Origin of the sequence: Brevibacterium sp. CBA3109, from assembly GCF_040256645.1 — a bacterium.
Taxonomy (GTDB): Bacteria; Actinomycetota; Actinomycetes; order Actinomycetales; family Brevibacteriaceae; genus Brevibacterium; species Brevibacterium koreense.
This window is the reverse complement of record NZ_CP158281.1, coordinates 3,501,747-3,617,089: the sequence shown is the minus strand read 5'-3', so window position 1 is coordinate 3,617,089 and position 115,343 is coordinate 3,501,747. Positions and strand designations below refer to the sequence as shown.

The 115,343-nt window shown below is 63.6% G+C and carries 93 protein-coding genes, 1 tRNA gene and 3 pseudogenes (2 of these 97 cut by a window edge); 63 read left to right on the top strand and 34 right to left on the bottom strand.

Annotated elements, in window-relative coordinates:
• Together AAFP32_RS16440 and AAFP32_RS16435 are read right to left on the bottom strand one after the other, a co-directional pair.
• Positions 1-768, bottom strand: the 5' portion of a protein-coding gene (locus AAFP32_RS16440; RefSeq protein WP_350270038.1) for a DUF6049 family protein. 1,593 nt of this gene lie to the left of the window's left edge; the window shows 768 of its 2,361 coding nt (coding positions 1-768); the start codon lies at positions 766-768; its stop codon lies off the left edge, out of view.
• On the bottom strand, positions 765-1,253 hold the full coding sequence (locus AAFP32_RS16435) for an NUDIX domain-containing protein (RefSeq protein ID WP_101618914.1): 489 nt from the start codon (positions 1,251-1,253) through the stop codon (positions 765-767). Before AAFP32_RS16435 ends, AAFP32_RS16440 begins: the two co-directional genes overlap by 4 nt.
• A gap of 120 nt (positions 1,254-1,373) precedes the next feature.
• On the opposite strand from AAFP32_RS16435, the gene AAFP32_RS16430 reads away from it, so the two are divergent.
• The 8 genes from AAFP32_RS16430 to rplI all read left to right on the top strand — a co-directional run bounded on the left by AAFP32_RS16430 (position 1,374) and on the right by rplI (position 10,824).
• Entirely contained in the window at positions 1,374-2,876 is a 1,503-nt protein-coding gene (locus tag AAFP32_RS16430; RefSeq protein ID WP_350270037.1) for a CCA tRNA nucleotidyltransferase, read from the top strand.
• Positions 2,877-2,988: 112 nt separating this feature from the next.
• Positions 2,989-4,695 (top strand): AMP-binding protein, encoded by a 1,707-nt coding sequence (locus AAFP32_RS16425; RefSeq protein ID WP_350270036.1) that lies wholly within the window; start codon positions 2,989-2,991, stop codon positions 4,693-4,695.
• Positions 4,696-5,109: 414 nt separating this feature from the next.
• Positions 5,110-7,599, top strand: coding sequence for a transglycosylase domain-containing protein (locus AAFP32_RS16420; protein ID WP_350270035.1), 2,490 nt, complete (start codon positions 5,110-5,112; stop codon positions 7,597-7,599).
• A 46-nt stretch (positions 7,600-7,645) separates the two neighbouring features.
• A complete protein-coding gene (locus AAFP32_RS16415) occupies positions 7,646-8,971 on the top strand; it encodes a hypothetical protein (RefSeq protein ID WP_350270034.1) in 1,326 nt (441 codons plus the stop codon).
• Between the two features lie 137 nt (positions 8,972-9,108).
• Positions 9,109-9,399: a 30S ribosomal protein S6 gene (rpsF, locus tag AAFP32_RS16410; RefSeq protein WP_114384810.1), complete on the top strand. Its 291-nt coding sequence runs from the start codon at positions 9,109-9,111 to the stop codon at positions 9,397-9,399.
• Between the two features lie 33 nt (positions 9,400-9,432).
• Positions 9,433-10,074, top strand: a complete 642-nt coding sequence (locus AAFP32_RS16405; protein ID WP_101618909.1) for a single-stranded DNA-binding protein — start codon at positions 9,433-9,435, stop codon at positions 10,072-10,074.
• Positions 10,075-10,110: 36 nt separating this feature from the next.
• Complete coding sequence (gene rpsR / locus AAFP32_RS16400; RefSeq protein WP_101572272.1) at positions 10,111-10,350, top strand: 30S ribosomal protein S18; 240 nt, start codon at positions 10,111-10,113, stop codon at positions 10,348-10,350.
• Between the two features lie 15 nt (positions 10,351-10,365).
• Complete coding sequence (rplI, locus tag AAFP32_RS16395) at positions 10,366-10,824, top strand: 50S ribosomal protein L9 (RefSeq protein WP_350270033.1); 459 nt, start codon at positions 10,366-10,368, stop codon at positions 10,822-10,824.
• A 182-nt stretch (positions 10,825-11,006) separates the two neighbouring features.
• Here rplI and AAFP32_RS16390 read toward each other — a convergent pair whose 3' ends face one another.
• The 5 genes from AAFP32_RS16390 to AAFP32_RS16370 form a co-directional block, all read right to left on the bottom strand.
• The gene (locus AAFP32_RS16390; protein WP_350270032.1) at positions 11,007-11,444 is read right to left on the bottom strand and encodes a hypothetical protein; all 438 of its coding nucleotides are present in this window, start codon (positions 11,442-11,444) and stop codon (positions 11,007-11,009) included.
• Between the two features lie 110 nt (positions 11,445-11,554).
• Positions 11,555-12,856, bottom strand: a complete 1,302-nt coding sequence (locus AAFP32_RS16385; RefSeq protein ID WP_009882772.1) for an MFS transporter — start codon at positions 12,854-12,856, stop codon at positions 11,555-11,557.
• 5 nt (positions 12,857-12,861) lie between these two features.
• On the bottom strand, positions 12,862-14,061 hold the full coding sequence (argE, locus tag AAFP32_RS16380; RefSeq protein WP_350270031.1) for an acetylornithine deacetylase: 1,200 nt from the start codon (positions 14,059-14,061) through the stop codon (positions 12,862-12,864).
• Between the two features lie 246 nt (positions 14,062-14,307).
• Positions 14,308-14,880: a DUF488 domain-containing protein gene (locus AAFP32_RS16375; protein ID WP_350270030.1), complete on the bottom strand. Its 573-nt coding sequence runs from the start codon at positions 14,878-14,880 to the stop codon at positions 14,308-14,310.
• On the bottom strand, positions 14,880-15,095 hold the full coding sequence (locus AAFP32_RS16370) for a DUF2945 domain-containing protein (RefSeq protein WP_029416912.1): 216 nt from the start codon (positions 15,093-15,095) through the stop codon (positions 14,880-14,882). Before AAFP32_RS16370 ends, AAFP32_RS16375 begins: the two co-directional genes overlap by 1 nt.
• Positions 15,096-15,268: 173 nt before the next feature.
• Between AAFP32_RS16370 and AAFP32_RS16365 the strand changes: the two genes are divergently transcribed.
• Positions 15,269-16,567, top strand: a complete 1,299-nt coding sequence (locus AAFP32_RS16365) for a DUF445 domain-containing protein (protein WP_350270029.1) — start codon at positions 15,269-15,271, stop codon at positions 16,565-16,567.
• Positions 16,568-16,642: 75 nt separating this feature from the next.
• Here AAFP32_RS16365 and AAFP32_RS16360 read toward each other — a convergent pair whose 3' ends face one another.
• Positions 16,643-17,056: a VOC family protein gene (locus AAFP32_RS16360; protein WP_009882779.1), complete on the bottom strand. Its 414-nt coding sequence runs from the start codon at positions 17,054-17,056 to the stop codon at positions 16,643-16,645.
• 282 nt (positions 17,057-17,338) lie between these two features.
• On the opposite strand from AAFP32_RS16360, the gene AAFP32_RS16355 reads away from it, so the two are divergent.
• The 3 genes from AAFP32_RS16355 (at position 17,339) to dnaB (ending at position 21,081) form a co-directional block, all read left to right on the top strand.
• Entirely contained in the window at positions 17,339-18,085 is a 747-nt protein-coding gene (locus AAFP32_RS16355; protein WP_009882780.1) for an ABC transporter ATP-binding protein, read from the top strand.
• On the top strand, positions 18,085-19,455 hold the full coding sequence (locus AAFP32_RS16350) for an FtsX-like permease family protein (RefSeq protein ID WP_350270028.1): 1,371 nt from the start codon (positions 18,085-18,087) through the stop codon (positions 19,453-19,455). Before AAFP32_RS16355 ends, AAFP32_RS16350 begins: the two co-directional genes overlap by 1 nt.
• A 315-nt stretch (positions 19,456-19,770) precedes the next feature.
• Positions 19,771-21,081, top strand: coding sequence for a replicative DNA helicase (gene dnaB, locus AAFP32_RS16345; protein ID WP_101618901.1), 1,311 nt, complete (start codon positions 19,771-19,773; stop codon positions 21,079-21,081).
• Positions 21,082-21,178: 97 nt separating this feature from the next.
• On the opposite strand, the gene AAFP32_RS16340 is transcribed toward dnaB, so the two are convergent.
• Entirely contained in the window at positions 21,179-21,685 is a 507-nt protein-coding gene (locus AAFP32_RS16340; protein WP_350270027.1) for a GNAT family N-acetyltransferase, read from the bottom strand.
• Between the two features lie 170 nt (positions 21,686-21,855).
• Between AAFP32_RS16340 and AAFP32_RS16335 the strand changes: the two genes are divergently transcribed.
• Positions 21,856-22,758, top strand: coding sequence for a LysR family transcriptional regulator (locus tag AAFP32_RS16335; protein ID WP_350270026.1), 903 nt, complete (start codon positions 21,856-21,858; stop codon positions 22,756-22,758).
• A gap of 27 nt (positions 22,759-22,785) precedes the next feature.
• On the opposite strand, the gene AAFP32_RS16330 is transcribed toward AAFP32_RS16335, so the two are convergent.
• Positions 22,786-23,244, bottom strand: coding sequence for a GNAT family N-acetyltransferase (locus AAFP32_RS16330; protein WP_350270025.1), 459 nt, complete (start codon positions 23,242-23,244; stop codon positions 22,786-22,788).
• Positions 23,245-23,344: 100 nt separating this feature from the next.
• Between AAFP32_RS16330 and AAFP32_RS16325 the strand changes: the two genes are divergently transcribed.
• Complete coding sequence (locus tag AAFP32_RS16325; protein WP_350270024.1) at positions 23,345-23,851, top strand: SRPBCC family protein; 507 nt, start codon at positions 23,345-23,347, stop codon at positions 23,849-23,851.
• Between the two features lie 223 nt (positions 23,852-24,074).
• Here the strand turns inward: AAFP32_RS16325 and AAFP32_RS16320 are convergent, their stop codons facing one another.
• Positions 24,075-24,704, bottom strand: coding sequence for an HAD family phosphatase (locus tag AAFP32_RS16320; protein WP_350270023.1), 630 nt, complete (start codon positions 24,702-24,704; stop codon positions 24,075-24,077).
• A 331-nt stretch (positions 24,705-25,035) separates the two neighbouring features.
• Entirely contained in the window at positions 25,036-25,239 is a 204-nt protein-coding gene (locus AAFP32_RS16315) for a cold-shock protein (RefSeq protein WP_009882802.1), read from the bottom strand.
• Between the two features lie 718 nt (positions 25,240-25,957).
• Here AAFP32_RS16315 and trxA point away from each other — a divergent pair.
• The 6 genes and pseudogenes from trxA (at position 25,958) to AAFP32_RS16285 (ending at position 33,691) form a co-directional block, all read left to right on the top strand.
• Positions 25,958-26,401, top strand: coding sequence for a thioredoxin (trxA, locus tag AAFP32_RS16310; protein WP_350270022.1), 444 nt, complete (start codon positions 25,958-25,960; stop codon positions 26,399-26,401).
• Complete coding sequence (locus AAFP32_RS16305) at positions 26,398-27,108, top strand: class I SAM-dependent methyltransferase (RefSeq protein ID WP_350270021.1); 711 nt, start codon at positions 26,398-26,400, stop codon at positions 27,106-27,108. Before trxA ends, AAFP32_RS16305 begins: the two co-directional genes overlap by 4 nt.
• A 142-nt stretch (positions 27,109-27,250) precedes the next feature.
• Positions 27,251-30,418: pseudogene (fdnG, locus tag AAFP32_RS16300) on the top strand (formate dehydrogenase-N subunit alpha); the annotation flags it as partial.
• Between the two features lie 407 nt (positions 30,419-30,825).
• A complete protein-coding gene (locus tag AAFP32_RS16295; protein ID WP_350270019.1) occupies positions 30,826-31,968 on the top strand; it encodes a 4Fe-4S dicluster domain-containing protein in 1,143 nt (380 codons plus the stop codon).
• Positions 31,965-33,224, top strand: a complete 1,260-nt coding sequence (gene nrfD, locus AAFP32_RS16290; protein WP_350270017.1) for an NrfD/PsrC family molybdoenzyme membrane anchor subunit — start codon at positions 31,965-31,967, stop codon at positions 33,222-33,224. The genes AAFP32_RS16295 and nrfD overlap by 4 nt, the downstream gene beginning before the upstream one ends.
• Before the next feature lie 224 nt (positions 33,225-33,448).
• Positions 33,449-33,691 (top strand): hypothetical protein, encoded by a 243-nt coding sequence (locus AAFP32_RS16285; protein WP_101598060.1) that lies wholly within the window; start codon positions 33,449-33,451, stop codon positions 33,689-33,691.
• A gap of 33 nt (positions 33,692-33,724) precedes the next feature.
• On the opposite strand, the gene selD is transcribed toward AAFP32_RS16285, so the two are convergent.
• Complete coding sequence (gene selD / locus AAFP32_RS16280; protein WP_101598061.1) at positions 33,725-34,711, bottom strand: selenide, water dikinase SelD; 987 nt, start codon at positions 34,709-34,711, stop codon at positions 33,725-33,727.
• Positions 34,712-34,826: 115 nt separating this feature from the next.
• Here selD and AAFP32_RS16275 point away from each other — a divergent pair, with 115 nt between their 5' ends.
• The 6 genes from AAFP32_RS16275 (at position 34,827) to AAFP32_RS16250 (ending at position 41,035) form a co-directional block, all read left to right on the top strand.
• A complete protein-coding gene (locus AAFP32_RS16275) occupies positions 34,827-35,861 on the top strand; it encodes a DUF2157 domain-containing protein (RefSeq protein WP_101618891.1) in 1,035 nt (344 codons plus the stop codon).
• Positions 35,862-35,952: 91 nt separating this feature from the next.
• Positions 35,953-36,561 (top strand): GNAT family N-acetyltransferase, encoded by a 609-nt coding sequence (locus tag AAFP32_RS16270; RefSeq protein ID WP_101598064.1) that lies wholly within the window; start codon positions 35,953-35,955, stop codon positions 36,559-36,561.
• 99 nt (positions 36,562-36,660) lie between these two features.
• A tRNA-Sec gene (locus AAFP32_RS16265) sits at positions 36,661-36,755 on the top strand.
• Positions 36,756-36,838: 83 nt separating this feature from the next.
• Positions 36,839-38,323, top strand: coding sequence for an L-seryl-tRNA(Sec) selenium transferase (selA, locus tag AAFP32_RS16260; RefSeq protein ID WP_350270016.1), 1,485 nt, complete (start codon positions 36,839-36,841; stop codon positions 38,321-38,323).
• A gap of 1 nt (position 38,324) precedes the next feature.
• Positions 38,325-40,139 carry a selenocysteine-specific translation elongation factor gene (gene selB / locus AAFP32_RS16255; RefSeq protein ID WP_350270015.1) on the top strand — a complete coding sequence of 605 codons (1,815 nt, stop codon included), beginning with the start codon at positions 38,325-38,327 and terminating at the stop codon, positions 40,137-40,139.
• Positions 40,140-40,492: 353 nt separating this feature from the next.
• The gene (locus AAFP32_RS16250; RefSeq protein WP_101618888.1) at positions 40,493-41,035 is read left to right on the top strand and encodes a hypothetical protein; all 543 of its coding nucleotides are present in this window, start codon (positions 40,493-40,495) and stop codon (positions 41,033-41,035) included.
• A gap of 15 nt (positions 41,036-41,050) precedes the next feature.
• Here AAFP32_RS16250 and AAFP32_RS16245 read toward each other — a convergent pair whose 3' ends face one another.
• From AAFP32_RS16245 to AAFP32_RS16235, 3 genes are all read right to left on the bottom strand, one after another.
• Complete coding sequence (locus AAFP32_RS16245; RefSeq protein WP_350270014.1) at positions 41,051-42,343, bottom strand: M20 family metallo-hydrolase; 1,293 nt, start codon at positions 42,341-42,343, stop codon at positions 41,051-41,053.
• A 66-nt stretch (positions 42,344-42,409) separates the two neighbouring features.
• Complete coding sequence (locus AAFP32_RS16240; RefSeq protein ID WP_350270013.1) at positions 42,410-44,065, bottom strand: thiamine pyrophosphate-dependent enzyme; 1,656 nt, start codon at positions 44,063-44,065, stop codon at positions 42,410-42,412.
• A 132-nt stretch (positions 44,066-44,197) separates the two neighbouring features.
• Positions 44,198-45,529, bottom strand: coding sequence for an MFS transporter (locus tag AAFP32_RS16235; protein ID WP_350270012.1), 1,332 nt, complete (start codon positions 45,527-45,529; stop codon positions 44,198-44,200).
• A gap of 171 nt (positions 45,530-45,700) precedes the next feature.
• Between AAFP32_RS16235 and AAFP32_RS16230 the strand changes: the two genes are divergently transcribed.
• Entirely contained in the window at positions 45,701-46,870 is a 1,170-nt protein-coding gene (locus tag AAFP32_RS16230; protein WP_350270011.1) for a helix-turn-helix domain-containing protein, read from the top strand.
• A 97-nt stretch (positions 46,871-46,967) separates the two neighbouring features.
• Here AAFP32_RS16230 and AAFP32_RS16225 read toward each other — a convergent pair whose 3' ends face one another.
• Positions 46,968-47,336, bottom strand: coding sequence for a MerR family DNA-binding transcriptional regulator (locus AAFP32_RS16225; protein ID WP_101618884.1), 369 nt, complete (start codon positions 47,334-47,336; stop codon positions 46,968-46,970).
• 148 nt (positions 47,337-47,484) lie between these two features.
• Here AAFP32_RS16225 and AAFP32_RS16220 point away from each other — a divergent pair, with 148 nt between their 5' ends.
• Entirely contained in the window at positions 47,485-49,008 is a 1,524-nt protein-coding gene (locus AAFP32_RS16220; RefSeq protein ID WP_233429341.1) for a SulP family inorganic anion transporter, read from the top strand.
• Here the strand turns inward: AAFP32_RS16220 and AAFP32_RS16215 are convergent.
• Positions 48,993-49,196, bottom strand: a complete 204-nt coding sequence (locus tag AAFP32_RS16215) for a hypothetical protein (protein ID WP_350270010.1) — start codon at positions 49,194-49,196, stop codon at positions 48,993-48,995. The genes AAFP32_RS16220 and AAFP32_RS16215 overlap by 16 nt on opposite strands.
• A 217-nt stretch (positions 49,197-49,413) precedes the next feature.
• On the opposite strand from AAFP32_RS16215, the gene AAFP32_RS16210 reads away from it, so the two are divergent.
• From AAFP32_RS16210 to AAFP32_RS16200, 3 genes are all read left to right on the top strand, one after another.
• Positions 49,414-50,757 (top strand): MFS transporter, encoded by a 1,344-nt coding sequence (locus AAFP32_RS16210; RefSeq protein ID WP_350270009.1) that lies wholly within the window; start codon positions 49,414-49,416, stop codon positions 50,755-50,757.
• Between the two features lie 82 nt (positions 50,758-50,839).
• Positions 50,840-52,261 carry an FAD-binding oxidoreductase gene (locus AAFP32_RS16205; RefSeq protein WP_350270008.1) on the top strand — a complete coding sequence of 474 codons (1,422 nt, stop codon included), beginning with the start codon at positions 50,840-50,842 and terminating at the stop codon, positions 52,259-52,261.
• A 358-nt stretch (positions 52,262-52,619) separates the two neighbouring features.
• Positions 52,620-54,362: an HNH endonuclease signature motif containing protein gene (locus AAFP32_RS16200; RefSeq protein WP_350270007.1), complete on the top strand. Its 1,743-nt coding sequence runs from the start codon at positions 52,620-52,622 to the stop codon at positions 54,360-54,362.
• 190 nt (positions 54,363-54,552) lie between these two features.
• Here AAFP32_RS16200 and AAFP32_RS16195 read toward each other — a convergent pair whose 3' ends face one another.
• Positions 54,553-55,557 carry a siderophore-interacting protein gene (locus tag AAFP32_RS16195; RefSeq protein ID WP_350270006.1) on the bottom strand — a complete coding sequence of 335 codons (1,005 nt, stop codon included), beginning with the start codon at positions 55,555-55,557 and terminating at the stop codon, positions 54,553-54,555.
• 459 nt (positions 55,558-56,016) lie between these two features.
• Here AAFP32_RS16195 and AAFP32_RS16190 point away from each other — a divergent pair, with 459 nt between their 5' ends.
• Both AAFP32_RS16190 and AAFP32_RS16185 read left to right on the top strand, forming a co-directional pair.
• Positions 56,017-56,979, top strand: a complete 963-nt coding sequence (locus AAFP32_RS16190) for an ABC transporter substrate-binding protein (protein WP_101642908.1) — start codon at positions 56,017-56,019, stop codon at positions 56,977-56,979.
• 114 nt (positions 56,980-57,093) lie between these two features.
• Positions 57,094-58,455, top strand: coding sequence for a D-serine ammonia-lyase (locus tag AAFP32_RS16185; RefSeq protein WP_350270005.1), 1,362 nt, complete (start codon positions 57,094-57,096; stop codon positions 58,453-58,455).
• On the opposite strand, the gene AAFP32_RS16180 is transcribed toward AAFP32_RS16185, so the two are convergent.
• A complete protein-coding gene (locus AAFP32_RS16180; protein ID WP_350270004.1) occupies positions 58,456-61,662 on the bottom strand; it encodes a hypothetical protein in 3,207 nt (1,068 codons plus the stop codon).
• Between the two features lie 175 nt (positions 61,663-61,837).
• On the opposite strand from AAFP32_RS16180, the gene AAFP32_RS16175 reads away from it, so the two are divergent.
• Complete coding sequence (locus tag AAFP32_RS16175) at positions 61,838-62,857, top strand: hypothetical protein (RefSeq protein WP_350270003.1); 1,020 nt, start codon at positions 61,838-61,840, stop codon at positions 62,855-62,857.
• A 240-nt stretch (positions 62,858-63,097) separates the two neighbouring features.
• Here AAFP32_RS16175 and AAFP32_RS16170 read toward each other — a convergent pair whose 3' ends face one another.
• Positions 63,098-64,030, bottom strand: a complete 933-nt coding sequence (locus AAFP32_RS16170) for an ornithine cyclodeaminase family protein (RefSeq protein ID WP_350270002.1) — start codon at positions 64,028-64,030, stop codon at positions 63,098-63,100.
• Between the two features lie 230 nt (positions 64,031-64,260).
• Between AAFP32_RS16170 and AAFP32_RS16165 the strand changes: the two genes are divergently transcribed.
• A complete protein-coding gene (locus AAFP32_RS16165; protein WP_350270001.1) occupies positions 64,261-64,617 on the top strand; it encodes a hypothetical protein in 357 nt (118 codons plus the stop codon).
• Between the two features lie 71 nt (positions 64,618-64,688).
• On the opposite strand, the gene AAFP32_RS16160 is transcribed toward AAFP32_RS16165, so the two are convergent.
• Positions 64,689-65,615, bottom strand: a complete 927-nt coding sequence (locus AAFP32_RS16160) for a LysR family transcriptional regulator (RefSeq protein WP_350270000.1) — start codon at positions 65,613-65,615, stop codon at positions 64,689-64,691.
• A gap of 106 nt (positions 65,616-65,721) precedes the next feature.
• Here AAFP32_RS16160 and AAFP32_RS16155 point away from each other — a divergent pair, with 106 nt between their 5' ends.
• Positions 65,722-67,083, top strand: coding sequence for an aromatic ring-hydroxylating dioxygenase subunit alpha (locus AAFP32_RS16155; protein ID WP_350269999.1), 1,362 nt, complete (start codon positions 65,722-65,724; stop codon positions 67,081-67,083).
• Positions 67,083-68,285, top strand: a complete 1,203-nt coding sequence (locus AAFP32_RS16150; RefSeq protein ID WP_350269998.1) for a 2Fe-2S iron-sulfur cluster-binding protein — start codon at positions 67,083-67,085, stop codon at positions 68,283-68,285. Before AAFP32_RS16155 ends, AAFP32_RS16150 begins: the two co-directional genes overlap by 1 nt.
• A 56-nt stretch (positions 68,286-68,341) precedes the next feature.
• Here the strand turns inward: AAFP32_RS16150 and AAFP32_RS16145 are convergent, their stop codons facing one another.
• Both AAFP32_RS16145 and AAFP32_RS16140 read right to left on the bottom strand, forming a co-directional pair.
• Positions 68,342-69,355, bottom strand: a complete 1,014-nt coding sequence (locus AAFP32_RS16145; RefSeq protein ID WP_350269997.1) for a proline racemase family protein — start codon at positions 69,353-69,355, stop codon at positions 68,342-68,344.
• A gap of 4 nt (positions 69,356-69,359) precedes the next feature.
• Positions 69,360-71,408, bottom strand: coding sequence for an NADH:flavin oxidoreductase (locus AAFP32_RS16140; protein ID WP_350269996.1), 2,049 nt, complete (start codon positions 71,406-71,408; stop codon positions 69,360-69,362).
• 153 nt (positions 71,409-71,561) lie between these two features.
• Between AAFP32_RS16140 and AAFP32_RS16135 the strand changes: the two genes are divergently transcribed.
• Entirely contained in the window at positions 71,562-72,299 is a 738-nt protein-coding gene (locus tag AAFP32_RS16135; protein ID WP_350269995.1) for a GntR family transcriptional regulator, read from the top strand.
• Positions 72,300-72,415: 116 nt separating this feature from the next.
• On the opposite strand, the gene AAFP32_RS16130 is transcribed toward AAFP32_RS16135, so the two are convergent.
• From AAFP32_RS16130 to AAFP32_RS16120, 3 genes and pseudogenes are all read right to left on the bottom strand, one after another.
• Entirely contained in the window at positions 72,416-72,955 is a 540-nt protein-coding gene (locus AAFP32_RS16130; protein ID WP_350269994.1) for an MFS transporter, read from the bottom strand.
• 100 nt (positions 72,956-73,055) lie between these two features.
• Positions 73,056-73,295 (bottom strand): annotated as a pseudogene (locus AAFP32_RS16125) (MFS transporter); the annotation flags it as partial.
• Between the two features lie 63 nt (positions 73,296-73,358).
• Positions 73,359-74,888: an aminotransferase class I/II-fold pyridoxal phosphate-dependent enzyme gene (locus AAFP32_RS16120; protein WP_350269993.1), complete on the bottom strand. Its 1,530-nt coding sequence runs from the start codon at positions 74,886-74,888 to the stop codon at positions 73,359-73,361.
• A 115-nt stretch (positions 74,889-75,003) separates the two neighbouring features.
• On the opposite strand from AAFP32_RS16120, the gene AAFP32_RS16115 reads away from it, so the two are divergent.
• Positions 75,004-76,023 carry a LysR family transcriptional regulator gene (locus AAFP32_RS16115; protein WP_350269992.1) on the top strand — a complete coding sequence of 340 codons (1,020 nt, stop codon included), beginning with the start codon at positions 75,004-75,006 and terminating at the stop codon, positions 76,021-76,023.
• 117 nt (positions 76,024-76,140) lie between these two features.
• Here the strand turns inward: AAFP32_RS16115 and AAFP32_RS16110 are convergent, their stop codons facing one another.
• Positions 76,141-77,409 (bottom strand): pyridoxal phosphate-dependent aminotransferase, encoded by a 1,269-nt coding sequence (locus tag AAFP32_RS16110; RefSeq protein WP_350269991.1) that lies wholly within the window; start codon positions 77,407-77,409, stop codon positions 76,141-76,143.
• A gap of 196 nt (positions 77,410-77,605) precedes the next feature.
• Between AAFP32_RS16110 and AAFP32_RS16105 the strand changes: the two are divergent.
• The 17 genes and pseudogenes from AAFP32_RS16105 to AAFP32_RS16025 all read left to right on the top strand — a co-directional run bounded on the left by AAFP32_RS16105 (position 77,606) and on the right by AAFP32_RS16025 (position 99,187).
• Positions 77,606-78,457 (top strand): annotated as a pseudogene (locus AAFP32_RS16105) (ABC transporter ATP-binding protein).
• Positions 78,454-79,188, top strand: a complete 735-nt coding sequence (locus AAFP32_RS16100; RefSeq protein ID WP_350269989.1) for an ABC transporter permease — start codon at positions 78,454-78,456, stop codon at positions 79,186-79,188. Before AAFP32_RS16105 ends, AAFP32_RS16100 begins: the two are co-directional and overlap by 4 nt.
• An 82-nt stretch (positions 79,189-79,270) precedes the next feature.
• Positions 79,271-79,909 (top strand): nucleotidyltransferase family protein, encoded by a 639-nt coding sequence (locus AAFP32_RS16095; protein ID WP_350269988.1) that lies wholly within the window; start codon positions 79,271-79,273, stop codon positions 79,907-79,909.
• A gap of 13 nt (positions 79,910-79,922) precedes the next feature.
• The gene (locus AAFP32_RS16090; RefSeq protein ID WP_350269987.1) at positions 79,923-80,789 is read left to right on the top strand and encodes an SDR family oxidoreductase; all 867 of its coding nucleotides are present in this window, start codon (positions 79,923-79,925) and stop codon (positions 80,787-80,789) included.
• 123 nt (positions 80,790-80,912) lie between these two features.
• Positions 80,913-83,042, top strand: coding sequence for a hydantoinase/oxoprolinase family protein (locus AAFP32_RS16085; protein ID WP_350269986.1), 2,130 nt, complete (start codon positions 80,913-80,915; stop codon positions 83,040-83,042).
• Positions 83,039-85,108, top strand: coding sequence for a hydantoinase B/oxoprolinase family protein (locus AAFP32_RS16080; RefSeq protein ID WP_350269985.1), 2,070 nt, complete (start codon positions 83,039-83,041; stop codon positions 85,106-85,108). The genes AAFP32_RS16085 and AAFP32_RS16080 overlap by 4 nt, the downstream gene beginning before the upstream one ends.
• 141 nt (positions 85,109-85,249) lie before the next feature.
• On the top strand, positions 85,250-86,197 hold the full coding sequence (locus tag AAFP32_RS16075) for a MoxR family ATPase (RefSeq protein WP_350269984.1): 948 nt from the start codon (positions 85,250-85,252) through the stop codon (positions 86,195-86,197).
• Positions 86,185-87,339: a VWA domain-containing protein gene (locus AAFP32_RS16070; protein ID WP_350269983.1), complete on the top strand. Its 1,155-nt coding sequence runs from the start codon at positions 86,185-86,187 to the stop codon at positions 87,337-87,339. The genes AAFP32_RS16075 and AAFP32_RS16070 overlap by 13 nt, the downstream gene beginning before the upstream one ends.
• The gene (locus AAFP32_RS16065; RefSeq protein WP_350269982.1) at positions 87,336-88,469 is read left to right on the top strand and encodes an XdhC/CoxI family protein; all 1,134 of its coding nucleotides are present in this window, start codon (positions 87,336-87,338) and stop codon (positions 88,467-88,469) included. Before AAFP32_RS16070 ends, AAFP32_RS16065 begins: the two co-directional genes overlap by 4 nt.
• 72 nt (positions 88,470-88,541) lie before the next feature.
• Positions 88,542-90,278, top strand: a complete 1,737-nt coding sequence (locus AAFP32_RS16060) for a PucR family transcriptional regulator (RefSeq protein WP_350269981.1) — start codon at positions 88,542-88,544, stop codon at positions 90,276-90,278.
• Between the two features lie 191 nt (positions 90,279-90,469).
• Entirely contained in the window at positions 90,470-91,945 is a 1,476-nt protein-coding gene (locus AAFP32_RS16055; RefSeq protein ID WP_350269980.1) for a uracil-xanthine permease family protein, read from the top strand.
• 4 nt (positions 91,946-91,949) lie between these two features.
• Entirely contained in the window at positions 91,950-92,888 is a 939-nt protein-coding gene (locus tag AAFP32_RS16050; protein ID WP_350269979.1) for an FAD binding domain-containing protein, read from the top strand.
• On the top strand, positions 92,885-93,394 hold the full coding sequence (locus AAFP32_RS16045; protein ID WP_350269978.1) for a (2Fe-2S)-binding protein: 510 nt from the start codon (positions 92,885-92,887) through the stop codon (positions 93,392-93,394). The genes AAFP32_RS16050 and AAFP32_RS16045 overlap by 4 nt, the downstream gene beginning before the upstream one ends.
• The gene (cutA, locus tag AAFP32_RS16040) at positions 93,391-95,781 is read left to right on the top strand and encodes an aerobic carbon-monoxide dehydrogenase large subunit (protein ID WP_350269977.1); all 2,391 of its coding nucleotides are present in this window, start codon (positions 93,391-93,393) and stop codon (positions 95,779-95,781) included. Before AAFP32_RS16045 ends, cutA begins: the two co-directional genes overlap by 4 nt.
• Positions 95,782-95,810: 29 nt before the next feature.
• A complete protein-coding gene (locus tag AAFP32_RS16035) occupies positions 95,811-96,491 on the top strand; it encodes a carbon monoxide dehydrogenase subunit G (RefSeq protein ID WP_350269976.1) in 681 nt (226 codons plus the stop codon).
• Between the two features lie 14 nt (positions 96,492-96,505).
• Positions 96,506-97,894, top strand: a complete 1,389-nt coding sequence (locus AAFP32_RS16030; protein ID WP_350269975.1) for an amidase — start codon at positions 96,506-96,508, stop codon at positions 97,892-97,894.
• Between the two features lie 57 nt (positions 97,895-97,951).
• A complete protein-coding gene (locus AAFP32_RS16025) occupies positions 97,952-99,187 on the top strand; it encodes an MFS transporter (protein WP_350269974.1) in 1,236 nt (411 codons plus the stop codon).
• A gap of 19 nt (positions 99,188-99,206) precedes the next feature.
• On the opposite strand, the gene AAFP32_RS16020 is transcribed toward AAFP32_RS16025, so the two are convergent.
• A complete protein-coding gene (locus AAFP32_RS16020; protein WP_350269973.1) occupies positions 99,207-99,782 on the bottom strand; it encodes a GNAT family protein in 576 nt (191 codons plus the stop codon).
• A gap of 187 nt (positions 99,783-99,969) precedes the next feature.
• Between AAFP32_RS16020 and AAFP32_RS16015 the strand changes: the two genes are divergently transcribed.
• Genes AAFP32_RS16015 through AAFP32_RS16000 form a run of 4 tightly spaced genes read left to right on the top strand, consistent with a single transcriptional unit; the run spans position 99,970 to position 103,701 of the window.
• Positions 99,970-100,971, top strand: coding sequence for an ABC transporter ATP-binding protein (locus tag AAFP32_RS16015; protein ID WP_350269972.1), 1,002 nt, complete (start codon positions 99,970-99,972; stop codon positions 100,969-100,971).
• A gap of 1 nt (position 100,972) precedes the next feature.
• Positions 100,973-101,803, top strand: a complete 831-nt coding sequence (locus AAFP32_RS16010; protein WP_350269971.1) for an ABC transporter permease — start codon at positions 100,973-100,975, stop codon at positions 101,801-101,803.
• Between the two features lie 54 nt (positions 101,804-101,857).
• A complete protein-coding gene (locus tag AAFP32_RS16005) occupies positions 101,858-103,099 on the top strand; it encodes a sensor histidine kinase (protein WP_350269970.1) in 1,242 nt (413 codons plus the stop codon).
• Complete coding sequence (locus tag AAFP32_RS16000; protein ID WP_350269969.1) at positions 103,096-103,701, top strand: response regulator transcription factor; 606 nt, start codon at positions 103,096-103,098, stop codon at positions 103,699-103,701. Before AAFP32_RS16005 ends, AAFP32_RS16000 begins: the two co-directional genes overlap by 4 nt.
• Before the next feature lie 28 nt (positions 103,702-103,729).
• On the opposite strand, the gene AAFP32_RS15995 is transcribed toward AAFP32_RS16000, so the two are convergent.
• Together AAFP32_RS15995 and AAFP32_RS15990 are read right to left on the bottom strand one after the other, a co-directional pair.
• Positions 103,730-104,899 carry an ABC transporter permease gene (locus AAFP32_RS15995; protein WP_350269968.1) on the bottom strand — a complete coding sequence of 390 codons (1,170 nt, stop codon included), beginning with the start codon at positions 104,897-104,899 and terminating at the stop codon, positions 103,730-103,732.
• Positions 104,896-105,783 (bottom strand): ABC transporter ATP-binding protein, encoded by an 888-nt coding sequence (locus AAFP32_RS15990; protein WP_350269967.1) that lies wholly within the window; start codon positions 105,781-105,783, stop codon positions 104,896-104,898. Before AAFP32_RS15990 ends, AAFP32_RS15995 begins: the two co-directional genes overlap by 4 nt.
• Positions 105,784-106,156: 373 nt before the next feature.
• Between AAFP32_RS15990 and AAFP32_RS15985 the strand changes: the two genes are divergently transcribed.
• From AAFP32_RS15985 to AAFP32_RS15975, 3 genes are read left to right on the top strand one after another with little or no spacing between them, the layout of a single operon-like run.
• On the top strand, positions 106,157-108,676 hold the full coding sequence (locus AAFP32_RS15985) for a SpaA isopeptide-forming pilin-related protein (protein ID WP_350269966.1): 2,520 nt from the start codon (positions 106,157-106,159) through the stop codon (positions 108,674-108,676).
• A 10-nt stretch (positions 108,677-108,686) separates the two neighbouring features.
• Positions 108,687-110,069, top strand: a complete 1,383-nt coding sequence (locus AAFP32_RS15980) for a SpaH/EbpB family LPXTG-anchored major pilin (protein WP_350269965.1) — start codon at positions 108,687-108,689, stop codon at positions 110,067-110,069.
• Positions 110,066-110,983, top strand: coding sequence for a class C sortase (locus AAFP32_RS15975; RefSeq protein WP_350269964.1), 918 nt, complete (start codon positions 110,066-110,068; stop codon positions 110,981-110,983). Before AAFP32_RS15980 ends, AAFP32_RS15975 begins: the two co-directional genes overlap by 4 nt.
• Here AAFP32_RS15975 and AAFP32_RS15970 read toward each other — a convergent pair.
• The 3 genes from AAFP32_RS15970 to AAFP32_RS15960 all read right to left on the bottom strand — a co-directional run.
• The gene (locus tag AAFP32_RS15970; protein WP_350269963.1) at positions 110,955-113,633 is read right to left on the bottom strand and encodes a helix-turn-helix transcriptional regulator; all 2,679 of its coding nucleotides are present in this window, start codon (positions 113,631-113,633) and stop codon (positions 110,955-110,957) included. The two genes, AAFP32_RS15975 and AAFP32_RS15970, sit on opposite strands and share 29 nt — an antisense overlap.
• 224 nt (positions 113,634-113,857) lie before the next feature.
• Positions 113,858-114,508: a response regulator gene (locus AAFP32_RS15965; protein ID WP_101642932.1), complete on the bottom strand. Its 651-nt coding sequence runs from the start codon at positions 114,506-114,508 to the stop codon at positions 113,858-113,860.
• A 3-nt stretch (positions 114,509-114,511) separates the two neighbouring features.
• Positions 114,512-115,343, bottom strand: partial view of a sensor histidine kinase gene (locus tag AAFP32_RS15960; RefSeq protein WP_350269962.1) — the 3' portion only. Its footprint extends 620 nt past the window's final position; 832 of the gene's 1,452 nt are visible here — the last part of the coding sequence; its start codon lies beyond the right edge, outside the window — the gene reads right to left on this strand; its stop codon occupies positions 114,512-114,514.

Below are 115,343 nucleotides of genomic sequence, written 5' to 3'. Positions count from 1 at the left end.
GCCACCCTTGCCGATCGCCTTGTCGAGGTCATCGGGGTCGATAATGCCGTCAGCGGTGTGAGCCGGAAGCGTCACGGGGGCGAGGATGCTGATCTTGGTCTTGTCGAACTTCGGGCTCGGATACCAGGTGGAGAACCCGACTTCGGAGGCGAGCCGCCCGGTGGCATCGCCGAGCTGCACGCTCAGACCGCGCGGACCCCAGGCCGAGAGCGGGGAGGACTTCCGAAGCCCGAGTTGTTCTGCGGGGACGGAGATCGTGAACTCCGAGGAAGATCCGGCCGCGATCTCATCGTCGAAAGTGGTGTCCACCGCAGTCAGCGGGTCGGATTTCCCGTTTGTGTCCTGTGCCGACTTCTGGGCTTTCTTGGCCTTTTTGCGGGCGGCGGGACCGTTGTTCTCGAGGTCGGCGATGCTGCGGTTCTGGGACTGGTCGGTCTTCCAGCTCTGGATCTTTCGTCCGGAATCGAGCTTCTGCGTGGACATCGCCAGACTCAGATCAGGATTCGAGATCACCTGATCTGTGGAGTTCGTGATCATGCCGCGCACTGTGAGTGTGCCCTTCTCATCAACCCAGGGCGTCACCTCGTCGAGGGTGATGGAAACGTCGGATTCACTCGGCGTGCTCCCGTCCGGTGAGGTGCCATCGGCAGCGGTCGAACCGGCGGCGGGGCTGACTCCCATGAGCGGGAACACGAAAACCGACCCTGCGAGCAGCAGGACCGTGCTCAGCAGGGCGAGGAGGAAACGCGTACGACTGATGAGTTTCACTGCTCCAATCGGGCGACCATCGGGCGGGCGGCGGCAACGATGCGACGTTCATTGGCGAAGGAGAGCCGGGAGCGCAGATCGTTGAAGGGGATCCACGCGGCGTCGATCGCTTCCTGGTCAGGATCATTATCCACGGTCAACGCCCCCGACCGTGCACGCAGCAGGAAGTGGTGGACGAGTTTGTGAACCCGGATTCCGGTCACAGTGAACCAGTAGTCGACGGAGCCCAGGGGGCAGACGATCTGCCCGCGGATGCCTGTCTCCTCTTCCACCTCTCGTCGAGCCGCCTCAGCGGGGGTCTCGGTTCCTTCGAGGTGTCCCTTGGGAAGGCACCATTCGATCCGTCCTGCCCGGTTGATCCGGGCGATCACGGCCACGGTCAGTTCCGGATGTGTGAAGTCGACGACGATGCCCCCGGCGGAAATCTCCTCTACCGTGGTGCGACGAGACGCTCGTGGTCCCGGCTTGGGCATCGGTGTGGTCATTCTCCTACCTTAGTAGGCGATTCTTGGAAGTGTCGTTGGGCGCGCTCCCGGTAGGCTGGACCCGGCTGTAGATGAGTCGTCTCCAATCGGAACGACCACGGTAGAACACGAAGGAGCTCGGTGGATCCGAAGACCGCGCACGCCCGTCTGTACGACAAGCTCGATGAGCTCGAGAACATCCTCGGGCCCTTGGGCAAGCGCTTCGCCGCGGCCGGATTCGAACTCGCGCTCGTCGGCGGCTCCGTTCGCGACGCGCTGCTGGGCCGTCCTATGCCCGATCTCGACTTCACCACGGACGCGCGCCCCGACGACATCCTCACCCTCATCTCCGACTGGGTCGACACACACTGGGACATCGGGCGGGAATTCGGGACCATCGGCGCCATCAAGTCCGGTGTGCAGATCGAGATCACCACCTACCGCGCCGAGGCCTACGACCCTGATTCGCGCAAACCGACGGTGAAATTCGGCACAGATCTCGACGCTGACCTCATCCGACGTGACTTCACGATCGGTGCGATGGCCATTCGCCTGCCGGCAATGACCTTCGTCGACCCGTTCGAGGGCTTCACCGACCTCGTCGAGGGTGTCATCCGGACCCCGGGAACGGCCGTCGATTCGTTCTCCGATGATCCGCTGCGCATGATGCGCGCCGCTCGCTTCACCGCTCAGCTGGGTCTCGATCCCGTCGCCGAGGTCGAAGCGGCGATGCGTGACATGGCCGATCGGATTGCGATCATCTCGGCCGAACGCATCCAGGTGGAGCTGTTCAAGCTGATGACCGGCATCGACCCGGCCGCGGGCATCGATCTGCTGGTGCGCACCGATGTTGCCGACCACGTCCTGCCCGAAGTCGCGGGTCTGCGACTGGAGACCGATGAGCACCACCGTCACAAGGACGTCTACCAGCACTCGCTGACTGTGCTGCGCCAGGCTGTGGAGCTCGAAGAGAAGTATGCGGCCAAACAGCGAGAGGCCGGGTTGAGCTCTGATGATCCCAACCATCTTGTCGTGCCGGATTTCGCCGTCCGGTTCGCGGCTCTCATGCACGATGTGGGCAAACCCGCGACCCGCAGATTCCTGCCTGGTGGGGCTGTCACCTTCTATCACCACGATGCTGTCGGTGCGAAGCTGACCGCGAAGCGGATGAAGGCGCTGCGCTTCGACAAAGACACCACGAAGGCTGTTGGTCGCCTGGTCGAGCTGCATCTGCGCTTCTATGGCTATGGTGATGCCGGGTGGACCGATTCTGCGGTGCGACGTTATGTCACCGACGCCGGACCGCTGCTCTCACGCCTGCACATCCTCACCCGGGCGGATGTGACCACCCGTAACAAGAAGAAGGCCGATCGGCTCGCTTTCGCCTACGACGATCTGGAGCACCGGATCGAGAAGCTGAGCGAACAGGAGGAACTCGCCGCGATCCGTCCTGACCTCGATGGTCGGCAGATCATGGCCATCCTCGACATCACACCCTCACCGCTGGTGGGCAAGGCCTACAAGCATCTGCTCGAGGAGAGGATGGAGCACGGACCGCTGGGGCCTGAGCGCGCCGAAGCGGTCCTGCGTCAGTGGTGGGCGGAGAACGGGCCTGCCGATGTTGAGTCCGGCGAGCAGTCCTAGGCTCCACCCCCGCCTGTTGTCATCCTCACACCAACTGATAGCTTCGTAACTCGCGTATGTTTGTGCTTGCCGTCACATGGTGTGGCGCAGGCGAAGAGGTGAGGAGACCACAATGACTGTGACCGAAGAGTTCCGTGCAGCCAGAGACAAGCTGATCTCATTGCGCAGCGATGCTGCGGCGGCCGGCGACGGCTTCGAATGGCCGCGCTTCGATCACTTCAACTTCGGCATCGACTGGTTCGACAAAGTCGCCGAAGGCAACGACAGTCCTGCCCTGTGGATCGTCGAGCAGGACGGATCCGAGGGCAAGTGGAGCTATGCCCAGCTCTCCCACCGGTCGAACCAGGTCGCCAACTTCCTCCGCCGGTCCGGTGTGAAGCGCGGCGACCATGTCATGATCATGCTCAACAACCAGGTCGAGCTGTGGGAGACCATGCTCGCCGGCATCAAACTCGGTGCGGTCCTCCTGCCGACGACCACTCAGCTGGGTCCCATCGACTTATGTGATCGGGTCGAGCGCGGCAAGGCCGAGTTCGTCATCGCCGGTGCCGCCGACGCTGCGAAGTTCGACGATGTCGACGCCGAGGTGGTGCGCATCATCGTCGGTGACGACGCCAAGCGCCAGCAGGACTACAGCTACGCCGACGCCGATGACGAGGAGACCAGCTTCGACCCGCAGGGTTCCTCCCGCGCCGATGACCTGCTCCTCCTTTACTTCACCTCGGGCACGACCTCGAAGGCGAAGATGGTCGCCCACTCCCACGTGTCCTACCCCGTCGGTCACCTGTCCACGATGTACTGGATGGGCCTGAGGCCCGGCGACGTCCACCTCAATGTCGCCTCGCCTGGCTGGGCTAAGCATGCGTGGTCGAACATCTTCACTCCCTGGATCGCCGAATCCTGCGTCTTCCTCTACAACTATTCGCGCTTCGACGCGAATGCCCTGATGGAGACCATGGACCGGGCCGGAGTCACGAGCTTCTGCGCCCCGCCGACCGTGTGGCGCATGCTCATCCAGGCTGACCTGAAGCACCTGAAGAACCCGCCGAAGATCGCCCTCGGCGCCGGTGAGCCGCTCAACCCCGAGGTCATCGATCGGGTCAAGCAGGACTGGGATGTGCTCATCCGTGACGGCTACGGTCAGACGGAGACGACCCTGCAGGTCGGCAACTCCCCTGATCAGGAGCTCAAATACGGTTCCATGGGCAAGGTGCTGCCTGGCTATGACGTGGTCCTCATCGATCCTGCAACCGGCGAAGAGGGCAACGAGGGCGAGATCTGCCTCCGTCTCGACCCCCGCCCGCTGGGATTGACCAGCGGTTACTGGTCCAATCAGGAGAAGACCGATGAGGCCTTCGCCGACGGTGTCTATCACACCGGTGACGTGGCCGAACGCGACGAGAACGGGTACATCACCTACGTCGGACGAGCCGATGACGTGTTCAAGGCCAGCGACTACCGGCTGTCCCCGTTCGAGCTCGAGAGCGTGCTCATTGAGCACGAGGCCGTCGCCGAGGCGGCTGTGGTCCCCTCACCGGATCCTGTCCGTCTCGCGGTGCCCAAGGCCTATGTCGTCGTGGCGGGCGGTTTCGAGGCCAATGCGGATACTGCCCGGGAGATCCTGGCCTACTGCCGTGAGCATCTGGCCCCTTATAAGCGGATCCGCCGGCTCGAGTTCTCGGAGTTGCCGAAGACCATCTCCGGCAAGATCCGCCGTGTTGAACTTCGCGCCCGTGAGGACCAGCTGCACCCGTTCAGCGGGGAGCCGGTAGTCGAGGGCAAAGAGTACGCAGACACCGACTTCGACCTCAAGGGGTGATCGCTCTCGGCCAACGCTGAGTCGGTTTTTCGCTCTTGCATTGACGCGAATAACCTGACTCAGCGTTGAGCCAGAGTGAATCGGGCTGGGCTGCCCTTTCCTCCGTCGGATACTGCATACGAGAGTCCCCACGGCGGGCCGACAGGCGGCTGATAGTTGAAAAAGTAGCTAAATGTGAGCAATTCCGCACTGGATGTGGATGAAAACCAGGACCGTCGGTAAAATCCCTGGTGAGAGCGGATATATGACACTACTCATATGTGCCGATAGGTAACAAGCGGGATCAGTGGGCGCTGGATTCAAGGTATTTTCACTGTGTTCCAAAGAATGCGTGCCACACTGAAGCTCAAGTGTGACCTTATCGAACCTCGTCGCCACGCAATGCGGCAGGCAAACTGACCTGGAGGACCTTGGGTGGCTAAGGGACAAGAACAAGCCAAAACCAGAGGCAAGAAGACAAAGAACATTCTCAACTATCCGCGCACAGGTGTGAGCGGATGGACGCGTTTTCTGCCGAGCGTCCGGTTGCTCGTCGTGGGCGGACTCAGCATCATCATCGCCCTGTGCGTGTTGTTCTCCATCGGCTATGCCGTCACTGACGTCCCTGAGCCCAACATCGAGGCCACGGGTCAGACATCGACCATCTACTACAACGACGGCAAGACACCCATCGGCCAGTACAAGGTCCAAGATCGCAAGTCGGTGCCGATCGATGAGATCTCCGAGCCGATGCAGGAGGCAGCCATAGCTGCCGAGGACACCTCGTTCTACGAGAACCGCGGAATCTCCATCAAGGGACTCTCCCGTGCAGTCGTCGGTGTAGCCACTAACAAGTATGCCGGCGGCGGTTCGACGATCACCCAGCAGTATGTGAAGAACTTCTACCTCACCAATGAGCACTCTCTGGATCGCAAGGTCAAGGAAATGTTCATCTCGCTCAAGATCGACCAGCAGCAGAGCAAGGACGAGATCCTTGCCAACTACCTGAACACGATCTACCTGGGTCGCCGGTCTTACGGCATTGAGGTCGCCAGTCAGAACTACTTCGACAAGCCGGCGAAGGACCTCGACGTCAGTGAGTCCGCACTCCTGGCAGCGATGATCCAGCGTCCTGGAGCAGCCGATCCGGCAGATAGTCCTGAGGCCTATCAAGCCCGGTTCGACTACGTTGTGAAGTCGATGACCGACGAAGGCTTCATCACCGAAGAGCAGGCCGCTAAGGTCAAGATGCCCGAAGTGAAGAAGGCGAGCAAGGAAGAATCTCTCAAGGGCCAGACAGGCTACATGTGGGAATACGTTCGTCGTGAGGCCCTGCGGAAACTCGACATCGATGAAGCTCAGCTGGACCGCGGTGGCTACAACATCACCACCACATTCGACAAAGACCGGATGAAGGAAGCCGAGAAGGCCGTCAAGAATCTGCCGCCTGATCAGCCCGAGGGCCTGCAGGCAGGCTTGGTCTCGATCGATCCGAAGTCCGGCGGGATCGAGGCCTTCTATGGTGGCAAGAACTATCTTGACCAGGCGTTCAACGTCTCGACCCAGGGACATGCCCAGGCCGGCTCGACCTTCAAACCCTTCGCACTGGTGGCTGGCTTGGAAAATGGTGTGCGTTTGACCGATAGATATCCGGGCAGCACCACGACGTTCAACTACCCTAACTACGATCCCTTCACTGTCCACAACTTCGCCAACGCCAGCTATGGTCCGGTGACGCTGCTCAAGGCAACTCAGTCGTCGATTAACACGGCGTACCAGGCGCTCAATGTTCAGGTCGGACCTGAAAAGACGGTGGATGTTGCGCAGAGAGCCGGCTTGAGCGGGAACTGCACTCCCGAGCAGTTAAAAGAGGGCGACACCCGCAACTGCACGATTGGTCTTGATCCGAACCCCGGCAACGTGCTGGGTACGGCCAGCGTCAAGGTCATCGACATGGCGAATGCCTACTCGACCTTCGCGTCCAACGGCGTCAAACATGACGCTCATGCGATCAAGACGGTCAAGCAGGGTGAGGACGACAAGGAGATTTACAAGTCGGAGACGAAGGGCAAGCGCGTCTTCGACAAAGCGGTTGCAGCTGAGACATCCTATGCTCTCAGCCAGGTCGTCAATGGTGGTTCGGGCAGCTACGCCCAGAATTTGGGTCGTCCAGCCGCCGGTAAGACGGGTACGACCACCAACAACAAGGCTGCATGGTTCTCTGGCTACACTCCGCAACTGGCGACCTCGGTGGTCCTCTACCGTGAGGTTGATGGCAAATCTGTTTCGATCGGTGCCTACGGTGGACGCGGCCAGGTCACCGGTGGATCCTTCCCGATCCAGGTATGGACGGAATACATGAAGGATGCTCTTGAAGGCGAAAAAGTCGTGCAGTTCCCTGAGCGCGGAGAACTGCCCGATAAACCGAAGCCTAAGAACACCAACGCTCCTGCGCCACCACCTCAGCCGAAGGCGCCCAGCGAGAACGGCAGCGACAATGGCGGCGACGGCGGGGACACAAAGACCAAGGCTCCGATCGACACTCCGAGCGAGAAGCCGAAGGACGACGAGGACAAAGGCAAGGATAAGGACAAGGAGAAGGACGCCGACGGGTCGAAGGATGCCAAGGGCGACTCGAAGGACAGCGCCAAGGATTCCAAGGATTCCAAGGATTCCAGGGATTCCAAGGATTCCAAGGACGGTCGCGAAGATGGCGGCTCGTCTAAGGACCCCGATGGTGGGCCGAAGGGTGGAGACAAAGGAGACACTGGCGGCGGTGGCGATACCGGTGGCGGTGTCGACACTGGCGGTAGCGGAGACACTAGCGGCAGTGGCGACACTGGCGGTAGCGGAGACACTAGTGGCAGTGGCGACACTGGCGGCGGTAAAGACAAAGGCGATGGTGGCAAAGGGAATAAAGACTGACCCGCGGCAACTCTTTCGAGCGTTGTCGAACCGGTAACCTCTAGTCATGCCATCTCAGTCCAGCACCCGGATCGCCGAGCCTCTGCTCGGCGGTCCGGATGGCATTCACCTCGCGTCCGCGGGGGCGCAGTTCCGGCGAGGCCAGGCCTATATCTTCGCTGGAATCCTCGGTGTGACGACGTTCCTCGCACTCGCCTTGCAGGGCCCCTGCTTGAGCTCGGGCTACGAACAGCCATCCGCCTCGGCGAGGATGTGTGCCGGGCCTCTGTCCACAGCATTTCTCGGGCAGACCAATCCTGAAGAGGCTTTGGGGCGTTCGACCGGTGGGATGGCGGGACTGTCACCAATCGACGCGCGCTTCGTGCAGCTGCTGAAACTCATGACCGACGATGTGTCCGTCTTCATGGCGATCGTCCTCCTCGTCAATGTGATCGCCTTCGCCGCCCTCGGCGTCGCACTGCTGGTTCTCGCCAGGCAGCGGGCCTGGCTGGTCACAGCCTTCGCTTCGCCGGTCATCCTCTTCACCGTGGGTTCGACCTTGGGCCCGGTGGCATTGGCCCTGAGCGTCTGGGCGATGGCCATCTTCGTCGGATCCTCGCCGGTGACTCCCCGCCCGTGGCTGTCCGGGGTCCTTCTCGCAATAGCCGCATTCATCAACCCGCTGGCCCTGCTGGTTCTGCTCGCACTCAGCCTCGCTGGACCGCGCCCGGCCGGGAGACTGAGCCCCAGGGATCCGCGAATGATGCTTGCGGCTGCCACGATCACCTCCGCGATCATCCTCGTCCTCGACGGCAGCGCCATCGAACGAATCATGCACTGGATGAGTGACGCCGTCGACGGCGGATCGTTCGCCTCGATCCTGGTCATGGCGCGCCTCGGAACCGCCGAGGTGTGGGCACCGGTGTGGATCATCGGCAGCGCGGGTGTCATCGCCGCGGTCGCCGTCTCGCTGTACATGGTGCGCAGAACAGGACTCGACCCAGCCGTTGCCGCCTGTCTCCTCATCGGTGGCTGCCTGCTGCTGGCCCCCGGAATGATGCCCTGGGACAGCCTGTGGATCCTGCCATTCCTCGCACTCACCGTCCGTCGCTGGTGGGTGCTCATCGTCTGGGCACTGGCTGAGACGGCCTTCGCCATTGCCATCCACCTCGGCGACGTTGCCGAGATTGAATCGGACAAGGGCCTCGAACCGACCTTCGTCGCTCTCCTGACCCTCCTGCGACTGCTCGCTCTCGTCGCCGTCGTCATCTGCGCGGGGGAGAATCTGTACCGGCGACGGATTCGCGGTCGACTGCTCAGGACGGAACCGCCTCGGCGTGCCGAAGACGACCATCCCACGGTCCGTGTCCAAGGGCACGGGAATCCGACATGACACCACCGGTGGGCGTCCACTAGACTGTGTAGGTCTGTTCCCATTTCACAACAATCGTGGAGGACGGAGCAGACATGCATATGCCCTCCTGCCATGGAACGACCATGGCCGTAAAGACCAGAGGAGGTGGGTGACAGATGCGTCATTACGAGCTCATGCTCATTCTTGACAACGAAACCGAAGAGCGGACGTTGGCTGACACCGTGGACAAGCTGATGAAGGTTGTCCCGGCTGAAAACGGAACCGTCGACAACGTGGACATCTGGGGACGCAGGCGCTTTGCCTACGACATCCAGAAGAAGTCCGAAGGCTTCTACGTCGTGGTTGATTTCCACGCAGAGCCTGCAACGACCAAGGAACTCGATCGCCAGCTCGGACTCAACGAGTCCGTCCTGCGTACCAAGATCCTCCGCCCAGACGCCAAGTAATAGCGTCAAGCACCTCGTTTCAAGGAGCAGTCAATGGCAGGCGAAACAGTCATCACGGTTGTCGGGAACCTGACAAGTGATCCCGAACTGCGCTTCACACCTAACGGTGCTGCGGTCGCAAACTTCACCGTGGCTTCGACGCCGCGTATGTTCGACCGTCAGTCCAACGAGTTCAAGGACGGGGAAACCCTGTTCCTTCGCTGCTCGGTGTGGCGTGAGATGGGCGAAAACGTAGCCGAATCCTTGCAACGCGGTACTCGGGTCGTCGTTCAGGGCCGCCTCAAGTCGCGGTCCTTCGAAACCAAAGAGGGCGAAAAGCGCACCGTCATGGAACTGGACGTCGACGAAGTCGGCCCCAGCCTGCGACGCGCCACCGCTCAGGTGACGAAGAACGAACGCAGCGGAGGCGGATTCTCCGGCGGCGGTAACTCCGGTGGACAGCAGCAGGGCGGGGGCCCCCAGCAGGGTGGCTTCGGTCAGCAGCAGTCCTCGGGCTGGGGCAACAACCCGCAGCAGTCCAACCCACAACAGGGTGGCTCGCAGCAGGGTGGTCAGCGCCAGGGCGGTTACAGCCAGGGGAACAACGCACCGGCAAACGACCCGTGGGCATCATCGAGTCCACAGGGCGGAAACGGCGGTTGGGGCAACCCGGGCGCCGATGAACCACCGTTCTAAACACGTTCAAGACATTTCGTAAATCAGGAGATACTCATGGCCAAGCCAGAGATCCGGAAGCCTATCAAGAAGAAGGCTAATCCGCTCAAGAAGGGCGAAGCGGCGAAGATCCACTACAAGGACACCGCTACGCTCCGTAAGTTCATTTCCGACCGCGGCAAGATCCGTGCTCGTCGCGTCACCGGCGTGACCGTGCAGGAACAGCGCATCATCGCAAAGGCCGTCAAGAACGCCCGCGAGATGGCACTTCTGCCCTACTCGAGCACTGCTCGCTGATCGGAGGGAGAGAACATGCCTAATCGCAAAGTTATTCTGAACCAGGAAGTTGATGGTCTGGGAGCCGCCGGCGATATCGTCGAGGTTCGCGCCGGATACGCACGTAACCTTCTCCTGCCCCGTGGCTGGGCATCCGCATGGTCTGCCGGCGCAGAGAAGCATGTCAATGCTCTCCGCAAGGCCCGTCAGGCCAAGCAGATCGCCGACCACGATGAAGCAGTCAAGGTCAAGGCTCAGCTGGAATCCTCCAGCGCTCGCATCGAGCTCAAGTCGGGTAAGAACGGCCGCCTCTTCGGCGCCGTGACCCCTGCGCTTGTGGCCGAAGCGGTGCACGCCGCAACCGGACACGATTTCGATCGTCGCCAGGTCGCACTGCCTGCTCACGTCAAGACCTCCGGCAGCTACACCGCTACCGTGCGCGTCAACGACGAGATCACCGCGAACGCCAAGTTCGAGGTCGTCGGCAAGGCCTGATGCTTCCGCAACGAGCCTGGCCGACCATCGGTCAGCCGGACTCGTAGTCGAAAGCAGAGCTGAACGTCGAGGGGACACTTTACAGAGTGTCCCCTCGACGTTTTTGTATGCTCTCGGTGAATTGGGGGCGCGAGTGGCGTGGCGCTCGCGCGGCGCTCGACGACGGTGCGGTCGTCGGGGCTTCAGAACAGGATGCGTTCGGGTGGCGGGAACTCCGTGAAGACCTCATCATCTGTGGGAGCTAGTTCGAGATAGCTGGGGCTGTCGTCGTCGATGAACAGCAGCAGCATGCACCCGTCGACCGTGGCGTCGAGGATGACTCGGTTCGCGAAGTCTCCCTGTCCACCAGTGTCGTCTCTGCTCTTGTCGTCGACACGAGTTACCGGTCGCATGCCGATCGACGGGCAGGAACCGCACTCGCAGGGGTTCGTCACGACCACCTCGGCGAGGTTGGACTCCCAGGTCACACGCTGCTGCGGTGTGATTGGGGCGGGTTGATCCCAGGCCTCTCGCTGCGGATCGGTGAACGTGGCGCGGTTCTGATCATCGGGTGAGGGATGGGCGTGACGGATCATCGTCAGCGCGACCTCATGTTCCCGGGGCGTCAGTGGCCAGTACATGGCGCCAGGATACCAAGGCAGGCGCGCCGGCGGCAGGGCGCGAGGCCGGCCGGGCGTGCTGGCGACCTACGCGTCCGGCCGCCGCAGTCAGTCGCGCCCCGCCAACGACCTCAGCGCTGGCCGTAGTGTCTGCGGACGAAGAACAGACCGATGAGGGAGAGCACGGCGACTCCCATGTAGTACACGCTCGGCGAGTTCAGCGAACCGGTGATGTCGAGCAGCCACGTGAGCACCAGCGGAGCGATGCCACCGAGGAGCGTCACACCGATGTTGTAGGCCGTGGACAGTCCGGTGCCTCTGATTTCTGCCGGGAAGAGCACAGAGAGCATGCCCGGCAGCGGCGCGAAGTAGAACGCCATGATCACGCCGAGCACGGCGATGACGAAGATGAACGCGGGCACGCTGCGTTGGGTGACGATGAGCTGGAACAGCGGCCACGCGAGCACCAGGGCCGCGATCGCGGCATAGGTCATGATCCGCGCGGGACCGACCCGATCGGCAAGGCGGCCCACCAGCGGTGATCCGATCAGGCAGATGAGACCTGCCAAAATACCGCCGAGGTAGGCCGCCGTCGGTGAGATGCCCAGGTTGGACATGGCGAAGGTGGGCATGAAGAGGATCATGTACACGGAGATCGTGGCGACGCCGACCGACGCGGAGGCGGCCAGGATGCGACCCCAGTGGTTGGCGAAGAGCGTGCGCAGGGGCGACTTCGCCGGAGGCCTCGACGTGAACTCCTCGGTTTCGTCGAGTTTGGAGCGGATGTAGAGTCCGACAGGTCCGACGAGGAGACCGATGAGGAACGGCACCCTCCAGCCCCAGGAGTGGAGTGCCTCTTCGGAGAGATACGTGTTGAGGGCGAAGCCGAAGGCCGAGGCCAAGGCCATCGATGCTCCCTGGCTCGCGATCTGCCAGGAGGCGTAGTACATCTTCCGGTGCGGAGCGGTCTCCACCAGGAAGGTCGTCGCCGTGCCGAACTCGCCGCCGGCAGAGAACCCCTGCAGGAGCCTGGAGGCCAGGATGATGAGCGCTCCCCAGACCCCGATCTGCGAATAGGTCGGGGCAATCGCCATGAGCAGCGTGCCCAGCATCATGAGGAACAGGGTCAGAGTCAGCGCCGGTTTGCGGCCACGTCGATCGGCGAACCGGCCCAGGACCAGGCCGCCGATGGGGCGAACCAGGTAGGAGATGGCAAAGGTGGCGAAGGTGAGGATGAGGGAGAAGACCGGATCGCCCTCAGGGTAGAAGATCTCCGAGATCACAACGGCGAACGACGCGAAGACGATGATGTCGAACCATTCGAGGGCGGCACCGATCGAACTCGAGATGACGGCCTTGCGGGCGGCCAGGAGACGCTCCGGAGTCGCCTCGAGCACGGGCTCTTGCTGCGGATTCGCGGTGGAGGAACTCATGGTGCTCACTCTCCTTCCGTGCTGTGCTTGGTGCCTGCGCTGAGGTCGGTGATGAGGTTGCCGATGAACGCTTCGCAGGCGGCGATCTGTTCGAGCTCGATGAACTCATCGGGAGCGTGTGCCTGCGCGATGTCCCCGGGGCCGCAGACAACAGTGGGGATGCCCGCATTCGAGAACAGTCCCGCCTCGGTGCCGTAGGTGACCTTGTCATCACTGACCACTCCGCCCCACTGGCCGGCCTGGGAGACGATGTCGGCGTCGGCAGGAGTCTCACAGCCGGGAGCGGCAGCCTCAACGGTGAACTCGACGCGGGCGCTGTCGTTCTCCGCGCGCATCATGCGCTCAAGGCGAGCCGCCTCGGCGCGGAATCGCTCGACGAGCGCCTCACGATCCACAGATCCCAGGGAACGGAACTCGAACTGCACGCTCGCCTCGGCGGGGATCGTGTTGACGGCGATGCCGCCGCTGATCGTATTCGCCGTCACCGTGGTGAAGGGCACGACATAGTTCTCATCGAAGGGACCCTCGGTGCGGAACTCGGCGGCGACCGCATGGACGAAGGTGACGAACTCGGCCGCGTAGGCAATCGAGTTCACACCCTCAGGGGTCAGCGAGGAATGTGCCGCGACGCCGTGGAAGTCGACACGGAAGACGTTCATCGACTTGTGTCCGCGCACGACCCGCATGCTCGAGGGCTCACCGACGATGCAGCCGCGTGGGGCCAGGCCCGCCTCGGTGATCGTGTCGACGAGATCGATCGCACCTACGCAGCCGACCTCTTCGTCATAGGAGAAGGCGAGGTGGATGGGCTCCTTGAGTTTCGCGGCGGTGAGCTCGGGGAGTTTGGCGAGGATCACGCCGATGAAGGACTTCATGTCCGCACTGCCGCGCGCATAGAGCTTGCCGTCCCTGATCTGCGAGGTGAAGGGCTCGCTCGACCAATCCTGGCCGTCGACGGGCACGACATCGGTGTGCCCGGACAGGACGATTCCGCCGGTCGTGGAACCATCGGCGGCGGGCAACGTGGCCAGCAGGTTTGCCTTGGTGCCCTCGGCGTTGGGCACACGCTGAGATTCGATGCCTGCGGCCTTGAGACGGTCGACGACGTGGTCGATGAGCGGGAGATTGGAATCCCGGCTCGTGGTGTCGAAGGTGATGAGATCGGTGATCTCGGAAATGGTGGCCTCGGCCGGTTGTGCTGGCACGGCTGCTCCTGACTTTACGGGGGTGAACCGTCCGGTCAGCCTGAAGCGGAAACCTGGGCAGGTCCCCTCCCGTGCGGGACAGCGGTGACCAGACCCCGACACACTACGCCCGAAATGTTGGTGAGACTGCTCGGTCTCGTCAATTGAGACCATTCACCGGAGCGACGGTGAGGCAGTTCAGTGCAATGCGCCGATTCACAGGGAGAAGAATGTTGATTTGAGCGACTGCGCCCTACATTCTGCTACCTACGAATCCACCGACTCACCCGACGAGTCGTCTGAGGCAGTTGCCGGGTAGGTGACGCTTCCATCCTTGTCGACGACGGCTCCCGAGCTGAGTTCGGCGGCGGTGGTCTGGTTCTTGCCCATGATGTGGGTGACGGGAAGGTCGTGTGCGAGCAGGTTGTCGGCGATGATGCGCCGGTGGCAGCGCCACCACACCGCCTCTGAACACAGGAGCACGCAGCGTTTCGTCGCGCTCCACTCGAGGAGCTGATCGAAGTCGGTCCGGAACTCCTCGGTCAGGGCGTGATCGGCATAGTTGTGGAAGCTGCGATTCTTCCACCACCCATTGATCTCGAAGTCGATGTCACGATTCACCGGGCGCCGGCCGGTCAGTCCCTCGAGCCGACGCAGGTCCACTCCCACCTTGGCCAGGTCATCGACGAGAGTATCCGCGTTGAACTGGGGATTCTTATTCGATCCGGGCAGCTTGCGGACGTCAACCACCACCTCGGCGGCGTTGTCGGTAAGAAGGTCGATGAATTCCTGAAGAGAATGGTTCGAGTGACCGATGGTGAAGAACTGCGAGCTGCTCACTATTTGTCGATCCGGTGGAGGGCCGTGCCCTTGTGAGCGGCGATGTGATCGGTCTTATCGCTCTTGATCTCGTACTGCGGCTCGTCCTTCGATGCCCGACGCTTGTGGCCTTTGTACTCGAAGTCGGAAGTGTGGACCTTCGTGATCGTGCCCGAGACCTCGCCGGCCTCCGAGTTCCACCCCACGTGGTCGCCCACATTGAACGTCTCTGCCATGTCATCCTCCCGGAAGTCGTCGAATGGTGCCTCTTCCCATCCAAGCACGATGCGGCAATCGGCGACAGGGCGCAGACTCCACGACGCAGGTTCCCAGGCTCGGCACAGCCTGCCGATGCCCATGACGGGCCGCTACTTCGCTAAAGTCGATGGCAGGCGAAGAAGGGGGAACGATGTCGATCGAAAAAGCACCATCCGTGCCGCGTTTCGGCGGTCCGAGCGAACTGACGCCGGAGGACCAGGAGCGGGCGCGGGGTCTGCGCAAGATGCGGACGCTGGCGCTGTCGCTGCTCGTCCTCGCCACCCTTATCTTCCTCTCGACCCACATCTTCACCGACAACACCGGGGTTTGGGGCTTCGTCTCCCGTGCCTCGGAGGCTGCGATGATCGGTGCGATCGCCGACTGGTTCGCTGTCACGGCACTCTTCCGCCATCCACTCGGGCTGCCGATTCCGCACACCGCGATCATTCCCCGCAAGAAGGACACCCTGGGCGCGAGCCTGTCCGCGTTCGTCGCCGCGAACTTCCTCCACGCCGAGGCGGTGTCGACGAAGATCCGGTCCGCTCAGGTCTCCCACCGTGCCGGTGAGTGGCTGAGCAAGTCTGCCAACCGGGACCTCGTCGTCGACCGTGCCGCCGGTGGGCTCGAATATGTGCTGGCCCGCATCGACGACGATTCCGTCGTGGCCCTGACGAAGAATGTCATCATTCCGCGCCTGGTCGCGACCCGTAAGACTCCGGTGCTGGCGCAGCTGCTGCGTCAGATCGTCCTCGACGGGGCGCACCACAAGCTTGTCGACCTCATCGTCGCCGAGGCGTACTCCTGGTTGGGTGACAACCCGCAGGTCATCGATGGGATCGTCCACAACCGGGCCCCGTCCTGGGTTCCCGACTTCGTCAACGAGCAGCTCTCCAACCGACTGCAGCGAGAGGTGCTCGGCTGGGTCGCCGACGTCCGCGACAACGAATACCACAAGGCACGACAGGCCCTCGACGCCTGGCTCGTCGACCTCTCCGACGACCTGAACTCTGACACTCCACTGTCGGAGAAGGCCGAGGTCATCATCAACGATCTGCTCAGCCAATCCGGGGTCGTCGACTCCGTGCTTGAGATCTGGACTTCGCTCAAGCAGCTCCTGCGCCAGGCCATCATCGACCCCAACGGCGAGGTGCGCGGACGCATCTCCGAACTCATCGGAGAATTCGCCGGCAGGCTGCAGGAAGATTCGGAATTCTCCGCCAAGATCGATGACCGGATCGCCACGACGGCCGGTGACCTGGCAGAGAGCTTCGGCCCCGAGATCGCCAGCGTCATCTCCGACACGATCGAACGATGGGATGCGAAGGAAGCCGCCGAGAGGATCGAGCTCTACGTCGGCCGGGATCTGCAGTACATCCGCATCAACGGCACAGTCATCGGCGCCCTCGTCGGTCTCGTCATCCACACGATCATCGTGCTGCTGCCTGGGTGATGCGCGGTAGAGCCGCCAGAATGAGCAGCATCGCTGCTCGGTGAGCAGACCCGCCGTGACGCAGCCGACTCAGCCTCAAGGCAGGTCGGGCTCGGTGTCCTCTTCCTGATGAATGAGCTGAATGAGGTTGCCCACTGTGTCGTCGAGGACGGCGGTGGTGACTGGTCCCATCGTCGTCGGCTCCTGCGTGAACGTGACACCGAGCTTTGACAGGCGATCATATTCGGCCTGGACATCCTCAACGGCGAACTGGTTGAGAGGGATTCCGTCGGCCTTCAGCGCAGAGGTGAAGTCGTTCGCGGCGGGGTGGCCCTTCGGCTCCAGGACGATCTCGACTCCGTCTGGAGCCTCGGGTGAGACCACGGTGAGCCAGCGGAAGTCGTCTCCGACCGGCACATCGACCTTCGGAATGAAGCCGAGCCTGTCCGTGTAGAACTTCAGGGCCCGAGCCTGGTCGTCGACGAGAATGCTGATCCACTGTGCCTTCATGATGACTCCTCCGTTGTAGACGTGTCTTGGTTGGTCCTCGTCGTGAGTTCACCCAGAGTGGTTCACGCAGAGTGGCTCAAGTGCAGCGGAACCGTCGGGCAACCGCTACGCATTCACAATAGGCGGCTGATCGCCGATTGGTCTATCGGCAAGTCTGATCCCAAGCCAATCACCAGGTGATTCGCCGGATCTGTAACCCCTATTCCAAGAGTCGGGTTTTCCTCGCCGAGGTGGTGGGTCGTCTTCATAGTGGCACAAGTCCGTTTGCGAAAACATGGAGACATGACAAACACACAGCTTCCCGCGATCATCGCCGCCTCGAACGTGACCAAGCACTACAACCAGACCTACGCACTCGCCGGAGTCGATCTGGGCATCGGCCTCGGCGAATCCCTGGCCATTATGGGACCCTCCGGTTCCGGCAAGACGACCCTCCTGCACTGCCTGGCAGGCATCATCCGACCAGACGAGGGCAACATTCGCCTCCTGCCCACCGACCGCAGCGCCGCCGCAGAGATCACCTCGCTGAAGGAGAAGGGCCGCACCGCACTGCGCCGCGAGGTCTTCGGCTTCGTGTTCCAACAGGGCCTGCTCCTGCCCGAGCTCACCGCCTTGGACAATGTTGCGCTCGCCGCCATGCTCTCGGGGATGAAACGCTCCGATGCGACCGAGCATGCCCGCGCATGGCTGCAGCGCCTGGGACTGGCCGAACACCTGAACAAACGCATCGGACAGCTCTCCGGCGGTCAGGCACAGCGCGTGGCCATCGCCCGCGCTCAGGTCACCCAGCCCGTGGTCACCTTCGCCGACGAACCCACCGGTGCCCTTGACTCCTCCACCTCCACCGAGGTGCTCTCCGAACTTCTCGCCTCGACGACCGGCCGCGGATCCACCTTGGTCGTGGTCACCCACGATGAGTCAGTGGCCGCCCGGTGCTCTCGCATCGTCCGCCTCGCCGACGGCCGAATCGTCTCCGATTCTGCGAACCAGCCTGTGCAGAACCACCAGTACGTTGAGAACAACCGGTGATGCCGACCATGAATATCCTTCCCATAGTCCTGACCAAACAGTCCTTCACATCCACGACTTCGAAGCTCGTCGCCATCGCCTTCTTCGCCTGCTCGACCCTCTTCCTCACCGTCGCCGGCGGAGCCTGGGCGTTCAACGACCGTCCCGAGGTCTCCGGATACGCCGAGGTGGGCGACCTCTATCGCATGCTTGCCATCCTGGCCACGGTCTTCCTCATCGTTCCCGCGATCAGCTTGGGGGTCGCCTCGGCGAAGCTGAGTGCCCGCCGCCAGGACGAACGGCTGTCCACGCTGTCCCTGCTGGGCGCGAAGCCCGGCACTGTCCGGCTCCTTGCAGTCGCCGAACCATTCGTTCCCGCCTCGGCAGGGATCATTGCAGGGATCGCCGGCTACTTCATGCTGGCCTTCCCGCTCAGCTTCCTTGTCTTCAACGGCCAAGCGCTCGGATATTCTGCGCTGATGATGCCCCTGTGGCTGCTCGCCGCAGTTGTCATCGGACTGCTTTTGGTCTGCCTTCTCGCGGCACTGCTCGGCCTGCGCAAGATCACTGTGTCACCACTGGGCGTGCGCACCCGGTCCTTGGCCAGGAAATTCCCCGTGGCCCGCATCATCACCGTGATCGTCCTCGTGGTCGGAATGATCGGTGCACTCGTCTTCTCCCTTAACCGCAACCAGCCGACGATGGTCTTCGTCGTTGCCAGCATCATCACGATCGGCATCGCCCTCCTGCTCATCAATGTCATCGGCGTCCTCGTCATGCGCATCCACGGATGGCTCAGTCACCGGATCGCCCGCACACCCACGTCGATGATCGCTGCTTCGATGATCGCCGACGCCCCAGCACAGTACTGGCGGCGCGTGGCAGGTCTGGCGATGATCACCTTCATCGCGGTCGTCGGCGGTGCCGGCACGGCGATGATGCGGGCGAATCAGGGAGATCTCACCGCCGAGGACAAGGCCGTCATGGGCCCCTACCAGTACATGGCCGATGACATCTTCACCGGACTCATCCTCACTCTGGCCATCGCCTTCGTCTTCATCGTCATCTCAGCGACGATCAACCAGGCGGCAGACATCCTCGACCGGGCATCGACCTACCGGGAGCTGCATTCGGCGGGCATGACACAGAAGATGATGCACCGGGTCACCGTCAACGCGGTCATGTCGCCGATCATCCTCGTCACCCTCGTGTCCCTGCTGCTGGGCGGAATGCTGGCCGCTCTCATGGCCTCGGCCAGTGACCTCGGCGACCCGCTGACCATTGGGGTTGTCGCATCGGTGCTCGTCGGAGGCGTGGTCATGGTGTGGCTGGGGCTGCAGTTCACCCGCCCGCTCGTACGCAGTGTCACCACCGTGAACGCCGGGGCCTAAGCAGGAGCTCGTGCTCAAACCGATCGGATTGCTCACGATTCTCGTGTCAGTTGTTCCCGGTATTCTCATCATCAGATCGGGACTCCAGCTGGAGAAGCTGATCTTCATGACCGTCGCGACAGGGGGTCATTCGAGGGAATGAGGACGGAGCCTGAGGATGCCGGAGTGAGCGTGTGCTCACACCCGGATATCCCCGCCGAGGTGGGTCTGCGGCTTCTCGATCCAGGTACAGTTGGAGGGCGTTGAAAGCGGGTGTCCGCCGACGAGGTTCGAGGAAGAGGAAGACGATTGAGCAACAATCAGGGGTTTGACGGGATGAGGACCCCGCCGCAGGACGTCGAGGCCGAGCAGAGCGTCCTCGGTGCGATGCTTCTGTCCAAGGATGCGATCGCCGACTGCGTCGAATCCATGACCGGCGATGACTTCTACAAGCCTGCTCACGAGACCATCTACGAGGCCGTCCTCGACCTGTATTCGCGCGGTGAACCCGCGGACTCCGTGACGGTGGCGAACTACCTCACGAAGACCGGTGACCTGTCTCGAGTCGGTGGCGCAGCGTACTTGCACACGCTGATCTCCTCCGTCCCGACTGCCGCGAACGCCGGCTACTACGCCGCGATCGTGCGCGAGCAGGCAGTCTTGCGACGCCTTGTCGAAGCCGGCACTCGCATCGTGCAGATGGGCTATGACGCGGAGGGTGACACCGATGAGGTCGTGAACTCGGCTCAGGCGGAGATCTACCAGGTCACTGAGCGTCACACCACTGAGGACTATGTGATCCTCTCCGATATCCTCAGCGATGTCGCTCAGGAGATCGAACGCAACGGCGACACCGATGGGCAGACTGCGGGTGTGCCGACCGGTTTCACCGAATTCGACCAGCTCACCAACGGTTTCCATCCGGGCACGATGATCGTCATCGCCGCTCGTCCCGGTGTCGGCAAGTCGACTTTGGCGCTGGACTTCATGCGCTCGGCGGCGATCCACCACGGCCAGGCCGCAGTCTTCTTCTCCTTGGAGATGGGCAAGAACGAACTCGTCATGCGTCTGCTGTCGGCAGAGTCGGAGATTCCGCTTCAGAACCTTCGCCGAGGTGAGCTGTCCCCTCATGACTGGACGACCCTGGCTGCGACGGAATCGCGTATCAATGACGCCCCGCTGTTCGTCGACGATTCCCCGAACATGGCGTTGACCGAGATCCGTGCGAAGTGCCGACGCCTGAAGCAGCAGCATGACCTCAAGATGGTCTGCGTCGACTACCTGCAGCTGATGAGCTCCGGCAAGCGAGTCGAGTCGCGTCAGCAGGAGGTCTCCGAGTTCTCCCGTTCACTCAAGCTTTTGGCCAAAGAGCTCGAGATCCCTGTCATTGCGCTCTCACAGCTCAACCGTGGCAGTGAGCAGAGGACGGATAAGCGGCCGATGATCTCGGACCTGCGTGAGTCCGGTTCGATCGAGCAGGACGCCGATATGGTTCTGCTCATCCACCGTGACGACATGTATGACAAGGAACACGAGCGCGCCGGCGAGGCCGATATCATCGTCGCCAAGCACCGTGCGGGCCCGACCGCCGACATCTCGGTGGCCTTCCAGGGCGCGAAGTCCCGGTTCGTCAATATGCCGCAGTAGACGGATCGCTGTAGGGTTGTGCGGTTGCGGAGGCACTGCGTGCCAGGGCAGCGGTCGTGGCGGCTCTGGGGCGGGACTGTTTCGAGGCGACTCGATTTCAGCCCTGTTCGACGCGGCCGAGGGTGTGGAGTCGGCCGACGCCGAGCCATTGCTCCGCATCGAACTCAGTGAAGGTGCCCGCATAGGCAAAACCGATTCGCTGGGCGAGGGCGAGAGATAGCAGATTCGAGCTCTGCGTGACGGCGAGGACGGTCTGATCTGGAAGATGCGCGGCGGCCGTGCGCAGGAGCAGAGATACTGCTTCAGTGGCCAGGCCCTGTCCCCATGAGCGTCTTCGCAGCAGGTACGACACCTCCAGTTCGTCGGCGTCCGGTTCGACATGGCCTCGACGATGGGCGGAGCGCCTTTCGAGCATCAGGGTTCCGAGCAGTTGCCCTGACGACGGTTTAGCGATAACGAAGGCTCCAGGGTCTTCGGTGACAGATGCGATCCCGCGGGCCTCGATGCGTGCGCGCAGTCGTTGGGCCGATACCGGGCCACCCAGGTAGCGGCGGACTTCGGGGTCCGCAGACATCTCGACATAGGCATCGAGGTCGACCGACACAGCTTTTCGCAGAAGGATTCGTTCAGATCGAGCACGTGTGAAAGGCAGATCCAGTTGGGCCATGTCACTACTGTGCCTGCATCGCATGGCGGCCGTCCATATGAGCATCTGCGCACACGATCCGCGAACCCGAGACACAAACGGCGACGATCGTGCGTAATATCGCAGATATGGACACGACACCCAATGACCTCTTGGTGCTGCTCACCGTCTCCCGTTCGGCCAAGTTCACGACGGCAGCGGCCACGTTGGGGCTGAACCACACGACGATTTCGCGCCGAATCGCGGCCTTGGAGAAGGCCCTCGGCGGACGCGTCCTGTCCCGAGCAGCCGGCGGATGGGAACTGACCGAACTGGGTGCTGAAGCTGTCCGGGTGGCCGAGCAGGTCGAAGACGCTGTCCGCAGGCTCGGCGACTCGGGTCGTGTGCCCGATCCCATCACCGGAGTGGTCCGGATGACGGCAACCGACGGCTTCAGCGCGTACGTCGCGGCACCCGCTGTGACCAAGCTGCGGCGTCAGCACCCGGGGCTGAGCGTGGAGATCGTGACCGTGACCCGCCAAGCTCTGCAGCAGCGTTCGGGTCTGGACATCGAAGTCGTCGTGGGCGAACCTCAAGTTCATCGCGCCGAGGCGTTCAAGCTCGGTGACTACGAGCTGGGGATGTACGCCTCAAGGGACTACCTGGCGGAACACGGAAATCCGGCAACGGTGGAGGAGCTGGTCGAACATCGGTTGGTGTACTTCGTTGACTCGATGCTCCAAGTCGACGACCTCGACGCTCCACGTCGTTTGGTCCCGACGATGAAAGACGGGCTGTCCTCGACCAATGTGTTCATCCATGTGGAAGCCACCCGCGCTGGTGCGGGCATCGGATTCCTGCCCTGTTTTATGGGGGATCTGCATGACGATCTGGTCCGACTCCTGCCGGAGTCTTTGTCGGAACGGCTGCCCTACTGGATGGTGCTGCGACCCGACTCGATGCGTCGCCCCGCTGTTGCCGCCGTTGCCCAGGCGCTGCGTGACCAGGCGGTCGCGCATGAAGCTGTGCTCCTCGGACACGGAGCGCAGTGAAGGTCGGCGCGTCCAGATGGTGGGGAGTCACAGATCCAAGGAGAACACGTCATGGTCCGGAGATGCATGATGCAGTGTTCGATCGAGGCGCATGCCGATCTTCTCGGCCACGCGCTGTGACGCTCGATTCTCCCGATGGATGATCGAGACGATTCGCACCGCCAGCACATCTGAGCTCGCGTAGTCACGACAGGCGGTGGCCGCCTCGGCGGCATAGCCGAGCCTCTGAGCCGAGGTCTTCACGTGGTATCCGACCTCCAGGGCGGGAGACTGATCGACTGTCTGCCAGGTCAGACCGCAGTCGCCGATGAATTCGCCGTCATGGGACTCGATGATCCAGAGCCCATGACCGTGTTCTGCATAGTTGCGAAGGTTCCAGCAGATCCACTCGGCGGCTTCCCTGCGGTCCTTGGGGCGGGGGCAGTACTCCATGACCAGGGGATCGCCGAGGAGGTCCGCCATATCGTCGAGATCATCCGTTGACATCTCGCGGAAACTCAAGCGGAGCGTCGGGTTCGGAGGCATGGGCTTCAGGCAACGCTTCAACGGCACCACTAGGCTGGACGAAACCAAGGAAGGGAATCCGATGAAATGCACTGCCCACGTCAGCGACAGCATGATCATCAATGTCGATGCCAACACTCTATGGGAGCAGGTGGCCGATCCGACGCAGATGCGGCGCTGGAGCCCGGAGAACACGGATGCGCAGACTCCAGGTGAAGCCAGGCCATTGCAGGTGGGCGAAGTCTTCGAGGGCAAAGATCATCGCAACCGGGCACGGTGGGTCACCGAATGTGTCGTCACCGCTTCTGAACCGGGTCGGCGGTTCGCTTTTCAGGTTCGTAAGATCGGTGCGAAGTCGCCGACGATCAGCGGAGGCATCGCCACCTGGGTCTACGAGTTCGAGAACGTCGACGGGCGCACGCGGGTCACCGAAACCTGGAACGACGACCGCACAACCTGGCCCGACTGGGCCGCGGCCATCATTGATCGTGTGCTCACCGGCGGCAGCAGTTTCGCAGATTTCCAGCGACTGAACATCCACAGGACGCTGACCACGATGAAGGACGAGTTTGGACGTGTGAACGACTAAGAGCGGGATTCCGGTCCGACAGCAGACCTTCAGACCACCGCAGATTTCAGAGCACAGCAGATTTCAGGGCAACAGATACACGCGCAGTGATCGTGCACGGACCCGGCGACGTTCGGGTCAAAGAACGAGACGATCCCAAGATCCAGGAATCCGCTGACGCGGCTGGCAGGTGCGCTGAAAAGACCTTCTTAGGCCCGGATGACAGGGTGCATGCCTCAGTCTTTCAGGAGGCGAGAACTCCGAGCGACGCGAGATCCTCGCGCAGCGTCTGGGCATCTGTGAAGACCAACCCGATGAAGCCGAGCTCCTTCGCGGCGTCGATGTTCGTCGGCAGGTCGTCGACGAAGACCGTCCGCCCCGGATCGAGGTTGAAGCGGTTGCTGAGCAGACGGAAGATCTCCGGGTCGGGTTTGACCAGCTTCTCCCTCCCGGAGACCACGACGTCCTCGAGCTCATTGATCGCCGGTGCGACTGTCGGTGCATGGTGGAAGGTCTCTGCTGACCAGTTCGAGAGCCCCAGCAGTCTGAGACCTGATGCCTTGAGTTCGGCGACGAGTTCCGCCATTCCCTCGATCGGGCCGGTGAGGGACAGGTCGAATCGCTCGTAGTAGGCGGCGACGACCTCGCCGTGACGGGGATCGTTCCGGGCAGCCCGAGCGATGATGTCCTTGACCGGCACCCCGCTGTCCGACGCGGTGTTCAAGGAGGTGAAGTCCGCCTCAGCGGCGAACTGGTTCCACTCCTCCCGGCTCATCCGATCGGCCAGCGGGCCCGTTTGATCCCACCCGATGAGAACGTTTCCAAGGTCGAAGACAACCGTCGAGGGAAGCAGGGAGCCATGGGTCCCAGTCATCGCGTCACCCGCCTGGAGAGAAGATCAGTTGCATAGCTCCCACGTTACAGACGGTTCTTCCGCAGCAGTCGCATTTCCTTCCAATCGCATCACCAATACCGCAACGACGACCTGTGGCCTCGTCGCTAGGATGCAGAATCGGCCCATCAGGGGCTCAGAAATTGTCTCGAAACGCCGAAAAGCGTGTGATCGCATTCGGAGCAAGTGAAAACACAAACTCCAAACGCGAACACACGCTTTTGGTGTAACTCAGTGCAACTGCGTTCCCGACAGGTGCTCGCTATTGACGAATCAATCGCGATCCGGCCGGGACCGGAAAGTTACGGAAGTCTCAGAGGGGGCGAACGCTTGTGGCCTGGAGGCCCTTGGAACCCATTTCCGAGTCGAATTCGACATTCTGGCCCTCGGCGAGTTCGCGGTAGCCGGTCGATTCGATTGCGGAGAAGTGAGTGAAGACGTCTGCTGAACCATCGTCAGGCTGGATGAATCCGAAACCTTTTTCCGAGTTGAACCATTTCACGGTACCTGTAGCCATAATCTTTGTATCCTTATTTTAAACTGGTGACCGCCGAAGCGATCTGGATGGTCGGACCCTTTTGTGGGCCCGGCTGTTCACACTGTCAGAGACCTGATCTGATCGATGTCATCGACCTTTCGGTGATCTGGAAGTGTGACTTCTCGTTGGATGGTCTGCGCATTGAACGCAGGTCCTACGAAAAACTGTGGAGAAACCGAAGTTCCGGAATTCGTGCTGATGTCAAAAATCCTAGTCTCAGGCGAAAGCGGGAAAGCTCGGTATCGGTAATGCACTCGAAGGTGCTGGGCGGAAGCCGAAGGACGGCTGCATTGAAAATTCAGAAAGTTTGAGAGGCGCGGACGGTAGACACGCGCCAACAGGCAACAGCACGGTACCAAGCGAATCTACCTACGCTCGCGGCACCACACGTTCCGTACAGTTTCGTACGAGAACAATTCAACTCTAACAGAGTGTATCGGCCCTCGGTGACAAAAGGTGCGAAGAATTCATATTTTGGACTACATGCAATTCGTTCTCGGTCACGATCGTGACCGCAGATCAGGTGATCGACGACCTCGTCAGATCAGGCGATCGACGACCTCGTCGGCTGACCGGCGCAGGTTCGGGCCCAGGCGATGTCGACTGACTCAGGCAGACTCCAGGCCGTGATCCGGCCTGGTGTCCAGATTGCGAAAATGTCCAGACAGTGTTCATAGTCGGCGTTTAGACTGCCCGAATGTCTACGATCGAAATCACCAAAGACAACTTCGAGTCAACCATCACCGACAGCTCGATCCTGCTTCTCGACTTCTGGGCCGACTGGTGCGGTCCCTGCAAGCAGTTCGCCCCCGTGTACGAGGAGGCCTCCGAACAGTACTCGGATGTGGTCTTCGGCAAGGTCGACACCGAGGCCCAGCAGGAGCTTGCGGGACTCTTCGCGATCTCCTCGATCCCGACGCTCGTTGCCTTCCGTGAGGGCATCGTCGTCTTCGCTCAGCCGGGTGCGCTTGCCGCGCCTCAGCTTGAGCAGGTCATCAATGCCGTCAAGGAACTCGACATGAACGAGGTCCGCGAGGAACTGGCCAAGCAGGAAGCCGGAGTCGATGCAGCCGAGGGCTCGGATGACGCCGTGGCCTCAGAAGCAACCGAGGTTTCGGCCGAGCCCGGAACGGAGCAGTGACCGAACCCCAGCAGGCCGCGAATGCGGGAGTCCCTGACTCCGTTGCGGCCTGGGAGGAGCGGTACGCCGGAAGCGATCCGATCTGGTCGGGCAACCCGAACGAGGCGCTCGTCGCCGCGGTCTCTGGCCTCACCCCCGGCCGCGTCCTCGACGTCGGCTGCGGTGAGGGCGCAGATGTCATCTGGCTGGCCGAGCACGGCTGGGAAGCCACCGGCATCGACCTGTCGCAGACCGCCGTCGACCGGGCCACAGAAGCGGCCGCAGCGAAGGGTGTCACCGCATCCTTCGAGGTCGCCGACGTCTCCACCTGGGATCCCTCGGGTTCAGAGTCCGACGCAGGCGAGCTTCGCCGAGGCGGCTATGACCTTGTCATCGGCTGTTTCCTCCACACCCGGTTGCCCGACACCCGTGAAGAACTTGTCGGGAGAGTATCCGAACACGTCGCACCGAACGGTCGACTCCTGCTCATCTCGCACGCCGAGATGCCGCCGTGGGCCGAAAACCATGATGAGGAACTGGGCCACGGCCTCGGTCACCATCATGAACCGGTGACCCCGAACGGCGATTTCGCCCTCCTTATCGGCGGCAGCCCTGTCCGCTGGGAGATCGAGTTCGCCGAACTGCGCACCCGCGAGGTCGAAGGGCCCGACGGTCAACCCGCCGAACTCGACGACAGCGTGCTCCTGGCTCACCGGATCACTGACTGATCACAGCGCAGTGGCTGGTGACAGCACACGCCGGGGACCACCTCGGCGAATGAGACCACCGCATCTCACCTCGTGAAACACTGCGGATGATCGTGACCGAATTGGTCACCATCGGCCACCGAGAAGGGCTAGGATGTGAGCCATGGCTAGGTTCAGTCCTCTCGAGTGGCCGGTGATCCGGCAGCTGCGTTCCTCCGATGCGTCGGGGCGCGGCGAATCAGTGGTGTCCCAGAAAACGCGGGAGACCACCCCACGCACCGCCACGGCGGACAAAGTGGTGCAGTCGGTCTGCCCATACTGCGCCGTCGGCTGCGGCCAAAAAGTCTTCGTCAAGGATGACAAGGTCATCCAGATCGAAGGTGACCCGGACTCACCGATCTCACGTGGACGCCTTTGCCCCAAGGGTGCCGCCAGCGAACAGCTGGTCAACGCCAACGGGCGCATCACCGAGGTCCTCTACCGAGCTCCCAAAGCCAAGGACTGGCAGAAGCTCGATCTGAATACCGCGATCGACATGGTCGCCGACCGCTTCATCGAAGCCCGCCGCAAGCATTGGGAGGACTTCGACGACAAGGGCCACCAGCTGCGTCGCACGATGGGGATCGCCAGCCTCGGCGGGGCGACCATCGACAACGAGGAGAACTACCTCGCGAAGAAGCTCTACACGGCTGCGGGCGCGATCCAGATCGAGAACCAGGCGCGTATTTGACACTCCGCCACGGTTCCCAGTTTGGGAACCTCGTTTGGGCGAGGCGGCGCCACACAACCCGTCCAGGATATGGCGAATGCGGACTGCATCATCATCCAGGGATCTAATATGGCCGAGTGCCATCCAGTGGGCTTCCAATGGGTGACCGAGGCCAAGGCCCGGGGTGCACGCGTCATCCACGTCGATCCTCGATTCACGCGCACCACGGCGATCGCCGATAAGCACGTCCCGATCCGGGCCGGCTCCGACATCGTCCTGCTCGGGGCGCTGATCAACCGCGTCCTCTCCGAGGGCCTGCACTTCGACGAGTACGTCCGCGCATACACGAACGCTGCGAACCTGATCAGCGAGAGCTATCAGGACACCGAGGACCTCGACGGACTCTTCTCCGGCTTCGATCCGGACACTAACTCCTACGACAACTCGTCCTGGGCATACCAGACCGACGAAGCAGGTCGTGCGGTCAGGGATGAGAGCCTGAGCGACCCCAGGTCGGTGTTCCAGATCCTCAAACGCCACTACTCCCGGTACACACCGGAGATGGTGGCCGAGAACTGCGGCATCAAACCCGCCGACTTCGAATACCTGGTTGAGTCCGTGACGCAGAACTCCGGTCGCGAACGCACCACGTGCTTCGCCTACGCCGTGGGTTGGACGCAGCACTCCCTGGGTGCGCAGTTCATCCGCACCGCCTCGATGCTCCAGCTCCTGCTGGGCAATATGGGCCGTCCCGGCGGTGGCATCATGGCCCTGCGCGGACACGCCACAATCCAGGGCTCGACCGACATTCCGACCCTGTTCAATCTGCTGCCTGGCTACCTGCCGATGCCCAGCGCCGGGGTTCACGAGACCTTCGAAGACTATGTCGGTGCGGTTGGCACCCCAGAGACCCACAAGGGTTATTGGGCCAACGGCCGCAGCTACGCCACCAGCCTGCTCAAGGCCTGGTGGGGCGATGCGGCGACGAAGGAGAACGACTTCGCCTACGACTATCTGCCGAAGATCAACGGTGCTCACGGCACCTATCAGACGCAGGTACGCATGCTCAACGACGGCGTCGACGGCTACTTCCTGCTGGGGCAGAACCCGGCGGTGGGATCGGCCAATGGGCGGATGCAGCGCATGGCGATGAGTCACCTCAAATGGATGGTCGTTCGCGACTTCCGGCTCATCGAATCCGCCACCTGGTGGAAGGACGGCCCGGAGATCGAAAGCGGTGAGCTCAAGACCGAGGACATCGAGACCGAGATGTTCTTCATGCCCGCCGCCAACCACACGGAGAAGGCCGGCACCTTCACCCAGACGCAGCGCCTCGTTCAGTGGCGCCACAAGGCCGTCAACCCGCCCGGGGATGCGCAGAGCGAGCTCGATTTCTTCTTCGAACTCGGCAAACGGGTCCGGGAAAAGCTCAAGAACTCCGAGGACCCTCGTGATCGACCGCTGCTCGACATGACATGGGACTACCCGGTCGACGAGGAGGGCGAGGTTGACCCCGAATCCGTGCTGGCCGAGATCAACGGCTACTACGTCGGAGGCGAGAAGGACGGAGTCCCGCTCGACAACTTCAATCAGATGACCGATGACGGCACCACCGCCGGTGGCTGCTGGATCTACGCAGGCATCTACGCGGGCGGGCAGAACATGGCTGCCCGGCGCAAGCCGCGTGACGAGCAGGACGAGACCGCCGCCGAGTGGGCGTGGGCTTGGCCGGCGAACCGTCGCATCCTCTACAACCGCGCCTCGGCGGCCCCGGACGGCACGCCATGGTCGGAACGGAAGAAATTCGTCTGGTGGGATGAGGAATCAGGCAAGTGGACGGGCAAGGACGTGCCTGACTTCCCGATCGACCGAGCACCCTCGGCGCGTTCGGATCAGGCCCACGGCGGTCCGGCCAACCTCGACGGTGACGATCCGTTCATCATGCAGGCCGACGGCAAGGGCTGGCTGTTTGCCCCCAGCGGCATGATCGACGGACCGATGCCCACGCACTACGAACCGCAGGAATCGACGGTTGCCAACCCACTCTACGATCAGCAGAGTTCACCGACCCGTCTGGTCATGCGCCGTGAGGATAACCTGTCCGCGCCCGGCGCCGGCAACCCCGGCTCCGAGGTCTACCCGTACGTGTTCACGACCTACCGACTGACCGAACACCACACCGCAGGCGGCATGTCGCGCTGGCTGCCGTACCTGTCCGAGCTGCAGCCGGAGATGTTCTGCGAGATCTCACCGGAGCTCGCCGCCGAGGTGGGGCTTGAGCCCTACGGCTGGGCGACCTTGGTCTCCCCGCGGGCGGCCATCGAGGCCCGTGTGCTCGTGACCCGCCGGATGACGCCGCTGACGATCGGTGGGAAGACCATCCACCAGATCGGCCTGCCCTATCACTGGGGCGTGGGTGGCGACGCCACGGTCGAAGGCGACTCCGCGAACGACCTGCTGGGCGTGACGATGGATCCCAACGTGTTCATCCAGAACAGCAAGTACGTGGCCGGCACGATCATGCCGGGCCGGCGTCCGCGCGGTCCCGAGCTCGTCGACTTCGTCGAGAAGTACCAGCGTGAGGCGGGGCTGGGCCCCGAATCGGGCAACCAGCTCGTCACTGTCTCCGATGATGTCGTGGCCGCTTCACATGAGGCTGGCTCCGAAGCACACAAGGGCGGGCACCCTCACCGTGGTGGCGACTCCGCAGTGGGCGTCAGTCCCGGTCGAACCTATGGTGCTGAGTCGAGCGATGGTGGGGACCCCTCCGGCGCCGAGGTGGCCGAAGATTCCAGCCTCACGGACAGTGCCGATGATCGCACTGGTCGGATCGACATGCAGCCAACCGCGAAGGGCGCAGGCAACCGGGCAGATGACGGTGACCCGACAGATGGTGATCCGGACCAAGGGTATGTCGGTTCGGATGCGGACAGCGTAGAGACGGGCAACCTCGGCGAGGGAGCGCCTTCATCTGAAGGCGAGCCAACCGGCGAGGATACGGTGGACAATAGAGGAAACGAGGAGGACTGATGTCGACGACTGTCGAGAACGACGCTGTTGCGGACGGGCACTGGCACGGTTCCGCGCAGGAGCGCAAAGGGTTCTTCACCGATACGTCGATCTGCATCGGCTGTAAGGCCTGCGAGGTCGCGTGCAAGGAGTGGAACAACAACCCGCAGGACGGGACCTTCGAACTTCTCGGTTCCTCGTACGACAACACGGGCAGCCTCGGAGCCAACACGTGGCGCCATGTCGCCTTCATCGAACAGGACGGCGAACGGATCGAAGCCGCCCGCGAATCCGGGCGGAAACTCGTCAACCTCGGCATGCCGGCCATACGCCCCCGCACGGACGAATCCGCGGGCGCGCAACCACTCGGTGGCGCGCTGGGCGCGGCACAGTCCGGTTCCAACGGGGCGGGTGCTTCAGGTGGCGGTCTGCCGTCGACACCGCCGATGGGCATCGACCTGCTGGCGCCCGGCGCCCTCTCTCCGAGCGACCCGGAGGACATCGCCAAACTCGACACGACTCCGCCGGACACCGAGGACTTCCGCTGGCTGATGTCCTCGGACGTGTGCAAGCACTGCACCCACGCCGGCTGTCTCGACGTCTGCCCCACGGGAGCCCTGTTCCGCACGGAGTTCGACACCGTCGTCGTCCAAAACGACGTCTGCAACGGCTGCGGCACCTGCGTGGCCGGCTGTCCCTTCGGCGTCATCGAACGCCGCGACGACGGCACGATCAACACGCCCACCGACCGTGACCGCAGCGCCGCGGACATGGATGTGCCGGACAAGAACACGGCCAACAAATGCACCCTGTGCTATGACCGCCTCGTCGACGGACAGGAACCGGCATGCGCGCAGACCTGCCCCACCGAGTCCATCAAGTTCGGCGACCACGATGACATGGTCGACAAGGCCCACGCCCGCGTGGCCCAGCTTCACTCGCAGGGCCTGACCGAGGCCCGCCTGTACGGAGCCAACCCGAACGATGGGGTCGGGGGAACCGGATCCGTCTTCCTCATCCTCGACGAACCTGAGGTCTACGGCCTGCCACCGGACCCGCGGGTGGCCACGAAGGACCTGCCGCAGATGTATGCCAAAGCCGGTATGGCCGCGCTCGGCATGGTCGCCGCCGCCGGACTCGCGTTCCTGGGGAGCAGGCGTTGAGCACTTCCGAATACGATTCCTACCGCCCACCTGAGCTCGATCGCGGTCGAAAGAAGCGTCGCCGAGGTGGTCGACCCGGCGGCGGTCCGGGCGGTAACGGCGGCGCCGGCCGTGGCGGCGGCCAGGGATGGAAGAATCGCGGTGCCGACGGCAACCGCGAGATGCCGATGGTCGAGGACGTCGAATTCTCCTCCTACTACGGCCGGCCGATCGTCAAGGCTCCACCATGGGGCGATGAGATCTCGCTCTATCTGTTCCTCGGCGGACTGGCCGGAGGCTCTTCGCTGCTTGGACTCGGCGCCCAATTCAGCGATCGTCCGGGATTGCGCATCGCCACCAGGCTGATCGCGATCACCGCGACAGGTGTCGGGGGAGCGGCACTGGTGGCCGACCTCGGCCGGCCCGAACGCTTCCTCAACATGATGCGGGTATTCAAGGTCAGCTCGCCTATGAGCCTGGGCACCTGGATCCTGTCTGGATTCGGAGTCGGCTCAGGAGTCCTGGCCGCGATCGAGGCGGATCGATTGACCGGGCTGCGGCTGCCGTTGGGTCCGCTGCGCAGCCTGCTTCATGCGATGGAGACGCCAGCGGCATTCGAATCAGCTCTCTTTGCGACACCGCTGGCCGCATACACCGGGGCGCTGCTCGGCGACACCGCGGTCCCCACCTGGAACGCCGCCGGCCGAAACGGCCTGTCGTACGTCTTTGTGTCCTCGGCGGCCGTGGCTGCCGGGGGAGCGGCCATGGCTCTGGCTCCGGTGCGGGAGACCGGACCAGCGCGTCTGCTCGCGCTCGCTGGTGCCGCCGGCGAGGCGTTCGCGATGAATCGGATGAAGCAGGGCATGCATCCTGCCGAGGTTGACCCGCTCGAAGACGGCGAGCCCGGCCGCAAACTCCACCGGGCGGAGAAGCTGCTCATCGCCGGTGCGATCGGCACTGCTGCTGTCGAAGTGGGGGCCCGGGTGTTCACGGAGAAGCTGGGTCGCGGGGGCAGTACTGGTGTTGCCGGTCTCGCAGTTCGGGTCGCGGGGGCTGCGGGCAGACGCAGCTGGAAGACTCGAGCTGCACTGCGCGCCGTCTCGGTTGTCAGCGGTGCGGCATTGGCGGCCGCCTCGGCGTACACGCGCTTCGGAGTTCTCGAAGCCGGCATCGAATCGACGAAGGATCCGCGCCACGTCGTCGAACCGCAGCGCGCTCGCCTCGAAGAACGCCGCGCCCGTGGAATCGTCGACGACTCGATCACCACCGGGGTTTGAGGTCCGACCGAATGTTCCTCAAGGGGAGTCGCATCTCCTCCCGGTACTTCTGCGTCCTACGTCTGCTCTTGTTTTCGGCACCGGTGGCTTCATGAACAACCCTGGCAGGGGTTGTGGAAGAAACTACGGGTGAGGGGAGCCGGCGGCGAGGCGCGCCGGGTGTGAGACGCACGAATACCAAGAGAGGTTGCGAAAAACGTCTCTAGTAGTAGCGTGGTGGTCCTATGAAGGACGCAATCAAGGAGCTGCTCAACGACCGGCGCAGCCTGAAAGAGGCCGCCATAGTGGCTGTCCTGTTTCCCCTTGTGTATTTCGGAATGAATCTCATCGGCTGGGGCAACGAGATGTTTTCGTGGTGGGAGACTCTGCTCGTAGCGCCTGTCAATGGGTTTTTCTACTGGATATTCCTCAGCGGATTCAGACGCTTCGCCAACGAGGATGTCACACCCTCCAAATTCGGCGAATGACCCGATTCGGTGTCTGTCAGACTCGGTGACGGGTCACCGCACGTGCACACCAGACCCGACGACGATCTCCCCGATGATCGGGTGGCCCGGGATCTCGCCGACGATGAGCAGGCCGCCGGAAGTCTGCGCATCGGCGAGGAGGAACAGTTCGTCCTCGGTCACGGAATCATCAGTCGTCAGATTGGGGCGAACCCAGTCCAGGTTGCGGCGGGTTCCCCCGGAGACGCAGCCGTCCGCAATCGACTCATCGACTCCGCCGAGGCGGGGCACCGCAGCCGCGTCGATGATTGCTCCCACGCCTGAAGCACGGCACATCTTGAATAGGTGGCCGAGCAGTCCGAAACCGGTGACATCGGTGGCTGCCCGTACGCCTGCGGCCAGTGCCGCCAGCGCGGCATCGGCATTGAGCTCGGTCATCGTCGCGACCGCCTCGGCGAAGTACTCACCGGTGCGCTTGTGTCGATTGTTGAGGATCCCCACACCGATCGGTTTCGTCAGGGTCAAGGGCAGGCCCACCTCGGCGGCATCATTGCGCATGAGCTCATCGGGGTGGGCGATGCCGGTGACGGCCATGCCGTACTTGGGCTCGGGATCGTCGATCGAATGCCCACCGGCGACAGGGCAGTTGGCTTGGGCGGCAACGTCGAGCCCTCCGCGCAGCACCTCGGTGAGCAGCTCCATCGGCAGCTTCTCTCGTGGCCAACCGACGAGGTTGATCGCGGTGACTGGAGTCCCGCCCATGGCGTAGATGTCAGACAGTGCGTTCGCGGCCGCGATCCGACCCCAGTCGTAGGCGTCGTCGACGACTGGGGTGAAGAAGTCGGCCGTCGAGAGCACTGCGAGGTCATCGCGAACACGGACGGCGGATGCGTCATCGCCGTCGTCGAGGCCGACGAGGACATCGGGGCCGGACTGACCGGTCAGCCCCTTGACTGCTTCCTCGAGCTCGCCCGGCGGGATCTTGCAGGCGCAACCTCCACCGTGGGCGAATTCGGTCAGGCGAGGCTGAGGGGTGTCCATGCCCGCGACTCTACCACCGAGGTCAGACCGGCTGATGAATCATTCTGAGCACCGTGCGCACATGACATGGTTGAGCGCAGCGTAGGGCTCATCACGTCTGGGCTACTATCACTGCATGAACCCATCGTTCGAACACATCGTCGTCGATGCGCTGATCACCGAACGCCTTGTTGATCCCGCGGACCGCGAACGCTCCCTGAGCGTCGTTGCTGCTGCTCTCAGCACGCCGACACGACCGGCGTCAGATGCCGCTTCGCGGCGCACGAAGATGCCCAGACTCGTCGAGGTCCTCAGCTATCTCGGCGGTGCCTTCGTGCTCGCCGCGGGCGGACTGTTCTTCGCCCAGGAATGGTACGGGCTGGGGTTTGGCACTCGCGTGACGATGCTCGCCGTCGTATGTGCAGTCCTCGGCCTGGCCGGGGCAGTGATCGTGCGGGTCTCCTCCGAGTCGGTCGACGTCCACGAACCGGCCAACGACTCGCGGCGTCGCCTTGCCGGCACGCTGCTGACCGGAGCAGCCCTCGCCGCGGCCTGCTCAGCCGGGCTTGTCGTTGATCACTGGGTGGATTCGACTCTTGAGGGAATCTATTGGCCCGCCGTAGTCGGCGGGGTTGTGGGACTGCTGACGTCTATGATCGGGCACCGGTTGGCACCCACCGCGCTGGGGATGCTGGGTATGCTGGCCAGCTTGCTGACGGCAGTGCTGAGCTTCTCCAGCGGCTACGAAAATCATTGGACAAACGTCGTGGCCTTCGCCATGTTCCTTGTGGGTGTTGTGTGGCTGGCGGTCACCGAGGCGGGCGCTTTCCCTGCGATCACCTTGGCTCGTTCGGTCGGAGTCGCGACGGCGCTGCTCGGAGCTCAGCTGCCGGTGATGGAGGCATACCACCCTGGGCTGGGATACCTGCTCACACTCATCATGGCTGTCGGCGGTATAGCCGCATACCTGAAGACAACCGCCTGGCCCTACCTGGCTGTCGCGGTCGCAGCTGTCACGTTGGTGGTCCCGGAGGCAGTCTCGGACTGGACGGAGGGATCTTTGGGTGTCATCGGTGCCGTGCTCATCACCGGCGTCACCCTGCTGATCGCCTCGTTCATCGGCTACCGACTATGGGCGCGGCCCACCGAAAGGATCGGCACCCCGGATTGATGGGACGAGGGATCCGTGGCCCGGTGCCCTGTCGACAGTCGCGGCAACGGCAACTCACCAGAGATCGGTGGACCGAGGCTAAGGTGTGCTTATGACCAACAGCGGCCGGCGCGGTCCCACTCGGGTTGCCTCACTGAACGATGCCGAGGCGATCGTCGACACGATGACCAGCGCGTTCTTTCACGATCCCTTGTGGGGCCCGGCGTTCCCAGACGAAGGACGACGCGCCATGCAGGCCGCCGTGATGTGGCGACTGTATGTCACCTCCGCACTTCGCTACCCATGGACATTCGTCACCCCTGACGCAGAGGCCGCGGCCGTGTGGATTCCGCCGGGCGGAACCGAACTGACAGCGCAGGAAGAGGACGCCCTCGATGGTCTGCTCAGGCAAACCGCGGGCCCAGATGCGGCGAAGGCGATCCTGGAGGTCTACGAACAGCTCGACGAGGCGCATCCCCAACAGTCATGCTTCTACCTCACTCTGCTCGGCGTGCGTGAGGACCAGCGCGGTAAGGGACTGGGCATGGGCCTGCTCGCCGAGAGTCTTGTCCATATCGACGCTCTCGCAGCCCCTGCGTATCTGGAGTCGTCCAACTCGGTCAATAATGCTCGCTACGAAAGCGTCGGCTTCATTCCCCGTGATCAGATCACAACCGCCACCGGCCACGTGGTCACCACCATGTGGCGGCCACCTCACTGACGACTGTGAATGCCGAGGCAGGCACGCAGTCGCACTCGTCGACGACTTCGACACCCGGCGGTGCGTCCGACTCCTGATCTGAAGGGTAGGATCTCAGACGGAGGCGTCCGAGTCCTGGTGGGCTCCCCGGTCTTCAAAACCGGTGCGACCGAGTATCTCGGTCTGGCGGGTTCGATTCCCGTCCGCCTCCGCCACCAGCATCGTCGACGTCGTCGCGCTCGAAAGCCCGGAGTTCGCTTCCTGGCCGGCCCGCGGGGACCGTCAGGAGGAGACAGCCTTGGCCGATACGGATCCGCGGCGCAGCATCCCGCGCACCGATAGCCTCCTTGGCCTTCCCGAAGTCATCGACGCAGGTCAACGGTTAAGTCAGGCTACGATCAAAGCCATCATCTTAGATGCCCAGAGTGCTGCTCGCGCTGGCTCGATTCCCACCGCCGAGGTGGCTGCCACCATTGTCCGACACCTGAGTTCCCGCTCGGCTTCGTCCTTGACCCCGGTGCTCAACGCCACCGGAATCATCGTCCACACCAACCTCGGTCGTGCGCCTCTCTCCCAGGCCGCGCGAGAGGCGGTCGCCGATGCTGCCGGCTACGTCGACGTCGAAATGGACTTGGAAACCGGTCGGCGCAGCAAACGGGGGACCGGTGCCACGCAGGCACTTCTGAGAGCCTGTCCGGGTGCGGAAGACGCCTTGGTCGTCAACAACGGCGCCGCCGCACTCCTGCTCGCGGTGACCGCTCTGCGTGGTGGCCCTACAGCAGATGGCTCGCGCGGTGCGCACGGACGTGCAGTCACTGCTGGTGCGAACCCTGGCGGTGAGGCAGATCCTCGCGAAATCATCGTCAGTCGTGGTGAGCTTGTTGAGATCGGTGCTGGTTTCCGGTTGCCGGATCTCATGACCACCACCGGAGCACGCCTGCAGGAAGTCGGAACGACCAACCGCACTCATCTGGCCGACTATGCAGAAGCGATCGGCCCCGATACCGCGAGCCTGCTCAAGGTCCACACCAGCAATTTTCGGGTCGAAGGATTCACCGCCGCGGTGGAGATCTCACAACTGCGCGAACTCGCCGACGAGCACGAACTTCCACTCATCGCCGATCTGGGCAGCGGACTCTTCGAACCCGACCCTCACCTGCCCGATGAGCCCGATATCGCCAGTGCCCTGGCCGCGGGAGCCGATGTCGTCATCGTCAGCGGGGACAAACTCCTCGGCGGTCCGCAGGCCGGGCTCATCCTCGGACGCCGTGAGGCCGTGGCGCGGATTGCAAAGCACCCTCTGGCCAGGGCGATGCGCACCGACAAACTCACGTTGGCCGCAATCGAGGCAACGGTTGCGAACATGCAGAATCCGGTCCACGAAGCACTTCATATCAATCTCGACAGACTCAAAGAACGCACTGAGTTCCTGGCAGAGCTTGCCTCTGGAACCGTTGTCGCCCACGACGGACGAGTCGGCGGCGGGGGAGCTCCTGGTGTGCCGCTGCCTGGTTGGGCCGTCGAACTGCCGGAGAGCTATGCGGCGGATCTTCGCACTGGGGAGACGGCCATTGTCGCCCGAGTCCACCAGGGGCGATGCCTCATCGACCTGCGCTGCGTTCCAGAGTCGGAGGACTTCCGGATCGTCGACGCAATTGCTCGCATCCAAGGGGTCGACCTCGTCAATGCCGAGCCGGGCGAAAACGGCAGGCTCCTCGATCGCCTCAAACGCCACCTCGGCGACGGTGGCAAGCGGAACGAACGCCTCGGCGAGCAGGACTGAGATGTACGTCGTCGCAACCGCAGGACATGTTGATCACGGCAAATCCACCCTGGTCAGCGCCCTGACCGGGATGGAACCGGACCGTTGGGCCGAAGAGAAGAAGCGGGGCCTGACGATCGACCTCGGCTTCGCCTGGACCACGCTGCCCTCCGGTCGGGAACTCGCCTTCGTCGACGTGCCCGGCCACGAGAAATTCCTCGCGAACATGCTCGCAGGAGTCGGCCCGGCCCCGATCGTGTGCCTCGTCGTCGCCGCAGACAAAGGGTGGCAGGCGCAGTCGAGTGACCACCGGGACGCGATCACCGCGCTCGGGATCACCCGCGGCCTCGTCGTCATCACCCGTGCGGACATCGCACCGGAGGCGCTCGCCGCCACCGAAGCCGAGGCCAGAGTCCAGCTGCAGGGCACTCCGCTCGCCAACGCACCCGTCGTCACGGTGTCGGCGACTTCGGGGGAGGGTCTCGAAGAACTCGTCGCGACCTTGGACGCCGTCACAGCCGACACTCCCGCCCCCGATCCGGGCGCCCGCCTGCGGCTGTGGGTCGACCGCGCCTTCACGATCAAGGGCGCCGGAACCGTCGTCACCGGCACACTCACGGCCGGAACCCTGCGCACCGGCGATCGTCTGCGTCTCGTCGGGGAGACCTCGACCGAAGCAACAGGGGTCCGCGGCCTGCAGAGCCGAAATTCCGCCGCCGGGGTGGTCGTCCCCAGTGCCCGCGTGGCCGTGAACCTGCGCGACGTCGGTGCCGATGTCATCCACCGTGGTGACGCTCTCATCACCGACGATGCGTGGCCGGTCGTGGAGGTCATCGACGTGCGCCGGACCATGGGTCAGCCACTCGACGAGGGTGTCCACGGGCTCATGCTCCACATCGGCACGGCCGCGGTCCCAGTCCACATGCGGCCCTTCGACGGCGACCACGCCCGACTCACCCTCGACCGCGGCCTGCCGCTGCAGGTCACGGACCGGATCGTCCTGCGCAGTCCCGGCAGCCGAAACGTCTTCGCCGGAGTCGTCGTCCTCGACGTCGACCCGCCCGAACTGGGCCGCCGTGGTGCAGGCGCCAGGCGAGCCAGTGAGCTGGCTGATCGTCCGGAGACCGGAGACATCCTCGCCGAGGTGGCCCGCCGGGGAGCCGTCGAACGTGCACGGCTGCTCCGGTTCGGCTTGAGCGTGCCCGAGGTATTGCCCGACGATGTGGCAGATGCGTCGGGTGGATGGCTTATCCACCGGCCGACTCTCGAACACTGGGTCGAAGCCGCGAGGACCATTGTGAAGGTGAAGCTGGCGGCAGAACCCCTGGCAGCCGGTGTTCCGGAGAAGGCGTTGGCCGAAGAGCTGCGCCGCGTCGATCCTCCGTTGCCGGGCGAGACCAATCGCGAACTCGTCGCCGCGATCGCTTCCCGAGCCGGCCTCGAAACGGTCAAGGGCATGGTCCGACCGCCCGGGCATTCCGCGGATCTGGGTCCTGCTGAGGCGGGCGTCGCCGAGGTGGAACGACGCTTGGCGGCTAATCCCTTCGCCGCGCCCGAGGCCGATGACCTGCGAGAACTTCGCTTGGGAGTGCGGGAGCTTGCTGTCGCCGAGTCCGCGGGACGACTCCTGCGCCTCGGCGATGGTGTGGTCGTCTCCCCTCGGACACCCGCACAGGCGATGCGGCTGCTTGCGGGACTGGATCAGCCGTTCACGACGAGCGCGGCCAGACAGGCTCTGGGCACGACCCGTCGTGTGGTCATTCCCCTGCTCGAATACCTTGATGGTCGCGGTTGGACCCGCCGTATCGACAACACCTCACGCGAGGTTGTGAGGTAGGAGATCGGAGGGCACCCGCGGCATCGGCTGCCTGGAGGGAGTCTGACCCGCACCTGGCAGTGACCCGATGGGTGGACCGAGACCCTGGTCACGGCCACGTGCGTGCGGCGCTTGGTGCCGCAGAGCACCCATCGAATTCTGAGCTGATGCTCACGAGTCCTATCCGATTCGTTGCGGCGAAACTAAGCCACCTATGAGCCTCTCTGCATTGAACCGTCTTCCTGCGTCCGACAGTGTGGTGTGAGGCGATTCCCGGAACACCACTGTGCCGAAAGCATGAGACAGACGTGTGCCGAGTCCAACCAGGACGCCGTCCGGGCCGTTCGCCCGATCCAACGAGAAAGTGAGAACTGATGAAAAGTGTGCGCAAATTTGCGGTGACTGCACTGTCCGCTGCCGTCATCGCGGGAGGTCTCTCCCTGGGGGCGGCGACCTCGGCCTCAGCCGATCCGATCTCAGGGTCGGTCGATCAGTCGAGCGAGCTCAGCTCTGAGCAGATCGACAATGCCCGCACCATCATCGGCGTCGGTAAGGGCGCTGAACTGTCGAAGAAGGCACAGAAGATCGCCGTGATGACCGCACTGCAGGAATCGAGCCTGCAGAATCTCGACGGCGGGGATCGGGACTCCGGCGGAGCGTTCCAGCAGCGTCCCTCGATGAGCTGGGGATCGGCCACACAGGTGGCCGATCCTGTCTTTGCCTCGAAGTCGTTCTATGGAGTCAATCCCGACATCCCCAACCCGGGCCTCACTCAGATCGACAACTGGGAGAACATTGACCCGGGTGACGCCGCGCAGGACGTGCAGTCCTCGGCTTTCCCCGATGCATACGCGAAATGGGAACCGCTGGCAGCCCAGCTCGTCGACGACAACCAGGACGTCACAGCCATCGACTGAAGCGCCGAACCGGCTTCAGCCCAGTGCCCCGGCAGTCAAGCGTCGCACAACCTCGGTGAGGTGGTGCAGGCCGGAGACGAGGTCCTCATCCTTCGTGAATTCCTGCAGACTGTGGGAGACCCCGCCGACGCTGGGAATGAAGAGCATCACCGTGGGCACGGTGTCTTTCATGTTCGTCGAGTCGTGGCCGGCCACGGTCATCACCCGCGCCGAGGTCAGGCCGAGGTCATCTGCTGCTGACCGTGCCAGCTCGACTCCTTCCTCGGAGTACGGGTTCTGATCCCAGCTGTGCTCGGCGACGATCTCGATCTCGACCCCGACCGCCTCGGAGACCTGGGCGACCGTGGACATGAGGGACTGGTGGGCTGCGGCGATCACCTCGGCGCTGGGTGAGCGCAGGTCGAGGAGCAGGCCAACCTCGCTGGCGACGACGACGGGGGAATTCGGGTAGACGTTGAGTTCGCCGCACGCGGTGTGCAGCGCCCCGGACTCGAATTCGTCGACGAGCTCACGGGCGGCGACGACCAGACGAGCCGCACCGAGGAGGGCGTCGCGCCTGTCGCTCATCAGCGTCGAACCGCTGTGAGCCTGTTCCCCGGTGACCCGGAACTCGAACTTGTGGGCCGCCCACGTGGCGTTGACGAGGCCGATCGTCACCCTGTCTTCCTCCATGCTGCGTCCCTGTTGGACGTGGATCTCCGCATAGGCGGCGATCTCGGGCGCCGTGAAGTCACCGCGCTCGCCGATGGCGTCGAGCGCCTCGGCGACGGTGACGCCCTGGGGGTCGGTCGTGGCCAGTGCCGCCTCGAGCTCGGCCTTGCCGGTGAAGACGTTGCTGCCCATCATCGAGGGCTTGAACCGGGAACCCTCTTCGTTGAACCAGTTGATGACGGCGAGGTTGTATTTCGCTTTCGACGGGTCGGCGCGCAGTTCATCGGCCACCGCGAAGCAGGCGTGGGCCGAGGACACGACTCCGTAGGCGCCGTCGAAGCGTCCGGCCGTGGGCTGCGAATCCATGTGGGATCCGGTCAGCACATAGGGGGCGCCGGGAACGAGTTCGAGCAGCCCGTACTGGTTGCCGATAGCATCCCGGTGGACGCTGAACCCATGGCTCTCCAGCAGTTCGGCAAACCATGCGCGCTGCTGGCCGTCGGCGGTGCTCGCCGCCTGCCTGTCGACGCCGTTCGTGCCTTCGACGGCTCCGAAGCGCGAATGCACGGACCAGTCGGCGAGGAACTCGTCGTCGCGGTCGGACTGCGTTGTCGCTGGCGAGGATGCTGGAGTCTGCGAAGCAGGGGTCTGTGTCATGGTGCGTCCTTTTCGGAGATGCTGAGGGCTGGTCAGGGTGCGGCAGGGTCAGGCCTGGTTCGTGTCTCAGACCGCGATTTCGTCGGCGGCCGGGGGCATGAGCTCGGAGTCGATGAGGACGTGGATGAGTGCCGGACCGTCGGCTGCCAAGGCTCTGTCGAGTGCTGCCTCGAAGTCCTCGGTCTTTTCGACGCGTTCACCGTGTCCGGCGAAGGAGGACATCCATACCGCGAAGTCGGGGTTGACCATGCGGGTACCGGAGGGCCGGCCCGGATAGTGGTTGACCTGGTGCGAAACGATCGTGCCGTACACGCCGTTGTCGACGACGATGACCAGCGGTTTCGCGCCGTGAGCGAAGGCCGTGGCCAACTCCTGTCCGTTCATGAGGAAGTCGCCGTCGCCGCAGATCGCGACCGTGCGCCGGTCAGGGTACGCCAGTGACGCCGCGACCGCACCGGGAACTGCGAGCCCCATCGCGCCGTTGCGGGCTCCAACGAGGCTCGCAGGCTGAAGGTGCCGGATGAATCGGTGACTCCAGATCGTCGCATTGCCGGCCCCGTATGTGAGGATTGCTTCCCCGCCGAGGCGGTCGTCGAGGATCCCGAACGCCACCCCGAGATCGACGCCGGTGCGGGGAATCGCTCCGGCCACCTCGGCGTCGGGTCTGTGCGTGGCTACCTGGGACTGCACCTTCGCGCGAGAGATCATCCAGGTGTCGTCGCGGTCACCGCGGAGGTGCGAGCCAGTGGACATGTTCAGCGCGGTGACGAAACTGCGCGGTGAGGCCAGTATCTGCGCGTCGATGCGACCGGCGTGCTGGGTGGCCTCAGGGTCGAGGCCGACGACGATGGTCTGCGCGTCGAAGCCGCGCGTATATCCGTCACTGGCCACATCGGATCGGGTGGCGCCGACGTAGACCAGGAGGTCCGCCTCGGCGAATCCGGCGGCGATCGCATCGGCCCGGCCGTAGCCCAACCATCCGGCCCACGCGGGGCTCGAATGGGGCAGTGCATCGTAGGCGCGCCAGTCGCAGAAGACCGGAATCCCCGCCGAGGCGGCCAGTTGGGCAAGTGCTGCCCCATGCCCTTCGTGCCATCCGTCTCCGCCGAGAACGAACGCCGGCTTCTTCGCCGCTGAGATCCGTGCCGTCAGCGACTCGAGGTCCACGACCGAGGGCTGTGGCTCGGCGATTGGAGCGGGTGTCGGTGCTGGTGAGTCGGTCAGACGGACGAGGACGTCCTCGGGTAGGCCGACGACGACGGGACCGGGACGACCAGATGCTGCGATCCGCAGAGCCTCGGCGGTCAGGTCTCCGGCGCGGTGCTCGTCGTCGACGACGATGACCTTCTTCGCGGTCGAGGAGAACCATTCGGGGAGGCTGAATTCCTGGAACGATTCTCGGGCGCGATCGGCGATGGGCACGAGCCCGACGAAGAGGACGAGAGCAGTGGCGTCCTGGTACGCGGTGTGGACCGAGATCATCGCATTCGCCGCGCCTGGTCCCCGGGTGACCATGGCGATTCCGGGTCGGCCGGTCAGCCGCGATTCGGACAGAGCCATGAAGCCGGCCCCGCCCTCCTGACGGCAGACCACGGTCTCGATGGGAGAGTCGTAGAGGCCGTCGAGGACGTCGAGATAGCTCTCGCCGGGAACGGCGTAGACCCTCTCGATTCCGGCGTTCTCGAGGGTGCTGACGATGAGGTGACCGGCCGAGCGGGACATGCGGTGGGTCCTTCCGATGATGGAGCGATGGTGTGTGAGGGCAGACTGGAACGTGGGTGGTCCGCCGTGTTCGGGGCGGACCACCTCGGCGGTTTCAGGTTGAACCGGCTCGGCCCATTCAGCGGGCTTCGCTCAGTGCTTGAAGCCGGGCAGGTCGACGCTCAGACGCGGTGCGATCGCTCCGGCGAAGGCCGTGAACAGGGACAGGAAGGCCAACATCGCGGCGGCCGGCCACCAGTGGTCTCCGGCGGCGGCGACGAAACCGGTCGCCAGCAGCGGAATGAAGCCGGAGAGCATGCCTGCGGCGTTCTGCGACATGCCGACACCGGTGTAGCGAGTGCTGGCCGGGAACAGGCCGGTCATCACGGTGCCCGAGGCGGCATAGGGCAGGGACAGTGTGCCGACCGCCAGGGTCATGGCCAGCACAACGAGGACCGGGTTCCCGGACGTGAACATGAGGAAGGCAGGAACAGAGACCACCGCCGAGGCGACTCCGCCCCAGAGGATGACCTTGCTGGCCCCGTATTTGGTTCCCAGGGCTCCGCCCCAGATGAGGACGAAGATCTCTACGAAGGCCGCGATCATGCTGCCCAGCAGGAGGAGTGAATCGTCGTAGCCGAGGATGTTGACGCCGTACCAGACGCAGAAGGCGGTGACGAGGTAGAAGCCGCCGACGCCGAGGAGAGCTGCTGCCATGCCGACGATGATCTGCTTCCAGCTGTCGCGGAAGGTGGTGCGGATCGGACTCTTCTCGACCTCGCCGGATTCTTCGAGCTGACGGAAGACCGGAGATTCTTCGAGACGGCTGCGGATGTAGACGGCGACGAGGAGGAGCGGGATGGCGGCGAGGAACGGGATGCGCCAGCCCCAGGCGGCGAAGCTGTCCTGCGACAGGACCAAGGTCATGATGAAGAAGCCGCCCGAGGACAGGATCGTGCCGATGGGCGAGCCGATCTGCGGGATCGCGGCGTAGCGGGCGCGCAGGTGCAGTGGAGCGTTCTCGACGACGAGGGTCATCGCACCCGACCATTCGCCGCCGACGAACAGACCCTGCAGGATGCGCAGGAGCACGAGCAGGGCGGGGGCTGCGAAGCCGATCGCCGCATAGGTCGGCAGTGCGCCGATGAGGCCGGTGACGACGCCGATGCCGATGATCGTGACCATCAGGACCTGGCGTCGACCGACCTTGTCGCCGATGCGGCCGAAGATGAGTCCGCCGATCGGGCGTGCTGCGAGGCCGACGCCGAAGGTGGCGAAGGACGCCATCGCGGCGGCGGTGGCGCTTTCGCTGGTGAAGTACTGAACGTTGAAGACCAGTGCCGCTGCGGCACTGAAGAGGAAGAAGTCGTACCATTCGAGCGCGGTGCCCAGGAGGGCTCCGAGCGCGACCTTGTTGGCGTCTTTGACGCTGAGTTCATGAGTTGCGGAGTATTCCGCCGCAGCTGTGGGGTCGGTGTGGCTCATGTTTCTCTCCATCGAGTGCAGGACTGGGTCAGTAGGGCATTGTCGGTAGGGCATTCAACCTGCAACGTAAAACACTACAGAGTGAGATCGCACGATTTCGAGCATCATTTGCCCCGGGATCTCCATTGCCGATTGTGCATCTGCACAGCTTTCTGCACATAGTCTAGGACGATGCCGCCAACGCACGAGAGACAGCTCAAGGATCAGCCGCTGCCGGGTGACCATCAGCGCTGGATAGAACTTCTTGACGCCCTCGATCTTGACCAGCTCACCGACCGGTTCCTGTCCCGGGTCGTCAGAGTGCCTGGCTACGATCCCGCTCCGATCCCGCTCTCGGAGCTGCAGCGCACAGGCCTCATTTCGTTCCAGTCCCTCGTCGAGGGTCTGCGCGCCGGTGGTTTCGACGGACCGGTCGCGGTGTCGACCGAGGTCGGAGTCTCCCGCGCTCGCGCAGGAATCCCACTCGAGGCATTGATGACGGCGATCAGACACGACTTCAATGTGTTGTGGGAGGCCCTGACCAGGGTCGCTACGCAGGACGATGCGGAACTCGTCATCCGGCACACCGGGATTGTGCTCTCCACCGTCGACGAATACGTCTCCCAGGTTCAGCAGGCCTACACGGCGGAGCAGCAGCGGATGCGGGAAGAGGAGTCTTCGGTTCGGCAGGGGCTCATCGCGGGGCTGTTCGACGATCTCAACCCGACGGTCGAACGCCTGTCCACGATCGCCTCGGCGCTGGGCCTCGATCCGGAAGGTCCGCTGCTGGTCGTGGCCGCGCACGGTGAGGACACCTCGGCGCTGCGGGTTCTCATCTCCGACCACGAGCGCGCGGGCGGGACCATGTTCACGCACCACCTCGGCGATGTCCTCATTGCCTTCACCCGATCCTCCGAGCTCTCCGGCCCACGATTGGCAACGATCGAACGTCGTCTCGCCGAGGCGCGGGTGGGTCTGGTCAATGCCGCGGGAATCGGATCCCTGCGCAGGTCAGCGCTGACCGCTCGGGATCTGGCGCAGGTGCTCACGACCGCCGAGGTGGGCGCGATGACCTGGGAGCGCGGCTGGGCCAGACTGGCCGCTCAGGCGCTGAACGCGGCGGGGAACTCCATCGTCACCGACGTCGAGCGGGCGCTGGCCGTCTGCGGAGCGGGCGAGCGTGAGCGCCTCGTTGAGGCCGTGCGCACCTATCTTCGCTCGGGCAGCATCGGGACGAGTGCCGCCGAGCTGTTCTGCCACCGCAACACCGTGGCCAACCGTCTGCGCCGGTTCGCCGACCTGACCGGGGTGGACCCGATGATCCCCGCCGAGGCGGCCCGGCTCGTTGTCGGGTGGGCGTGAGTTGAGGGGTGGTCGGGACGTGAGTTGGGAAGTGGTGGGGGTGACCGCGTGGTCGGTGCATCTAGGCGAGGGTCAGAGCATCTAGGCGAGGCGGCAGCTAGCCGAGGCGGTCGCGGAGGATGCCGAGGAACTCATCGGCGCGCTCGACCTGGCGGGCGAGTTTCTCGCGTCTGGAATCGGCGTCGTCGAGCAGTGCCAGGAGTTTGCGGCGGGCTTCGCCGCGTTCCTCCGCGGGGGAGTCGCTTTCCAGGATGTCCAGGTGGGCCAGCAGTTCACCCATCTCGGCGGTGGAATAGCTGAGCGCCTTCATGCGGCGGATCGTCATCAGGCGGCGGAAGTCCTCGTCGGTGTAGACGCGGAAACCGCCCTCGGTCCTGCCCGTGGCGGGAATGAGCCCGATGTCTTCATAGTGACGCAGAGTCCGTGAGGACAGGCCCGACTTCTCCGTCATCTCGCCGATGTGCATGCCAGGCACCCTTTCGTTGCTCGCAGCTGCCGACCGGTTGGTGGGCTGGTTTGCACCAACCCTAACGCAACGTTAATGTTGATCACGAACTCTGACACGCCGTGAAGGTTCACGGCGCCACCCCACTTCCTGCTCCTAGGAGACCCCTGTGTCAACCACCCTGCCTCCAGACAGTGCACGGCGCTCTCCGACACCGGAAGAACGTCAGAGTGTGCTTCTGACTCTGAAACGGCCCCGCTGGCTCAAGACCGAGATCCTGGGCGGGCTGGTCGTCGGGTTGGCGCTCATCCCAGAGGCGATTGCCTTCTCCGTCATCGCCGGCGTGGATCCGAGGGTCGGGCTCTTCGCGTCATTCACGATGGCCGTGACTGTGGCGTTCCTCGGTGGACGCCCAGCAATGATCTCCGCGGCGACCGGTGCGGTTGCACTCGTCATCGCACCCTTGGTGGCCTCGCATGGCACCGACTATTTCATCGCCACCGTCATCCTGGCAGGCATCTTCCAGGTGATTCTGGCACTGGTCGGAGTCGCCCGTCTCATGCGGTTCATTCCGCGCCAGGTCATGGTCGGCTTCGTCAACGCACTGGCCATTCTCATCTTCATGGCCCAGGTGCCCGAACTGATCAACGTCCCGTGGCTGGTCTACCCGCTGTGCCTGCTCGGTCTCATCATCGTCTTCTTCCTCCCGCGTTTCACGTCCATCGTGCCAGCACCTCTGGTCGCCATCGTCGTCTTGACTCTCCTCGTCGTGACCTTCGCCTGGGATGTGCCGAATGTCGGGGACAAGGGTCAGCTGCCCGAGTCCCTGCCGACACTGCTCATTCCGCAGGTGCCGCTGACACTGGAGACGCTGAAGGTCATCGCCCCCTATGCGCTGGCGATGGCCCTCGTCGGGCTGCTCGAATCCCTGATGACGGCCAAACTCGTCGACGATGTCACCGATACCCACTCGAACAAGACCCGCGAGTCCTGGGCGCAGGGCGTGGCCAACATCGTCACCGGGTTCTTCGGCGGCATGGGCGGCTGCGCCATGATCGGTCAGACCATGATCAACGTGCGTGCCTCGGGGGCTCGGACCCGGATCTCGACGTTCTGCGCCGGCGTCTTCCTGCTCATCCTCGTCGTCGTACTCGGCGACATCGTTGCGCTGATCCCCATGGCCGCGCTTGTGGCGATCATGATCTTCGTGTCCTGGGCGACATTCGACTGGCGCTCCATCCGCCCCAGTACTCTGGCGAGGATGCCGAAGTCGGAGACCACGGTCATGCTGGTCACGGTGATCGCGACCGTGTGGACGAACAACCTGGCCATCGGAGTCATTCTCGGCGTGCTTGTCGCGATGATCGCCTTCGCCAACCGCGTGGCCCACTTCGTCAGCGTCGACCGGAAGATCGTTGAGGCCGACGGGCGTGAGAATGCCCGTTACACCGTTGACGGTGAACTGTTCTTCGCCTCCTCCAATGACCTGTACACGATGTTCAACTACGCCGAAGACCCGGAGCACGTCATCATCGACATGCACCGATCCCACCTCTGGGACGCCTCCACGATCGCAGCCCTGGACTCCGTGACCGACAAGTACGAGCACTACGGAAAGCACGTAGAGATTGTGGGACTCAACAACGCCAGCCGCAGAATGCGCGTCCGCCTCGGCGGTCAGAGCACTTCGTAGCTCTGACCGTGCGGCCCGGTCAGTGCGATTGCCTCACCGTCCACCGCGAGAACGAATCGTCCATCGGGTTCGCCGGAAACCTGGCCGCCGATCTCGGGGAGGACGCCTGCGCCCTCATTGCTGATCCACAGCACATCCTGATGTGAGGTCATGAGTTCGGCGAACTGCTCGCGCTCTGCGGACATCATGACTGCTCGCTCGCCCCCGCCCCACCTCGGCGATGGGCAGCGCCTGCGTCAATACCGTCATCAGTGCCTGTGTCCCGGTATTCGGTAGAATCCGGCCGATCTCTAGGAACCTGAACAAGTGCTGATGTAGTGTGTTCGACGTAGTGTGCCTAGAGCCGTCATCGGCGGCTTCAGCCTGATCGAGGGAGATCACATGTCATCCGAGGTGAACCCACCTGTGAGCCAACAACCGCCGAGTGACTCCGCGATGGAGAAACGGACCCTGAGAAAGGTCACAGTGCGGTTGATTCCGTTCATCATCGCGATGTACTTCATCAACTACCTCGACCGCACCAACCTCGGCATCGCGGGCCCGGGTGGCATGAACGAAGACCTCGCGATGACCGCCACCCAGTTCGGGTTCGCGGCCGGCATCTTCTTCTTCGGCTACCTCCTCCTCGAGGTGCCCTCGAACCTCGCGCTGCACAAGTTCGGCGCTCGGATCTGGCTCGCACGAATTCTCATCAGCTGGGGCCTCGTGGCAGCGGCGATGGCGTTCGTGCCCAGCCACGGATGGCTCTACTTCCTGCGGTTCCTCCTCGGCGTCGCCGAGGCGGGGTTCTTCCCGGGCGTCATCCTCTACCTCACCTACTGGTTCCCCTCCTCCATGCGCGCACGGGCCACCGCGCTGTTCATGCTCGCGATCCCGATGTCCAGCGTCATCGGCTCCCCGCTGTCCTCGTGGCTGATCTCGAGCGGCAATACGATCTTCGAGAACTTCGCCGGCTGGCGCTTCATGTTCATCGTCGAGGGCGTGCCCGCGGTCCTGCTCGGCATCATGTGCATCTTCTACCTCACCGATCACCCCCGCGATGCCAAATGGCTCTCGCCTGAGGAGAGGAACTGGCTGCAGTCGAAGATGGACGCCGAGGAGAAGGGCAAGTCCGCGACCTTCCACTACCCGGTCCGCCGCTCCCTGCTCCAGCCACGTGTGTGGGCGCTGTCCTTCGTCTACTTCGGCATGGTCTACGGCCTCTACGCGATGAGCTTCTTCCTTCCGACCATCATCTCCGGCTTCCAGGAGACCTTCGGCGTCGAATACTCGATCGTCGAGATCGGCTTCATCACGGCCATTCCCTATGTATTCGGTGCCTTCGCCATGTACTTCTGGTCCCGGCATGGGGACAGGACCAATGAGCGCGTCTGGCACGTCGCGATTCCGCTCTTCATCGGCGGCGTCACGATCCCGATCGCCCTGTATCTGAGCTCGCCGTTCACCACGATGATCGCGGTGACCATCACCTGCATGGCCATCTGCGCCGCACTTCCGACCTTCTGGCCCCTGCCGCAGACCTTCCTCGCCGGTGCCGGAGCCGCCGCAGGTCTCGCGCTGATCAATTCGCTGGGCAACTCCGCCGGATTCTTCGCTCCCTACATCACCGGCGGACTCGCCGAGCTCACCGGAACCCAGAACGCAGGCATGTGGGTCGTCGGCGCCGCCATGGTCGCCGCCGGAATCGTCACCCTCATCCTCAAGTCCGCTCCCGCGCCGGATAAGGTGAATCCGGAGATGACGAAGTAGGGCCGAATGGGCTCGATCGTCACAAGCAGACAGTCGCCGAGGCGGTCGTGACCACCCCGGCAGTTCCGTTCGGAAGGATGTCATGACAGTACAGAACCAGACCAGTGTGGGACCGGCCGAACTCGAAGCGCTGGCGGCGCGGTTGGGTGAAGGGGCGCTGACGACGGATCCCGACGTCATCGAGGCCCACGCCCGTGACGAGGCGCTGTTCTGCCCCCACGAAGGGGCGATCGCTCTGGTCAGGGCCACCTCGGCGGCCGATGTTCAGGAAGTCATGCGCTTCGCCAGTGAGTATGGAGTGCCCGTCGTCCCGCAGGGTGCCCGCTCGGGGATCTCGGGTGGAGCGAACGGCTCACCTGGGGCGATCCTGCTCAACGTCTCGCGGATGAAGGACGTCGTGTCCGTCAACGAGGCCGAACGACTCGTCACCGTCCAGCCCGGAATCATCAACCAGGACCTCAAGGATCATCTCGCACCCTTCGGACTGTCCTACCCGCCCGATCCGGGGTCGGTCGCGCTGTCATCGATCGGTGGGAACATCGCCACCAATGCGGGCGGCCTGTGCTGCGTTAAGTATGGCGTGACCAGGGATTATGTTCGCAGCCTCACCGTTGTTCTGGCCGATGGCACGCTGACGAAGCTGGGCCCGCAAACAGCGAAGGGCGTGGCCGGACTCGACATGCGCCACCTGTTCGTCGGCTCCGAAGGCACGTTGGGCATCGTCGTCGAGGCGACCCTGCGCCTGATTCCGAAGCTGCCCGACCCATTCACCGCGGTCGCGACCTTCCCCGACGAGCGCTCCGGCCTGCAGACGGTTGCGGACTTCATGGGTGCCGGCGGCGTGCCGAGCCTCATGGAATTCCTCGATTCCTCCAGCCTGAAGATGCTCAACGAATTCGGTGACTTCGGGCTCGACGGTGATGCGGGTTCGATGCTCATCATGCAGGTCGACCAGAATCCTGCGGATTCGCAAGAGGTCATGGCCCAGTTCGCCGAGGTGGCCGAGGCCTGTGGTGCACTCGACGTCGCGTATTCGGATGATCCGAGCGATTCGGCTGCGCTCATCGCCGCTCGACGGATGATCCAGCCCGCCTACGAGAAGTTCGCCAACAGTCATGGGGGAGGGCAGCTGCTCGACGATGTGTGTCTGCCGCGTATGGCGATGCCCGAGTTCTGCGATCGGTTGAAGGAGCTGCAGGAGTCCTCGGGTCTGATGATCGCCTTGGTGGCCCATGCCGGCGACGGCAATACCCACCCCTCGGTGTTCTTCGACGCCAACGATGCGGAGCAGACCGCGCAGGCGCAGGAGATCTTCGGCGAGATCATGCGCATCGGCCTGGAGCTCGGCGGCACGATCACCGGTGAACATGGCGTCGGCTACCTCAAGCGCGATTGGCTGAACAACGAGCTCGACGAGGGCTCGAGACGAATCCAGATCGCTGTGAAGAATGCGCTTGACCCGCAGGGACTCCTCAACCCGGGGAAGATGCTCAGCGCGATCTGAGGGGTTGGGGCTGGGTTTTTCTGAGCCGCAGTTTGAGGCGGCTGCTGAGATCTGAGGCGGTCAGCGTTCGGTTTTGAGCCGGGACATTGTGATCACACAATGTCCCGGCTCATTTTCGTGTGCTCAGCCTTCGTGGAGGTCCGGCTACGCCCGCGGGGAGGTCTGGCTATCGGGGGTCGGTTGTCGTTCTACTCTCTGACCTGGGGTGTTGCGAATATCGCCAGAATTTCGGGGCATCAATTGATACGCTAATGAAAGAATGAGCGAACAAGATTCGAAACTAAGGGTGCAACGAGGTGAAATGAATGTATAATTGAGAGAAGAGCAACAACGATGTTGGCGAATGGACTTGAGTACCATGACTCTCACCCCCGACCGCACACCAGAGAACTCGGAAGAGCGTGACCCACGCCCCGGTTCCGGTGCTGCTGATGCTTCCTTGTTCGATCAGCTCAAAGATTCCAACCTCGACCTGACCGGCCACCCTCTTGCAGAGAAATTCGAATCCCTCGCGGCCGTGCCGACGGGCGAGCCGAGTGAGTCGGGGGACAGCGTCGAGTCGGAGGCCTACGATGGCCCTGCTGCGGCCAGTACGGCTCCAGCTGTCGATGCCTCGGTCGACGACTCAGATCCCTCTGGTTCCGGCTCCGGTAGCCCCAGCCCTCATCCATTGCTGTCGAATGAAGAGTGGACAGATCTTTCACGATTCGCTCCCGAAGTCACGAACAGTCTCACCGCGTTGGACGGGCTCCGAGACGGACTGCGAACCTTCGACCGTGCGATTGGACCAGCTGATGCGATCAAGCTCATCGACGGCCTCGAAGCCCTTGGCAGAGTCAACGAGGCCCTATCCACTTTGGCTCTGGCGGTGTGCGAACGAGTCGGAACGCCCGCCGACTACGGTGCGAAATCGACGAAGGCACTCATCCAGGACAGGCTGAACATCACCAGCCGAGAAGCGAACCGTCGCACCGATATGGCCAAGAATCTTGGTGGCAGAATCACGATCACTGGGCAGGCGCAGCCACCGCTGTACCCAAAGGTCGCAGATGCCTTCAACGAGGGCAGCCTCTCAGCCGACCAGGCCACAGTCATCAAAGACTGCTTGAAGAAGCTGCCGACCTGGGTCAGTGAAAAAGATCGTGATTACGCCGAAACGACGCTCATCGACAAAGCTCCGAGCGTAAGGGTCTACGACCTGCGCGCCATCTTCACGCGCATTCTGGCCCACATCGATCCGGATGGAAAGCCTCCTACCGACCCCTCGGATCGCTCGATGTACAAAATCAATATGCATGTTCGTGAGAGTGGAGACTGGGAAATAGCCGGCCTGCTCGATCCGGTTACTGGTGGTCAGCTCAACGGGCTATTGACCGCGAGAACCAAGATCGTCAAGAACGATACTGGCAGCTCAGATTCGAGTGAAGGTGGGAACCCTTCCTCTGTCAACGGAACAGACGCGAACGAGTTCGGTGTCCTCGACGACGGAACCCTCGTCGATATGACGGGGCAGAAGCTGACCGCCCAAGAGTGGATCTACGAACGCTTCGCTACTCTGATCGGCAGAATCGACATGACACGTACCGGCCAAGGCTCCCAATATGCTCTGGTCGTCACCGCGAAGGCCGAAGACCTCGCGAAAGGGACAGGTGCTGGTTCAACCGGCAGCGAAAACCCGATCCCCATCAGCGAACTTGCCCGAAATGGTCTCAACGGCGCAGTCTTCTTTGAACTCGTATCCGAAAAGGCCAAGACAATGCAGGTAGCGACAGAGAATCGGTTCGCGAATGCGAAGCAGATCGCGATTCTCACCGCCCGTGACCAGGGATGCACCTTCCCCGGATGCGATTCTCCGCCGGGCTGGTGCGATGCCCACCATATTGTCGAATGGGCGCAACAGGGCAAGACCGACATCAACAATATGATGCTCAGTTGCTCCGCCCATCACCACCTACTGGACAGATCGGATTGGGAGACCGTGATGCTCAAAGACGGAAGACCTGCATGGGTGCCTCCAGCATCTATCGACCCAGCCAGAAGACCGATACTGCACGCGAGATTCGTGGCTCAAGAAGTCATCGACACGCTCTTCGAGGACTGATCGAGGAAGAGGGCCAGCTCTGGCATCCATCGATTACCTGCGGTGCTGGAATATCCGATCGACAAGGGGCGACTCGATTGTCCTTCAGGTCTGAGATGCGCTGCTGCAATCGACTAGACGATTTGAGGGCAATGTCCCGCAGGCGTTGTGTTCTGCACGGAAACAGGGAGCCGCCGCTTGGTGAACGCGTTCAGCCCTCGGCTTTGCCCTGACGCCAATAGCCCATGAACGCGATCTGATGACGATCGACGCCGACCTCCTGGACGAGGTAGCGACGCAGGCGTTTGACCGGACCGGCCTCACCCGCGATCCATGCGTAGAACGGACGGGCATTCCTTTCGGTACCACTCGAACTGCCTTGAGCGGCCTGCGTGAGTGCGGTCGGCACGTCCCAGAGGATCTCTTTGTCGATGTTGACGTCGTCGAGCTCAACGGGCCGTCCGCTTGGGCCACCCGCGCCCACCTCGGCGAGGGCCCGGTTCCCGACGCGGACGGCGTCACGGACGGCCGGCTCAAGCAGTTGACCATAGTCAGCAGTGCCACGGGGCAGCCACTGGATATCGAAGCCTGCGGGAGCGTCCAGCTCGAGAGCATCCTCGGCGGTCGGTACCTCGAGAATCGCTTTGCCCTGCACCTCGGCGCCCTTGAGTGACTCAAGAATCGAAGCGATCGCGGGCACCGCGGTCTCGTCTCCGGCGAGGAGGATGGTGTCAGCATCCGCCGGTGCGAACTCGATGCCGGGAGTTGGCCCTTCGGCATGACGGGATGGACCGATGATGTGCAGACTGTGTCCGACCTCGGCGTTCTGTGCCCAGGCAGCAGCTGGGCCCGAGTGGCCCTGATCATCGGTGTGGAGAACCATGTCGACGACGAGCTCACAGGCTGCGTCTCGCCATTCGCGCACAGTGTAGGTGCGCATTTCACCGCGCACATCCGGATCGAGCTGCAGCCATGCCTGATACCAGGACATGCCGGAATCGGGGTCCTGCTCATCGAGGAAGCGGAGCAGGTCGAGCGTCGGCTTCGTGGCGCCGGCCGAGGGGATGATGAGTTTGAACCGCAGGTCACGCGGGTGACCGCTGCATCCGAAGTCTCTGAGACCCTCACCGCCGAAGGTGACGCGACGGTAAATGGGACTGAGATCTTCGATGCCGATGACGGTGGCTTCGAAGGCGGTGATGGGTGCTTGTGACACAGGTGCTCCTTGTGTCCTCGTCGTGACGGGGAACTCGGTACGGTCGCTGCATAAAAATACTCTCTGCAGGCGATGTGGTGCAACGTTCTCGGACGAGTCTACGTCAACTTAGTAAGGATAGCCTGTCCAAATAGTGCTACGGTGTTCTCGACAGGCGCCAGGGGCGCAGCTCGGTGACGATCAGCTGCGCGTCAGGCGAAGTGATCAGCTTCGGGCTGAGGCCGAAACACGTGGTCATGCGCCGTCGCCCAATCGTGCGGTCGCCCAATCGTGCTGTCGCCCAATCGTGCTGTCGTTCAACCGTGCCGTCGCTCAGCAGAGGTGTCACATAACAGTGCCGTCACCGAACAGCGATTCTGCTCAGCGCCTGTGCCGGCGGTGAGCGGCCCGAACGACTCATGATCCAAGCCTCATTCGATTCCAACGATCTCAACACAGACGAACACCGGAAGGTCATCCATGCGCCGCCGTCAACTGCTCGCACTATCCGTACTCGCCCCATTCGCCCTTGCCGCATGCGGCAGCCCCGAGAGCGAAGCCGTAACGACAACCGGGACAAAGGGTTTCTCCTACAGTCCGGACGGTTATGACGCAGTCACCATTGAACTTGACCGTCCGGTTGAACGGATCGCGATGGACTTCTACTCCGCCGCGGCGCTCGCCCCGTATGGAATCAAACCGGTGGCCGTCTACGGCTTCGGTCAGAATGAGTCCCCGGGGAAGTCGTTCGATCAGACGGGAGTGGAGGTTGTCGGTACCGATATGGAGTTGGACCTCGAAGCCCTCGCGGCGACGAATCCCGACATCATCATCGCTTATGGCAACGACAAGGGCGACGGCTGGACGTGGTGGGAGGACAAGCTCAGCGACCAAGTGAGCGCGCTCGTTCCATTTGTGCCAGTCAAGCTCGCCGGAGGAACGCCGGACGGCATGTTCGCCCAGTACGCCGCGATCGCACAAGCGCTCGGCAAGGACACCAAGACGGGAGAGATTGCACAGCAGCGCAAAGCATTCGATGCCGCTCGGCAGAGAATTCGCGACATCACCGCCGACAAGGACTGGCTGACCGTCCTGCTCGCGAACTTCAGCGCCGAGATCAACTACACAGCCAAGGAGCTGGGAGTTGCGAAGATGCTCACCGATGACGGACTGAACCTCGTCGGTCCCGAGTCAGGAGCGGACACAAGCTGGGCCGAAGTCTCCTGGGAGAAGATCAGCGACTACCCGGCAGACGTCATGCTCATCCACGACGCCTCGACTGACTACGAGGACAACCCCATCTTCACAAGTCTGCTCCCGGTCAAGCACAAACAGCTCGGGACCTGGGACGATAAGCGCGCCTACACCTACGACGGGTACACCCAGTGGCTCGGCGAACTCGCGGATGTGCTGGAGGGCGCGCAGGACATCCAGAAGGACTGAGGCCGCCGAGGCGAGAACTGCTTCGGCTTGCGCCTTGTGGAGCGCAGCCGAATTCCACGGCTAGGATCATCACGATGAGTCCTTTGGCACCGCTAAGAATCGGAGTCTGCCCACATGACTGCTCAATCACAGCCACAACCGCAGCCTGCGATCGAATTTGATGCAGACGACCCGGTGATCCGGTCTCTGGCGACCGGCCTGGCAGCTTCCTGGTTTCGATCCGACCTCGATTCCACCGACTCCGTGCTTCAGGACATGGCCGCGAACCCCGAGGCCAGTGTGGACCCCGACATCATGGATCGGGCGGCTGAGCGCTTCGAACGATTCGCTCCGTGGTTCGCTGAAAACTTCCCGGAGACTGCCGCGGCACAGGGGATCATTGAGTCTCCGCTCGCCCCTGCCGATGCAGTGCGGGCGGATCTCAACGAGCGCCTCGGCGACGAACTGCCCGGCAGGCTGTGGCTCAAACGCGATGATGCTCTTCCGATCAGCGGGTCGATCAAGGCTCGTGGAGGTTTCCACGAGGTCCTCGAATACGCCGAGGCGATCGCCGCCGAACACGGACTGAACCCGAACGCCCCCGCCACCTTTAGTTCCGAGGAGTTTCGCGCGCTCGCCGCAACTCACCGGATCGTCGTCGGTTCCACCGGAAATCTGGGGCTGTCGATCGGCATCCTCAGTGCGGCCCTCGGCTTCGCCGCCTCGGTGCACATGTCGGCCGACGCCCGCGAGTGGAAGAAAGAGCTCTTGCGCAGTCACGGTGTCGACGTCATCGAGCACTCTGGAGATTTCGTCGCAGCAGTAACGGCCGGCAGAGCCTCAGCCGAGGGCGCAGCGCGCACTCATTTCGTCGATGACGAAGACTCACGCAGTCTCTTCGCCGGCTATTCGGTGGCCGCACTGCGTCTCAGAGAACAGTTCGAGGCCGCCCAGGTGACAATCGACGCTGATCACCCTCTCGTCGTGTACCTGCCGTGCGGGATCGGCGGCGGACCAGGCGGAGTGACCTACGGACTCAAACGCGTCTTCGGTGACGCTGTGCACTGCATCTTCGTCGAGCCGAGCCAGGCGCCTGCCATGTTCCTCGGCGTGCGCACCGGTCTGCACAGCGCGATCTCTGTCCAGGACATCGGTCTCAGCGGAGCCACGGCCGCCGACGGTCTGGCCGTAGCGCGACCCTCGCGTTTCATCGGTCCGGTGATCGGCCCGCTGATCTCAGGATTCGCCACGGTCTCCGACGATGTCATCAAGGCAGGCGTCGGCGTACTTCACCAGATCGAGGGCCTCGATGTCGAGCCCTCGGCGACTGCAGGACTGACCATTCCGTGGCGAACGATCGGCCACCTCGGCGAGGGTCCATGCTCAGGCAATGCCACACACCTGGTCTGGGTGACGGGCGGGGCCATGGTGCCCGCCGAGGATCGCGAACTCTATGTGGCCGAGGGGCTGGACCTGCTGCCGAGTCTCAGCTCCTGATCAGAAGCCGTACGGATCACCCTCGATGTTGATCACGACCTTGCCGTCGACGATCTCGGCGGTGCCGTCGACCGAGAACGTCACCGTGTCGTCGAAGGTGTCCGACTCATCGAAGAATGAATCGTATTTTCCGGTCACGAACGCCTCACCAGTCGTTTCCGTCGAGATCGGCCAGGCGGGGCCGCCGTTGGGCCCAGTGGAATCCTCGGGATCGAAGTACCCTTCGCCTGAGGAATCGCCCACATTGGCTGTCGGATACGACGAGATCGACCATTTGATGTTCGTTGCGTCGTAGCTCTCGGCGCTGTAGGAACCGAAGGGGCAGCCATCTGGCTGAGCGACGGTCTTCTTCGCACAGCTGTCGATGAGTGTCTTGACCTGCTTGTTCACCTCGGTGCGGAAGGCATCGGTGGGTTGGGCTGCGAGCAGAGCGGGCTCATACCCTTCCATGTCAGCATCGTTCGCGAAGAACGCTCGGGTCTCGATCTCGTCTGCGGATACCAGGTCGGTCTCCTCCGCCAGCCCGATCGAATACATTCCCGGGAATGCAGGAAGCGCGAGGCCGGAATCAACGGTGTCGATATCGATGCCGTTGACCTTGACCTTGCTCAAACCGGGAGTCTCGACGGAGAGGTAGAAGAGTTCGGGCGCCTGCAACTTCCAGTCGTCGAAGAACAGCGCCTTCTTGCCCGCTTTGTGCAACGAGAAGCTCGTCGTGCTCTTGCTTCCGCCGACGTCGTAAGTCGCGGACACGGTCGCCGAGTTGCCGTTGATCTCGGCGTCTTCGACGGTGACGTCTTTCGGCAGGGCCTTCGCGGCACCGAGGATGTCGTTCGTCAGCAGCTGCCGCTGCTCGGAGGGCACGTCGACATCGGCCATCTTCAGCGCATCCTCGGCGTCCCCATCGGAGAGTTCCGAGAAGTACTTCTCAACGGTGGCTTCTGGGCCGAACATGTGCCCGTTGACCTGGGTGACGACGATGAGCGCGGCAACGATCGCGAGGATCGCCGAGCCGCTGGTGACACCGACCAGAGTGGCCTTCTTTTTGTCGAAGGGCTTGGCTGGTGCTGTCCCGGGAGGTGGGGGTGAGCCAGCTCCGGAATAGGCTCCGGTTGGGGGAGCAGACATCGGGTAGGGAGCGCCCGCAGGTGGGTACGTGCCAGGCTCTGCGTGAGCGGGTGAGCCTGATCGCGGGTCGCTTGAGTAGGTCGCAGAACCAGCGCCGGCACCAGCAGCAGCAACACCAGCACCAGCACCAGAACCTCGGCCAATGACGGCGTCGGGATGGATGAGGGGATGGTGTGGTTCGCTCATGCCCAGGGCTTGGCCCCAGTGCGGGTGAACGGCTCGTCCGGTGAAGAATTTCGCGAGGGCCGGAACGGTCAGGACAAGTCGCGGACCGAGGGTCCTCGACAGCACCTCGATGACGGCGCCCCAGAGGGCAAAGATGAGGAACGACCAGGCCAGAGGGCCGACACCAGCCCGAGCGGTGCCGAAGGCATCGAGCATCGACGCCGCCGCGGCCGAACCCTCCAGATGAACGCGAAGGGGAACAGCCAGCACCGAGAGCAGACCCCAGACAGCGCAGAACGCCAGCGGAAGCTTCCACGCAGCCGCCCATTGCTGCTTGTCCTCACCGACGACTGTCCAGTACGGGCGGCGAGTCACGGTGGCGACCAGGGTTGCAGCGAGAACAGCGGCCACGACGGCAAGCAGCCCGATCCACAGCTGCCCTGGCGCCTCCCGGCTGAAAATGGTCAGCGACTCCGAGAAGCCGCCCGAGTCGTATCCCATCATGTCGCCCTGCGCCGAGGCGCTGACCCCGCCGAGGTGCACGAGCATCGTGAGGATCAGACCCACATTGATGAAGAGCGCAGGAATCGTCTGCCAGGGCATGTCGAAGGACAGTGGAATCAGGAAGATCGCGACGACTGACAAAGCAAGAGTGGTGACGACGAGGTGGGTCCATGTCACGAGTGCAGGCGGGACGAGCCACCGCAGGAAGGGTGCACCGATGGCCTCGCTGCCCTTGAAGTGCCCGGCGATCCTTGCACAGATGCTGGTGACGAAGATGGCGAGCAAGGGCAGGAAGAACGAACGGACGGTCACGGCGGAGAACTCGAGATCGGCCACGCCGCCGCTGTCGGTGATGGAGAAGCGCGCAGCAAAGATCAGTTCGAGCAGAAGCAGAACGAGGGCCATCGACAAGGTTGTGATCCCGATGCGGATCCAGGTGACGCCGCGATTGGGTGACGGTGATTTCAGCTCGCTGCGCTTCGTGAACCACCACAGCACGCCGATGACGATGATGGTGATGAGCAGCGGAGCGCCGGAGGCGAAGAGGCTTCCGGACGCCTGACCCATGTCTCCGGCCTGCACGCTGAACCGAAACACGGCCGAACCGAACAGAGACATTGCCAGCAGAACGAAGGGCAGCGCATAGCTGATTCCGTCGGTGTTGAAGCCAGTGTTTTCAGCGAGAGAAGTGAAATCTCCCATCGAGGTGAGCAGGGCAGAAACGATGATCGAGACAATGATTCCGACCAGAAGCGCCAGTCCCGGAGGGATCAGGGCGCTGCGCCACGTCGTTCCCTGGCCGAAGGCGGGCAAGTACTTTGCGGCGGACGGCGACATCTGTGACTGAGAATACTGAGTTGGCTGGGGAGGATGAGACGCCTGGGGCGACTGGGGTGGCTGAGGATAGGGAATTCCCTGCGGCTGACCGCCGAGATGTCCGCTGGGCTGGCTGCCCGAATATTCACCTGGTTGACTGCCCGCGTGAGGGTAATTCGCGTTCGGCCTTGAAATCGGCTGTCCCGAATTCTGCTGTCCAGTTCGAGATCCGTACGCGGGATATGGCGAGCCTTGGACCGGAGACAGGGGGCCTTGGTTCGGGTGGGTTGAACCCAGTCCTGGATTGCTTGGTGCCTGGCCCGGGTGCGGTGATCCGGTCTGTGGTCCTGAACCGTAGACCTGGGACTGCTGCTGGTTGTCCTGGTTCCAGCCGGGTGCGAATCGCGCTGTGGGGTTCGGATCCTCGGCTCCCGAGTCAGCGGAAGAGGCAGCTGAACCAGGCGTTGCTGAAGGGGAGGACTCGGGTTTCTTCGGGACGGGCGGTGTCTCTGTGCTCTCCGGGTCTTCAGCGGCAGTGCTGTTCGACTCGTCCGCGGCTCCGGTGTCTTTGGCGTCGTGAGATGAGTCGCTCATGGGTGGTCCTTCATCTGTGTGGGTCTGCTTCGATGCAGGCGAGGGATTTGTAGTTGGATATAAGTCAATATGCGACCGGATATTCATTCTGTAGTGACAATCCTATATTAGGCTTGTGACACCATCGAAGTTGTCCTCATGGACTTATTTTGCAAAGAAGGATCGAGAGCCGCCGATGAGTGAGAACCCACCTCCGTCCGGGAGTGGCCGCGACCCTGAATGGAACGGCAACGGCCGGCAAGGCTACGGACCGAATCCTGCGGAACAGCAACCCAACACAGAGTGGAATCAGCAGTCGGAATCCGGGTGGGATCAGCAGGCCAACACCGGCTGGGGCCAGCCAGGTCAGCAGGCCAACACCGGCTGGGGCAGCGGGTCTGCCGCGGCTCCCCCACCTCCTCCTCAACCTCCTGCGCCACCTCAGCCTCCTGCGCCTCCTGTACCACCTGATCATCCGTACCCCAGGCCGAAGCGCCCACAGAGTGAGTTCGCTTCGGCACAGGGCGGGCAGGGCCAGTACCAGCAGGTGCCGGCACAGAACGCCAATGCACAATATGCGCAAGGCCCCTACGCCGTCACACCGTCTGAGAAGCCCCGCAGCCGGAAGGGGCTTATCGCGATGGGTGTGGTTCTCATCGTGGTCATCGCACTCGGAATCGGGTGGGGTGCAGCTACTCTGTTCGGCAAGGATTCCGACGGTGACACCGTCGCCGCACCCGCCTCATCTGAGGCGAAGAGTCCGGGAGGCGAGGCCTCGCCCAGCCAGGGCCCCTCAGAGAGCCCCGACCCCTCGGAATCACCAGCATTGTCGGATGACCCCGCCAAGGCCCTTGACCAACTGATCGAGAGTGACAGGCCCAGCGTCAAGGCCGACCTCAACGGAAAATGGGTGCCGCAGCTGAGCTCGAAGAAGCTGGGTCTGGAAGCAGAAGGGAAGACCTGGAAGGAAAAGGACATCCTGGCCGAACACCAGGAGCTGCGGGAGGAGTTCCCTCGCGTGCAGTTGGTGTGGTCAGGCGATTTCGCCAGCTTCAAAGAAGACGACTTCTGGGTCACTGTTGTGGGAATCGGGTATGACGATCCAGAACAGGCGTTGTCTTGGTGCTCTTCCCACGGTCTGGGTGCCGAGTACTGCTATGCCAAGCAGCTCAACACTTCGGGCGGGATTGACGGCACAACCCGACTCCAGGACTGAGCTCGACTCTCCTCAGCCGAGGTCCGACCATCTCGTGTGATTCCGACCCCGAGCCAGGCCTCGGCATACGGTCACGCCCGACCCCGCAGTCACGCCCGATCCCGCAGTCACGCCCGACCTCGAAGCCAGGTCCGGCCCCTGGAGACAAGTTCGGTCAGTCCGATGCTGCGGGGAAGTTCGCCAGCTGCCCCTGCGGCTCCTAGGCGCCCGCAGCTGAAGAGTCTCCCGCGGCAGACGAGCTCATGCTTTGCCGACCAACTTCGTGGCCACGGCCAGGTCCTCCCATGACATGCCTGAGCCCTTGAAGATGACCGTCTGGTCCGCATCGGCGCTGATCTCACCATTGCTGAATTGCTTCATCGTCACGAGCGAATCCGCGTCCAGGGTCCCGTCGGAGATCGCGAGGACGACGTCACCGCCTTCCCTCAGCACAGTGCTGAGGTCTTCGACCACGACCGTCGCCGAGGTGAAGAGCTCGGCTGGCAGCTCACGTGAGTGGGGATCGTGGGAGCCGCACGCCATGACGACGGCACCGGGCCTGACGAGGTCTGCTGAGAACAGGGGTTCGCTCGCGGTGGTGGCTGTGACGATGATGTCGGCGGCGCTAAGTGCTGCCTCCACCTCGGCGGTCTGTGCTTCGAGCACCCTGCCACGGTCATGGACATCGGCGGTGACCTGATCGGGGAAGCGGACGACGAAGGTGACATCGGCGATCTCAACGTCGAGGACATCGGCGATCGTGTCCGCATGCCCCAGGCCCTGCGGGCCGGCACCGAAGACCACGACATTCACCGGCTGAGTGAACCTGTTCAGTGCAGGTTCGATCGCGGCGACAGAGACCGCAGGGGTGCGCAGAGTCGTCAGCGCGGCACCATCGATGACGGTGCGCAGCTCGAGGGTCGCGCTGTCGTACATGAGGTACTGGGCCATGATCCGGGGCAGGCCGCGTTCGGGGTTGCCGACGGAGACGCCGGCGAGCTTGACCCCGACCCAATCACCGATCTCCGAGGGCATGAAGATCATGTTCCCGGCCGAGATGTCGGTGATCGTGCGGGGGATGTCGTCGGCGGGATCGAATTCGCTTGCCAGCGCTGCACGCAGGGCGGCGACCGCCTCGGCGGGGGAGAGTGCGGCGAAGACAGCATCAGCATCGAGGTTCTTCACTTCGTCCATTGGTGTGCACATCCTTTGTGATTCGGCCTGGGAATTAGCCTCGTGCAATCGACCTTATGTCACCTCTGGTCGGCGTGTGAATGCTCTTCGGGATGCGAAAGTCCGGGTGAGCGCGTCGCAGTCCCGTTACATGAGCACATCTGTCCGGCGCCGAGGCGCGGCTACGATGGACAGCGACAGTGGTCAAAGGTCAGTGGTCAGCCGGCTGTGGTCGAAGGGCGAATGTGATGATGGCTCAGCAGAATTTCGGAATGCCGCAGCACCCGATGCCGCCGAATGCTGCCCCGCGGCACCCGATGCCGCGGCTGCCCTCGGTAGTCCCGGGGATCCTGCTCATCGTGGCGGGAGCCCTCGGCCTGCTGCTGGCGATCGGAATCATCATGATTCCCGGCGTGCTGTTCCTGTTCGGCGGTGGCGGCAACGTCGATGCCTTCAACGACTTCGCCTCTGGTTTCGTCATCACCGCTGTCATTGTGGGCGTCGTGTCCCTGGCGGCCCTAGTGACGGGAATCGTCCTCACGGTCCGCACCGCAAAGAAGCGTCGTCACATCAGGCACGCGGCCATGGGGTGGCCCATGCCCAGGTGAGGCTCATGTGCAGCGAACCCGATAATGCAGGAAATCTGATTGCGCAGGAAATCTGATTGCGCAGGTGAGGTTCACACATCGCGCTGAGCCACCGAGGCTGCGACCTCGTGGAGGATCTGGAGTGCGGCGGTGATGATCGGCTGGCCTGCAGATCCGCTGCGCACCCCGGTGAGGATCGTCCGGGAAGGGACCGGATCGCCGCGCAACGGGACGCGGGCCACATCGTAGCCCTCGGGCAGTTTGGCCAGACGGGGGATGAGTGCCACGCCCAATCCGGCGGAGACCAGGGCTGCCCCGGTCTCCCACTCCCGCGACTGATGGGCGTTCTCGGGGAAGAATCCGGCCGCCGCGCACGCCGTTCGCACGAGCCGGTAGTAGGGCGAACCCGGGCGGTCGAGGATCCAGCTCTCCTCAGCAGCTTCACTCAGCGACACCGCGGAGCGGGTCGCTAAGCGGTGATCGCTGCGGACGAGGAGGTCGAGTCGGTCGCTGACCAGAGCATTCTGCTCGAATCGGATGTCGCTGCGCGGCGGAAGTGGGTCTGTGGCCACGACGACGGCGATATCGGCCTGTTCGGTGACGAGGAGTTCGAAACACTCCTCCGGCTCGGCCTCGATGATTGTGACCCGCGAATCGGGGAACAGTTCGTTCACCCTCTCCGCGGTCGGTGGCAGCAACGCCGCCGCAGCCGTCGAGAATCCGCACAGGCGCAGTCGCCTCTGCCGTAGAGGACTGCCCGTTTCCGCCTCGGCGAGTTCGCCGCGAATCTCCTCCCAGCGAGTGAAGAGCTCCTGCGTCCGCTCGAGCAGGAGCTGGCCCACAGGAGTGAGGATGAGGCCTCTGCCGCGCTGTTCAAGGATGGTCAGACCGAGGTCTTTGGACAGGGACCGCAATTGATGGGACACGGCCGAAGGGGTGTAGTCGAGGCGGTGCGCAGCCTCGGTGAGAGTCCCGACCTCGGCGAGGACTCGAAGCACCTGGAGACGCTGATCAATCATGCAATATTGTTGCACGATCAGGTGGAAAAAGATTCGCTTTTCTTCGCAGGTCTTTCGGCGGACACTGGCCTTAGGCAACAGCAATCGCAGCGAGGCGGTGACACCGATGACTTTGGCACCCGAAGTCGAGCCCCGAAACACCCACGCCGACACCGGCGTCGGCAGCAGCACCGTCAGCATCGGCGGAACTCGAGCAGACGACCCGGATCGACTCATCGACGAACGCCGGCCCGGCTACTGTCTTGAGGCCCCTTTCTATCTCTCCGATGAGTTCTATCGCAGGGATATCGACGCAGTATTCGCTGCGACGTGGATCTTCGCCGCCGCAGCCGCCGAAGTGCCCGAGCCCGGCGATTTCGTCACCTTCGACGTCGGCGACTATTCGGTCATCATCATCCGCGATGACGACGAGGAGATCCGCGCCCACCACAATGTCTGCCGCCACCGCGGCGCTCGCCTCCTGTCTGAGACCAACGGATCCGTGGGCAACATCGTCTGCAGTTATCACCAGTGGACCTACTCGCCCGAGGGGAACCTCATGTCTGCGGGCGTCCAGGCCCCCGGCTTCGACCGGACCTGCTTCTCCCTGCGCCCGGTCAATGTCCGAGTTGTCGCTGGACTCGTCTTCATCTGCCTGGCGCAGAATCCTCCGGAGGACTTCGCCGAGGTGGCCGACCGGATCTCTCCCTATATCGAACCGCACGCCCTGGGCAAGACCAAGGTCGCCGCTCAGGTCGACCTCATCGAGCACGCCAACTGGAAGCTCGTCATGGAGAACAACCGCGAGTGCTACCACTGCGAGGCCGGTCACCCGGAGCTGAACTGCACCTTCTTCCCGACCTACGGTTACGCGCCGGAGGACATTCCCAAGCGCCTCAAGCCGGCTTACCAGCGCTACCTCGATGCCGAGGAGCGGCTGCGGACCAACAGCGAACGCAACCATCTGCCCACGCAGCTCATCGAGGAGCTCAGCGGTCGGCCCACCGGGTTCCGCATCGAACGGGCCGCCCTCGATGGCTTGGGGGAGTCGTACACGATGGACGGTTCGGCCGCCTCGGCGAAGCTCCTCGGTGAACTCGATACCCCGGAGCTGGGGCGACTGTCGATGCACACCCAGCCCAACGCCTGGTTCCACTTCATGGGCGATCACGCGGTCACCTTCTCGCTTGTCCCGTTGGGCGCCGACACCACACGGGTGCGCTCGACCTGGCTTGTCCACGAAGACGCGGTCGAAGGCGTCGATTACGACGTCGAGCACCTCACGACCGTGTGGGTGAAGACGAACGAGCAGGATGCGGCTCTGTGCGCGAAGGTCCACCGCGGAATCTCGTCCCCGGCTTATCTGCCCGGCCCCTACGCGCCCACGGAGAGCCACCTCGAAGAGTTCTGCACGTGGTACATCGAACGGCTGCGGGCCCACCGGGCGCTGGCTGACCAGCAACGAGCTGACCAGGGAGGGCAGCGCTGATGACGATCGATCAGAAGACGGTCGACACCTACCTCGAAGCAGGGGTGGGACTCGTCGCGGCAGCAGATTCGCCTCAGGGAGGCGCGGGCACTGGCGCTGACGTCGCTCAGCTCGATACGGAACTGACCGGCATGGTCGAATGCGTGTCCATCACCGAGGTCACTCACAACGTCAAGAGCTTAGAGCTCTTCGCCCCCTGGATGGCCCGGATCGACTTCGAACCTGGCCAGTACGTCACAGTGCGCATCCCTGAGCTGGAACTCGAACGCTGCTACTCGATCGCCTCGGCGCCGTTCGGGTCGAACACGTTCACTCTCACCGTCAAGCGCGTCGACGTCGGGGCGGTCTCGACCCACCTGCACGATGTGCTGCGGGTCGGAGACCGCGTTCACGTCGACGGCCCCTACGGTCTGTTCAGCACCAGCTTCCACCCGGCAGACAAACACCTGTTCGTCTCCGGCGGCTCGGGCATCTCCCCGATCATGTCAATGGTCCGGACCCTGCTGGCCCGACCGGCCAGAAACCCGACCGATGTCGTGCTCATCCACAATGCGGCGACTCCGGCAGACATCATCTTCCGGCCCGAGCTCGAGCAGCTGGCTGAGGTCCCCGGCGTGAGTGTGGTCACGATGTGCTCCCGCGACAATGCCTGCGAGGTGTGGGCCGGACACCGTGGTCGCATCACCCGCGAGATCCTCGCCGAGGTGGTCCCCGACCTGGCAGATCGTGAGACTTTCGTCTGCGGTCCCGGTGACTACATGGCCGCTGTGCGGCTCATGCTGAACGAGCTCGGTGTGCCGGGCAGCCGGGTGCATGAGGAATCCTTCGTCTTTGCTACCTCCCCGGCCGAGCGGCTGGCGCGGACGGGGCGTGTGGGTGAGCGGGCAGGCACATCTGCGGCGAGTGTTTCAGTGCCCGTATGCGGCGGCTCACCATTGCAGAGTTTTGGCATCGAGTTCACGAGCAGCGGCAGGCACGTCGACTGTGATCCTGCGACCACGGTCCTCGACGCGGCCGTCGAAGCAGGGATGGTGTTCCCCTCCTCGTGCGAGGAGGGAATGTGCGGGACCTGCAAGTCCGTGCTGGTCAGCGGCGAGGTCGAGATGAATCATGCCGGAGGCATCCGACCCAAGGAGATTGCCGCCGGCAAGTTCCTACCCTGCTGCTCGACCCCGCTGACCGACCTCGTCGTGGAAAGATGAACGACCTCGACACCGAGCGGTGACAGCGAGTTCGCTCTGCCCTCCAGCGGCCATGTTCAGCGTAAGACGAAGCCCGGCACCAGGTCATCACGGGGGTCGACGGTGAACGTGCAGGTGGCGACCTTGTGCGCAGTCGATTCGATGACCGAGATGACACTGCCGACCTCGTCAGCCTCGGCGAGTACGCGGGCTCGAAACCGAGTGCCGATGATCGACTCGTGGACCAGCGTCTGGCCGGCGCCCAACTCGCCCGTCGAGTGCAGGGCACCGAGGCGTGCGGCCGTCCCGGACCCACACGGCGAGCGGTCGACCTGGCCATCGGCGAAGACGGTGACGTTGCGCTGGTGGAGTTCGCCGGTGGGCAGGGTACCGAGCCGGTTGACGATGATGGTCCCGTAGATGCCGCTCAGCCTGTCGTCGGCGTGATGTCTGGTCAGCGGATGCTTCGCCAGTGCCGCTTTCACCTGCCGTCCGAGGGCGATGAGCTCATTGAGATTCTCCGGTGTGATGGCGAGACCGAATCGATCTGCGTCGATGCAGGCGTAGATGGCCCCGCCCCAGACCAGGTCGACGGAGGCATCGTCGTCGATCTCCACGTCTGTGGCGATGAGACTGCATGGGACGTTGATGAAGTCGACCGAGGTGACGCCGCCCTCGGAGTCCGTATGCACTGTTGCACTCACCCTGCCGGAAGGGACGTCGATGACGACATTCGTGACCCCCGAGGCAGCGGGGGTCACCAGGCCGGATTCGACGGCCCAGGCGCCCAGCGCGATCGTCCCATGACCGCAGGCTGTCGAGAAGCCGTCCTTGTGCCAGAACAGGACGCCGAAGTCGGCGCCTTCGTCATCTGCCTGCGTGATGAATCCGCCGTACATATCGGCATGGCCACGCGGTTCGAAGCACAGAAGCCGGCGCAGACCGTCGATCTGCGCACTTGCGATCGCGTTCATCCGCTTCTCGGCGACGGTCGCCCCAGGGATCGGGATCGGGGGAGCGGCGACAATCCGGAACGGCTCCCCAGCCGTGTGGTAGTCGACCGTGGTGACCTCACGTCTTTCCAGTGGCATCGGGCTACAGCCCCATCCCGACGCGCAGTCCCTCGAGGACGGCGGCATGGACGTTGCGCGAGGCGACTGCGTCACCGATCCGGTAGAGCGCGAAGGGGGCGCTCGCCTCGGCAGCGGTGCTCTGGACGGGCTGAGGCTGTCCATGGATCCAGGCCTCGAGTTCGATTTCGCCGAGGTTGCTCGAATGCGGCTTGAGTGCGAAGTAGACCTCGTCGTTGGGTGTCGTCCCGTAGTCGACGACCACGGCGTCGGTCTCGACCTCGGTCTCGATGCCCGAATAGTCATTGCGCAGGCGCGCGGTGACCAATGTGTTCTTCTGCTGGGGTTTGGCTGCGAGCCTTTCGCCGAGGTGGACCTTGACCCCGAATTCGGAGAACACCTGCAGATAGGCGGGGGAGTTCATGGATCCGACGTCGACGCCGATGGTGCGTTCGGGACTGACGTAGGTTACCTCCTGATCATTGCGGGCCAGGTGCTCCACGGCATCGAGGGCCGGATAGAAGCCGTGGTCGTCGAAGACGAGGACCCTGGCCTTGTTGCGCAGCGCGTCATTCATGACGTCCCAGACATCGAAGGAGGGTCCCTCCTCACGGAAGGGATAGCTGGCGTCGGGGACACCTCCGGTGGCGACGATGACGACATCGGGTGAAAGGGCGAGGATGTCGTCGGCCTCCGCGAAGGTGTCCAACCTGATGTCGACCCCGTGCTTCTTGCACTGCTGCAGCCTCCAGTCGATGATGCCGATGAGATCGCGGCGGCGCTGCGAGCGGGCGGCGATCCTCACCTGACCGCCCACCGTGGAGTCGGCTTCGAGCAGACTCACCCGGTGTCCGCGCACTGCGGCCACGCGGGCGGCCTCGAGGCCGGCAGGGCCGGCTCCGACGATGAGGACGTGCTTGGGCCGGGCACCGACATCGCGGGTGACCTCCTGGGGGAGATCGGCCTCGCGGCCGCTTGCCGGATTGTGGATGCAGGTCGCCGCCCCGGAGGTGTAGATGCTGTCAAGGCACATGTTCGCGCCCACGCACGGACGGATGTCGTCCTCCCTGTGCTCCACGATCTTCTTCACCAGGTAGGGGTCGGCCAACTGTGCCCTGGTCATGCCCACGAGGTCGACGCAGCCGTCCTCGATGGCGAAGCGGGCGGTGGGCGCGTCAGCGATTCGGGCGGCGTGGAGAACTGGGATGTCGATCGCCTCCCGGATCCGACGGCAGGTGTCCAGCCATGGTGCCGAGGGTGTGCCCATGCCCGGGATCGCTTCGGCGAGCTCCTTGTCTGAACTGATGCTGCCGACGTTGAGGTTGAGGAAGTCGATCCCGTGGGCGGCATATTCCCTAAGCACATCGATGGCGAGGTTCTCGGTGATGCCATCCTCGAGCTGTTCGAGCACCGACATGCGAACGCCGAGGGCGAGTCCCTCCGAGGTACTGCGCATCGCGTCGATGATCTGCAGGGGGAAGCGCATGCGGGCTGCGAGATCTCCGTTGTACTCGTCGGTGCGCTCATTGAATCGGGAGGCGAAGAAGTAGTCGATGAGGTGGCCTGTGTGGAGGAACTCCAGACCGTCGAAGCCGGCAGCCTTGACCCGTGCGGTGGCCGCAGCGAAGTCGTTCACCACCCGCTCGATGTCGAAGTCCTCCATTCCCTTCGTGAAGGACCGGTGAGTGGGTTCACGGTGGCGACCGGAGGAGATGAGGGGCAGCCAATCGGCGGTGAAGTTCGAATTTCGAGGGCCCAGGTGGGTCAGCTGGATCATCACCGCGGCACCCTCGGCATGGCAGTCCTCGGCGATGGCCGACAGCCAAGGAATCACCTCGTCGGTGGAGAGGTCGACATTGCCGAAGGCGGCCGGGGAGTCCTTGGACACGATGGCCGAGCCCGCCGTCATCGTCAGTCCCACACCACCGCGGGCCTTCTCGCGGTGGTAGAGGCGGTAGCGTTCCTTGGGCATGCCGAGTTCGGTGTAGGCCGGCTCATGCGCAGTGGAGACGATGCGGTTCTTGAGCTGGATCGGCCCCAGTGTGAACGGTTGGAGCAGTGGATCGTGGGACATGGTTCCTCCTTCTTCGCAGGAACGAGGGTGGTCACTTCGCAGGAACCACACCGTGGCATCGACGTCACCCGTAGAGTGGTAGTCGATAACCGATTACTTTCCTCAAGCGTGAGCCGTCGTGGTTATGCTGTCAATAGTCAGCGAAGGAGAATCGTGATCAGTGACGAGTCAGCCGCTCTGGGCCTGAGGCGCTCGGCGCCAGGACCGACGTCGACGGCCGTGCCGCCGTCGGTACCGACCCGACCCGATTCGGCTCCGTCGCTGCGGGAGCATGCGCTCCTCGTCATCCGCCATGCGATCACGACCGGTGACCTTGATGAGGGCACCATCTACTCGGCGGCGGGACTGGCGAAGCAGCTGGGAATCTCGCTGAGCCCCGTCAGGGAGGCCATGATGTCTCTGGTCACTGAGGGCACTGTCGAAGCGGTGCCGAACCGCGGCTTCCGTCTGGTGCCGGTGACGAGAGAGGATCTGGAGGAGATCATCCGGATCAGAGCCCTGCTTGCCGGTCCCGCGGTTGAGGCTCTGTGTGCCAGAGTCACGGATGATCCGGCCTCAAGCGAGGCTGCGCTCGGTGATCTGCGCAGGAATGCCGAGGACGCACTGGCCGCAGCCGCGAATGATGACACGATCGGCTTCATGACTGCCGACCGTCTGTTCCATGAACATCTTCTCGAATACGGGCTCGGCAGGAGAGCTGCGGAGATCAGCCTGCGCCTGCGGGACCAGTCGCGTGTCTTCGCGGCGCATTCAATCGCGGCCGTCGTGGACAGTGAGTCGGCGCAGCAGATCGTCGACCTCGTCGGACTCATCGAGGCTGGCCACTCTGACGAGGCGCGTGCCCTCGTCGTCGACAACCTCTTCTACTTCAAACGCGCTGCCGATCACTAGTTGCACAGGGCATCCTGCTGCAGGCAGACGATGAGGCGGCCGCTCCTAGATCGGGAGCGGCCGCCTCATTGCTGGTCACGACCGGGACTGTGCCTGTTCCGCAACGGGAATCGGGATCAGACCTGGCTCACGACCGGGATCGGCATGGTGTCCGGATCGAGGTCGGGATTGTCGTCCTGGGTGCGCACGAGCTCGACGGCTTCCTCTCGCGAACCGACGGTCGGGAACGAGCCGAGGAGAGGTCTGTGGGCAGACTCCTTCATGAACAGCACCGCCACGAAGGCGATGATCGAGAAGAACATGATGTAGAACGCCGGCATGTACGAGTTGCCGGTGAGGTCGATGAGCGCCTGGCTGAACAGCGGAGTGGTGCCGCCGAACAGTGAGACGCCGAGGTTGAACGTCAGGCCCATGGCTCCATAGCGTGACGCGGTCGGGAACAGCGCTGGAAGTGTCGATGCGAGGCAGGCGATGTAGAAGCCAGCCGGCACAGCAACCATGAACAGGGCAAGGACGACTGCCCACATCTCGCCGATCTGCATGATTGCGAAGGCGGAGACCATGAGGACGATCGTCGCTCCCGCCGCCACCAGGAAGACGAACTTGCGGCCCAGTTCGTCGGAGAGTCGACCGATCAGCGGTAGGCAGAGGGACATACTTGTCGTCCTTGACCTTGACGTCGAGTCCCTCGGCCACGGAAGCGTCGAAACTGGGGGTTTCTGGGATCTTCAAACGGAACCAGATGGCGACCGCGCCGAGCGGGATGGCAATGAGGAAGGGAATCCTCCAGCCGCCGTCGACCATCGCGGTCTCGCCTGCGACGCTTGTTGAGATCACGGTGGTGATGGCGACGGTGCCCGCACCGGCCGCGAAGCCGATGTAGGAGCCGACGTCGAGCCAGGAGGCCCAGAATCCACGGGACTTGCCTGGGGCGAACTCGGAGACGTAAGTGGTCGCACCAGCGTATTCGCCGCCGGTGGAGAAACCCTGGATCATTTTGAGCAGATAGAGGGGGATGATGACCCAGAGACCGATCTGAGCAGCGGTGAAGGTCGCGCGTCAGACCTTGAGAACCCAGAAGGCGCTCAGCTTCGGGTCGACGCCGCCACGGACATGGCCCGAGGGGCTCGCCGCCACGGCCTGCAGGAACTCGACAGTCTCCGCGGTGATCTCCTCACCAGGGAGGACATTCGGGATTCCGGGTGGGTACGCGGCCAGGGAACTGACGCTGGTGCGGCCGATAGCCTCGGCGGCGGGAACGAGCTCGGAGTCCGCGAAATACGCATCGCGCGGCAGGGCAACCAGCTTCCCGGCGCTCGGCAGCGACGGAATCCCGGCCGAAGCCGTCACCGTCTCGGCGGATCCGGAACCGCCGAGGCCGGCATCCTCGTTCTCGAGGCGCATCTGATCAAGCGCTTCGAACAGCCCGCTGAGGTCCGGGGACTTGCCCAGGCCGATGAGGGCGACGATCGTGGTGGCCGTTGCCATCTCAGCGAAGATGTCGAAATCCTCGGTCAGGCGCTTACGCACGGTGTGACCGTCAAGCCCCGTCGAGGTGATGTCGATGGGCAGACGGAAAGGATCGATGTCGACGACATCGGCATGGTTCATGAAGTCCCCGGAGAGCAGGTGGTAATGCTCGGAGCCTTCGATCTGGGCGCGAATCTGGCGGACGTTCTCCAAAGAGTCACCGATCGCGTCCTGAGAGTTCACCAGATCCCGGCGGGCGATGTCGATCGATGCCAGGAGGTGGGCGTTCTCGCTCGTCGACGCCGTCATCATGAAGGCGCGGGCCAGTGCGGGTTCGAGACGGTTCGCGAATTCGGTGTCGCCGAGGTGGAGCAGAGCTGACTGGGTGAATGACCCGGCGAGTTTGTGTGTGCTCATGATGACGATGTCGGCGCCCAGCGTGACCGGGGATTCCGGCAGATCGGGGTGGAAACCGAAGTGGGCGCCCCATGCGGCATCGATGATGAGGGCTGCACCGGCTTCGTGGGCGACATCAGCCAGTGCCCTGACATCGGCGACGGCACCGAAGTAGCTGGGGGTCACAAGGTAGACGGCAGTGACCTTCTCCGGGTGGGAGGCGATGGCATGACGCAAGGAGTCCGGGGTGACCCCGTGGGCGATGCCGTTGACCTCGTCGACGTTGGGGTAGACGAAGCCCGGGTGGAGGCCGGCCAGCACGATGCCGTCGATGAAGCTCGAATGGGCGCTGCGCTGGGTGACGACACCAGTGCCCAGGGTGCCGATCGCCAGTGCTGCCATGCGGTTGCCCTGCGAGGAGCCGTTGGTGAGGAACCAGGTGCGCCGCGCGCCCCAGGCCTCGGCGGCCAACTGCAGAGCTTCGTCCTTCGGGGTATCGACGCCGAGGTCGATGCCGTCGAAGAGCGGGGGGATGTCCAGGGAGAGGATGTGCTCGCCGAAGTATTCGGCCTGACCCGCAGAGATTCCCGTGGTGGTGCCGCCGTGTCCGGGTGTGGACAGGAACAGCGAGTCACGTTCTGCCGCCGCCTGCAGTGCATCGGCATAGGGCGCGTGAGTTGTCACGGTCCCCGGGAAGGCCGAAAGATCTGAGACGGAGGTCATGGAGGAGTCCTGGTGCACGGTCATAGATTCAGATTAAGGAATGAACCCTTGCCGAGAGAACACCAAGTTTCCTAAACTGATGAATACACACTATTGAGCTGATGGTTGGAGGACAGTGGAAGTTCTGGATACTCGTGGACTCTCGGCATTGCGTGCGATTGCCGAATTCGGTTCGGTCGCAGCCGCGGCGAGCGCACTGGGGTGGAGCCAACCCACGATCAACCATCACCTGCGCAACTTGGAGAGGACCCTGGGGTCGACCCTGGTCGAGAAGAGCCCTCGGGGCTCGCAGCCAACTGTCGTAGGCAGCCTCGTCGTCTCTCGAGCGATCGAGATCCTGGGCCTCTGTGAGCGCCTCGGCGCCGAGGTGGCTCTGTGGCGCGAGGCCCAGGCTGTCCCGGTCAGGATCGGGGCCGTTCCGACGGTCGGTGCCCGGGTGATCCCCAAGTTGCACAATCAGCTGCAGAGGCGACCGCGCTGGCAGGCTCACGACGAGATGGCCGCCGCGAACCCCGCGCCCGCGGAGATGACCACGGCGGCTCTCGACGTGACCATGGATGAGCATGCGAAGCTCGTGGCCAGGCTGGAAGCCGGGGATCTTGACTTGGCGCTGCTCGTCTCGACCGATATCGACAAGACGTGGATTCCTTCGACTCTGACCGCGAAGCACCTGTACTCGGAACAGCTCTTCCTCTGCGTGCCGAAGTTCGTTGGCCCGGTCACCCTCGATGAGAAGGGCATGCCCGATCTGACGGCACTCGTGTCCCAGACCTGGGCATTCAGCATTGACCCCGGTGACGCCATCGATGAGGTGGTCAGGTCGTTCTGTGTGGCAGCCGGCTTCGAACCACGAGTGGGGATGAGGATGGATGACTATGCGGCGATCATCCGCATGATCGCCGCGGGGCTGGCGGTCGCGGTGATCCCGGATTCTTCGCTGCCGGAGGACCCGACGGTTGAGGTCATTCCGATGCCGATGGACGCCTGCCGTCGCGATGTTCTCCTCGTGTCCCGCTCGCGCACAGCCGAGTCGAGGGCCAAGGTCTCTCGTCACGACCCGATCATCGCCGCCCACCATGCCGCCATCGCCGAGGTGGTCTCCGACGTCCGGACCGTCACCGCGCAGTGGCGGTGACGATCGGTCGGTGGTTGAAACTGTTCAGTTCCGGTGCCAGGCGCCGTAGTCGAAGTCCGCGGCCTTCTCGGTCACCTCGGCGCTCCGTCATGGGGCTATTATCCCAGCTGGGCAGATTCACCCCGCTGCTGGGGACATCTCCTTGACGGTCGGCAGTTCGCAGGTGCTGCTGGCCTTCTGTTCGTATCCGGAGAGGAACTCGCCGAGGCGGGTGATCGATTCGTCCAAGACCTCGACCGAGGGCAGGGTGACGAGCCGGAAGTGGTCCGGGCGTGACCAGTTGAAGGCTGAGCCGTGGGAGACGAGGATCTTCTGTTCGCGCAGCAGATCGAGAGCGAATTGCTCATCGTCGGTGATCCCGAACTTCTCGACGTCGAGCTTCGCAAACATGTAGAGGGCTCCGTCAGCACGGTGTGCGGAGACACCGTCGATGGAGTTCAGGCCCTGATGCGCGAGATCCATCTGTGCACCCAATCGCCCCTGCGGGAGAACGAGGTCTTCGATCGACTGCTTCCCGCCCAGGGCCGCTTGGATTGCATGTTGGGCCGGGACATTCGCACACATGCGCATATTGGCCAGGAGTTTGATGCCCTCGAGGTAGCTCTTCGCCTCGGCCAGCGGTCCGGTGATGGCCAGCCAGCCGGCGCGATATCCGGCGATTCGGTAGGCCTTCGACAGTCCGGAATAGGTCAGGCACAGCACATCGTCGCCGGTGAGTGTGGCCATGTTGACCATTTCAACGCCGTCATAGGTGATCTTCTCGTAGATCTCGTCGGCGAAGATGATGAGGCCGTGGCGACGGGCGATGTCGACGATCTTCGTCAGAGTCTCACGCGAATAGACGGCCCCAGTGGGATTGTTCGGGTTGATGACGACGATGCCGCGGGTGTTCTCGGTGATCTTCGACTCGAGATCGTCGAGGTCGGGCTGCCAGGCGGTGGCTTCGTCGCAGACGTAGTGTTTCGGCGTGCCGCCGGCCAGGGCTACCGAGGCCGTCCACAGTGGGTAGTCCGGGCTGGGAACGAGGATCTCGTCGCCGGGATTGCACAGTGCCTGCAGGGACAAGGTGATGAGTTCGCTGACTCCGTTGCCCAGGAATACCTCGGAGGTGTCCAGATTGTGGATGCCACAAGTCTCGTAATACTGGACCACAGCCCGCCGACCGGACAGGATTCCACGGGAATCCGAATAGCCCTGCGCGATGGGTAGCTGCTTGACCATGTCGTGCACGATCGCCTCGGGCGCTTCGAATCCGAAGGGAGCGGGGTTGCCGATGTTGAGCTTGAGGATGGTGTGGCCCTTGGCCTCCATCGCCTCGGCCTCTTCGAGGACGGGTCCCCGAATGTCATAGAGGACGTTGGCCAGTTTCGACGACTGCCTGTACATGTGAACCTTTCACTCCGACGTTTGCTCTACCCACGTTATGACCCTCGCCGAGGTGGTTCTGACCAAACAGAGGCCCGTTTCGTGAACCTTTGGCCGGGTGTGCGGACTGTTCGCCAGACCTTTGGCGTCTGAGATGACTGCGACTTTGCTCGGGAACCTCTTGACGAGCGGTGCGATAAGGCGTCTCATTCCATATATGACGGGTAATGCGATCGAGACTCAGGGTCTGAAGATCCGTCGCGGGAAGAACACCGTGATCGATGGACTGGAACTGACGGTCCCGCGTGGTGCGGTCGTCGGGCTCCTCGGCCCCAGCGGCAGCGGCAAGACGACTCTCATGCGGGCAATCGTCGGCGTGCAGATCGTGGCGGGTGGAAGAGTCACCGTGCTCGGCGAAGCTGCCGGAACCGCTCCGTTGCGTCGACGAGTGGGGTACATGACACAGTCGGTCAGCATCTACGATGATCTCACTGTCCGGCAGAACCTGCGCTAATTCGCACGGGTGCAGGGTGCGCCGAGCTCCGATGTCGATCGCGTCATCGAGCGCACCGATCTGGGCGGACAGACTGGGCAGCTGGCCCGAACTCTCTCGGGCGGACAGGCGAACCGTGTGTCACTGGCTGCCGCAATGCTCGGCTCACCCGAAGTTCTCGTCCTCGACGAGCCCACCGTCGGTCTCGACCCGGTGCTGAGAGCCGAGCTGTGGGGCATCTTCCGGCAGCTGGCCGATGATGGCACTACCCTGCTGGTCTCGAGCCACGTCATGGACGAGGCCACGCGGTGCGACCGCCTGCTGCTCATGCGTGAAGGTGCGGTGATCGCCGACATCACGCCGGACGAGCTTCTCACAACCACAGGTGCGACCTCCGCTGAGGACGCCTTCCTGCGCCTCATCGAGTCTGACATCGCCCGGACGGCTTCGACGAGGACGACGAACGGGCCGAAGAAGCCGCGTTCGGCTAAGCAGACGAAGGCCGGTGCGAACAGGATCCTGGCTTCGGCTTCGCCGAGCTCGCGAGGTCGAGGCGATTCGAAAGACACGAGATGACTCCCACACGCACACTGGCAACGGCAGCACGGGTGCTGCTGCAGATCCGCAACGATCCGCGGACCATCGCACTGCTGCTCGTCGTACCCAGCCTCCTCATCGGACTCGTCGCCTGGATCTTCGACGAAACGCCGGTATTCGACAGGATCGGTCCGGCAATGCTCGCACTGTTCCCCTTCATCGTGATGTTCCTCGTCGCGAGCATCTCGACCTTGCGCGAACGTCGCAGCGGCACACTCGAACGGCTGCTCTCGATGCCGTTGGGACGCGGAGACTTCATTCTCGGATACACCCTGGCCTTCGGCATCCTCGCCGTGGCCCAGACAGCCGTTGCCGTCACCTATGCCACGCTGGTCTGCGGTCTCGAGATCGATGGATCCGTGTGGCTCCTCTTCGTCGTCGCCATCGCCGATGCCCTGCTCGGTACCTCGCTCGGGCTTCTCGCCAGTGCCTTCGCGCGCACCGAGTTCCAGGTCGTGCAGTTCATGCCGGTCGTCGTATTCCCCCAGATTCTGCTCGGCGGCATCTTCCTTCCCCGCGACCAGCTGCCGAACGTGCTCGAGACGATCGGTGACTGGATGCCGTTGTCGCACGCCATAGATGCACTGACTGCGGTCGCGACGGGCGATGAGGACACGGGCTACATCTGGCCGCGGGTGTTCTTCATCGGCTGCTGGATCGTCGGTGCGATCGTCGTCGGCTCGCTGACCCTGCGGCGTCGGACTGGCTGAGACTGGGTGGGGTGAGAATGGACTGCTGATTTCGCGGCGATCTAAACTGGCACACTGGCCCAAGTGGTGAGAGCCTGATCACATGAGTGAGGCGAGCAGGGCACCTGGTCTGATTCTGTTGGCGGCCGGTAACGGCACGCGCATGGGCGGACCGAAGGCTCTGTTGCGCTACGCGGACGGCACCTCGTTGCTCACCCGACAGGTCGAGCGCATGACAGCGGCAGCCGAATCACGCGGTCTCAGCGCGAGCATCATCGTCGTGCTCGGCCCCGCCCTCGCGGAAGCCTCCCGACTGGTACCCGCGGGGGTGAGGATCGTTGAGAATCCGAACCACACCGATGGGCTGAGCACCTCCTTGAACGCCGGACTGCGGGCCGTGCCGCACACAACCTCGGGAGCCGTCGTCTCTCTGCTCGACCTGCCCGATATTCCGGCCGAGGCCTATGGGCGTCTGGTCGATGCGATAAACCCCGATGCCCTCGCCCGTGCCCACTGGCATTCGAGGCCGGGTCACCCAGTCGCAATCGGACGCGAGTACTTCGCTGAGGCGATCGACTCCGCATCCGGGGACGAGGGCCTGCGCGTCATGCTGCGACGCCATGAGGTCAGCGACATCGAATGCGCAGATCTGCTGCCACCCGAACTCGACGGGCACTTCGACGTCGACACCCCCGAAGCGGCGGCCCGCCGCGGACTGCACCTGAACGGAATCCACTCTTGAACGGAATCGGATTGTGAACGTAACTACACCGACGCGCAGAATCGCTATCGTCTCCGGCACCGGCAAAACCGGCCGCGCGATCGCCGCAGCTGTGAGAGCCACCGGCGATGAACCCGTCCTCCTAGGGCGGGCTGAACTGGCCGACCCCATCGTTGCACTGCAAGGCTCCCATGCCGCCTACCTCATGGCTCCCAACCTGCACAGCGACGAACTCGGCTTCATTGAGATGCTTCTCGACGCCTGCCGCACCACCGGTGTTGAACGGATCGTCTATCACTCGGTTGCTGCACCGCACGCTCCCTCGATGCCGCACCACCTCGCGAAGGCTGAGTCCGAGGACAGGGTGCGCAGGAGCAAGCTGCCATTCACGATCGTCCAGCCCTGCGCTTATGTCGACAATCTCCTGCCTGGACTGCGGGGGAGCGACCCGGTGATCAGCGTCGCTTATGACCCGGATGCCCCATTCGGGTTCATTGGCCTGGCCGATGTCGGCGAGGCGGCTGCTCGCTTGCTGACCACGGAGGACCACCTCGGCGCGAGTCTTGAACTCGGCGGACCGCAGCTCGTGAGCATCCGTGATGTGGCCCGGGCCGCGGAGCGGGCCCTCGGCGCCGAGGTGGCGCTGAAGGTGACCACCCCGGACGTCTGGGCGGCAGCGCAGGAAGGGAAAGGAGCTGACGCCGGCCTCGACGCCCGCGAACGCGAGTGGCTCACCGCGATGTTCGACTACTACGACCGCTATGGACTGCCCTGCGGTTCGGTTGGGATCCCGGCGATCCTCGGTCGGGCGGCGCGCAGCGTCGAGGAGGTGCTCGCCGATGAGCTCTCCGGTATCCACGCGGGCAACTTCGACGAGGATTTCCCAGGTAGTCGCGGCTAGCAATACTTCGTGTTGTTAACTTTCGCCAACAAACTCCGCTGTGTTTGTCAGCTCTTGCTGGTTCAGCGAGCGTGGTCACCGGGCAAGATGGTGACAAATCCCACGCGACCTGGAAGGACAAAGATGTCGCCCCACGCTCCACGGATCCGCATTGGCATCGATACCGGCGGAACATTTACGGACATCGTCGCATTCGACGAATCCACCGGCACACTGACGACGACGAAAACGCCTTCGACGCCGTCCAACCCTGCCGACGGCTTCATCAACGGCATCGACAAGGTCCTCGACATGCTCGGGGACTCAGTCTCTGCAGAGCACATCAGCGCCGTCAGCCATGGCACGACCGTCGCGACGAACCAGCTGCTCGAGGGCAAACTCGATCGCCTCGGCTTCATCACCACCGAGGGATACGAATTCGTCCTCGAGATTGCCCGTCAGGCCGTGCCCGACGGTTACGGAAACTCCTATTTCTGGGTCAAACCTGAGCGCATCGTCCCAGCCGATCTCGTCAAGACCGTGTCGGGCCGCCTCGACTTCGAAGGCGGCGAAGTTCGCCCCTTCGACGAAACGCAGGCGCGCGAGGTTGCCCAGTGGTTCAAAGACCAGGACGTCATGACCCTCGGCGTGAACCTTCTTCACTCCTATGCCAATCCCGCTCATGAGCAGAAGATGCGCGAGATCCTCACCGAGATCCACCCTGAGGCGACGGTGTCTCTGAGCTCGGAGGTGCTGCGGGAATATCGTGAATACGAACGGTCGATGACCACGCTCGTCGACGCCGCCGTCAAGCCGAAGGTCTCGAACTATGTGCGCAACATCCACGAGCGCCTGGATACCTATACCGGAGTCGCAGAGGGCTCCGCGCTGCCGTTCTACATCATGAAGTCCAACGGCGGAGTCCTCTCCGCTGAAGAGGTTGTCCACCAACCGATCACCACCGTGCTCTCCGGCCCCGCCGCCGGTGCCTTGGGAGCCGGACTCATCGCGCAGGAAGCCGGATTCGACAAGGTCCTCACCTGTGATGGTGGAGGCACCTCGACGGATGTCACCGTGGTCATCGACGGCGAACCGGCACTGACCACCGAAGGTACCGTCGGGGTGTATCCCTCGAAGATCCCGATGATCGACGTTGTCACCGTCGGTGCCGGCGGCGGCTCAATCGCGTGGACGACCCCTGAAGGTCAGCTCAAGGTGGGACCCCAGTCCGCGGGCGCAGACCCGGGGCCCATTTGCTACGGCAATGGCGGCACCGAACCGACGATCACCGACGCTCACGTGTTTCTGGGACGAATCCCTCCCCACCTCCTCGGCGGGGAGATACCACTCGACGTCGATGCGGCGAAGTCCGGCATCGACGAGATCGCGAAGCGCCTCGGACTCTCTGCAGAAAAGGCGGCGACCGGGATCCTTGAGATCTCCGCTTGGAACCAGGCAAACGCCCTGCGCCAGATCTCCGTCCAGCGCGGACTCGACGTCCGAGATTTCATGCTCACGACCTTTGGCGGGTCGGGCTCGCTGCTCGCCTGCACCCTCGTCGACGTCCTCGACCTCGCTGGTGTTGTCGTGCCTGACAACCCTGGCAACGTCTCTGCCTTCGGCCTCCTCACTGTCGATGTGAAGAATGACTATGTCCAGACGAATGTCAGCCGTGACGATCGCCTCGACATCGCCGAGGTTGCCGACCTCTTCGCAGGATTGACCGATCGCGCCGCAACAGCACTGGACGGCGAAGGCTTCCCTGCGTCCGCCCACCAGTTCGACCGCTCGGTGGACCTGCGCTACTTCGGCCAGGCCTTCGAAGTCCGCGTTCCCGCTCCCTCGGGTCCGATCACGAGAGACTGGGCCGACGAAGTGACGAGGGCGTTCCACGCCGAGCATCGTCAGCTCTACGGCTACGACTTCGCCGATAAGGACGACCAGTTCGTCGAATGGGTCAACCTCCGCGTGTCTGGAATCGGACCGATCACCCGTCCGGAGACCCGTCATATCGAATCCGCAGCGGGCGCGCCTCCCCTCGACGAGAGAGCCAAAACCAGCAACCGCCCCGTGTGCTTCGATGCCGCCGACGGCTTCGTCGACACCCCGGTCTTCTGGAGAGAGAGCCTGCTCAACGGTGACGAGATCGCCGGTCCGGCGATCATTGAGGAGTTCGGCTCCACCGCGCCGCTCCATCCCGGGTTCACCGCTCGCATCGACGGTGCCGCAAACATCATCATCACCCGCACCACTGGTCAGGAGGACAGCAAATGACCACCACAGCTGAAACGAGTGCAGGAGCACCAGTCGTCGATTCGGGATCGATGCTTCGCACCCAACCCCTGATCGGTCAGGAACTCAAGGACTACATCGCCGCCTCGCCGATCAACCCAGCGGGCCTCCCCACTGCTTATGAGCACGGCAACCGCCTTACCGTGGCCGGATCGAGCGTGGATCCGATCATCGTGGAAATAGTCGAAGGCACCCTCGCCAGTGTGGAGATGGAGGTTGAGACCGCGATCTCGAGAACCTCTCGTTCGCCGATGATTCGCGACGCCCACGACTTCCGTGCGGGAATCCACGATCGTCAGCTGCGCAAGCTCACTGGACGTTCGTACTCCGCGCTGGTCCACCCCATCGTCCGCGACTTCCCCATTGAGGAGATGCGCGAAGGTGATGTCTTCTTCCACAACGACGTCTACGAATCCGAAGGAGGAATCGGCCACCTTCCGGACATGTGTGTGACCGTGCCCGTTTTCGCCGAAGGCCGAGTCGTGTGCTTCGTGCAGGCATTCGGCCACCACGACGACATCGGCGGTGCCTGCCCGGGATCGATGCCCTCCGGTGCGACGAGTGTATTCGAAGAGGGGCTCATGATCCCTCCGATCAAACTCTGGTCCGAAGGCAAGCCGAACAAGTCAGCGCTGCGGATCATGTCCCGCAACTCGCGGATGCCCGACTCTCTCTCAGCCGACCTCGACGCCGAATGCTCGGCGTGCCTCATGGGCGCGCGTCGGCTGTCTGAACTCTTCACCCGCTACGGAGTCGAAACCGTCGAGACCGCTTTCGACACGATCCTGCAGAACTCCACCGAGATCTATCGGCGCGAGATCCTGTCGAAAATTCCCGAGGGCCAGTACGTCTGGGAGGACTACGCGGAGCACGACGGAGTCTCCGACCCAATGCTTCACACTCAGCGCATCACGCTGACGAAGACGGAGACCGGGGGGCCCGACGACGGCCCGAGGCTCATCATCGACTTCACGGGAACCGCCGCGCAAGCTGCTGGCCCGATCAACCACTGCGGTGACTATGTAGGCGGAAACTTCCTCAAGAAGTGGTTGGCCCCCATCCTGCGCAACCTTGCCGACACTCCGGGTCGGATGGCTGAGCTCGACGTCAACGAGGGTATCGTTCCGCTCATCGAGATGCGATTCCCGGAGAAGGGCACGCTGCTCACCCCCGAATTCCCTGGTCCGACGAATGCTCGAACCTTCGTCATCCTGCGCCTCCTCGGTGTCCTCGCCGGTGTGGTCGCGAAGTCGGTGGACGGACGCATGCCCGCCGATCAGGAGACGATCCGCTACACAGGCGTCTACGGGAAGGACCGCGACGGCAAGGACTACCTCATGCGTGAGGTCCTCGGCGGAGGCTCCGGCGGCCGTTACTACTCCGATGGCGAAGACACGATCCACGTTGTCCCGGATTCCCGCAATCTGCCGACCGAGTTCACAGAATCCCGCTTCCCGTTCAGGGTTGAGCGCCTCGGCCTGGCCGTCGACTCGGGTGGCGCGGGACGGTTCCGCGGCGGCCTCGGTTACGAGAAGCACATTCGAATGCTCAAGGACGGGCACTTCATGTCGATCGCCGACCGCTCCATCCTCGCCTGCTGGGGTGTCAAGGGCGGAAAGGCCGGAAAATCTTTCCAGGTGACCATCGAACCCGGCGGTGCGAACGAACGCGAGATCGATGCGCTCGCCGACGCGGTGGATATCCGTGCCGGAGAGGTGGTGCGCATCCGCACCACCGGCGGCGGAGGTTGGGGAGACCCCCTCGAACGCCCAACCGACGAAGTTCTGCGCGATGTGAGTTGGGGGAAGGTGAGCATCGACGGCGCCCGTGAGTCCTACGGAGTCGTCGTCACCGCCGATCGGAATGCCAGCGTCGGCGCTCCCGCAGCTGGTGTGGTCGGTGCACAGATTGACGCAGCGGCGACGGAAGCGATGCGGACGCAGATGCGTGCGCAGCGCGATGCGAACGAGCCCTTCTTCGACCGCGGACCCGGTTATGCACAGCTTTCCTTTGACGGATCTTCGGCTGCGGAAGTCGACTGGTTGTGAGAGTCCTCGTCGTCGCCTCCGTTGCCCTCGGCGGCGACGGGGGCGACCGGCACCGCGGTGAACAATCTTCGTCCGGGAAGGTGGGTACCGTGGTGACCTCGATCGATCAGTAGACTCAACTCGGGAGGAGGCGATGGCGCCATGACGATATTCGAGAATCCCCGTTCTCTGGCACAAGCGCTGGCGCGGGTGGGATACATCGTCACGCCCGAACTGGCGACTACCTGCGTGCTCGCCCACCGTCTCGGCAAACCGCTGCTGAGCGAGGGCGCCCCAGGTGTGGGAAAGACGAGCCTTGCCCGGGCACTTGCCCGCGCCTCAGGCGGGCCTCTTATCCGCCTGCAGTGCCACGACGGCCTCGAGGCCAGCCAGGCCCTCTATGACTGGGACTTCGCGAAGCAGATTCTTCACGTGAGAACCATCGAGGCGGCCTCGGCTTCAGCAGGTGAGCGCATTGACTCGCTCCGCCTCGACGACGAACTCCACGACCGGACGTTCCTCCTCGCCCGCCCGATCCTGCGCGCCATCGAGGACTCCCAGGACCTGGGTCCTACGGATCCGAGACCCGTGCTGCTCATCGATGAGGTCGACCGTGCAGGTGATGAATTCGACGCCCTGCTGCTCGAAGCCCTCGCCGACTGGTCGGTCACTGTACCCGAACTCGGCACGATCTCGACCGAGACTCCGCCCCTGGTCATCCTCACCTCGAACCGCACCCGCGATCTCCACGATGCGCTGCGCCGGCGCTGCCTCTACCAATGGTTCGACCAGCCCGACGCCGAGGCAGAGTCGCGAATCCTGGCCCTGCACGTCCCGGACGCGGAGGAGTCCATACGAGAAGCCGTCGTGGATGCCGCCAATCGTCTGCGCGGGGCAGATCTGCTCAAACCTCCCGGCACGGCCGAAGCCATCGATTGGTTGCGCGCTCTGTGCGTCCTCGGCCTCGACGAGTTCGATGAACCATCGATCGCGGCCACCCTTTCCGCCGTCCTCAAGGACGCAGACGATCTTGCACCCGCCCGGTCGATCCTGAATGTGGCTGGTTCAGACCTGAACATAACTGGGGACGGTGGGCAGTGGCGAGCCTGACGGAGATGCTCGTCCGCTTGGGCGCCCGATTGCGGGCTGCGGGCCTGCCCGCAGATCCCGAAGCAGTGCGTTCGCTCATCAGGGCCGCGGCCGAGCTCGACCCCCTCGATCCGGTGCAGATACGAGCCGCTTCCCAGGCACTCACCTGTACCCAGCACGGTCATCTGCGAATCCATGATGCTATCTTCGACTCGACCTTCGGACTCTCCCAGACCCGCAGATCAGAGGATCCCGGCATCGAGGTTGTCATCCCGCGCCCCGAAGTCAGTACCGAGAGCGCCGGAGGAGCCGAGGCGTCCGAGATCACCGAGGCCAGCCGCTCCGAACACCTGCTCCACCTCGACCTGGGGCTCGAGGGCAGTGCTGAGGCGACGGCTCTCATCGACGGTCTCGTCTTCCGGCCTCCCCGGGGTGCCGCGTATAGAAGTCGGACCGGGCACACAGGCGTGGTCGACACCCGTCGAGTCCTGCGCCAGCTCATCCGCTCCGAGGAGATCTCGTCAATCCCACGGAGACGGAACCTCTACCGTCGGCGCCCTGTCACGCTTGTCGCCGACGTGTCCGCGTCGATGACTCCGTGGCGAGAGTCCGTGTTGCGTTTCCTCGGCCGCGGCGCCGAGACGTTGGGAGCCCGCTGCTTCACCGCCGGTACCCGGTTGACCAGAGTCGATGGTGCGATCACCACCTCGGGAACACGACCCGGAAGAGGCGGGGCGACCGGCGGGCTGGGAGAGGTCCTCGACGCAGGAGGCGGGACCCGCCTCGGCGACTCTTTGGTGGAGCTGCTCACCGGGCGTACAAAGGACCTGGTCCGCGGCAGCGTTCTCGTTGTCATCAGCGACGGTTGGGAGCACGGGGATTGTGCGGAGCTGGAGCGCGCGTGTGCGCGCCTGGCCAGACTCAGCCACCGTTTCCTGTGGGTGAATCCGCGCGCCGGTCGGCCGGGGTTTCAGCCGCGCACGCGGGGACTGTCAGTTGCCGCCGGACATACCGAGACGGTGCTTCCGGCGACGACCGTCGCCCAGTGGCAAACGGTAGCAAGGACGATCGCCTTACGAACCACGGCTCATGGCACGGCCACCACTTCCACGCGTGCAGCCGCGGTGTCCACCGTCGTATCCGGACAGGAGGTCCGGGCATGAACGAAGCCGAATCGATCTTGGGCTGGATCTCGGCTGAACAGGACTTCGCTCTCGCAGTGGTCACCAAGACTTGGTCATCGGCACCGCGGCCGGCAGGCGCGATGATGGCTGTCTCCGCCGACGGCGAGGTCATCGGCAGTCTCTCGGGTGGATGCGTCGAATCAGCCGTGCACGAACTCGCCCTCGATGTACTCACAACCGGTCGTGCGGCTTCAGCGCACTACGGGACGAGCGATGCGGAGGCCTTCGCAGTCGGTCTCGCCTGCGGGGGTCAGATCGATGTCCTCGTCACCCCCATCAGCGAAGCGGCCGGTGCCTCCGAGCTGCGGACCTATCTTGAAGCGGTGGCAGCTTCGCAGGCTGCGGCGCTCGCCCTCGAACTGCCTGGCCGGACCGAGGAGGACGGCAGCGGCCTGAGAGGGCCCAGCCGCAGCCTGGCCCTTGATGGGGAAGGGACCACGCACGGGGACTTCGGACATGCACGGCTCACTGTGCACATCGCCACGGATGCCCAGGCGATGATCGCCACCGGGGCCACCGGGATCCTCGAGTTCGATGACACCGGTCGTCGTCTCGGCGCGGGCACCCGCATCTTCGTTACGACATCGACGCCCCCGCCGCGACTGCTCATCTTCGGCGCGATCGACTATGCCGCGGCCCTGGCGGAGCTCGGGCGCTTCCTCGGCTATCGGGTGACCGTCTGTGACGCGAGGAAGGTCTTCACCACCGCCGAGCGCTTCCCGGCCGCTCATGAGGTCGTGATCAGCTGGCCACATCGCTATTTCGCCGCCGAGGTGGAGGCCGGTCGGGTGGAGGCCTCGACCGTGGTCGCGGTGCTCACCCACGATCTCAAGTTCGACGTTCCCGTCCTTCTCGAAGCTGTCCGCTCGGCGGTCGGGTTTGTGGGGGCCTTGGGCAGTCGACGCACCCACGCTCAGCGCACCGATGCCCTGCGTGAAGCCGGGGCGAGTGATGAGGAGATTGCCCGGATCCACGGTCCGATCGGCCTCGATCTCGGTGCCAGGTCGCCAGAGGCGACCGCGATCTCGATTCTCGCCGAGGTACTGGCCGATGGATCCAAGGCCACCGGGGCCTCGCTGAGCGCCACTACCGGGCAGATCCACCGTTGAAGGCCTTGGTAGGCAGAGCCACGGACCGAGACCTCATTACGGCAGAGTATCGTGCCCTGTTATCGTCAATGCATGTCAAATGATGCCAAGGATTCCGGCTCTGGCCAGCAGGAATTGACAATCTCTGGTGCTCAGGCCCACGGCTTCTCCTCCGAATCCCTCACAGTCGCCGATGTCCTCAGACTGCCCAGCATGCGCGGGGCGAGACTTCTCGCCGGTACCGAGGGTCTCGACCGAGCCGTGGAGATGTCGAACGTCATGGAGGTTCCGGACATCCTGCCCTGGGTCAAGCCCGGGGAACTGCTGCTCACCACCGCCTATCCGATCCGCGAACGTCCCGAAAGCCTCGCGGGTCTGCTGGAGACCCTCGACCAGCACGGGCTGGCGGCAATCGGCATCAAAACGGGACGCTACCTCGAACAGATCCCCGAGTCGGCCTTGGCGGCAGCGGACTCCCTGGGACTCCCGCTCATCCACCTCGGCGAGGATGTGGGATTCGACGAGATCATGCAGGAGGTGCTCACCGGCAATCTCGACAGACGGGCCAAGGTCATCGCCCGGACAGAGGCCTCGATGCGTGAGCTCGTTGACGTCGTGGTCGGCGGTGGCGATCTGGCGGACGTGTGCCGGACGCTGGTGCAGTGGACGGGGGTGGCCGCCGTAGTGACGACACTCGACGGCCGCGTGAGATGCCTGCGCACGGCCGATGAGGGAACCTCCCCAGCGGATGTCCTCGGCCTCAAATGCTTCGACCGATCAGGACGGTTCCGCGTCGAGGACGAACCTGCCGGACGCAGTCGGCATTCCGAGGCTGTCGAGGAACTCAGCTGGGGAAACGTCGTCATCGAAGGCGGCAGGAGACCCGCACCCGAGACCCTGCCTCCCACCCAGAGCCTCGGCCGAATCGTCGCCTTCGGCACTCAGGCTATGCGAGCAGGCGACTTTCGTCTGCTCGAACAGGCTGCGGCTGCCGCCGCGCTCGTCATCACGCGCGAGCAGGCGATCACCGCAGTCGAAAGCAAGTACCGCACGGACTTCGTCCTCGAGGTGCTGCGTGGCCACATCGCCTCGACTGACCGGGTGCTGTCCCATGCGCATTCGCTGGGGTGGGACCTCGACCGGCCGATCAGTGTTGCCGTCGCCGAGGTCGACTCTGATGCCGATTCCACTGATGCGCGGAACAAACGCACGATGCAGACGCTGTTCGCCGACGCCTGGACAAAGGCCGTCTCTCAATTCGATCCGAGTGCGGCCGTCGTCGGCTCGGGCGATCAAGTTATCGTGCTCCTGGCTGCGGAACCTCGGGAGAAGATCATTCGCAGGTTGGAAGAGTTCGTCTCCTCGGTGCGCGGGTACGGAGGAGGCGGCAGACGCGAGTTCTCCGTCGGGATCTCCCGCCCCGCCGAAGGGGTCTCACGACTGGCACCTGCCTATCAGGAAGCCATGCGGGCTCTCGAGGTCGGCCGCCGGCTCGCCCGAGGGCAGGGACTGCGGCACTACGACTCGCTGGGTGTCTATCGTCTTCTGCTCCAGGTAGGGGAGCAGACGGAGCTGCGTAATTTCGCCGAAGAGGTCCTCGGTCCGCTGGCCACCGATGCCAAGGATGAGTATGCGGGTCTGCGCGAGACTCTGCAGAAGCTGCTCGACCACAATCTCAACGTTGCGGAGACGGCGCGTGCCCTGTTCTTCCACTACAACACCCTGCGATACCGGATTGGGAAGCTCGAGCAGATGGTCGGACCGTTCACCCAGGACCCCGACCTACGGCTCTCGCTGGCGCTCGCCCTGCAGATCGTCAAGCTACCCTGATTGATTAGCTAAAACTGCCGAAGGCTCATGCGGTTCTTTGGCAGAAAGTGACGTGATGCAGGACTCGTGCGCCCAATAGAGTCGGTGTCTGAGTCGGAGTGATCCGCAGCTGTGCAGACATCGATTCGGGTGGCCGTTCCACTCCGAATGTTGGATCGGAGCCGACCATTCTCAACGACGAGGAGAGTCACATGTCGATGTTTTCCTGGACGCTGCACGGAGACGGCAAGACCATAGAACCAGGGGGCGCCGTCGCCCCGAGCGAGCGTCTCAGCTGGGGCAGGACCGTCGGGTTCGGCGTCCAGCACGTCGTCGCGATGTTCGGTGCGACCTTCGTCTTCCCGATCATTATGGGCCTCAACCCACAGCTTGCCGTGATGATGTCAGGCGTGGGCACCATCATCTTCCTGCTCATCGTCAAGGGTAAGGTGCCCAGTTATGTCGGCACCTCTGCTGCTTTCGTCGGAGGCGTTACAGCCGTCACCGCACAAGGCGGCTCCCCCGCCGAGGTGACCGGGGCCATCATGGTTTCGGGCGTGATTCTCGCGCTCGTCGGCACATTCATCCACTACATCGGCTCCGCGGCGCTGCTGAAGGTGCTTCCCCCTGTGGTCACGGGCGGTGTCGTCATGCTCATCGGCTTCAACCTTGCCCCGGTCGTGGCGAGCACCTACTGGCCGCAGGACCAGTGGATCGCCATCATCGTCATGGTCTTCATTGTGTTCGTCTCCGTGTGGGTGCGTGGCTTTCTCGGGCGGATCGCTGTCTTCTTGGGCCTCGTGCTCGGCTACGTGTTGTCCTGGGTCTTCGACCGGGTCTTCGGAGAGATCACCTCCTTCAGCGCGACTGCCGGTGAGGTGACGACGCACTTCCGAGTCGACTTCTCCGGTGTTGAGGCAGCCCCGTGGATCGGATTCCCACCGCTGACAGACACCGCGGCAGGAGTCGTCGGGGTCCACCTTCCCGTCTTCAATGCTGCGGCCATCATCGTGATGCTTCCGGGCATCATCGCCCTTGTCGCTGAGAACGTCGGCCACGTCAAGGCAGTGGAGGAGATGACGGGTGAACGACTCGACAAGTACATGGGCCGGGCCGTCATCGGAGACGGTGTCGCCACCGTCGTCGCCACTTCGGTCGGCGGGTCTCCGACCACGACCTACGCAGAGAACATCGGTGTGATGGCAGCGACGAGAGTGTACTCGACGGCCGCTTACTGGGTCGCCGCACTGGTGGCGATCGTCTTCGGACTCTCACCGAAGTTCGGGGCGCTCATCTCGGCGGTCCCCGGGGGCGTCCTTGGCGGCATCACCGTCGTCCTCTACGGCATGATCGGAATGCTGGGCGCGAAGATCTGGATCGAGAATCGCGTGGACTTCGCCAACCCGCTCAACATTGTGCCGGTCTCCGCGGGGCTCATCATTGCCATCGGCGATGTGAGCCTCGTCTTCAGCAAAGACTTCGTGCTCTCAGGAATCGCCTTGGGAACGATATCGATGCTGGTCATGTACCATGTTGCCCGTTGGTTGGCGCCTGCTGACATGCGAGTCGAATCCGATGCTGGAGCCGGCGGAGCAAATCTGACTGTCGGCCAAGAAGGGCACCAAGGACGGGTTGCCGACACTGTGGAACGTGACCGTGGACGTCGCGATCCGGAATCGAGCGAATGAGACGATGAAGCCATCCCCCTTGCGGATACACCGCCCGACGACAATTGACGAGACTCTCGACCTGCTGAGCGAGCACGCTGCCTCAGGCAAGGTGCTTGCCGGTGGCCAGAGCCTCGTCCCTGTGCTGAATATGCGGCTCGCCGCTCCCAGCGATCTCATCGACATCACCGCGGTATCCGGACTCGACGAGCTCAGCGTCGCCGGTGCCGAGGGGCGGGCGGAGATCACGGTGGGCGCCACGGTGACGCACCGACAGGTCGAACGCTCCGAGGAAGTTGCGGTGGCCAACCCCATCCTCGGCGAGGCTCTGAGTTTCGTCGCGCACCCAGCGATCCGCAACAGAGGGACGACCGTCGGCTCGATCGCCCACGCTGATCCCAACGGTGAGATACCCATGATTCTTGCGCTCACCGGCGGTCGGGTCGAAGTGCGCAGCACGCGTGGCCAGAGGACTCTGAGCGCCGAGGAACTCAACATCGGTCCCTTGGAGACCTCCCTCGAATCCGATGAACTCATCACCCGCGCGACCTTCCCTGCGCTGCCCGCAGGATCCCGCGCCGGCTTCGACGAGCTCGCACGGCGCAGCGGGGACTACGGCCTCGCAGGAGTGGGGATGATCCTCGACGTCGAGGGAGCGACAGTGAAGGGGTTGCACTGCGGCTTTATCTCCGTCACCGACGTGCCAGAGGTTCTCAACCTCGGCGAGGCCGTCTCCGGCGCCCACCTTCGCGATGCGTCCGAGGTGGCAGACACGGTCGTCGACGCGGTGCGCGACTTCATTGATCCTGGCGGTGACATCCACGCAACTGCGGACTACCGGCGGCACCTCACAGGAGTGATCACCTCCAGACTGTTCAGACGCCTGTGCCGCACTGACAGCGCTCAAGGCCGGAATACCGACAGTCGGATGACTGGAACCGATACTGAGAGAAGGCGAGTATGACCGAGGCCATCGGCACCGAACCGACATCGACCATCCGACTCACAGTCAATGACACCCTGCACGCTCTCGAGGTCCCCGACCGGAAGCTGCTGTCTGACGTGCTGCGGCAGGATCTGGGACTGACCGGCACCCATGTGGGCTGCGAGCACGGAGTGTGCGGATCCTGCACGGTGCAGCTCGACGGAGAACCGGTGCGCTCTTGCCTCATGTTCGCCGTGACGGCCCAAGGTCATGAGGTGAAGACCGTCGAGGGTGTCGGCAATGATCCCGAGAACCCGTCCGATGTGCAGCAGGCGTTCATCGACTGCCACGGACTCCAGTGCGGCTTCTGCACTCCCGGCTTCGTCACGACGATTGACGCCTATATAGACGAGAACCCGAAACCCACCGAGGAGGAGGCGAGGGAGGCTGTGTCCGGCAACCTCTGTCGCTGCACCGGATATCAGAACATCGTCGCCGCAGTCCAGCGAGCCGCCGAGCTGCGAGCTGAGGGGGCACGGCAATGACTACCCGCCTGTTCGGTCAGAAGATCACCCGCCGTGAGGACCCGCGCTTACTCACCGGCCACGGACGCTACGTCGACGACGTCTCCGGCTCCGCGATCGCCGCAGCATTTGTGCGCAGCCCGCATGCCCACGCGGACATCCTCGATATCGACGTCACCGGAGCCCTCGACGTCGCAGGCGTCATCGCAGTATGGACGCACGAGGACCTGCCCGGTCACGCCGCCGAACGACTCCCGATGCTCATCCCGAACCCGTCGATCGTCGCCCCGCACACCGGGTACGCCCTGGCCAAGGATCACGTGAATTTCGTCGGCGAGCCCATCGTCATGGTCGTCGCCGAGAACCGCTATATTGCCGAAGACGCCGCGAACTTAATCGACGTCGAGTACAACTTCTGCGACCCGGTCGTCGGCGTCGAGCAGGCCCGCGAAGGATCGCGGATAGTCCATGAAGGGATGGAGGACAACGTTGCCGCGCATATCGTGCAGAACGTCGGCGACGTCGATTCCGGCCTGGACAGCGCACCCCATGTCCTCGAACTCGACCTCGAATTCGAGCGCAGCGCATGCATGCCCATGGAGGGCAAAGGTGTCGTGGCGACGTGGGATCCGGGCGAAGGCAGTCTGGAGGTGTACTCCTCGACGCAGACGAGCACCGGTCTGCGTGCCGTGCTCGCAGCCAAACTCGAAATCCCGCTGACCAAGGTCGAGGTCATCACCCCCGACGTCGGTGGGGCCTTCGGTGTGAAGATCAATCACCCCTGGCCGGAAGAACTCGCCGTGGCCTGCGCGGCGCGTGCGCTCGAGGCCACGGTCAAATGGACGGAGGACCGCCGTGAGCACTTCATCTCCTCCGCCCATGAGCGGGCGCAGACCCAGTGGGTGAAGGTCGGCTTCGATGATGAGGGGCGGATCCACGGTCTCGATGTGAAGTTCTGGCACGACAACGGCGCCTATCTTCCCTATGGCGTGATCGTTCCGCTCAACACGTCCACGCACATCATGGGTCCATATGTGATCCCGTCATTCCGCGTCGAGTACTGGTCGCTGTACACGAACACCGTCATGGTCACCCCATACCGCGGCGCGGGCCGTGCGCATGCGGTGTTCATGATGGAGAGGACGATGGACGCAATCGCCGCCGAATTGGGCCTCGACCGCGCCGAGGTGCGTCTGCGGAACTTCGTCCGCGAATTTCCGCATCCCATGGGGTTGCGGATGCAAGACGGAGCCGAAGGCTGCATTGATTCCGGAGACTTCGTCACCTCCCTCGACAAGCTCAAGGCACTAGTCGGCTGGGACGAATTCGAGTCTTACCGTGAGCAGGCGCGCAGCGAGGGCCGACAAGTCGGTATCGGCCTGGCCTGCTACATCGAGAGCACTGGCGCCGGACCTTACGAGGGTGGCCACATCGAGGTCGAGTCATCCGGTCGGGTTAACGTCTGGACCGGTCTGACCACCCACGGACAGGCACATGCGACGGTGTTCGCTCAGATCGTCGCCGATGAGCTGGGAGTTCCTATCGACTCGGTCCAGGTCAACACCGGCGATACCCGCAAACTGCCCTACTCGGTGGGCACCTGGGGTTCGCGTGGCGCTGTCATGGCCGGCAACGCGCTCCATCTCACCGCGAAGAAAGTGCGTGAGAAGGCGCTGCGGATCGCCGGCGAGTCCCTCGAGGCGGACCCCGATGACCTCGAGATCGTCGAGGGCCTGGTCCAGGTCAAGGGCGATGTCAGCGCATCGATGCCGCTGGCCGCGGTATCCGTGCTGTCGAACCCACTGCGCTACGCCTTCGACGAGAGCGCCCGTGCGGCAACGGCGTTTGCTCGTGAATCGCCCGCGGACGAGCCATCGATCAAACCGGGCGAGCAGCCGGGTCTCGAAGAACAGGAGTTTTTTTCGCCGCTGCGCTCGACCGTCGCCAACGGCATGCACGCTGCGATCGTCGAGACCGATCCGGAGACCGCGGACATCAAGATCCTGCGCTACTGTGTCATCCACGATTGCGGACCGATGGTCAACCCGCTCGTCGTCGAGGGACAGGTGCACGGCGGAGTAGCCCAGGGAGTCGGCGGGGCTCTCTACGAGAAGATGGCCTATGACACCGATGGTCAGCTGCTCAACGCTTCGTTCATGGACTTCCTCATGCCCTTCGCCTCCGAGATCCCGCACATCGAAACCGACCATCTCGAGACACCAAGCCCGCTCAATCCGCTGGGTATCAAGGGAGCCGGCGAAGCAGGAACGATTCCCACTGCCTCCGCTATCGCCTCGGCGATCGAGGACGCCGAGGGGATACCCATCCGGTCGATGCCATTGGACCCCTCGACGCTGTGGCATATGCGAGCGGCTCACGCCGAGGGTGACGTCGCACGCTCCCACTGAACCCAACCGATCACTAAGGACCGATCCTCATGCTTATTTCCTCCACGGCCACCATGACCGCCGATCCGGCGACGGCATATGCCGCCTTCCACGATGAGAAGATTCTCGCCGCGACGATCCCGGGAGTCGAGAGCTTCACCCGAACCGGTGAGAGCACCTTCGACGTCGTCCTCACCATGGGCGTCGCCGCTATCAAGGGCACATACAAAGGCACCGTCTCGTTCTCCGAGGAGGTCCCGGACACTTCGTTTATGCTCAGCGCCAAGGGAGCGGGAGGGCCGGGAACGATCGGCGCCGACATCTCTGTGGCGCTGACGCCGGGAGAAAACAGCGGCAGCGACATCATCTGGGAAGCCAATGCCGTGCTCGGTGGGCCAATCGGGGGAGTCGGTCAGCGGATGCTCGGCGGAGTTGCCAAGCGCATCGCGAAGAAGTTCTTCGCCGATATTGATGCGGCCATCCGGGACGGGGTTCCCACAGCGAACGCGGTCAGTACTGCTGCCGAGGCAGTAGAGACGGGGGCAGTCGCAGGCACGAGTGCTCCGGTGACGGCCGCTGCAGCTGCCCCTGGGAATCTTGCGGCTCCCGTCGCCGGCTGTGCGACAGGGAATCCTCGGCTCTGTGGCGAGGGCTTCCTTGCCGGAGCCGCCGTCGGCGCGGGCGCAGCGCTGCTCGGCGTATGCCTCGGCCTCTTGGGCGGTCGACGTTGACGGCCCAAGAGGCCATGACCTGGATGACCCTGTCCGAGCAGGCCGCCGCACTCAACAGCCGCGAGCTCAGCAGCGTCGAGCTTGTGACCGCGCACCTCGACCGCATCGCTGAGATCAATCCGGCCATCAATGCAATCGTCACGATCCAACCCGAGCGCGCCCTCGAGGCCGCCCAGGACGCGGACAAACGACGCTTGGCGGGTGGTGAGAATCTGCCCGCGCTCCTCGGCGTTCCGATGACGCACAAGGACACGCACGACACCGCAGGCATGCGCACGACCTACGGCAGCGAACTCTTCGCAGACCATGTTCCGCAGCGGACCAGCACCGTCATTGCCCGACTGCAGGCGGCGGGGGTGATCTCGACGGGCAAATCGAATGTGCCCGAATTCGCGGCAGGGGCACATACCTCCAACCGCGTGTTCGGAACGACGAAGAACCCCTATGACACCACGCGCTCCGCCGCCGGATCATCTGGCGGCGCGGCCGCGGCCATCGCCTGTGGCATCCAGTCCGCCGGAGATGGAACGGACGCCGGTGGCTCACTGCGACTGCCGGCCTCATTCAATAACATCGTCGGACTCCGACCCTCCCACGGGTGGATCCCCCGAACCTTTCCCGAGGATCCTTGGCAGTGGCTGGGCCAGCCCGGCTTTATGGCTCGTAGCGTCGATGACGTCGCCTGGCTAATGGAGCTGTGCAGCGGTTCTGAACTGGCGAACTCAGCGAACTTCGTCTCGCGCCGAGGTGAGGCCTCGAATCTGAGCGGAATCGTCGTCGGGTTCTCCCCCGACCTCGCCGGTCTCCTCGAACTCGAAGCGGAGGTCAAGGACGTGGTGTCGGCTGCGGAGCAGGTGTTTGCCGGCCTCGGTGCTCGGCTCAGCGAGTCCCTGCCGGACCTCAGCGCGGCCCGAGATGTGTTCCGCACGGCCAGAGCCTATGAGTTCGCGGCGAACCTACGGGACGTCAACGCGGCACATCCTGGCCATCTCAAGGCCTCTCTCCAAGCCGATGTCGATGCCGGTCTCGCGCTCACGGCGACCGATCTCTTCGACTTCGACCGGGCACGCGCGCAACTGTGGTCGGCAATGAACGACTATTTCTCCACTCATGACGTCCTCATCACCACGACCTCGCAGGTGCTGCCGTTCTCCGCAGACGAGGACTACCCGACTATGATCAACTCGCGGCCGATTCAGGACTATATGGCCTGGATCGGCTCGACGACGCTCTTTTCCGCCACGGGGTGCCCGGCGATGAGCGTTCCCGCCGGCTTCAGCTCCATGGGGCTGCCGATCGGGCTGCAGATCATCGGACCGGTGGGCGGCGATGCCACTGTGCTTCATGTTGCTCGCTGTTTCGAAGCGGTCACCGGACACGGACAGCGCCATCCTGAACTGTGAGGGACGAGCCGGTCTTATGAGGAGAGACAGTGGTCGGTGCTTAACGGGGCACCAGAGATGAAACGCAGCGCATCCGCCGAACTCGAGCCAGAGGGCAAGAAGAGGGGAACCGGGTGGACGCTGGCTGCGACGACCTATGTGTTCGCGGTCGTGATGATCGGCACCACCTTGCCGACGCCGCTCTATCCGCGCTATCAGGTCGAGTTCGGTTTCGGCAGCACGCAGACGACTCTGCTCTTCTCGATCTATGCCGGGGCCGTCATCGTCGCGCTCGTCTTCTTCGGCAGGCTCTCCGAGGCTTGGGGCCGGAAGCCGCTGTTGGCCGCCGGTGTCATCGTCTCACTAGTCTCGGCCCTGCTCTTTCTGTTCGGCGATCACCTCGGTCTGCTCTACACAGGCCGGGTCATGTCCGGAATCGCAGCAGGCATCTTCACCGCTACCGGCACGGTCGCGGTGCTGGAGAACGCTCCACCCGGCCGTCGTCGGCTGGCGACCTCGCTGGCGACGGCGGCCAATATCGGTGGGCTCGGCCTGGGCAATCTGATGTCCGGAATAGTCGCCGAGGCACTGCCCCGGCCGCTGTTCACACCGTTTCTCGTCCATGCGTGTCTCCTCCTGCTCGCGGGAGCAGCGCTCCTGGGAGTGAAGGAGAGCGCGCTCTCCCGGTCGCATTCCCTGCGTCTCCAGCTGCCTGCCATCCCGCCCGAATCCCGTGCCGTATTCCTCCGTGCGGTGCCGGGCGCCGTGGCGAGCTTCGCGATTGCCGGACTGTATTCGGCCGTCGCTCCGAGCTTCATGCAGCAGACTCTCGGCATCGATTCTTCGGCCGTCATCGGCACGGTCGTGTTCACGCTGTTCGGTGCCTCCGCTGCCTGTCAGCTGCTGTTCCAGGGCTTGGCCGATCGGACCCTCGTTCTGTGCGGTGGGCTCATCCAGATCGCCTGTATGGCCTCCTTGTCGATCGCACTGCTGACGGGTTCGACGCTGCTGCTCGTCGTCTCGGCTATCCTCGGCGGGGCCGGGCAGGGTTTCCTCTTCACAACGGGCATGCGGGCCATCACCGCCGTCACCGAGGTCCGGAATCGAACGGCCGTAACGACCTCCTACTTCATCCTGGCCTACCTGGCTATGTCGGCGCCGATCATCGGTGTCGGTGCGCTCGCTCTGCTTACGGGACTCGTCGCCTCGACTATCGCCTTCGCCGTCGCCACGACGCTCGTCTCCTGTCTCTGTCTCCTCGGACTGCGGCAGTGGAGCAACCGGAGCCGAGGGGCGGACGGCATCGACGGTTGATCACAGTCGTCAGCGCTGTTCACGTCACCTGACGGTCGCTGCGCAGCATTCCGAAGATGAGCGTGTCCGTCCATTCGTTCTTCGACCACCAGTCTTGGCGCAGGTGGGCTTCCTGTCGCATGCCCAGTCGTACGGCCATCTTCGCCGAGGCGGTGTTCCGGGCATCCATCTGCGCGAAGACGCGGTGCAGGCCGTAATGGTCGAAGGCGACGTTGAGCACGGCGATGGCTGCTTCGGTGGCGAAACCATGCCCGCTGGCGGCGGGGTCGAGTATCCAGCCGATCTCGGCCTTCGAATCGTTGTCGCCGTCGAACCAGAGTGCGATGTCGCCGAGAACTCGTGATCCCTCGATCGAGTCGAGCCCATCGGCGGTCTCGATGACCAGGGCCAAAGCGCGGGATTCGGTCTCGAGCCCGGTCCTGGGGATGCGTTTGGCGATTTCGGTCCGAGCCACCTCGGCGGTCCATGGATCCTCGAGGAGGAACTGGGAGACGTCTTCGCGGGAGAGGATCGGAAGGTGGGCCTGCGCGTCGGACTCTCGATACGTGCGTAGGCGCAGGCGATCGGTGGTCAACGGCAGAGACAGGCGGTCCATAGTCTCCAGCCAACCATGCGGCGCAGGGTCAGCGGAAGACATGAACACCCGGAGTTTCCTGTAGAAGCATCAGATGCTGCGCTCAAGGCTGCCCAACGCAGGGTTCGAGACGGCGGCCGACAACAGCCGCCGCAGGTAGTGACAAATGGCATCATCGCCATTGCCCGCATCTTCCTAATCTGAAGTCATGAGCACACAGATGACAGCACCGCACAGCACAGACGCACAGGGCACGATCCCCTCCGCAGTCGTCCTCGATCACCTGACCAAGCGCTTCGGCGACCTCACGGCAGTTGATGACATCGACCTGAGCATCCGTCCGGGTGAGGTCGTTGCCTTCCTCGGCCCCAACGGGGCGGGAAAGACCACGACGATCGACATGCTCCTCGGACTCTCCCAGCCGACCACAGGATCGGTCGAGGTATTCGGTATGACGCCGCGTCAGGCGGTCAGCCGGGGGCTGGTCAGCTCGGTCATGCAGACCGGCGGACTTCTCGACGACCTCACCGTGGCCGAGACGGTGGAGTACACCTCGGCGATCTTCGCCTCCTCGCTCGATGTCGATGTCGTCCTCGCCCGTGCCGGCATCACGGACATCGCGAAGTCGACCGTCAAGAAATGCTCGGGCGGACAGAAGCAGCGACTGCGGTTCGCTATGGCACTCCTGCCGGATCCGGCCCTCATCGTGCTCGACGAACCCACCACGGGCATGGACGTCATCGGCCGCCGAGACTTCTGGCATGAGATGCGCGCCGACGCGTTGCAGGGCAAGACGATCCTCTTCGCCACGCACTACCTCGAGGAGGCCGACGAGTTCGCCGACCGGGTGATCCTCGTGGCGAACGGCCGAATCGTCGCCGACGGGCCGGCGCATGAGATCCGATCGATGGCCTCGGCGAAGACCGTGAGCGCGACCCTGCCCCTCGACGACGCCGATCACCCCAATCTTGCCGAGGCGATCGGTGCCTCGGATCGGTCTGCGGACACCGGTGGCACAGCACTCCTCAACCTGCTTGGCGGTTTGGCCGGAGTCGAATCCGTCGAGGCCCAGGGCCGGCGGCTGAAGATGCGGACCACGGATTCCGACGCTGCCGCTCGAGCCCTGTTGGACAATGCCTGCACCGACCTCGAAATCTCCTCCCACTCACTCGAAGATGCCTTCATCAGCCTGACCTCGAAAGGGGCATGACATGTCTGCCGCCACCTCGCCGACAGCTTCCACCTCGCCGACACCGATCAACACCACACAGTTCCTCGACTCCCTCAGCGAGCGTCGGACACCCCGCTTCGGCAGATTCTCCTGGACCCTTCTGCGGCTCGAACTGATGCGCAAACTGCGCAACAGGCGCACGCTCATCTTCACCCTGATCATGCCCGGCTTCTTCTACCTGATCTTCGGATTGACCAACAGAGGACAGATGCTCGGCAGCACCGACGCCGCTCTCTACATCTCGGTGTCCCTGGCAACCTACGGAGGCATGGTGTCCACGACGACCAGCGGTGCACAGGTGGCGGTCGAACGCGCCCTGGGTTGGAGCAGACAGCTGGCGCTGACACCCCTGCGCCCTGCTGCTTACATCGCGACGAAAGTGATCGTCTCAATGGCGCTCGGTGCCCTGTCGGTCGCGGTCGTCTTCGTCCTCACCGCAGTCACCGGCGTCCACGCTCCGGTGGTCACGATGCTCGTGTGCGGACTCCTCGTCATCCTCACCTCGGCGGTCTTCGGCGCCTTCGGGGTCATGCTCGGCTACCTGCTGCCCGCCGAGAACGCGCTCCAGGTCTCGAGCCTCGCCCTCGCAGTCCTTTCACTCATCGGCGGACTCTTCGTTCCGCTCGCAGTCTGGCCCGATGCGCTGCAGACGATCGCGCGTTTCACCCCCGCCTACGGAGCCGGCGAAATCGCCCGCGCACCCCTCGGCGGCGGATACGATCAATGGGCAATCGTCAACGTCATCGTCTGGCTGGTCATCTTCATCGGAGGATCCGTCTGGGCCCTGCGCAGAGACACAGCCCGCGTGTGAACAGCAGATCGGCTTGACGGTGAAAGGCATCAGCAGCCGAGGAGGGAAGTCGCAGTGAGTGCAGATTCGAGTACCGCAGAATCGACTCCGGTGCGGCTTCCCTTCATCAGATGGTTCTTCCCTGCCATCTGGATGGTCTTCCTCGTCTACCCGCTGACAGGGGCGTGGGACCAGAGCGGCGCCGCCCGGTACTGGGGGGCGGGCCTGACGGTCCTCTTCGCCGCGGTCTTCTACCTGGCCATGTGGGTCAGCGGACTCACCCTCGGCAGCCTCGCCCATGACGTAGGCCCGAAGTGGGCCCTCGCAATGCGCCGGAGAACCGGAGCGACGGTCGGTCGCAGACGGTTCTCGCTCGTCGTCTGCCTCGTCGCGATGGTCATTATCGCCCTCATCGTCACTGCTCTCATCGGCGAGGCCGGGCTGTCATTCCTCGCCCACATCTCGGTCATCATCGTCATCATGCTCCGGCGGGCGATTCCGGGACTGATCGTGGGCGCTCTGACGATTGTCATCGCCGAGGTGGCCCAGCGTTTCGTACCCGGCTGGACCCACGATTACGCCACCACCTTCGGCATCTCGATCTCGAGCTTCGCGATGGTCATGGCGATCATGGCCGCCGACCGTGCGCGCGCAGCGCGTGCTGCAGAGGAGGAGAATCGTCGGCTCGAGCACGAAGCCGAAAGGCTGAGGGTGTCCCGGGACGTCCACGACGTGCTCGGCCACTCGCTCACGGTCATCGCACTCAAGGCCCAGCTGGCCGCAAAGCTCCAGGCCGCCGGCGCCCCTGAGGCGGCGAAGCACATCACGGAGATCGAACAGCTCGCCCGATCAGCCCTGGCCGATGTGCGCACGACCGTGCAAGGCACGCGGACGATCTCGCTGGCAGGCGAGCTCGTCGCCGCCACCCGGGACCTGCGCGCCGCCGACATCGAGGTCGAGGCTCCCACCTCGGTGGATAGCGTCGATGCTGACCTGCGCGAGCTCTTCGCGTGGACCGTGCGTGAGGCCAGCACGAACATCCTCCGTCATGCCCGAGCTCGTCATGCCAGCATCAGCCTCGAACCGAAACGGATCGTGATCCGCAACGACAGCCTCGGACAACCCACCGACCTCGCCGAGATGGGTGCCGGTTCCGGTCTGCGCGGACTGGCCGAGCGGGCGAAGTCGGTCGGTGCGTCGTTGCGAACCCAGAAGACCGACTACGACTTCGTGCTCACCATCTGCCGGGAGGGCACCGACGCCTCACACGATTCCCGTGCCACCACCTCGGCGAATGAGCAGGAGGCCGACCGATGATCACACTTCTCGTCGCCGACGATCAGACCATGGTTCGCGAGGCGCTCGCCGCCCTTCTCGGGCTGGAAACGGACCTCGAAGTCATCGAGCAATGTGCTCGCGGCGACGAGGTTCTGCCCGCCGTCCGAGGCCGCCAGCCCGACGTCGCTCTGCTCGACGTGGACATGCCCGGCCTCGACGGGCTCGAGGTCGCAGTCGCGCTGCGTACGGAGTTTCCCCAGATCAAGGTCATCATCGTCACCACATATGGGCGGCCAGGGTGGGTGAGGAGAGCCATGGACGCCGGTATCGGCGGGTTCATGGTCAAGGATGCTCCGGTCGAGCACTTGGCCGACGGGATCCGACGGGTGATGGCAGGCCTGCAGGTCATCGACCCCGAACTCGTCGTCGAATCAACCGTGCGCGGCCGGTCCCCGCTGACCGAGCGGGAGACCGACGTCCTCCGAGCGGCAGCCGACGGGGGCAGCGTCGAGGAGCTCGCCTCCGCGCTCTTCCTCTCGACAGGCACCGTGCGTAACCGGCTGTCGGCAGCGATCGGCAAGACCGACGCCCGCAACCGCGCCGATGCCGCGCGCATCGCCCGCGACAACGGCTGGCTGTGACTCTTCGGGTAGCCGGTGGCGGGCGACCTCAGCCCTTCGAGTGGCTCAGTGCTTGCTTCCATGTCATCTTCGGGCCCGACTGCAGGATGGAGCGTTCGAAGATGCGGGTGGCCAACAGGAGCGCCAGGACGGTGGTGACCGCGAGAATGAGCAGCGACACCAACGGCTCCCACCATTCGATGGTGCCGAGGAAGACGCGCATCGGAACCGCGACCGCAGCGGAGATCGGAATATAGGACATCACTGCCATCACCGTCTCGTTGGACGAGAAGAGGATGACCGCCATATAGGGCAGGAAGATGAGCATCATGATCGGAGAGCTCGTCGAGCCCAGATCCTCAGCCCTGGAGACCATCGAGGCGGCCGCGGCGTAGAGGGAGGCGATCATGACGAAGCCGACGACGAAGAGCGGGATGAACCAGGCGATCGGTTCCGTGACCTTGCCGAGGACCAGGTCGTTTCCACTGATGGCGGCACCGATGAGGACGGACAGCGCGGTCAGGCCGATCTGTGCGAAGGCGAGGATCGAACACGCGAGAACCTTGCCGAACATCAGCACCTTCGCCGAGGTGGATGCGAGCAGGATCTCGACGATCCTTGATTGCTTCTCCTCCACCACCGAAGAGGCGATGGTTGTCCCGAAGGTCACTGCCGACATGAAGAACACGAGCCCGAGCCCCAGCCCGATGAGGTACGTCAGTCCCGGATCCGGGGCATCCGGGTCGAGAAGTTCAACGGTCGGCACCTGGCTGAGCGCGCCCGTCAGCGAATCGGGTGCGGAGCGTTCGGCGATGACGGTGACACCGACCGGGGACTGAGGGTCGTCGACGACTGCGGCCGCGACCTCCTCGGACGTCACCAGGGCCTTAGCCTCATCCACGCTGTCCACGGAGACGAGTTCGATGCCGTCGATTCCCTGAACGGCCTTCGCCCCCGCCGAGGTGACCGCCACCTCGTCCGTGGAGGAGAACAGTGAGGGCAACGCCCCCGACACTGCCACGAGCGCCCCGAAGAGGACGATGCTCAGCAACGTCGAGACCATGAACGCCTTCGACTTCAGGCGGACCATGATCTCTCGTTCGATGACGAGACCGATGGCCGTGGTGAAGCTCGCGCGCCGTGTCTGAGCAGTCGTTGCCAACCCGGACTTCTTCGGGGCGTCCGTATCGGAAGAGTTCAAATCCTGTTGGGTGCTCATGCCTGCGTGACCTCCTGGAAGAGTCGGTTGAGGGCGACGGTGTGCGGGGCGAAGGATTTCACGGAGGACACGGTGATGGCCTGGTGCAGCACAGCCTCGGCGATATCGGGGTTCGGTGCGGCGAAGCGCACCCAGTTGCCGTCGAACTCGACGACGGTGATGTCGGGGATCTCGCGCACCCAACCCATGTCCGCGTCGGTCTGCAGAATCCACTCGGGACTGCTGCGTTGACTGCGCAGCTCAGCGGCGGTGCCGTTGGCCACGAGCCGACCGCCCTCGATGATGACGAGGTCGTCGACGAGGCGTTCGACCAGGTCGAGCTGGTGACTGGAGAAGAGGACGGGCGCCCCGGTATCGGCGAAGTCCTTGAGCACCTCGAGGGTGCGTTCGACGGCAACCGGGTCGAGTCCGGAGAAGGGTTCGTCGAGGACGAGGGCCCGCGGACGGTGGATGAGTGCGGCCGCGATCTGCACCTTCTGCTGATTGCCCAGGCTGACGGCTTCGAGGTTGTCGCTGGGTTTGCCGCCCAGATCGAGCTGGTCAAGGAGTTCGAGCCCGCGGCGACGGGCCGAATGGCGGCTGAGGCCGTGGAAGCGAGCAAGGTAGATGAGCTGGTCGATGATCGGCATCTTCGGGTAGAGGCCGCGCTCTTCGGGCATGTACCCGATCGCACTGCGGTGTGCAGGTGTGATGTCTTCTCCGTCGACGGTGATGCGACCGGAGTCCGGGGCCAGGACGCCGAGGAGGATGCGCATGGTCGTCGTCTTGCCGGAACCGTTGGAGCCGACGAAACCTGTCATCCGGCCTTCACCGATGCTGAAGCTGAGGTCGTGGAGAACCTGCTTGGCGCCGAAGCTGCGCGAAATTGAGTCCAAGGTGATCATGGTTCAACGCTATGCGGTGCCGAGGCTATGCGGATCAGCCGTTCGGGCGATCTTCTGCTCACCGTTGTGGGGGAGGTGGCGGACGGGCGCAGCCAGCACAACGCACGTATGTAACCGGAATTACTGGTAGTTGAAGTCGCAATTACTGAGTAGTAAGAGACAGGGTGGTCGAAGCCGAGCCCGACTACTGGTCTATTGCTGAAGAGGCGGTTCTCAGCAATGTCTCTACGTATTCAACTTCCTAGTCTTAAGAAGTTCATCAAGCTCTGCTCTTCAATTCCTCTGCCTGTCTGCAGCCCGCATGCTGCCGTGCGTGCGTACAGGAATGTGAGGCAACGCGAGCGAGATCGTTTGGAACTGGAATGAGGAATGTATGCCGCTGGCACGATTGCGTGTGCGCTCTGTATGGGCTGCGTTGACCGCATTGGTCATGATCCTGGCAGGTATGGGTATCGTGCTGCTGCCGGCCGAGCCCGCGCATGCCGCTACCTCGGCTCCCGCAACGTCGGCTCCGGCGACGTCACCACCGGCGACGAAAGCTCCCGAAACGAAGGCTCCAGCAACTTCGGCACCTGGAACGAAGGCTCCCGAAGCAGCACGTGCCGCTGCGGGTGCCGTCTCGATGACCTGCGAACCGGGGACTGTGTACTCGGTCTCGAGTTCCGGTCAGATGCGGAAAGTGACGAAGAATTCGGGAGTCGCAGTCGGTGATTCGGCCACCAAGCAAGAGCGCTATTGGACGATTTTCGGATGGCGGTATCGCGACGTGCCAGTGACATCATTCAACGGCCTCGGGATCGGAAAAATCGGGTCACCGAACTACGCCTACGAGCGGACTGATTCTGCACAGACCGTCGAAATCTATCAGTTCGACACGTCGAGCGGCACGTGGTCCACCACGGGTGCAGAACGGACAGACAGCAGCATCCAATTCATCGGTGGAGCCGTCGACCTCGACAGCAGTCTCTACTACTTCGGCGGGTTCACCAGCTCCGGTTCGAGATTCAACGTCTATGTCTATAACTCAGGCTCGAAGAGCATCTCGTTCAAGGGTTCGGTTGACACCAGTATGGGCTCAGGCGGAAGGGCCAACGGTGACATGGCATTCGATTCGCAAGGCAACCTCTTCGTTGTCCGCGGTTCCAGCAATACGACCACTGTCTTCTCTGTCACGAAGGCGGACTTGGCTGCAGGCGCCGGAGGAGAGATCAAGGCTTCTCCTTCGGGAACATATACGACCAACACCGATGTCAACGGCGTGGCATTTGACGCCAGCGGGCGGGCCTATCTGGGAACCGGTTCGACGATCAAGACCTATGACATGCCTGATTGGTCGAACTCTGCAGATTTCGCCTCCGGCGCCTGGTCGAGCAGCGACCTCGCATCGTGCTCATCGCCTGCCACCATCGCGCTGCGGAAAGACGTGAGCGGCGGGCGCGCCAAGGCCTCTGACCAGTTCACCCTGTCGCTCAAGCAGGGCAGCACCGACTTAGGTACAGCGACGACAACAGGCAGTGCCACTGGCCTGCAGAAGGAGATCGTCGGACCTCAGCCGGCCAAGCGCGGGGCGACCATCAAGTTCTCCGAAGCCGGTGCGGCCGGAGCGAACCTCGATGACTACGCCAGCAAATATTCGTGCACGGTCGATGACACGCCGATCAGCGGAGCATCGGGCGAGGGCACCTCAGGCACCGTGACCATTCCGAACCTCGGCGAGGCCGTCGTCTGCACGATCACGAACTCGCCTTTGACTGCCAACGTCTCGATCCACAAGGACGTTGCCGACGAAGATGGCAAGAACGTCAAGCCGGGCAAGGACTGGACTGTTGGTGCGAAAGCCACTGCCACGACCGGTGGCATCACTCAGGCGCCCACCGCAGCGACGCAGAAGACCAACAGCAGCGGCGACGCGAAGTGGGCACTGAAGTTCGACAAGACAACGGGTCGGGCGACGATCGCTGTTTCGGAGACTCAGCAGGATGGCTTCGAATTCGCCTCCGGCTCCTGCGGGGTGACCCATCTCGACGGGACCAAGGACACGAAGAAGCTCGACAACGAGAAGAGTACGAATCTCACGGGCATCAAACCCGGTGACGCCGTCGACTGCACCTACCTCAACAAGGTCGAGGACACCTCGCTGACGCTGGTCAAGAAGGTCGACAACAAGGACGCCGCCGGTACGGCAAAGGACACCGACTGGACACTGAAGGCTGTCGGTGACAAGGCTACCGGCGATAAAACCGTCGCAGGCAAGACCGGCACCAAAGCCGTCACCGACGTCAGGGTCAAGGCCGGTGACTACAAGCTCTCGGAGCTCGATGGACCGGAAGGCTACGAAGCCTCGGATTGGGACTGCGGACCGAAGAACACGGTCAAGACCGACTCGGTGACGCTCAAGGCCGGTGACTCGGTGACCTGCACGATCACCAATACCGCGAAGACTGGAAACGTCACCTGGAAGAAGACCGACGAAGGCGGAAGCGCACTCAAGGGATCTGTGTGGACGATGACCGGCCCTGACGGAACAGCAGTTGAGGTCGAGGACTGCACGGCCGCCTCGGCGGACAAATGCACCGGTCCTGACAAGGACCCGGCAGAGGGCAAGTTCGCTGTCAGCGGTCTCAAATGGGGCGACTACGCGCTCGTCGAGAAATCCGCCCCGGCGGGCTACATCCTCGATGACACACCACATACGTTCACGGTGTCCGGATCTGACGATGAGCTCAGGCAGTCGATCGGATCGTTCACCAATGAGCAGAAGCCGCCCGTGGCATTGCCGCTCACAGGTGGAACCGGAAGCCAGATTTTCATCGTCGGCGGAGCAGCATTGCTGACCGCAGGTGGTGTGGGAGCACTTCTCAAGGGCCTGCGCCGCAGGAACCGGAAGAACTGAAAGGGAAAACATGAAAAGCAGGAAACTGGGTCTGTGGCGGCGTCTGACCGCTGTGGCGGCAGTATCGGCACTGAGCCTCCTTGGGGTGGCCGGCACGGCGCAGGCCACTGACAACGTGGGCAACATCGATGCGAGCAAGTCCGGATCGATCATCGTCCACAAGTTCGATGGCAGCGAAGGAACGGACGGCGGTGACGGATCCGTCATCAGCGACACCTCGGGACTGGGCAAGCCGCTGGCCGGCGCCGGATTCACGGTCGAGCAGGTCACAGAGAAGGGCGGACAGGCGATCGACCTGACCACGCCCGAAGGCTGGGACGCGATCTCCGGGTTGCAGGCCTCGGACATCACCGATGGCGGCTTCACCACAGCTGACAAGGCAACGAAGACGACCGACGGCAACGGACTGGCGACCTTCGGCGGACTGCCGCTGGGCCTCTACCTCGTCACAGAGTCGAGCCCGCCGGCCAACGCCACCTCGACGACCGCTCCGTTCCTCGTCACCCTGCCGCTTTCGCAGGACAACGGCAAGTGGATCTACGACGTCAATGTCTACCCGAAGAACTCGGTCAACGACACGACGCCCACCAAGACCGTTGCGAACCCGTCAGCGCCCGTGCTCGACTCGATCGTCGACTGGACGATCACAGCACCCGTTCCTCGTGCCAACCACGGCTACACGTCCTTCGTCATCACGGACAAGCTGGACCCTCGACTGACATACCAGTCGGCTTCGTTGGCCGGCTTCACCCCTGACACTGACTACCAGGTCACCGAATCCAATGGCACAGTGAAGATCACCTTCACCACCGCCGGGCTGAAGAAGCTCAAGGCCGGCAACGACGTCGTCGCCACGATCACCACGAAGGTGACAAGTCAGGGTGACGGAACGATCGAGAACACGGCGCTGGTCAACGTCAACGACTCCGGTGCCGAGACGCCAGCGGTCAGTTCGAACTGGGGCTCGCTGACGATCCACAAGTCTGCCAAGGGCGACAAGTCGAACACCCTTGCCGGTGCGGAGTTCGCGATCTACTCGGATGCCGATGCCACCAAACTCGTTGGAAATCTGACGACCGAGGCCGACGGCACCGCCTCGATCACCCTCTGGGTCGGTAATAATGACGACACGACCCAGGAGTACTGGATCAAGGAGACCAAGGCTCCTGCAGGTTACGTCCTCGACGATTCGGTCAACCCTGTCACCGTCGAGGCAGGTTCGACCAGCGACGCAGTCGTCTTCGACTTCGAGAACACTCAGCAGGGTCACCCGGACCTGCCGCTGACCGGTGCTGATGGAAAGATGCTCGCGATGATCGCCGGCATCGGACTGATGCTCATCGCCGGTGGTGCAGCCATCGTTGTGGCCAACCGCCGCAAGAACCAGGTGTGACACACTCGCCTGAACGCACGCGGCGCCCGTCGGCAGACGGGCGCCGCTGGCGCGTCCCCGTGTTCGCGTTGGTCATCGCGCTGATCGCCCTGACAGGGCTGGGCATCTGGACCTATCCCAGCGCCGCGGCCTGGTTCTCCCAGCTGGACCAGTCGAGGATCATCGGTGACTCGGCGAGCGTCGCTGAGCCCGATCGAGGCGAGGACGCCGAACAGCTCGAACTCGCACATGAGTACAACGACGCTCTGCAGTCGGGAGCACAGCTCGAATCGAACCATCGCCTGCCCTCGGGCAGCGGCACTGCGTCCAACGGCGCCCCTGCCTACGATGAGGTGCTTGACGACGGCAGCACTGGAGTCATGACCCGGCTGCGGATTCAGTCGATCAAACTCGATCTGCCCGTCTACCACGGCACGAGTGATGAGACCCTGCTCAAGGGCCTGGGGCACCTTGAGGGCACAAGCCTGCCGGTCGGGGGAGAAGACACCCATTCGGTCATCACCGGCCACCGCGGTCTGGCGGATGCCACCATGTTCACCCACCTGGACAAGGTGACCAAGGGCGACATGTTCACGTTGACGACCTTCGGGCAGGTGCTCGCCTACCAGGTGGTGCGCACTCAGGTCGTCGAGCCCGATGAGACCGAATCACTGCAGCCGGTCATCGGGAAGGACCTCGTCACACTCGTCACCTGCACACCGTTGGGCATCAATTCGCAGCGCATCCTCATCACAGCAGAACGCGTGTTCCCGACTCCGGCAGCCGATCTCGAGTCCGGCACAGCCGAACCCGATCTTCCTGGCTTCCCCTGGTGGATCGTCATCATGGCAGCGGGGCTGATCGCAGCGGGTATCTACGTGTGGTGGTCCGGGAGACCGGTGAGACTCACCTCTTCGGGCGGTGCGCGGCATTGATCCGGCCGGCGTCGCGGAGCTTGAGCATCTTCATGGGGATGTCGCGCCTGCGCTCTGCCCCGAGCTTCGCCCTTGCCTGGAGGACATGGGATTCGACGGTGCGCACCGACAGGACGAGCCTCTGGCTGATCTGCACGTTCGTCAGTCCCTCGGCCACCAGTCGGCAGATCTCGAGCTCCCGTTGCGTCAGCGTTACGGCGGGCGAGGCCTCGGTCGATGTCACCGATGAGTCGGTCGTGGGTCGTGGGTCCTCAGGTGTCATCGAGGCTCTGGTCTGCAGGGCGTCCAGTGCCTCCCCGGCGACTCTGGCGCGGGCACTCATCCGGTCGCCGAGGAACAGAGCACGAGCCTGCCTGAAGGCGTGACGAGCGGCTCCCAAGTATCCGGCCTGCTGCAGTTCGCGGCCAGCAGCAAGGAGCGCCTCGGGCTCCTCAGCATCCGCTGCATCAACATGCCTGCGGGCTGCTCGCGGTCCAGGCAGATCGATATCGGGGTCCCTGCGCAGAGATGCGCTCGCCTGTGCTGCGGTGATGGTGCCGTCGAGGAACCGAGCATGGGTGAGGATGGTGCGCAGCCATATTGGTGACTCGCCGGCGGGCGTCGATCCCGGGCCGAGGAGGAACGCCGTCAGACCATCGTGGAGGCGGTATCCCTGTGTCCTCGACCTGTCGTCGTCGGCAGGCAGGTGAAAATATGGGGCACGACTGCGCTGCCAGCGGCCGACCGTGTCGCGCAAGCCCCAGCCGACGGCCAACAGCGCCGGATTGACCGCTGCCGAAAATGCCTCGTAATCACGTGCCGCACTGTCGATCTCGCCTTCGAGCAAGCGCAGAATTCCGATGCACCAGGCGGTCATGGCCGTCAGCTGCCATCCGCTGTGAGCCGATGCCCCGCACGCCGCTTCTAGCAACCGGCGTGCGGTGAGTTCAGATCGTTCGTGTTCGACTCCGGCGAGGAGGCAGTTGACGGTGGCTCCGACGGTGAAGTACCAGGCCATTGTGAAGGTGAAGTCATCCAGGGCCCATGACCGGCCTGCGGTGATCTCGGTGATGAGGTCGAATCCCGACGCGACGGCGGAGATCAGACCATCGTCGTCATCGTTCTTCAGGTGATGCTGACATATGGCCGCCAGAGCAGCCAGCCGAAGTGCCGGTGATGCCTGCGGAGATTCGAGGACCGATCCGACGTCCTCGACTCGGGTCACCACACTGCCGGTGAAGGAGGAGACGAGGTTCGCAATTCCGGGTACCAGCGGGTCGACTACGTCCCGCAGGAAATCTGTCCACCACTGTGGGAGTTCGGCGTCCGAAGCGAGTGCCGCGGCCGCGACGAAGAGCAGCTCGAGGTAGTCCGGTCTGTGTTCACATCCCATGGGGCCGTGGTCGACGCCGGCCCGGATCAGTTTCACTGCGCCCTCACGGTCGCCGCTGACCAGTCGGACCGTGATAGATTGCAGCTCCCACTCGATGAGCAAAGAGGGATCGTCCCGGACCGCATCCTCGACTGTCAGGAGCATCACCGCGGCTTCCATCGGATCGCCGAGGCGGTTGAGAGATCGGGCCGCTGCGAGCAGCAGCCGAACTCGAGACCGGTTGAGCTCGCGACCATCGTTGATGACGTCTCGGGCCAGGCTGATGGCGGCAACCTCACCGACGGGATAGCCCGCCCGCCACATCGTCTCCAGCTTGGCGCGAAACTTCCTGTCCTCTTCTTCGTTCGCTTCGCCGAGGCGCGCGCCGTCGATCGCCGAGACGTGAAGCGGCGATACCGCGACCGAAGGTTGGCCGGTGACTTCGAGCTCCCGTGCCAGTCTCAGGTCGATGAGGCGAGCGATGACCGTGTCGCCGAAGAGCAGCTTGGCGGTGGACACGGGCAGGGGGCTGATGGCACCGAGCCGGCGAGCAGCGACGAGTGTGTCCGTATGCAGGTGCGGATACTGGGCCGCCAGCCGCGACAGTGTTCGGTGACCAAAGGGCGGGGTGTCGACGCTGGCGTGGGGATAACGCTGTGGGACCTTGTGCGGAGACTCCGCTGCCCACGTAACGAGATCGGCGGCAATCAGTGGACGCCCGGCCGACAGCGCCGCCAGGGTGCGCAGCTGAAGGTCATCCAGCGGTACGGTGCCCGCCAATCCGGTCACCAGCGCCAGCGATTCACTGCCGGTCAATCGTGCCAGGTCGACCCGCTCGAGTTCCCCGCTGCTCCAACTGGCCGCGATCTGACTGAGTGGTCCGTTGCCGTCTCGGCTGACGGTGCGCAGTCTGTCCCCGTCGACGAGGTAGGCGATGGGCACTCGCGAGACGTGAAGGTCACGGTCGATGATCGGTCCGGCCTCGGGTGGGAGCAGGTGGGCGCCGCAGATGATGCGGGGGCCGCCGTCCAATTTCACAGGGTCGGTGAACTCCTCGACCTCGGCAACGGTGGTGTGGGCGGTCACACGCAGCATGGAGTGCTGTGGCTGTCCGAGTGTGGTCGCCAGCGACCTGGCGAAGTCCAGGGTTCCATCGCCGGTCAGGCAGACGACGATGACGGACCTTCCGGTGTGCAGGAAGTCAACGATCTGCTGGGATTCGCGACGACGGGTGGCCGTCAGGTGGACGAGATGGTCGTACTCACGGTGGGTGGGTGAGGGGTCTTCTGTGCTGTGCATTCAGGCGCAACCCTTTCAATCAGCGGCGGGCCGTGCCCGCGATAGCTGAATCGGCAGTGTTGGAGGATCGAACGTGCAACGGGGGTGGGGCAACGGGCAGTGAGACCGGGGGTCGTCTCGCAGCCTGCAAATAGGTTATACCCGTTGTAAGTGAATTTTCGAAACGTGTCGAAAGTTGGCCATTAGTTCGTGCGAGCTTTCGGCAATCCGAGATGCCGGACAGCTCACTTCTCGACGATCCCATTCTCGTAGGCGAAGATGACGACGTGGATGCGGTCGCGGATGTCGAGCTTAGTCAGCAGATTGGAGACATGAGTCTTCACGGTGGCCTCGCCGACGAAGAGCGTGCCCGCGATCTCGGCATTGCTCAGCCCGGCTGCAACGAGGTGGAGGACTTCGAGTTCTCGGTCGGTGAGGAGTTCGAGCGCGGGGGCTGTGGCTGTCGTGGTCTCGGGACTGCGGACGGAGCGTTCGATGACGCGTCGGGTCACCTCGGGGGAGAGGAGTCCGTCGCCGCCCGCCAGTGCGGTGACCGCCTCGATGAGCTGCTCCGCCTCGGCAGTCTTGAGCAGGAACCCGCTGGCGCCCGCTGCCAGCGCTTGGAACAGGAAGTCGTCACGGTCGAAGGTGGTGAGCATGAGGACCGCTCCGGCCGCACCTCGGCGAACGATCTCTGCAGTGGCCTCGAGTCCGTCCATGACGGGCATCTGAACGTCCATGCAGATGACGTCGGGGGCGAGATCGAGCGCACGGTCGATCGCGACCTGTCCGTTCTCCGCCTCACCGACGACGGTGATGCCGTCCTCGCTTTCGAGAATCGTGCGAAAGCCGGTGCGGACCATCGACTGGTCGTCGACGAGGAGGACTCGGATCACTGTTCAGGCCTTTGCTGTGGACTCGGTGGTGGAGGAAGCGGTGGTGCTTGGCGTGGTGGATGCAGTCGGAGCGGTACTGCTGTCGGCATCGGCGTCAGCGCCGGGGAGAGCGGCACTCTCCGAGTCTGTGATGTTCTGAGGGTATGGAATCTGTGCCCGAACGAGCCATCCGCCACGGGATTTCGGGCCGGCGTCGAGGGTACCGCCCAAGGCGCTCATCCGTTCGCGCATGCCGACGATTCCCAGGCCCAGGCCAGTGTGTTTCGGGGTTCGAACGTCCCCAGAACGCTCGTCATCTGACTCGAGGGCCGGCTCGGGTGCTGAGTCGGCTGAAGGTTCGGGATCAAACTGCGGTTCCTTGCGAGGCGGTCCGGGGGATCGGGAGTCACTGATCTCGATCTCGAGTTCGGACGCCCCGTAACGCAGACGCACCTCCACCTCGGCGTACGAGCCCGCATAGCGTCGACAGTTGGTCAGGGATTCCTGGATCACGCGGTAGATCGACATCTCCGTAATCGGTGTCAGCGGGCGCGGCTGGCCGATTGTGAGGACTTCGATCCGCTGCCCCGATCGACGTGAGACATCGATGAGTTCGGGAATGTCGCCGAGGCTGGGGTTGCCCTTTGCATTGTGCTCGGCAGTGCTCAAGTCGTCGGTGTCCCGAAGCGTGTAGACGAGAGCGCGCAGTTCGTCGACGGTTTCTCGGGTCGAGGATTCTATGGTTTTCAGCGACTCTCGTGCCTTGTCGGGATTCTTCTCAAGACTGCGCCGGGCGGCGGCAGCATGGATGCCGACGCCGGTGATGTGGTGGGCGATGCCGTCATGGAGTTCGCGG

Coding starts and splice junctions, on each gene's coding strand:
- AAFP32_RS16435 (WP_101618914.1), bottom strand. CDS start 1,253: ATGACCACACCGATGCCCAAGCCGGGACCACGAGCGTCTCGTCGCACC.
- AAFP32_RS16425 (WP_350270036.1), top strand. CDS start 2,989: ATGACTGTGACCGAAGAGTTCCGTGCAGCCAGAGACAAGCTGATCTCA.
- AAFP32_RS16415 (WP_350270034.1), top strand. CDS start 7,646: ATGCCATCTCAGTCCAGCACCCGGATCGCCGAGCCTCTGCTCGGCGGT.
- rpsF (WP_114384810.1), top strand. CDS start 9,109: ATGCGTCATTACGAGCTCATGCTCATTCTTGACAACGAAACCGAAGAG.
- AAFP32_RS16405 (WP_101618909.1), top strand. CDS start 9,433: ATGGCAGGCGAAACAGTCATCACGGTTGTCGGGAACCTGACAAGTGAT.
- rpsR (WP_101572272.1), top strand. CDS start 10,111: ATGGCCAAGCCAGAGATCCGGAAGCCTATCAAGAAGAAGGCTAATCCG.
- rplI (WP_350270033.1), top strand. CDS start 10,366: ATGCCTAATCGCAAAGTTATTCTGAACCAGGAAGTTGATGGTCTGGGA.
- AAFP32_RS16390 (WP_350270032.1), bottom strand. CDS start 11,444: ATGTACTGGCCACTGACGCCCCGGGAACATGAGGTCGCGCTGACGATG.
- AAFP32_RS16385 (WP_009882772.1), bottom strand. CDS start 12,856: ATGAGTTCCTCCACCGCGAATCCGCAGCAAGAGCCCGTGCTCGAGGCG.
- AAFP32_RS16370 (WP_029416912.1), bottom strand. CDS start 15,095: ATGGCAGAGACGTTCAATGTGGGCGACCACGTGGGGTGGAACTCGGAG.
- AAFP32_RS16365 (WP_350270029.1), top strand. CDS start 15,269: ATGTCGATCGAAAAAGCACCATCCGTGCCGCGTTTCGGCGGTCCGAGC.
- AAFP32_RS16360 (WP_009882779.1), bottom strand. CDS start 17,056: ATGAAGGCACAGTGGATCAGCATTCTCGTCGACGACCAGGCTCGGGCC.
- AAFP32_RS16355 (WP_009882780.1), top strand. CDS start 17,339: ATGACAAACACACAGCTTCCCGCGATCATCGCCGCCTCGAACGTGACC.
- AAFP32_RS16350 (WP_350270028.1), top strand. CDS start 18,085: ATGCCGACCATGAATATCCTTCCCATAGTCCTGACCAAACAGTCCTTC.
- dnaB (WP_101618901.1), top strand. CDS start 19,771: ATGAGGACCCCGCCGCAGGACGTCGAGGCCGAGCAGAGCGTCCTCGGT.
- AAFP32_RS16335 (WP_350270026.1), top strand. CDS start 21,856: ATGGACACGACACCCAATGACCTCTTGGTGCTGCTCACCGTCTCCCGT.
- AAFP32_RS16330 (WP_350270025.1), bottom strand. CDS start 23,244: ATGTCAACGGATGATCTCGACGATATGGCGGACCTCCTCGGCGATCCC.
- AAFP32_RS16325 (WP_350270024.1), top strand. CDS start 23,345: ATGAAATGCACTGCCCACGTCAGCGACAGCATGATCATCAATGTCGAT.
- AAFP32_RS16320 (WP_350270023.1), bottom strand. CDS start 24,704: ATGACTGGGACCCATGGCTCCCTGCTTCCCTCGACGGTTGTCTTCGAC.
- AAFP32_RS16315 (WP_009882802.1), bottom strand. CDS start 25,239: ATGGCTACAGGTACCGTGAAATGGTTCAACTCGGAAAAAGGTTTCGGA.
- trxA (WP_350270022.1), top strand. CDS start 25,958: ATGTCTACGATCGAAATCACCAAAGACAACTTCGAGTCAACCATCACC.
- AAFP32_RS16295 (WP_350270019.1), top strand. CDS start 30,826: ATGTCGACGACTGTCGAGAACGACGCTGTTGCGGACGGGCACTGGCAC.
- AAFP32_RS16285 (WP_101598060.1), top strand. CDS start 33,449: ATGAAGGACGCAATCAAGGAGCTGCTCAACGACCGGCGCAGCCTGAAA.
- selD (WP_101598061.1), bottom strand. CDS start 34,711: ATGGACACCCCTCAGCCTCGCCTGACCGAATTCGCCCACGGTGGAGGT.
- AAFP32_RS16275 (WP_101618891.1), top strand. CDS start 34,827: ATGAACCCATCGTTCGAACACATCGTCGTCGATGCGCTGATCACCGAA.
- AAFP32_RS16270 (WP_101598064.1), top strand. CDS start 35,953: ATGACCAACAGCGGCCGGCGCGGTCCCACTCGGGTTGCCTCACTGAAC.
- selB (WP_350270015.1), top strand. CDS start 38,325: ATGTACGTCGTCGCAACCGCAGGACATGTTGATCACGGCAAATCCACC.
- AAFP32_RS16250 (WP_101618888.1), top strand. CDS start 40,493: ATGAAAAGTGTGCGCAAATTTGCGGTGACTGCACTGTCCGCTGCCGTC.
- AAFP32_RS16245 (WP_350270014.1), bottom strand. CDS start 42,343: ATGACACAGACCCCTGCTTCGCAGACTCCAGCATCCTCGCCAGCGACA.
- AAFP32_RS16240 (WP_350270013.1), bottom strand. CDS start 44,065: ATGTCCCGCTCGGCCGGTCACCTCATCGTCAGCACCCTCGAGAACGCC.
- AAFP32_RS16235 (WP_350270012.1), bottom strand. CDS start 45,529: ATGAGCCACACCGACCCCACAGCTGCGGCGGAATACTCCGCAACTCAT.
- AAFP32_RS16230 (WP_350270011.1), top strand. CDS start 45,701: ATGCCGCCAACGCACGAGAGACAGCTCAAGGATCAGCCGCTGCCGGGT.
- AAFP32_RS16225 (WP_101618884.1), bottom strand. CDS start 47,336: ATGCACATCGGCGAGATGACGGAGAAGTCGGGCCTGTCCTCACGGACT.
- AAFP32_RS16215 (WP_350270010.1), bottom strand. CDS start 49,196: ATGATGTCCGCAGAGCGCGAGCAGTTCGCCGAACTCATGACCTCACAT.
- AAFP32_RS16205 (WP_350270008.1), top strand. CDS start 50,840: ATGACAGTACAGAACCAGACCAGTGTGGGACCGGCCGAACTCGAAGCG.
- AAFP32_RS16200 (WP_350270007.1), top strand. CDS start 52,620: ATGACTCTCACCCCCGACCGCACACCAGAGAACTCGGAAGAGCGTGAC.
- AAFP32_RS16190 (WP_101642908.1), top strand. CDS start 56,017: ATGCGCCGCCGTCAACTGCTCGCACTATCCGTACTCGCCCCATTCGCC.
- AAFP32_RS16185 (WP_350270005.1), top strand. CDS start 57,094: ATGACTGCTCAATCACAGCCACAACCGCAGCCTGCGATCGAATTTGAT.
- AAFP32_RS16180 (WP_350270004.1), bottom strand. CDS start 61,662: ATGAGCGACTCATCTCACGACGCCAAAGACACCGGAGCCGCGGACGAG.
- AAFP32_RS16175 (WP_350270003.1), top strand. CDS start 61,838: ATGAGTGAGAACCCACCTCCGTCCGGGAGTGGCCGCGACCCTGAATGG.
- AAFP32_RS16170 (WP_350270002.1), bottom strand. CDS start 64,030: ATGGACGAAGTGAAGAACCTCGATGCTGATGCTGTCTTCGCCGCACTC.
- AAFP32_RS16165 (WP_350270001.1), top strand. CDS start 64,261: ATGGCTCAGCAGAATTTCGGAATGCCGCAGCACCCGATGCCGCCGAAT.
- AAFP32_RS16160 (WP_350270000.1), bottom strand. CDS start 65,615: ATGATTGATCAGCGTCTCCAGGTGCTTCGAGTCCTCGCCGAGGTCGGG.
- AAFP32_RS16155 (WP_350269999.1), top strand. CDS start 65,722: ATGACTTTGGCACCCGAAGTCGAGCCCCGAAACACCCACGCCGACACC.
- AAFP32_RS16150 (WP_350269998.1), top strand. CDS start 67,083: ATGACGATCGATCAGAAGACGGTCGACACCTACCTCGAAGCAGGGGTG.
- AAFP32_RS16145 (WP_350269997.1), bottom strand. CDS start 69,355: ATGCCACTGGAAAGACGTGAGGTCACCACGGTCGACTACCACACGGCT.
- AAFP32_RS16140 (WP_350269996.1), bottom strand. CDS start 71,408: ATGTCCCACGATCCACTGCTCCAACCGTTCACACTGGGGCCGATCCAG.
- AAFP32_RS16130 (WP_350269994.1), bottom strand. CDS start 72,955: ATGTCCCTCTGCCTACCGCTGATCGGTCGACTCTCCGACGAACTGGGC.
- AAFP32_RS16120 (WP_350269993.1), bottom strand. CDS start 74,888: ATGACCTCCGTCTCAGATCTTTCGGCCTTCCCGGGGACCGTGACAACT.
- AAFP32_RS16110 (WP_350269991.1), bottom strand. CDS start 77,409: ATGTACAGGCAGTCGTCGAAACTGGCCAACGTCCTCTATGACATTCGG.
- AAFP32_RS16100 (WP_350269989.1), top strand. CDS start 78,454: ATGACTCCCACACGCACACTGGCAACGGCAGCACGGGTGCTGCTGCAG.
- AAFP32_RS16095 (WP_350269988.1), top strand. CDS start 79,271: ATGAGTGAGGCGAGCAGGGCACCTGGTCTGATTCTGTTGGCGGCCGGT.
- AAFP32_RS16085 (WP_350269986.1), top strand. CDS start 80,913: ATGTCGCCCCACGCTCCACGGATCCGCATTGGCATCGATACCGGCGGA.
- AAFP32_RS16080 (WP_350269985.1), top strand. CDS start 83,039: ATGACCACCACAGCTGAAACGAGTGCAGGAGCACCAGTCGTCGATTCG.
- AAFP32_RS16075 (WP_350269984.1), top strand. CDS start 85,250: ATGACGATATTCGAGAATCCCCGTTCTCTGGCACAAGCGCTGGCGCGG.
- AAFP32_RS16065 (WP_350269982.1), top strand. CDS start 87,336: ATGAACGAAGCCGAATCGATCTTGGGCTGGATCTCGGCTGAACAGGAC.
- AAFP32_RS16060 (WP_350269981.1), top strand. CDS start 88,542: ATGTCAAATGATGCCAAGGATTCCGGCTCTGGCCAGCAGGAATTGACA.
- AAFP32_RS16055 (WP_350269980.1), top strand. CDS start 90,470: ATGTCGATGTTTTCCTGGACGCTGCACGGAGACGGCAAGACCATAGAA.
- AAFP32_RS16050 (WP_350269979.1), top strand. CDS start 91,950: ATGAAGCCATCCCCCTTGCGGATACACCGCCCGACGACAATTGACGAG.
- AAFP32_RS16045 (WP_350269978.1), top strand. CDS start 92,885: ATGACCGAGGCCATCGGCACCGAACCGACATCGACCATCCGACTCACA.
- cutA (WP_350269977.1), top strand. CDS start 93,391: ATGACTACCCGCCTGTTCGGTCAGAAGATCACCCGCCGTGAGGACCCG.
- AAFP32_RS16035 (WP_350269976.1), top strand. CDS start 95,811: ATGCTTATTTCCTCCACGGCCACCATGACCGCCGATCCGGCGACGGCA.
- AAFP32_RS16030 (WP_350269975.1), top strand. CDS start 96,506: ATGACCTGGATGACCCTGTCCGAGCAGGCCGCCGCACTCAACAGCCGC.
- AAFP32_RS16025 (WP_350269974.1), top strand. CDS start 97,952: ATGAAACGCAGCGCATCCGCCGAACTCGAGCCAGAGGGCAAGAAGAGG.
- AAFP32_RS16020 (WP_350269973.1), bottom strand. CDS start 99,782: ATGGACCGCCTGTCTCTGCCGTTGACCACCGATCGCCTGCGCCTACGC.
- AAFP32_RS16015 (WP_350269972.1), top strand. CDS start 99,970: ATGAGCACACAGATGACAGCACCGCACAGCACAGACGCACAGGGCACG.
- AAFP32_RS16010 (WP_350269971.1), top strand. CDS start 100,973: ATGTCTGCCGCCACCTCGCCGACAGCTTCCACCTCGCCGACACCGATC.
- AAFP32_RS16000 (WP_350269969.1), top strand. CDS start 103,096: ATGATCACACTTCTCGTCGCCGACGATCAGACCATGGTTCGCGAGGCG.
- AAFP32_RS15995 (WP_350269968.1), bottom strand. CDS start 104,899: ATGAGCACCCAACAGGATTTGAACTCTTCCGATACGGACGCCCCGAAG.
- AAFP32_RS15990 (WP_350269967.1), bottom strand. CDS start 105,783: ATGATCACCTTGGACTCAATTTCGCGCAGCTTCGGCGCCAAGCAGGTT.
- AAFP32_RS15985 (WP_350269966.1), top strand. CDS start 106,157: ATGCCGCTGGCACGATTGCGTGTGCGCTCTGTATGGGCTGCGTTGACC.
- AAFP32_RS15980 (WP_350269965.1), top strand. CDS start 108,687: ATGAAAAGCAGGAAACTGGGTCTGTGGCGGCGTCTGACCGCTGTGGCG.
- AAFP32_RS15970 (WP_350269963.1), bottom strand. CDS start 113,633: ATGCACAGCACAGAAGACCCCTCACCCACCCACCGTGAGTACGACCAT.